Annotated in this window: 104 protein-coding genes (2 of these 104 cut by a window edge); 54 read left to right on the forward strand and 50 right to left on the reverse strand. The window is 44.5% G+C overall.

All coding sequences use genetic code 11. From position 1 onward, the window contains the following. Positions 1-597, reverse strand: the 5' portion of a protein-coding gene (locus tag AB6E78_RS02005; protein ID WP_102428788.1) for an SURF1 family protein. 351 nt of this gene lie to the left of the window's left edge; only the first 597 of its 948 coding nucleotides appear in the window; the start codon lies at positions 595-597; its stop codon lies off the left edge, out of view. Between AB6E78_RS02005 and AB6E78_RS02010 the strand changes: the two genes are divergently transcribed. After that, a complete protein-coding gene (locus AB6E78_RS02010; RefSeq protein WP_017066085.1) occupies positions 485-715 on the forward strand; it encodes a DUF2909 family protein in 231 nt (76 codons plus the stop codon). The two genes, AB6E78_RS02005 and AB6E78_RS02010, sit on opposite strands and share 113 nt — an antisense overlap. Before the next feature lie 19 nt (positions 716-734). On the opposite strand, the gene AB6E78_RS02015 is transcribed toward AB6E78_RS02010, so the two are convergent. From AB6E78_RS02015 to coxB, 4 genes are read right to left on the reverse strand one after another with little or no spacing between them, the layout of a single operon-like run. Then, positions 735-1,619, reverse strand: a complete 885-nt coding sequence (locus AB6E78_RS02015; protein WP_009845661.1) for a cytochrome c oxidase subunit 3 — start codon at positions 1,617-1,619, stop codon at positions 735-737. A 38-nt stretch (positions 1,620-1,657) separates the two neighbouring features. Beyond that, complete coding sequence (locus AB6E78_RS02020) at positions 1,658-2,287, reverse strand: cytochrome c oxidase assembly protein (protein ID WP_372132487.1); 630 nt, start codon at positions 2,285-2,287, stop codon at positions 1,658-1,660. An 11-nt stretch (positions 2,288-2,298) separates the two neighbouring features. Next, on the reverse strand, positions 2,299-3,960 hold the full coding sequence (gene ctaD, locus AB6E78_RS02025; protein WP_052880005.1) for a cytochrome c oxidase subunit I: 1,662 nt from the start codon (positions 3,958-3,960) through the stop codon (positions 2,299-2,301). Continuing rightward, positions 3,957-5,216, reverse strand: coding sequence for a cytochrome c oxidase subunit II (gene coxB, locus AB6E78_RS02030; RefSeq protein WP_136978024.1), 1,260 nt, complete (start codon positions 5,214-5,216; stop codon positions 3,957-3,959). The genes ctaD and coxB overlap by 4 nt, the downstream gene beginning before the upstream one ends. 454 nt (positions 5,217-5,670) lie before the next feature. On the opposite strand from coxB, the gene AB6E78_RS02035 reads away from it, so the two are divergent. Continuing rightward, positions 5,671-7,377: a phospho-sugar mutase gene (locus AB6E78_RS02035; protein WP_372132490.1), complete on the forward strand. Its 1,707-nt coding sequence runs from the start codon at positions 5,671-5,673 to the stop codon at positions 7,375-7,377. Between the two features lie 106 nt (positions 7,378-7,483). Here AB6E78_RS02035 and AB6E78_RS02040 read toward each other — a convergent pair whose 3' ends face one another. The 4 genes from AB6E78_RS02040 to yegD all read right to left on the reverse strand — a co-directional run bounded on the left by AB6E78_RS02040 (position 7,484) and on the right by yegD (position 12,071). Then, the gene (locus AB6E78_RS02040; RefSeq protein ID WP_136978026.1) at positions 7,484-8,116 is read right to left on the reverse strand and encodes a LysE family translocator; all 633 of its coding nucleotides are present in this window, start codon (positions 8,114-8,116) and stop codon (positions 7,484-7,486) included. A 150-nt stretch (positions 8,117-8,266) separates the two neighbouring features. Then, positions 8,267-8,899, reverse strand: a complete 633-nt coding sequence (locus AB6E78_RS02045) for a fumarylacetoacetate hydrolase family protein (protein ID WP_017061760.1) — start codon at positions 8,897-8,899, stop codon at positions 8,267-8,269. 290 nt (positions 8,900-9,189) lie between these two features. After that, positions 9,190-10,227 (reverse strand): porin, encoded by a 1,038-nt coding sequence (locus AB6E78_RS02050; protein ID WP_017061761.1) that lies wholly within the window; start codon positions 10,225-10,227, stop codon positions 9,190-9,192. Positions 10,228-10,718: 491 nt separating this feature from the next. Continuing rightward, entirely contained in the window at positions 10,719-12,071 is a 1,353-nt protein-coding gene (yegD, locus tag AB6E78_RS02055; RefSeq protein ID WP_017064846.1) for a molecular chaperone, read from the reverse strand. 160 nt (positions 12,072-12,231) lie between these two features. Between yegD and AB6E78_RS02060 the strand changes: the two genes are divergently transcribed. Then, entirely contained in the window at positions 12,232-12,540 is a 309-nt protein-coding gene (locus AB6E78_RS02060; protein WP_080582242.1) for a DUF1289 domain-containing protein, read from the forward strand. Between the two features lie 134 nt (positions 12,541-12,674). Here the strand turns inward: AB6E78_RS02060 and AB6E78_RS02065 are convergent, their stop codons facing one another. Continuing rightward, positions 12,675-13,025, reverse strand: a complete 351-nt coding sequence (locus AB6E78_RS02065) for a HopJ type III effector protein (protein WP_017061764.1) — start codon at positions 13,023-13,025, stop codon at positions 12,675-12,677. Positions 13,026-13,219: 194 nt separating this feature from the next. Here AB6E78_RS02065 and AB6E78_RS02070 point away from each other — a divergent pair, with 194 nt between their 5' ends. Beyond that, entirely contained in the window at positions 13,220-13,879 is a 660-nt protein-coding gene (locus tag AB6E78_RS02070; RefSeq protein WP_372132494.1) for a PilZ domain-containing protein, read from the forward strand. Positions 13,880-13,938: 59 nt separating this feature from the next. Here the strand turns inward: AB6E78_RS02070 and luxQ are convergent, their stop codons facing one another. From luxQ to AB6E78_RS02095, 5 genes are all read right to left on the reverse strand, one after another. Continuing rightward, a complete protein-coding gene (luxQ, locus tag AB6E78_RS02075; RefSeq protein WP_372132497.1) occupies positions 13,939-16,512 on the reverse strand; it encodes a quorum-sensing autoinducer 2 sensor kinase/phosphatase LuxQ in 2,574 nt (857 codons plus the stop codon). Then, entirely contained in the window at positions 16,512-17,606 is a 1,095-nt protein-coding gene (locus AB6E78_RS02080) for an autoinducer 2-binding periplasmic protein LuxP (protein ID WP_029235787.1), read from the reverse strand. Before AB6E78_RS02080 ends, luxQ begins: the two co-directional genes overlap by 1 nt. 308 nt (positions 17,607-17,914) lie before the next feature. Next, positions 17,915-18,229 carry a GIY-YIG nuclease family protein gene (locus AB6E78_RS02085; protein WP_017061768.1) on the reverse strand — a complete coding sequence of 105 codons (315 nt, stop codon included), beginning with the start codon at positions 18,227-18,229 and terminating at the stop codon, positions 17,915-17,917. Next, on the reverse strand, positions 18,230-18,886 hold the full coding sequence (locus AB6E78_RS02090; protein ID WP_017061769.1) for a YceH family protein: 657 nt from the start codon (positions 18,884-18,886) through the stop codon (positions 18,230-18,232). A 56-nt stretch (positions 18,887-18,942) separates the two neighbouring features. Further along, entirely contained in the window at positions 18,943-19,143 is a 201-nt protein-coding gene (locus AB6E78_RS02095) for a hypothetical protein (protein WP_017068647.1), read from the reverse strand. A gap of 195 nt (positions 19,144-19,338) precedes the next feature. Here AB6E78_RS02095 and AB6E78_RS02100 point away from each other — a divergent pair, with 195 nt between their 5' ends. The 3 genes from AB6E78_RS02100 to AB6E78_RS02110 all read left to right on the forward strand — a co-directional run bounded on the left by AB6E78_RS02100 (position 19,339) and on the right by AB6E78_RS02110 (position 20,880). Further along, positions 19,339-19,653, forward strand: a complete 315-nt coding sequence (locus AB6E78_RS02100; RefSeq protein ID WP_004742367.1) for a DUF496 family protein — start codon at positions 19,339-19,341, stop codon at positions 19,651-19,653. Between the two features lie 197 nt (positions 19,654-19,850). Beyond that, entirely contained in the window at positions 19,851-20,477 is a 627-nt protein-coding gene (locus tag AB6E78_RS02105) for a D-Ala-D-Ala carboxypeptidase family metallohydrolase (RefSeq protein ID WP_017066096.1), read from the forward strand. Positions 20,478-20,643: 166 nt separating this feature from the next. Next, entirely contained in the window at positions 20,644-20,880 is a 237-nt protein-coding gene (locus AB6E78_RS02110) for a hypothetical protein (protein WP_017061772.1), read from the forward strand. A gap of 31 nt (positions 20,881-20,911) precedes the next feature. On the opposite strand, the gene AB6E78_RS02115 is transcribed toward AB6E78_RS02110, so the two are convergent. After that, positions 20,912-23,503 carry an ATP-binding protein gene (locus tag AB6E78_RS02115; protein ID WP_372132500.1) on the reverse strand — a complete coding sequence of 864 codons (2,592 nt, stop codon included), beginning with the start codon at positions 23,501-23,503 and terminating at the stop codon, positions 20,912-20,914. A gap of 966 nt (positions 23,504-24,469) precedes the next feature. Here AB6E78_RS02115 and AB6E78_RS02120 point away from each other — a divergent pair. Further along, positions 24,470-25,906 (forward strand): glyceraldehyde-3-phosphate dehydrogenase, encoded by a 1,437-nt coding sequence (locus AB6E78_RS02120; protein WP_372132503.1) that lies wholly within the window; start codon positions 24,470-24,472, stop codon positions 25,904-25,906. Positions 25,907-26,145: 239 nt separating this feature from the next. Here the strand turns inward: AB6E78_RS02120 and AB6E78_RS02125 are convergent, their stop codons facing one another. Together AB6E78_RS02125 and hcp are read right to left on the reverse strand one after the other, a co-directional pair. Next, entirely contained in the window at positions 26,146-27,213 is a 1,068-nt protein-coding gene (locus tag AB6E78_RS02125) for a 2Fe-2S iron-sulfur cluster-binding protein (RefSeq protein WP_372132506.1), read from the reverse strand. A gap of 101 nt (positions 27,214-27,314) precedes the next feature. Beyond that, positions 27,315-28,976, reverse strand: a complete 1,662-nt coding sequence (hcp, locus tag AB6E78_RS02130; RefSeq protein ID WP_372132509.1) for a hydroxylamine reductase — start codon at positions 28,974-28,976, stop codon at positions 27,315-27,317. 273 nt (positions 28,977-29,249) lie between these two features. Between hcp and AB6E78_RS02135 the strand changes: the two genes are divergently transcribed. Further along, complete coding sequence (locus tag AB6E78_RS02135) at positions 29,250-29,480, forward strand: hypothetical protein (RefSeq protein ID WP_372132512.1); 231 nt, start codon at positions 29,250-29,252, stop codon at positions 29,478-29,480. A 53-nt stretch (positions 29,481-29,533) separates the two neighbouring features. Further along, complete coding sequence (locus tag AB6E78_RS02140) at positions 29,534-30,697, forward strand: carboxylesterase (RefSeq protein WP_017061778.1); 1,164 nt, start codon at positions 29,534-29,536, stop codon at positions 30,695-30,697. 393 nt (positions 30,698-31,090) lie between these two features. Here the strand turns inward: AB6E78_RS02140 and AB6E78_RS02145 are convergent, their stop codons facing one another. The 3 genes from AB6E78_RS02145 to AB6E78_RS02155 form a co-directional block, all read right to left on the reverse strand. Continuing rightward, positions 31,091-31,705, reverse strand: a complete 615-nt coding sequence (locus tag AB6E78_RS02145) for a LysE family translocator (protein WP_372132566.1) — start codon at positions 31,703-31,705, stop codon at positions 31,091-31,093. A gap of 127 nt (positions 31,706-31,832) precedes the next feature. Next, positions 31,833-32,753: a LysR family transcriptional regulator gene (locus AB6E78_RS02150; RefSeq protein WP_017061780.1), complete on the reverse strand. Its 921-nt coding sequence runs from the start codon at positions 32,751-32,753 to the stop codon at positions 31,833-31,835. After that, on the reverse strand, positions 32,747-33,208 hold the full coding sequence (locus tag AB6E78_RS02155; protein ID WP_372132515.1) for an Lrp/AsnC family transcriptional regulator: 462 nt from the start codon (positions 33,206-33,208) through the stop codon (positions 32,747-32,749). The genes AB6E78_RS02150 and AB6E78_RS02155 overlap by 7 nt, the downstream gene beginning before the upstream one ends. Positions 33,209-33,462: 254 nt before the next feature. Between AB6E78_RS02155 and yjeH the strand changes: the two genes are divergently transcribed. Then, complete coding sequence (gene yjeH, locus AB6E78_RS02160) at positions 33,463-34,734, forward strand: L-methionine/branched-chain amino acid transporter (RefSeq protein WP_372132518.1); 1,272 nt, start codon at positions 33,463-33,465, stop codon at positions 34,732-34,734. A 46-nt stretch (positions 34,735-34,780) separates the two neighbouring features. Here the strand turns inward: yjeH and AB6E78_RS02165 are convergent, their stop codons facing one another. Then, entirely contained in the window at positions 34,781-36,238 is a 1,458-nt protein-coding gene (locus AB6E78_RS02165; protein ID WP_065585005.1) for a PLP-dependent aminotransferase family protein, read from the reverse strand. A 90-nt stretch (positions 36,239-36,328) separates the two neighbouring features. Between AB6E78_RS02165 and AB6E78_RS02170 the strand changes: the two genes are divergently transcribed. Together AB6E78_RS02170 and AB6E78_RS02175 are read left to right on the forward strand one after the other, a co-directional pair. Next, positions 36,329-36,988 carry a pyridoxamine 5'-phosphate oxidase family protein gene (locus tag AB6E78_RS02170; protein WP_017061784.1) on the forward strand — a complete coding sequence of 220 codons (660 nt, stop codon included), beginning with the start codon at positions 36,329-36,331 and terminating at the stop codon, positions 36,986-36,988. A gap of 82 nt (positions 36,989-37,070) precedes the next feature. Further along, complete coding sequence (locus AB6E78_RS02175; RefSeq protein WP_372132521.1) at positions 37,071-37,997, forward strand: urea transporter; 927 nt, start codon at positions 37,071-37,073, stop codon at positions 37,995-37,997. A gap of 10 nt (positions 37,998-38,007) precedes the next feature. Here AB6E78_RS02175 and AB6E78_RS02180 read toward each other — a convergent pair whose 3' ends face one another. Continuing rightward, a complete protein-coding gene (locus AB6E78_RS02180) occupies positions 38,008-39,015 on the reverse strand; it encodes an AraC family transcriptional regulator (protein WP_017061786.1) in 1,008 nt (335 codons plus the stop codon). A 133-nt stretch (positions 39,016-39,148) separates the two neighbouring features. Here AB6E78_RS02180 and AB6E78_RS02185 point away from each other — a divergent pair, with 133 nt between their 5' ends. The 6 genes from AB6E78_RS02185 to AB6E78_RS02210 all read left to right on the forward strand — a co-directional run bounded on the left by AB6E78_RS02185 (position 39,149) and on the right by AB6E78_RS02210 (position 45,967). Then, positions 39,149-39,499 (forward strand): MFS transporter, encoded by a 351-nt coding sequence (locus AB6E78_RS02185; RefSeq protein WP_017066493.1) that lies wholly within the window; start codon positions 39,149-39,151, stop codon positions 39,497-39,499. Next, positions 39,493-40,716, forward strand: coding sequence for an HlyD family secretion protein (locus AB6E78_RS02190; protein WP_136973822.1), 1,224 nt, complete (start codon positions 39,493-39,495; stop codon positions 40,714-40,716). Before AB6E78_RS02185 ends, AB6E78_RS02190 begins: the two co-directional genes overlap by 7 nt. Positions 40,717-41,396: 680 nt before the next feature. Beyond that, complete coding sequence (gene codB / locus AB6E78_RS02195) at positions 41,397-42,635, forward strand: cytosine permease (protein WP_372132524.1); 1,239 nt, start codon at positions 41,397-41,399, stop codon at positions 42,633-42,635. A 9-nt stretch (positions 42,636-42,644) separates the two neighbouring features. After that, a complete protein-coding gene (locus tag AB6E78_RS02200; RefSeq protein ID WP_372132527.1) occupies positions 42,645-43,922 on the forward strand; it encodes a cytosine deaminase in 1,278 nt (425 codons plus the stop codon). 358 nt (positions 43,923-44,280) lie between these two features. Further along, positions 44,281-44,493, forward strand: a complete 213-nt coding sequence (locus AB6E78_RS02205; RefSeq protein ID WP_004740083.1) for a cold-shock protein — start codon at positions 44,281-44,283, stop codon at positions 44,491-44,493. Positions 44,494-44,950: 457 nt separating this feature from the next. Continuing rightward, positions 44,951-45,967, forward strand: a complete 1,017-nt coding sequence (locus AB6E78_RS02210) for a GGDEF domain-containing protein (RefSeq protein ID WP_017060611.1) — start codon at positions 44,951-44,953, stop codon at positions 45,965-45,967. A 128-nt stretch (positions 45,968-46,095) separates the two neighbouring features. On the opposite strand, the gene AB6E78_RS02215 is transcribed toward AB6E78_RS02210, so the two are convergent. Then, on the reverse strand, positions 46,096-46,692 hold the full coding sequence (locus AB6E78_RS02215; RefSeq protein WP_017060610.1) for a malate synthase: 597 nt from the start codon (positions 46,690-46,692) through the stop codon (positions 46,096-46,098). Positions 46,693-46,861: 169 nt separating this feature from the next. On the opposite strand from AB6E78_RS02215, the gene AB6E78_RS02220 reads away from it, so the two are divergent. Further along, positions 46,862-48,391, forward strand: coding sequence for a DUF3612 domain-containing protein (locus AB6E78_RS02220; RefSeq protein ID WP_081090203.1), 1,530 nt, complete (start codon positions 46,862-46,864; stop codon positions 48,389-48,391). Between the two features lie 567 nt (positions 48,392-48,958). Here the strand turns inward: AB6E78_RS02220 and AB6E78_RS02225 are convergent. Both AB6E78_RS02225 and AB6E78_RS02230 read right to left on the reverse strand, forming a co-directional pair. After that, entirely contained in the window at positions 48,959-50,608 is a 1,650-nt protein-coding gene (locus tag AB6E78_RS02225) for a DEAD/DEAH box helicase (RefSeq protein ID WP_372132530.1), read from the reverse strand. Between the two features lie 163 nt (positions 50,609-50,771). After that, positions 50,772-52,127, reverse strand: coding sequence for a diguanylate cyclase (locus tag AB6E78_RS02230; RefSeq protein WP_102398618.1), 1,356 nt, complete (start codon positions 52,125-52,127; stop codon positions 50,772-50,774). 282 nt (positions 52,128-52,409) lie between these two features. On the opposite strand from AB6E78_RS02230, the gene AB6E78_RS02235 reads away from it, so the two are divergent. Continuing rightward, positions 52,410-53,552: a DUF3541 domain-containing protein gene (locus tag AB6E78_RS02235; RefSeq protein WP_017060606.1), complete on the forward strand. Its 1,143-nt coding sequence runs from the start codon at positions 52,410-52,412 to the stop codon at positions 53,550-53,552. 144 nt (positions 53,553-53,696) lie between these two features. On the opposite strand, the gene AB6E78_RS02240 is transcribed toward AB6E78_RS02235, so the two are convergent. From AB6E78_RS02240 to AB6E78_RS02275, 8 genes are all read right to left on the reverse strand, one after another. Next, positions 53,697-54,314, reverse strand: coding sequence for a class I SAM-dependent methyltransferase (locus tag AB6E78_RS02240; protein WP_017064868.1), 618 nt, complete (start codon positions 54,312-54,314; stop codon positions 53,697-53,699). After that, a complete protein-coding gene (locus AB6E78_RS02245) occupies positions 54,314-55,567 on the reverse strand; it encodes a HAMP domain-containing sensor histidine kinase (RefSeq protein WP_136978711.1) in 1,254 nt (417 codons plus the stop codon). Before AB6E78_RS02245 ends, AB6E78_RS02240 begins: the two co-directional genes overlap by 1 nt. After that, a complete protein-coding gene (locus AB6E78_RS02250) occupies positions 55,564-56,274 on the reverse strand; it encodes a response regulator transcription factor (RefSeq protein WP_136978713.1) in 711 nt (236 codons plus the stop codon). The genes AB6E78_RS02245 and AB6E78_RS02250 overlap by 4 nt, the downstream gene beginning before the upstream one ends. 135 nt (positions 56,275-56,409) lie before the next feature. Next, positions 56,410-59,598, reverse strand: a complete 3,189-nt coding sequence (locus AB6E78_RS02255; protein WP_372132535.1) for an efflux RND transporter permease subunit — start codon at positions 59,596-59,598, stop codon at positions 56,410-56,412. Between the two features lie 2 nt (positions 59,599-59,600). After that, the gene (locus tag AB6E78_RS02260; protein ID WP_017060601.1) at positions 59,601-60,830 is read right to left on the reverse strand and encodes an efflux RND transporter periplasmic adaptor subunit; all 1,230 of its coding nucleotides are present in this window, start codon (positions 60,828-60,830) and stop codon (positions 59,601-59,603) included. Continuing rightward, positions 60,827-62,245, reverse strand: coding sequence for a TolC family protein (locus AB6E78_RS02265; protein ID WP_017060600.1), 1,419 nt, complete (start codon positions 62,243-62,245; stop codon positions 60,827-60,829). Before AB6E78_RS02265 ends, AB6E78_RS02260 begins: the two co-directional genes overlap by 4 nt. 114 nt (positions 62,246-62,359) lie before the next feature. Beyond that, positions 62,360-62,629, reverse strand: a complete 270-nt coding sequence (locus tag AB6E78_RS02270) for a hypothetical protein (protein ID WP_017060599.1) — start codon at positions 62,627-62,629, stop codon at positions 62,360-62,362. A gap of 321 nt (positions 62,630-62,950) precedes the next feature. Continuing rightward, positions 62,951-64,159, reverse strand: a complete 1,209-nt coding sequence (locus AB6E78_RS02275) for a NupC/NupG family nucleoside CNT transporter (RefSeq protein ID WP_102320600.1) — start codon at positions 64,157-64,159, stop codon at positions 62,951-62,953. Positions 64,160-64,772: 613 nt separating this feature from the next. Between AB6E78_RS02275 and AB6E78_RS02280 the strand changes: the two genes are divergently transcribed. From AB6E78_RS02280 to AB6E78_RS02295, 4 genes are all read left to right on the forward strand, one after another. Then, positions 64,773-65,249, forward strand: coding sequence for a hypothetical protein (locus AB6E78_RS02280; protein WP_008217326.1), 477 nt, complete (start codon positions 64,773-64,775; stop codon positions 65,247-65,249). Positions 65,250-65,535: 286 nt separating this feature from the next. After that, positions 65,536-65,805: a PTS sugar transporter subunit IIB gene (locus tag AB6E78_RS02285; RefSeq protein WP_017064872.1), complete on the forward strand. Its 270-nt coding sequence runs from the start codon at positions 65,536-65,538 to the stop codon at positions 65,803-65,805. Between the two features lie 10 nt (positions 65,806-65,815). Further along, entirely contained in the window at positions 65,816-67,072 is a 1,257-nt protein-coding gene (locus AB6E78_RS02290) for a PTS ascorbate transporter subunit IIC (RefSeq protein ID WP_017064873.1), read from the forward strand. Beyond that, complete coding sequence (locus AB6E78_RS02295) at positions 67,069-67,518, forward strand: PTS sugar transporter subunit IIA (protein ID WP_017070990.1); 450 nt, start codon at positions 67,069-67,071, stop codon at positions 67,516-67,518. The genes AB6E78_RS02290 and AB6E78_RS02295 overlap by 4 nt, the downstream gene beginning before the upstream one ends. Before the next feature lie 134 nt (positions 67,519-67,652). Here the strand turns inward: AB6E78_RS02295 and AB6E78_RS02300 are convergent, their stop codons facing one another. Further along, positions 67,653-68,918: an HD-GYP domain-containing protein gene (locus tag AB6E78_RS02300; protein WP_372111536.1), complete on the reverse strand. Its 1,266-nt coding sequence runs from the start codon at positions 68,916-68,918 to the stop codon at positions 67,653-67,655. A gap of 226 nt (positions 68,919-69,144) precedes the next feature. Between AB6E78_RS02300 and AB6E78_RS02305 the strand changes: the two genes are divergently transcribed. Next, positions 69,145-69,681: a GNAT family N-acetyltransferase gene (locus tag AB6E78_RS02305; RefSeq protein WP_017069226.1), complete on the forward strand. Its 537-nt coding sequence runs from the start codon at positions 69,145-69,147 to the stop codon at positions 69,679-69,681. Between the two features lie 151 nt (positions 69,682-69,832). On the opposite strand, the gene AB6E78_RS02310 is transcribed toward AB6E78_RS02305, so the two are convergent. Both AB6E78_RS02310 and AB6E78_RS02315 read right to left on the reverse strand, forming a co-directional pair. Then, positions 69,833-71,182 carry a sensor histidine kinase gene (locus AB6E78_RS02310; RefSeq protein WP_372073533.1) on the reverse strand — a complete coding sequence of 450 codons (1,350 nt, stop codon included), beginning with the start codon at positions 71,180-71,182 and terminating at the stop codon, positions 69,833-69,835. Next, positions 71,175-71,864, reverse strand: coding sequence for a response regulator transcription factor (locus AB6E78_RS02315; RefSeq protein WP_017060591.1), 690 nt, complete (start codon positions 71,862-71,864; stop codon positions 71,175-71,177). The genes AB6E78_RS02310 and AB6E78_RS02315 overlap by 8 nt, the downstream gene beginning before the upstream one ends. 59 nt (positions 71,865-71,923) lie before the next feature. Between AB6E78_RS02315 and AB6E78_RS02320 the strand changes: the two genes are divergently transcribed. The 9 genes from AB6E78_RS02320 (at position 71,924) to AB6E78_RS02360 (ending at position 81,433) form a co-directional block, all read left to right on the forward strand. After that, entirely contained in the window at positions 71,924-73,435 is a 1,512-nt protein-coding gene (locus AB6E78_RS02320; RefSeq protein WP_372111534.1) for a putative bifunctional diguanylate cyclase/phosphodiesterase, read from the forward strand. A gap of 250 nt (positions 73,436-73,685) precedes the next feature. Then, positions 73,686-74,165, forward strand: a complete 480-nt coding sequence (locus tag AB6E78_RS02325) for a type II secretion system protein (protein WP_017060589.1) — start codon at positions 73,686-73,688, stop codon at positions 74,163-74,165. An 835-nt stretch (positions 74,166-75,000) separates the two neighbouring features. Then, positions 75,001-76,746, forward strand: a complete 1,746-nt coding sequence (locus AB6E78_RS02330) for an EAL domain-containing protein (RefSeq protein WP_017066680.1) — start codon at positions 75,001-75,003, stop codon at positions 76,744-76,746. Between the two features lie 223 nt (positions 76,747-76,969). After that, positions 76,970-77,341: a GntR family transcriptional regulator gene (locus tag AB6E78_RS02335; protein ID WP_017060587.1), complete on the forward strand. Its 372-nt coding sequence runs from the start codon at positions 76,970-76,972 to the stop codon at positions 77,339-77,341. After that, positions 77,338-78,192, forward strand: a complete 855-nt coding sequence (locus AB6E78_RS02340) for an ABC transporter ATP-binding protein (RefSeq protein WP_017072200.1) — start codon at positions 77,338-77,340, stop codon at positions 78,190-78,192. The genes AB6E78_RS02335 and AB6E78_RS02340 overlap by 4 nt, the downstream gene beginning before the upstream one ends. After that, a complete protein-coding gene (locus AB6E78_RS02345) occupies positions 78,192-79,049 on the forward strand; it encodes a hypothetical protein (RefSeq protein ID WP_372132540.1) in 858 nt (285 codons plus the stop codon). The genes AB6E78_RS02340 and AB6E78_RS02345 overlap by 1 nt, the downstream gene beginning before the upstream one ends. 949 nt (positions 79,050-79,998) lie before the next feature. Then, a complete protein-coding gene (locus tag AB6E78_RS02350; RefSeq protein ID WP_017060584.1) occupies positions 79,999-80,286 on the forward strand; it encodes a putative quinol monooxygenase in 288 nt (95 codons plus the stop codon). Beyond that, a complete protein-coding gene (locus tag AB6E78_RS02355; protein ID WP_108207690.1) occupies positions 80,286-80,840 on the forward strand; it encodes a nucleotidyltransferase family protein in 555 nt (184 codons plus the stop codon). Before AB6E78_RS02350 ends, AB6E78_RS02355 begins: the two co-directional genes overlap by 1 nt. Positions 80,841-80,995: 155 nt before the next feature. Further along, positions 80,996-81,433 carry a bifunctional diaminohydroxyphosphoribosylaminopyrimidine deaminase/5-amino-6-(5-phosphoribosylamino)uracil reductase RibD gene (locus tag AB6E78_RS02360; RefSeq protein WP_136982879.1) on the forward strand — a complete coding sequence of 146 codons (438 nt, stop codon included), beginning with the start codon at positions 80,996-80,998 and terminating at the stop codon, positions 81,431-81,433. 17 nt (positions 81,434-81,450) lie between these two features. On the opposite strand, the gene AB6E78_RS02365 is transcribed toward AB6E78_RS02360, so the two are convergent. Beyond that, positions 81,451-81,903, reverse strand: a complete 453-nt coding sequence (locus AB6E78_RS02365) for an NUDIX pyrophosphatase (RefSeq protein WP_017060581.1) — start codon at positions 81,901-81,903, stop codon at positions 81,451-81,453. A gap of 291 nt (positions 81,904-82,194) precedes the next feature. On the opposite strand from AB6E78_RS02365, the gene AB6E78_RS02370 reads away from it, so the two are divergent. The 3 genes from AB6E78_RS02370 to AB6E78_RS02380 all read left to right on the forward strand — a co-directional run bounded on the left by AB6E78_RS02370 (position 82,195) and on the right by AB6E78_RS02380 (position 85,915). Beyond that, positions 82,195-83,907, forward strand: a complete 1,713-nt coding sequence (locus AB6E78_RS02370; RefSeq protein ID WP_017060580.1) for an RluA family pseudouridine synthase — start codon at positions 82,195-82,197, stop codon at positions 83,905-83,907. A 155-nt stretch (positions 83,908-84,062) separates the two neighbouring features. Next, complete coding sequence (locus AB6E78_RS02375) at positions 84,063-84,443, forward strand: hypothetical protein (protein WP_017060579.1); 381 nt, start codon at positions 84,063-84,065, stop codon at positions 84,441-84,443. A 311-nt stretch (positions 84,444-84,754) separates the two neighbouring features. Further along, positions 84,755-85,915, forward strand: a complete 1,161-nt coding sequence (locus tag AB6E78_RS02380; RefSeq protein ID WP_372054481.1) for a multidrug effflux MFS transporter — start codon at positions 84,755-84,757, stop codon at positions 85,913-85,915. Between the two features lie 201 nt (positions 85,916-86,116). Here AB6E78_RS02380 and AB6E78_RS02385 read toward each other — a convergent pair whose 3' ends face one another. From AB6E78_RS02385 to AB6E78_RS02400, 4 genes are all read right to left on the reverse strand, one after another. After that, positions 86,117-87,475, reverse strand: a complete 1,359-nt coding sequence (locus AB6E78_RS02385; RefSeq protein ID WP_372132543.1) for a Na+/H+ antiporter NhaC family protein — start codon at positions 87,473-87,475, stop codon at positions 86,117-86,119. 189 nt (positions 87,476-87,664) lie between these two features. Beyond that, positions 87,665-88,429, reverse strand: coding sequence for a hydratase (locus tag AB6E78_RS02390; RefSeq protein WP_017069213.1), 765 nt, complete (start codon positions 88,427-88,429; stop codon positions 87,665-87,667). A 206-nt stretch (positions 88,430-88,635) separates the two neighbouring features. After that, complete coding sequence (locus tag AB6E78_RS02395) at positions 88,636-88,941, reverse strand: DUF3861 domain-containing protein (RefSeq protein WP_017069212.1); 306 nt, start codon at positions 88,939-88,941, stop codon at positions 88,636-88,638. Between the two features lie 33 nt (positions 88,942-88,974). Beyond that, positions 88,975-89,466, reverse strand: coding sequence for a DUF2798 domain-containing protein (locus AB6E78_RS02400; protein ID WP_017069211.1), 492 nt, complete (start codon positions 89,464-89,466; stop codon positions 88,975-88,977). Between the two features lie 97 nt (positions 89,467-89,563). On the opposite strand from AB6E78_RS02400, the gene AB6E78_RS02405 reads away from it, so the two are divergent. After that, entirely contained in the window at positions 89,564-89,989 is a 426-nt protein-coding gene (locus AB6E78_RS02405) for a MarR family winged helix-turn-helix transcriptional regulator (RefSeq protein ID WP_017060573.1), read from the forward strand. Between the two features lie 111 nt (positions 89,990-90,100). Here AB6E78_RS02405 and AB6E78_RS02410 read toward each other — a convergent pair whose 3' ends face one another. Further along, positions 90,101-91,162, reverse strand: coding sequence for an MBL fold metallo-hydrolase (locus tag AB6E78_RS02410; RefSeq protein ID WP_029235615.1), 1,062 nt, complete (start codon positions 91,160-91,162; stop codon positions 90,101-90,103). Between the two features lie 187 nt (positions 91,163-91,349). Further along, positions 91,350-93,134: an SgrR family transcriptional regulator gene (locus AB6E78_RS02415; protein WP_372132546.1), complete on the reverse strand. Its 1,785-nt coding sequence runs from the start codon at positions 93,132-93,134 to the stop codon at positions 91,350-91,352. Between the two features lie 602 nt (positions 93,135-93,736). Here AB6E78_RS02415 and rimK point away from each other — a divergent pair. Together rimK and AB6E78_RS02425 are read left to right on the forward strand one after the other, a co-directional pair. Further along, on the forward strand, positions 93,737-94,642 hold the full coding sequence (rimK, locus tag AB6E78_RS02420) for a 30S ribosomal protein S6--L-glutamate ligase (RefSeq protein WP_004740040.1): 906 nt from the start codon (positions 93,737-93,739) through the stop codon (positions 94,640-94,642). A 32-nt stretch (positions 94,643-94,674) separates the two neighbouring features. Then, entirely contained in the window at positions 94,675-95,103 is a 429-nt protein-coding gene (locus AB6E78_RS02425; RefSeq protein ID WP_372132549.1) for an ATP-dependent zinc protease, read from the forward strand. 146 nt (positions 95,104-95,249) lie between these two features. On the opposite strand, the gene AB6E78_RS02430 is transcribed toward AB6E78_RS02425, so the two are convergent. Beyond that, positions 95,250-96,038 (reverse strand): MBL fold metallo-hydrolase, encoded by a 789-nt coding sequence (locus tag AB6E78_RS02430; RefSeq protein ID WP_104216066.1) that lies wholly within the window; start codon positions 96,036-96,038, stop codon positions 95,250-95,252. A gap of 202 nt (positions 96,039-96,240) precedes the next feature. On the opposite strand from AB6E78_RS02430, the gene AB6E78_RS02435 reads away from it, so the two are divergent. The 7 genes from AB6E78_RS02435 to AB6E78_RS02465 all read left to right on the forward strand — a co-directional run bounded on the left by AB6E78_RS02435 (position 96,241) and on the right by AB6E78_RS02465 (position 103,420). Continuing rightward, positions 96,241-96,843, forward strand: coding sequence for a 2OG-Fe(II) oxygenase (locus AB6E78_RS02435; RefSeq protein WP_017064899.1), 603 nt, complete (start codon positions 96,241-96,243; stop codon positions 96,841-96,843). A 305-nt stretch (positions 96,844-97,148) separates the two neighbouring features. Continuing rightward, positions 97,149-98,441 (forward strand): extracellular solute-binding protein, encoded by a 1,293-nt coding sequence (locus AB6E78_RS02440; protein ID WP_372132552.1) that lies wholly within the window; start codon positions 97,149-97,151, stop codon positions 98,439-98,441. A gap of 242 nt (positions 98,442-98,683) precedes the next feature. Beyond that, complete coding sequence (locus AB6E78_RS02445) at positions 98,684-99,565, forward strand: ABC transporter permease subunit (RefSeq protein WP_017064901.1); 882 nt, start codon at positions 98,684-98,686, stop codon at positions 99,563-99,565. 38 nt (positions 99,566-99,603) lie between these two features. Next, complete coding sequence (ugpE, locus tag AB6E78_RS02450; RefSeq protein WP_048609023.1) at positions 99,604-100,446, forward strand: sn-glycerol-3-phosphate ABC transporter permease UgpE; 843 nt, start codon at positions 99,604-99,606, stop codon at positions 100,444-100,446. Next, positions 100,436-101,746 carry a sn-glycerol-3-phosphate ABC transporter ATP-binding protein UgpC gene (gene ugpC / locus AB6E78_RS02455; protein WP_372132555.1) on the forward strand — a complete coding sequence of 437 codons (1,311 nt, stop codon included), beginning with the start codon at positions 100,436-100,438 and terminating at the stop codon, positions 101,744-101,746. Before ugpE ends, ugpC begins: the two co-directional genes overlap by 11 nt. A gap of 56 nt (positions 101,747-101,802) precedes the next feature. After that, complete coding sequence (locus tag AB6E78_RS02460) at positions 101,803-102,522, forward strand: glycerophosphodiester phosphodiesterase family protein (protein ID WP_372132558.1); 720 nt, start codon at positions 101,803-101,805, stop codon at positions 102,520-102,522. Positions 102,523-102,682: 160 nt separating this feature from the next. Beyond that, complete coding sequence (locus AB6E78_RS02465) at positions 102,683-103,420, forward strand: sulfite exporter TauE/SafE family protein (RefSeq protein ID WP_372132560.1); 738 nt, start codon at positions 102,683-102,685, stop codon at positions 103,418-103,420. A 104-nt stretch (positions 103,421-103,524) separates the two neighbouring features. On the opposite strand, the gene AB6E78_RS02470 is transcribed toward AB6E78_RS02465, so the two are convergent. After that, the gene (locus AB6E78_RS02470) at positions 103,525-104,298 is read right to left on the reverse strand and encodes a murein L,D-transpeptidase family protein (protein WP_017064906.1); all 774 of its coding nucleotides are present in this window, start codon (positions 104,296-104,298) and stop codon (positions 103,525-103,527) included. A 2-nt stretch (positions 104,299-104,300) separates the two neighbouring features. After that, positions 104,301-104,783: a GNAT family N-acetyltransferase gene (locus tag AB6E78_RS02475; RefSeq protein WP_065584882.1), complete on the reverse strand. Its 483-nt coding sequence runs from the start codon at positions 104,781-104,783 to the stop codon at positions 104,301-104,303. A 209-nt stretch (positions 104,784-104,992) separates the two neighbouring features. Here AB6E78_RS02475 and AB6E78_RS02480 point away from each other — a divergent pair, with 209 nt between their 5' ends. The 3 genes from AB6E78_RS02480 (at position 104,993) to grxB (ending at position 107,276) form a co-directional block, all read left to right on the forward strand. Then, a complete protein-coding gene (locus AB6E78_RS02480; protein ID WP_372132563.1) occupies positions 104,993-105,973 on the forward strand; it encodes a Gfo/Idh/MocA family protein in 981 nt (326 codons plus the stop codon). Between the two features lie 164 nt (positions 105,974-106,137). Next, complete coding sequence (locus tag AB6E78_RS02485; protein WP_004733064.1) at positions 106,138-106,296, forward strand: hypothetical protein; 159 nt, start codon at positions 106,138-106,140, stop codon at positions 106,294-106,296. 347 nt (positions 106,297-106,643) lie between these two features. Next, positions 106,644-107,276 carry a glutaredoxin 2 gene (grxB, locus tag AB6E78_RS02490; protein WP_372127736.1) on the forward strand — a complete coding sequence of 211 codons (633 nt, stop codon included), beginning with the start codon at positions 106,644-106,646 and terminating at the stop codon, positions 107,274-107,276. 159 nt (positions 107,277-107,435) lie between these two features. Here the strand turns inward: grxB and AB6E78_RS02495 are convergent, their stop codons facing one another. After that, positions 107,436-108,269 (reverse strand): pyruvate, water dikinase regulatory protein, encoded by an 834-nt coding sequence (locus tag AB6E78_RS02495; RefSeq protein ID WP_017060559.1) that lies wholly within the window; start codon positions 108,267-108,269, stop codon positions 107,436-107,438. 178 nt (positions 108,270-108,447) lie between these two features. On the opposite strand from AB6E78_RS02495, the gene ppsA reads away from it, so the two are divergent. After that, entirely contained in the window at positions 108,448-110,820 is a 2,373-nt protein-coding gene (gene ppsA / locus AB6E78_RS02500; protein WP_372127733.1) for a phosphoenolpyruvate synthase, read from the forward strand. A gap of 119 nt (positions 110,821-110,939) precedes the next feature. Here the strand turns inward: ppsA and AB6E78_RS02505 are convergent, their stop codons facing one another. Both AB6E78_RS02505 and AB6E78_RS02510 read right to left on the reverse strand, forming a co-directional pair. Next, on the reverse strand, positions 110,940-111,731 hold the full coding sequence (locus tag AB6E78_RS02505; RefSeq protein ID WP_017060557.1) for a hypothetical protein: 792 nt from the start codon (positions 111,729-111,731) through the stop codon (positions 110,940-110,942). A 66-nt stretch (positions 111,732-111,797) separates the two neighbouring features. After that, positions 111,798-113,153 carry a serine hydrolase gene (locus AB6E78_RS02510; RefSeq protein ID WP_017060556.1) on the reverse strand — a complete coding sequence of 452 codons (1,356 nt, stop codon included), beginning with the start codon at positions 113,151-113,153 and terminating at the stop codon, positions 111,798-111,800. Positions 113,154-113,245: 92 nt separating this feature from the next. On the opposite strand from AB6E78_RS02510, the gene AB6E78_RS02515 reads away from it, so the two are divergent. Together AB6E78_RS02515 and AB6E78_RS02520 are read left to right on the forward strand one after the other, a co-directional pair. Beyond that, complete coding sequence (locus AB6E78_RS02515) at positions 113,246-114,220, forward strand: AraC family transcriptional regulator (protein ID WP_102321070.1); 975 nt, start codon at positions 113,246-113,248, stop codon at positions 114,218-114,220. 262 nt (positions 114,221-114,482) lie between these two features. Next, a protein-coding gene (locus tag AB6E78_RS02520; RefSeq protein WP_102321071.1) for an MATE family efflux transporter crosses the window boundary here: on the forward strand, positions 114,483-115,343 show its 5' portion. 474 nt of this gene lie beyond the right edge of the window; 861 of the gene's 1,335 nt are visible here — the first part of the coding sequence; it begins with the start codon at positions 114,483-114,485; its stop codon lies off the right edge, out of view.

Raw genomic sequence — 115,343 nt, forward strand, 5'->3', positions numbered from 1 at the left:
TCCTAATTGCGGTAGTTCTCTTCTGTCATTACTTGCCGGAACAAACCCAAGATCGATCAATAACTGCTTTTCGTGTAAAAGCTGGTTGCCTTGCTCTTTAGATTGAACCTCACCCAACATGTAAATCACATACCCCACCGTTCCTTGGTTAATCTGATTGTCTAACAAGACCACCAAACCACTTGGTGTTTCCAATTCAACATCAACCTTCAAACCATTTAAAAACTGCTGTTCAGATGTACCTTGGGCTTGTGTACGCGAGCCCTTCCATTCAGAGATAACCGTGTCCAATGACCTAAACGATTGCTGCGCTCTTTCTGATAGTTGCTGTTCATAACGTAATTTCTCGTTACCACGATCGAGTTGCCATAAACCTAACTTGATTAAAGCGCCGACTGAAACCACAGTTAAAACAACCGCTATCCAAAAACCTTTACTGCGGAACTTGTGTTCATCATCAATCAATCGGTTTGGAGTTATCACTATGGCGTCATCTACCTTTGTTCTGTTATTTAAAGTCGTATTGGTCGCTTTGCTGTTTTTTATCGCTTTCAATTTGATGAAAGGTCTAATCCAAATCGCCTCAGGTAAACACAATGGAAAAAGACTCAGTTACTTCTTGGGTCGTCGTGTCATGTGGTCAGCCGTTGTCGTGCTACTTTTATTACTTGCTTTGGGATCAGGAGTGATAACTCCTAACCCTCGCCCCTATTAATCCCCGATAGGCTCAGCAGTTAAAGCACATAGACAAATACAAACAGGCCTAACCAAACCACATCAACAAAGTGCCAATACCAACTGCCCGCTTGGAACGCAAAGTGGTCTTTCGGAGTGAAGTGGTCTTTCGCAACCCTTGCCAGCAACACAATCAAAAAGATCGTCCCTAAACAGACATGTAAGCCATGAAACCCAGTCAGCAAAAAGAAGGTATTACCGTAGATGCCAGACTGAAGTGTCAGCCCCATCTCTTGATAAGCGTGAAGATACTCTTCAACTTGGAAGAACAGGAAGAAGCCAGCCAGAACAATGGTTATCTCCAACCACACGATCAAAGCCATACGCTTATTTTGCTCAAGACTGATATGTGCCATGTGCAGCGTCACAGAGGAAAGCAGCAGAATAATGGTGTTCTTAAGCGGGATACCTTGCCAAGGCATGGCTTGTGTCGTTACGCCATCAGGGGTCGTCGTTAGTGGCCAAATTGATTGGAACATCGGCCACAATACTTCATGGGTCATTTCATTATTGCCCGCACCACCAATCCAAGGCACAGAAATCATTCGAGCATAGAAAAGCGCGCCAAAGAAAGCGCCAAAGAACATGATTTCGGAAAAGATGAACCAACTCATTCCTTGTCTAAAAGAACGAGAAATCTGCTCAGAATAGAGACCACTCAATGATTCTGTGATCACATTGCTAAACCAACCTGCGAGCATGTAAAGCAGCACAGCAAACCCGACTAACAACACCGCTTTGCCAAACACACCACCTGCGGCGTCGGTACCCATGTTTTGCACCGTCAAGCCAGCGCCAACCGCGACCAAAAACAGTGCTACAGCACCCACCAATGGCCAGTGGCTTTGATGTGGAACGAAATAAACTTCCTTTTTAGAACTCATCGCTCAACTCCTTATGTTGATACTGGTTCTGTAAATTCCTAGTTACTTGCGAGTACGTTAGGCTCAGATTTATTGGCCGCAGCACCCACCTCATTCGTGATATTGAATAATGTGTAAGAGAGCGTCAGCGTATGTATCGATTCTGGAATATCTGGCTCAATGTAAAATATCAAACCCATTTCTGCGCTCTTGTGCCCGTCCAATGGCTGCTGATTAAAGCAAAAGCATTCCATCTTATTGAAGTAGGTTGCCCCCATACCTGGAGAAACCGACGGTACGGCTTGGCCAACCAATGAGGCTCCAGAAAGGTTTTTGGCAATGTAGTTAGTTTGAACCGCCTCACCAGGATGAACCTCTAACACTCGAACTTCAGGCGAAAACTGCCATGGCATATCTGGCTTGATGTGGGACATGAATTCGACTCGAACCGTACGAGAGTAGTCTGGCTGCATTCCCTGAGGTTGCACCGCTGAAACAGTATTAGTTTTGCCATTGATGCCTAAGGCCTCACACATGACATCGTAGAGCGGCACCAAAGCGAAACCGAAGCAAAACATCGCAACCACGCTCAACACCAAGTAGCCCGTCAGCTTTTTGGTCGATCGCTTATTAGACAGGCGCTTAGGTTGTTTTTTATCTTGATTGGGATCGCTTTGCTTATCACTCATGGTTCTGCCCTCTAATCCACTTTCGGCGGATGGGTAAAGGTGTGGTGAGGCGCAGGGCTTGGTACTGTCCATTCAAGACCTTCAGCTCTATCCCAAGGCTTACTTGGCGCAGGCTCTCCGCCTCTTACGCACTTGATAGCCAGCCATAAGAAGATCAGCTGAGACAACCCAAAGGCAAAACCTCCAATCGACACCACTTGGTTAACATCAGCAAACTGAATGGCGTAATCTGGAATACGACGCGGCATGCCCGCTAGTCCTAAAAAGTGCATCGGGAAGAACAGTACATTGACTGAAATTACCGACGTCCAGAAATGCCACAGACTGAGCTTGTGGTCGTACATATGCCCTGTCCATTTCGGCAGCCAGTAATAGGCGGCGGCCATAATTGAGAACACAGCACCTGTCACCAGAACATAGTGGAAATGAGCTACAACAAAGTAGGTATCGTGGTATTGGAAATCAGCAGGCACGATAGCGAGCATCAATCCGGATAACCCACCTATCGTAAACAGAACAATGAAGGCAATCGCAAACAGCATTGGCGTCTCAAAGGTCAAAGCCCCGCGCCACATGGTCGCCACCCAGTTGAAGACTTTCACACCGGTCGGCACCGCAATCAGCATGGTGCAATACATGAAAAACAACTCGGCAAATACTGGCATACCCGTGGTGAACATGTGGTGCGCCCAAACCAAGAATGACAACAGTGCGATACTGCAGGTCGCGTACACCATCGAGTGGTAACCAAACAGACGCTTACCACTGAATGCAGGAATGATCGCCGAGACAATACCAAAAGACGGTAAGATCATGATGTACACTTCGGGGTGCCCAAAGAACCAGAATATGTGCTGGAACATCACCGGGTCCCCACCACCTGCGGCATCAAAGAAGCTCGTCCCAAAGTATTTGTCGGTCAGCACCATGGTCACCGCACCCGCGAGCACGGGCATCACGGCTATCAGCAAGAAAGCGGTAATTAACCAAGTCCATACGAACATCGGCAGCTTAAACCAAGTCATACCCGGCGCGCGCATGTTCACTATGGTTACGATCACGTTAATCGCCCCCATGATCGAACTGATCCCCATAATATGAACTGAGAATACGAATAGCGCGGTACTGTCTGGACCATAAGTTGTCGAGAGTGGCGCGTAGAAGGTCCAACCAAAACTTGGGCCGCCTCCCTCAGTAAACAAAGATCCGATCAAGATTAGAAAAGCAAAAGGCAGAATCCAGAAGCTGAGGTTGTTCATTCTCGGCAACGCCATATCTGGAGCACCGATCATCATCGGGATCATCCAGTTAGCCAAGCCCGTAAATGCTGGCATCACGGCACCGAATACCATGATCAAGCCGTGAACAGTGGTCATCTGATTAAAAAAATCTGGCTCAACAAGTTGCAACCCGGGTTGGAATAGCTCAGCACGGATCACCATTGCCATGGCACCACCCGTTAAGAACATCGCAAAGCTGAACCACAGATAAAGGGTACCGATGTCTTTATGATTGGTTGAGTAAAGCCAACGAGCCCAGCCTTTTGGTGCCGCATGTGAGTCGTGATCATCAACAGGCAAATCACTATTGCCCAAGGTTCCTTCCGCAGAATGGCTCAGAACTTGATCTTCTGCTGGAGCCGATTTCACCGGCTTATTGATTGGTGAACTCATAACTGCTCCTTAGCATCGTTTTGTGCTTGATCCGTTGAACCTTGCGTTCCATCCGTTGAGCCTTGCGTTTCGTCCATTGAACCTTGTTCGTCAGCTGCTTGGCCTCCGCCTTCTTGCTTGGCTTTATAAGCGTTCACATCTGAAGCCTGTACAATATCGCCCGTATCATTACCCCAAGCGTTTCGTTGGTAGGTCACTACCGCTGCGATCTCTTTCTCGGTTAACTGATTATCGAATGCTTGCATCGCCGTTCCGCCACGACCATAAACAATGGTGTCGATATGAACATCGACATCACCAAGGGCAATAGGACTTCCTTTGATGGCAGGGAATGCTCCGGGAATGCCCTCACCGTTTGCTTGGTGACAAACCGCACATCGAGTTTTGTAAACCTCTTCACCGATGGTATTCAACTCCGCCAAGGAAAGTGACGCACCTAATGCATCTTTTGCGGCTTGTTGTTCGGCTATCGCTAACTCTTTCTGCTCCGCTAGCCATGCGTCAAACTCATCTTCTTCCATGGCATGCACCACGATCGGCATGAAACCATGGGCACGACCACACAACTCTGCACACTGCCCTCGGTAAACACCAGGCTCATCTATCTTAGTCCAAGCCTCATTAATAAAGCCCGGAATGGTATCTTTCTTAACGGCGAATGCTGGCACCCACCATGAGTGAATCACATCATCGGAAGTCATCAAGAAACGGACTTTACGGTCAACAGGCAGTACCAGCGGCTTATCAACTTCTAGCAGGTAATGCGCGCCTTTCACTTCGAGGCCTTCAATCTCTTTGTCACTGGTCGCTAGAAGGCTGAAAAATTCGACGTCTTCACCAAAATAGCTGTAATGCCATTTCCATTGTGACCCGGTGATTTTAACGGTCAGATCTGATTGGGAGGTATCTTCCATCGCTATTAAGGTTTTGGTGGCGGGTATCGCCATAGCGATGAGAATGATGATAGGGATGATGGTCCAAAGAATTTCGACTTTCGTGCTTTCGTGAAAATGGGCAGCAACTGCGCCCTTCGATTTCCTGTGCCTCAAAATCGAATAAAACATCACACCAAAAACAACAAAGGCAATCGCACAACAGATGTAGAAGATCAGCATATGAAGTTCATACACCTTACCACTGATCTCAGTGACGCCTTGAGTCATGTTGTAATCACTGCTAGCGTGCACTAAAGGCGATACTAAAAGCACAACAAAACTCTTCAAAAGCCACGCTAGCCTAACCAGTAATCTTTTCAAAAGATCTCTCCTTGTCCTTCCTAATTGGATACTTGCGACCTAAATGTCGTTGCGAACTGGACAACATTCATTGTTATTCCGGCTACACATGAAAAGGCTGAATCTCAATCTACAACTCACATGGAACTAGCCTGTGAGCAGGCTACTGACCTCATATAAACCCAAGAACTAATACGGTTCAAAAGCGTTGGAGGTTTCCATGAAAGATTCAAAAACGGCGAATTTGTTAAATTTTGTTATATTTATGTAAAAGGCTAGTTAGTGATATCCAATTATTCAAGGTAAGTTTACTTACTAAACAGTCAATTATTTGAAGTGGCTTAATCTACGTGCCCTCTTGCCGTTGGAATTTATTTTATATCGAGTTTTACGATTGCTTTCATGGAAATGAGAATTAATATCACTTAAATTAAATCAACGGTAAGTCATACAGACATTAATAGGTTTAGTGATTATGCAAGATGCAATGAATTGGTTAGCGAGAGACCCAGATCCAAGAACTCGTGAAGAACTTCAACACCTCATCGATGAGGGAATGCACGACGAACTTGAAGACCGCTTTACTCAACGATTAGAGTTCGGAACGGCAGGACTTAGAGGCAAAGTTGGATGCGGCCCAAATCGAATGAACCGTTTAGTCATACAGGAAACAGCAACCGGGCTCGGCCACTACTTAATCGAACATGTCGCTAATGCGACCATTAGCGGTGTGGTCGTCGGTTATGACGGCCGTTTAGATTCAAAGCAGTTCGCGATTGATACCGCTTCCGTACTCACGGCTTTAGGCATTAAGGTTTATCTAACCTCGAACGTCGCGGCGACCCCTATCGTTGCCTTTGGTATTGAGCACTTCAACGCCGCAGCTGCCGTTGTGGTGACGGCCAGCCACAACCCACCGGAATACAATGGTTTCAAAGTGTACTGGGAGAATGGCGCTCAAATCATTCCTCCTCACGATGCGGGTATTGCCGCTGAAATCGATATCGCATCGACCAAGCCGCTCCCTTTAATGGGCCTAAGTGACGCTGAGACGCAAGGTAAGTTGGTGTGGTTAACTGAAGGCTATTATCAAACCTACCGCGCTGCGATAAATCAGAGCCCATACGTGAGTGACGAGATCGAATCGGCGAACACCACTATCACCTATACCGCAATGCATGGTGTCGGCGCACAAATGGCCGAGGATCTACTTCACGATTCTGGTTTCCATAAGGTATTCAGCGTCGCCGAGCAAAGAGAGCCCGATGGTAACTTCCCGACCGTCAACTTCCCGAATCCGGAAGAAAAAGGCGCGATGGATCTGGTGGTTAACTTAGCAAAAAGTGTCGATGCCGACATTGCTTGTGCCAACGATCCAGATGCAGACCGATTTGCGGTTGCAGTGAGAACAGATGATGGCTCATACAAAATGCTAACAGGTGACCAAGTCGGCGTGCTATTCGCGCATTACTTGTTATCAAAACCTCATACCAAAAACCAGTTAGTTGGTAACAGTATCGTATCTTCAACATTGCTTGAAAAAGTAGCTCAATCCCACGGGGCGACTTATTTCCAAACGCTGACAGGCTTTAAATGGTTAGCCAATATCGGCATGCAATTAGAAGACGAAAGCAATGAGTTCTTATTCGCCTATGAAGAAGCGCTAGGCTATACGATTGGTACTCAGGTTCGAGATAAGGATGGGCTGTCTGCCATCGTTGTTTTCGCTCAACTGGTTGAGGAGCTGAAATCTCAAGGCCGAACAGTTTGGGATCTTCTTGCTCAGATATCGTTGGAACATGGTGTCCACACCAACGCACAACGCAGTATCGCGCTTGACCCAGATTCACCATCGTTAGGTTCGAAGCTTAGGTCTGCACAACCTAAAGCAATCAATGGCGTCGCTATATCAGTGATTGAAGATCTGCAGTCGTCTTTACGCTTTGTTATTGGTGGTAATACTGAGGCGATTAACCTGCCCGCAAGTGACGTACTCATCTATCACCTCGAAGACGGCTCACGCATTATCGTAAGACCTTCCGGCACTGAGCCAAAAGTTAAGGTCTACTATGAGACGGTGACAAAATTTGAAGGGACAGAAACCTACGAAGACACTCGCCTGCGCGGTGAGAAGTACATGGACAAACTCATCGAACAACACCAGCAAGAGCTGAATTCTTAGCGATTAGTATGTTCAACATATAACGGTTAAACCAAAAAATGGACGCTCTAAGCGTCCATTTTTCTATCGTCAGCTCACCGCGCGATAATATGTTCGATTTGGAACTTTACGAAGTAAAGAAAGAAGACAACATCCAAGCCGCCAATACGATGAATACACCGCCCATCACTTTCTGCTGATAAGTGCGAAACTTAGCATTTTCGACTAGAGACTTACCAATCGTACCGACCAACGCTACTAGTAAGAAATTGAACGTTAAACCTAAGACATTCAGTAGCAAACCAAGCACTAACATTTGCTCGCCCGAAGTCGCTTCAATATTCGTTGATACAAACTGAGGTAAAAACATCACGAAAAATACCAAGGCTTTAGGGTTAAGCAGGTTGCTGATCAGCGCTCGTTGATAATAGGCTTTTGCAGCAAAATTATCGTTTAACTCCGGCGCATTACCCTGCTCTGTTCGCAGGCAATCCCAACCCATCTTCAACAAGTACGCGCCGCCTAACAAATGGAGAGCTTTAAGCGCTATTGGGCTCATTGCGATCAACGCTGATACACCCATGGCCGCTAATACTGTCAGAATGATTCCAGAAGTCGCATTACCTAGGCTTGCAAACACGCCGACCTTACGGCCATAGCTCATGCTTGAACTCGCAATCAGTAACATATCAGGGCCAGGTAAAAGAAGAAGTGCAACAACGGCAGTCAGGTAGACAGGTAAAATGGTTAAGTCGATCATGAGGGTCAGCATTGATAAAAACGGAGGCGGATTTTATATCAATTACCAACACCCTTCCAGATGCAATCAGTTGCTCGACGTTTATTTAATCGAATTAAAAACCAACATTAAGCGACAAAGCCAATTTATTAACTAAATAGAAAAGACTAATTAACTTGCTACCCATTCGATCTCAATCAATGTCGTATCGCCACACTTTAGGCGACCAAGGAAGATATCGCCTCGATGTACGGCCCCAACACCTTTTGGCGTACCTGTCATCACAACATCGCCGTCTAGTAAGGTGGTATAAGAAGACAGCTCTTCTAGGATAGTTTTTGGAGAGTAAAGCATCTGCTCAACATGTCCTTTCTGAACACGAACACAGTTAATAAACAACTCTAGGTTTAAGTCTGCAAGGTCTAAGTTATCAATTGGAACAAAGCGACTCAAGACAGCGGAACCATCAAACGCCTTGGCGCGCTCCCAAGGTAGGCCTTTCGCTTTTAAGCTACTTTGTAATTCACGTTTGGTGAGATCTAGTCCTAAACCCACAGCGGAGTACTGGCCATTTTCAACAATAAAACAGATTTCTGCTTCGTAGTGCAGCGCTTCTTGATGAAAAGAAGACAGGGATGACGTAACGCTGGTACTTGGTTTATTGAAAACCACCATAGAGTCTGGGATTGCGTTATTGAGTTCTTCGATGTGATCGACATAGTTACGCCCAACACACAGCACCTTAGTTGGGGTTGCTGTTCGTCTCGAATTCATCAGCTGTTCCTGATCGACAACACTGCTCATAGTTTATCCCTGAACTATTTTTTTTGAGTGGAGAGTTTAACGCATCATAAAATGAGAGTCTTCGACAAGATGGTTACTAAGATCTAAATTCTGATCTTTAGCTCAATTCGATGATTTGAAAGCGTTTATACGAAGGTCGCAATAGTGCGAAATCACCATTCAAGACAAAAGCCCAAAACGAAAAAAGCCCTCTCTAACCAAAAGGTTTGAGAGGGCTTAGCATGGTGTCTAGGACAGTATCCTAAAAGGTAAACCTAAGGAGTAAACACTATGCTAAATCAGTCTGCGACTTATAGGTAGTAACGAGCACCAAGTAGCCATTGGTCGTCAGCTTTCTCTTTGTACTCACCAGAACCTTGTAGGTCGAATTGGTAACCAGCGAAGCCTACGAACTGAGATGTGAAGTTGTATTCAGCTTGTAGAGCTGTTGTAGAGAATACTGTTTCGCTCTTCTTATCGTCTTCTACCGCTTCGTAGTTAACGCTTAGGTTAAGGCTGTTAGAAAGCGCGTAAGATGCAAGCAATTCAACTGCAACTGACTCTTCAAGAATCTGGCCGTTACCTGAGTTCATGTAGTTGTTCATTGCGTATACACCAGCAAGGTATAAACCTTCAGCGCCGTATGAACCGTAAGTTGCACTTACTACATGTGAATCAGCAGTTTGTGAACCAGCAAGAGCGTAAGTTACGTCACCTGTGTTGTATGCGTAGTTTGCAGTGAAATCAGCGATCGCGTAGTTCAACGCGATTTGAGCACGGTTGCCGTATTCGTTCGCACCATCAGCTTTGCGACCTTGCCATGCAACAGCTGCGTTTAGAGAACCAGCGTTACCGAAGTCGATAGCGTTGCCGTAGCTAACCATCTCTTCGCCACGACCAGTACCTAGATTACCGTGATCTTCGTAGATGAAGTCATTCGCAAATGCGATTGGCATATCTGCTACACCAGCAACGTTGTAGTAAGGTGCCCATTGAGTACCTACTGCTGCACGACCGTAATCATCGTGAGAAAGGCCAACGTAACCAAGACGAGTTGTGAATGACTGATCACCACCGTCTAGCATGTTTAGCGCCCATTCACCTTTAGCATCAGCAGTAAAGCCGTTGCCAAGTTCATGAGTTGCACCGAAGTTGATACGTGGAGAAACAGTTTCTACACCGATGTCGTCGCTGTTAAGGCGGTCATCGCTGTTTACATCACCAACTGCAACTGAAACGTGGCCGCCAACAGAGAATGTTGTGCCGTCTTCGTTGTAAAGTTCTACTGCAACTGCCTGTGTACCAAATACTGCACCAGAAATTGCTAGCGCTAAAAGTTTCTTATTCATTGTCATATCCATTATGTAACTGGGTGAGTTATTCACTAACAACCTCGTGCTTACGGAGAAGTTGTTACCTGCATTTAACAAGTAGGCAAACCCTAATATACGAATGACAAGAAAGTTGCATTAAAATATATAAAATAAAAAAAATCGCACTATAAAAAACAAAAATACCCTTTAAAACAGTTGATTAACACGACAATTGCTGGGATCTCTTTTCATTCTTTGAGATAAATACTTTGATTATTTTTGATTTTATAATCACTAAAAAAGCATTAAAAATCTAAACCCAAGGTAACTCATCAGACCATCGAGAGGCTCGCCTTTGCCTTTGAAACATTTTGTAACACGTAGAGCTCAGCTGAAATATTTAGCTTTGTGAAACAAATCCCAATATGAGCTAGGAAAAATCGTTCAATAGAAAGTTCATTAGAGAAAAACAAAAAAAGGGCAACCAATCAGCGACTGGTTGCCCTTCATAACTCATCATTGAACTCTTATTTGAAGCAAACCTCAGCCCAACGAGCTAAACCTGCAGTTACTGAACCGAAGTAATTACCACTCACAATCGGTACATTCGGCACAGCTTGTTGTACGGCTTCACGAAGTATCGGTGAACGAGCGGAACCACCCGTCATGTAGATTACGTCTGGCTTTTTCTGGCCTTGTTGAATCGCTTCTTTAACCAACTCAATCATCTTAGACTTTGGTGTTTCAATCGCTTCAACCATCTGTTCGACTGAGATATCTACCTCGACCAGTTCAGAGGCAACATTAATCGCAGCACGATATTGAGGGGATTCTGCCAGCGCAATCTTGGCCTCTTCCGCTCTACGCACAATACCGTAACCCAAAGTGTCGTGATAAACCTTCATCAAACGTTCTAGCTTTTGAGGCTCTGACGCTTCTTTACGAAGTAATTTTAATGCCGCTAGGTTTTCTCTTGAATAGAAGTTCTTTTGAGCTTCAACATTATTAATCGCAATTGGGTTCCAGAATTGAGTCAGTGGCATATCAATACCCGAAATGCCTTTGCTGCCCATACCAAAAGGTGACATCAGTTGTTTGAATGCAAGATAGATATCGAGGTCATTCCCCCCTACCCTTTGCCCACTGTGTGCCAACAAGCTCTGGGTACGATCCGCTTTACCAGACCACGTTGGTCCCATTTCTAATAATGAGCAATCGGTGGTACCACCGCCAATATCAACAACCAATACTGTTTGGTTTTCAGTTAATGTGCTTTCGTAATCAAGGCCTGCGGCTACGGGCTCAAATTGAAAAGCGATATCAAGGAAACCGGCACGCTTAGCTGCGCGAGACAGTATGTCTTCAGCTTGTCTGTTCGCCTCTTCACCACCTCGACCGTGGAAGTTAATTGGTCGGCCGATAACAGCTTGCTTGATCTGCTCTTGAGTCGTGAGTTCGGCTTGATTCTTGATATTTGCCATCATGGCGCACACTAAATCTTCGAAAAAGCTCACCTGCACATCATGCAGTCCACTCGCGCCAAGGAAAGATTTAGGGGACTTAACATAATAAACATCGCGAGGGTCTTCTAAATATAAGTCCAACGCAGCCTGACCAAATGCCATGTCTTCTGGCACTAAGTCGATACTCTCTTCTCTGTTCAGCGCAATCGCACGTCGTAGTACTTGTTCACCGATCGCATCACTCGGCTTGATATTCAAGTGGCGGAATAGATGTTCAGAAACACTCTCACGAGTAGGCGCAAACACGGTTGAGGGAATATAGTGGTTGTTACCTTCTAGCGGTAACAGGCTTGGCTCTCCATTAACCATCGCCGCGACAGAACAGTTCGCTGTTCCATAATCAAATCCAATAAACATAATATCCCCCCACTCAACAAAAGGGGCGAGATGCTACATGAAAAGCCTAAAAATTACGAGGTCATTTCTAAATTTAACTGAGTAATTTCTTAGCTTAACGGCTCTTCAAGAAGAAACAAATATGCTACATTTCAGCCCAAATGAATCACAGGTTAGAGAAATGAAAACACCTTGCCGAGCGGCTTGTAAAAATAATGGCGGAATGTGTAGTGGCTGCTTTCGAACAATGGATGAAATTATAGGTTGGAAAGGCTTATCTGAAGAAGAGCAAACGTCGGTTATGGATAATCTTAGTGGCGCGAGTTCGACTCACCAATGTCCACAGTGTAATGAGCCAGCTCAATGCGATATCAGTGCGGGCAAAGAGACGTGTTGGTGTTTTGAGTTAGAAAAACGAGATACTAGCGATATTCCAAAGGCTGGAGTTTGTATGTGTCGTAAGTGCTTGTCTGCCCTGCCCGTTCAGTAGTTTAGAGCCCATTTAGTAAGTTACTGGATAGCAAGTTACTAGCCAGTTCAACATAGACAAAAAAAGCGAGAGGTTGTTTTCTCGCTTCAAAATACTGAGATTAAATTTCGACCTAATCGTTACCTGGTTAGTGTCTACTTCACTTTTGCAACCAGCGCAGGCTGAGAAAACTGGATACCATTCCAGCCATGAACCATAAAGTTACGAATATTTTGATGGTCGCTGTTCTCAGGAAAACCTAGCACGTCGTTACGATAAAATTGACCAAAACAAGCAAGTGTTTGCTCTGCTGATAGGCCTTGCTCTAAACCAAAAGCAAAAATCTTACACGAACCATTATTCTGCCCTGCAGCGTTCACTACCTCACCATTGCGAAATTCGCGCTCAGAAAAATCATAGTGAGCTTCGATCACTTGCATTGTATCTTCAAATTGCACGGCCTCTGGGGTTTCAGCCAGAGTATTCAATAAGGTTTCCAGTTCCATTTACTATTTCTCCATCAAGTATATATCTGTCAGCAGTGTATCTTGTTTTACGACAAGAGTAAGCCGTTGTTTACTTGAGATAGCGATTCACTTTTTTGTTGTACGCTGCTAATTACTTCAATGAAACTAATGACATAGTTTTATCAGGGCGTTATATTATTTTATCAAACGATTAACATTATTCAGTAACGAATATGCATAAAGATAAAAACTTAGAACTGTTCAGATACCTAAAGCCAGGTACAAAAACAGCAGGTGTATTGGAATTTGGCCCAGACGACTCAATCCAGATCAGTACACTTTATATCGGACACAAAGAAGATCAGTACCTTATCCTTGAGCTTACGCAAAAAGCGACAGAAGCACTGACGCTGAGAAAGCTCACAAACGTTGATATTATTGTTCGTGCGATTACCGACACCGAACTTGGGCACATCGTCGCGTTCAAAACCAATGTACTGGCTCATATCACCTCACCAGCACATCTAATCTTCCTTCGCCCACCCTCAAACTTTGCAACCAAGCCTATTCGTGAACACGAAAGGTATAAGGTACGTCTCAGCTGTGAAGTCACCTTTGATACCTTGTCGCTGGATGCCACACTGGTCGATTTTTCAGCTTCAGGCTGCGGTATCTATCTTACCCAGCAATCAGATATCGATGTCGGCTGGAAAATAAAAGTTAATTCTGACTTAAATGAGTACTTAGGTGACGATCTAGTCTACAAAGTGGTGAGTAAGAAAAGGCAAAGACAAGGCTGGCTGCTAGGTATCCAATTCCCCGAACACCTAGATATGAGTGATGAGTTGAAAACGCTGCTATTGGAACAAGCCTTTGTCGCTGGCTCTATATAAAGGCAGCAAATTAGTTACTTCTCTTCAATAAAGTCCGTTTAAGAGCACTAAGTTAAAACCTAGTGCTCTGTATCATTCCAGTATGAGTTTTTAAAATGAACAAACGCTTGGTGGAGCGACTCTTCTTTAATCGGCTTTACAATCACGTAATTCGCCCCTGCGGCCAAAAAGCTGTCTCTAGTTGACTCTTGAGCATCAGCGGTACACGCATAAATAGGGGCTGACACACCAATCTCACCTCTTAGCTGCTGAGTGGTTTCAACACCACCGAGATTAGGGAGTTGGTTATCCATCAAGATCAAGTCATAGGTAATCGTCTTAGCCATCTCAATCGCTTCTAAGCCATCTTTTACCCAGGTGACGACCATGCCATATTTCTTACAGAAAGCCTGAGCAATAAAGGCGTTGGTGTGATTGTCTTCCACCAGCAACACATTCAAAGGTCGACTAAACAACGCCTCTGGCTCAACCTCAGCTTGTTGCTTAGCATCGACTAATAGCGGCTTGGCGTGTACGACTACAGGAATTTCTATCGTGAACTCTGAGCCTTGACCTATCACGCTGCGGACTTGAATGTCCCCTTCCAGCATATCGACCAGATTTTTTACAATTGTAAGTCCTAAACCAGTGCCACCATATTCACGAGTGGTGGTCTCTTCGGCTTGAACAAAGGGTTCAAAAACAGCATCAATTTTGCTTTCATCAATACCAATGCCAGAATCTTTCACTCGAACGATCAAGCTGGCGTGATCGGAGTTAAAGATACTCTCGAGCTCAAAGCTGACGGAGATACCGCCTTGATGAGTGAATTTAAAAGCATTACTCAACAGATTAAACATGATCTGATTGAGGCGTACTTGGTCGGTATTGATTTCAATGTCATCAACCAAGTGATTCACAATGGTAAATTCGACGGATTTATCTTCACACAGCGGTCGATAGATGCTGTCTAAGGTATTAACTAACTCCCCTAAACGGAAGTCTTTCTTTTGAATATTAAACTGCCCTTGCTCAATCTTTGAGAAGTCCAAGATATCGTTAAGTACCGCCAGTAAATGTTCCGCACTATTACACAGTACATCCACCTGCTCGCGATTATCTTCATTGTGCATAGAGCGCTTGAGCAGCTGAGACACACCGAGAATACCGTTGAGCGGCGTGCGAATCTCATGACTCATCTTAGCTAAGAAGTCTGCTCGCACATTCGCAAGATGCTCAGCTTCTTCTCTTGCTCGATCAGCCTGTCTTTCCGCCTCGATTAGCTTAGTAATATCTTGCCCTTGTACCACCACTCCTGTGATGCCGTGTTCCACGCGAATAGCAGACATGTTCCAACGAAACACCTTTTCACCAATGGGTACGTTAATACCCGTCAGTTTAGAACCCTGAACCACCATTTGAATATTAGGCAGCATTCGCTGCTCAAACTCTTGGGCAATTGGACCATAATTGTCATCAGCATCGAACAACGCCATGCGAGCGGCGGGGTTCATCTGAATCAAATCGCCTTTTTCAGACCAAACTAAGATAGGCGAATGAGCAAAGTTAAAGAGATCTTGGAATTTTTGATTCTGTTCAGATAAGCGCTCAAAGGTGTCTTCAAGAGTACAACCAATATGATGAAATTCGAAAATGTTAGAGCCATCGAACTTGTTGTACTTTTCGCTAGCACTTGCCGAACGAGTAAAGTCCATTAGCTTATCAAGCTCGGCTGAGACTCTCTTTTGAATCCAAGTTCGAGCAAAAAAAGACATCAATATGATCACCACAATCACCACGATGATCGCACGCTGATAATTCTCTTCTAACGCAATGAAATTATTATTTTTTTGAACAGCTCGAATGATTAAAGGAGTTTCAACAGCATTAATCTTAATGGTTGCGATGGTAACGAAATGACGCGGCAACTGTTCGTACATTTGGTAATTGAGGATGTCAGTAATGGTGTAGCTTTCATCACCACTGAATGTCGATGTCACCGGTGTACCGTGCGCTTCAATCACGATATTTTCGCTATTACTGCCCTGTTGGATTGACTCAGCCAAAGAGAAGTTGTTGTCAAGCACAATGGCGATATAGAGTTGACCAAGGACTTCCCCAGTAGCGTTATCAACAATAGGGGTACGGCGAGCCAACAAGTGACGCTTACCTATATCTGTCCTCAGTTTAATAAAATGCCAATTACTGCTGAACGAAACCTCATCAGAAATATGCTTTAAGTTGGACTCATCCAAACCATAAAATTGACTGTTGCCGTCTTCCCAAGCCAAACCATCGTGGGTTGAGACAAAGCGTAAATCTGGTGCATGATCCGGTTCACGTTGGTCAACACCAAAGAAAAAGTAGCTCAGAGTCTCGTCATTACCCGTATCAAAGTACTCTCTGAGAGTTTCACTGTGTGAGCTACTGTCTTGATGGATTTGCAGCACCGACAAACGATAATCAAACATGTTTTGGATCAGGCTTGAGGTTTGCTGTACCGTTCGATTCGTCTCTTGCTGTACGATATTACTGCTGGTTTCATAATTATGAATAAGCACGCCAAGTGCCATCACGCCTATCACCAAAATAACGATACGCGTAATGAGTCTAGCTAAAGTGTTTCTAGGTGTACTGGCGTAACTTTTCTTCATTAGTGACCTGAGTACCTAAATGCTCGCTGTTTAAGTTCTGAAATACGTTCTGGGGAATCTTCCTTGGTGACAATTTCAAATTCACCAGAGTAAACGGTAGGCACTTCCAAACCGGCTAGATCCCACTTGATCGCCTCTGCCATTGCAATGCCTGTATCGTCGTTCATACGCATGACAGTAACATCTAGGTCGCCCCTTGCAATGGCTTCAAGTTCAGCAGAGCCGCCTCCCCAACCATTCACTAAGATGTCTTGGCCCGATTCACGAATCGCTTCCATTGCACCGAGAGCGACATCCGTTGAACATGCATAGATAAAGTCTAGATCCTTATCGTTCTCTATGCTGATTTTAGCCGCTTGGTAGCCACTGTCTTTGTTTGATTTTGTGTAAAACGAAGACTTAAGGGTAAAGTTGGTAACCGTATTCACTTCATGGATAAAAGTATCTCCACGCGCATCACTGATATAGCCTTGTGAGTAATACAAAACAGAATACTTACTGTCTGGCGGACTTACTTGTTTAAAATAGTCCGCCAGTTTTAAGCTGCCTGTCGCATGGTCAAAACCCACATACATAAATGGCTGTCTATCTGCCCAAGCTCGCACTGGCGTCGTGATATTTTGAAGAATCAGTTTGGTGTCTGTAGAGGTCAACACGTGCTCGATAAACTTGCGGTGGCGCGTGGTATCTAGCGTGAAAATCAAATAATCCGTCTTGTTTTCAATCGCTTCTTGCAACGAAATACTCTGCTGCGCGAGATCGGCATTAATACGGGTAAATACTTGATTTATTTGGTAGCGGATCTTCAGCCTATCGAGACGCTTCTCAAAAGCTTGAATATTACGAACCCAGTAATCCGAGATCTGTTGGCCCGGATACACCACGGAAATCGTAATTGGTTCGTCTTGGATTCTTCTCAGTGGCACAGGGTGATTTTGTACAGCCTCGACCATTTTATCGGTCAATGCTCTTTGTTCTGGAAAAGTGGAAAGATAATCTTGGTATTCCCAGTACCTATTGAGGACATGAGTACCATGGGAAAGAGCGGACGCAGAAAATACGGCAAGTCCAAACAACATCAGTAAACGTTTCATATTTTTCTCGTTTTATATGAGCTACTTTGGCTCATTTTTTAACCTAGCATGACACCATCTCTTTGTATGGCTAATGGATATTATGTAGGACAACGATGATAAATGATAGCGTCTAACACTAATTAGAACGACATTCTAAATGAGCAATATGTTAATTTGGAATGGAGATTAAGAACAACGAGTTAAATTATGATTTCAGCCCATTCACGGTAAGAGTAATTACCATTTAAATTCATAAGCTTAGCTAGATCCGATATAGCTCCTTACACTATTAAGATTTAATCAATAACAAACATTTTAGCTATGAATTATGAGACTTCGATATATTGAATTTTGTCTTTTTGCCACTCAATAATCAGTTTGAGTGATACCAGTTTTTCTTTGCGGGATTTGGGCAACTGCTTGATCGCGTATTCGGTTTTCAACGCCTCACTTTTTGAGCCAACACCAAAGCTCCAAACCAGCTTAAGTGGGCCTTTACCTTTTAAAGCTTTGGCGCCTTTACCGGTTTGATGTTGTTCAAATCGACGTTCTAGATTGTTCGTCACGCCACAATAAAGGGCATTGTGACGATTGCGGATCAAGTACACGACCCAATCCGCATTTTTATCAGCATCTGACATTTAAAGCAGTGATTCAACCAGAGCCTTAAGCTCTGCCACTTCTGCTCGTAGGCTTGCAACTTCAGACTCAAGCTCTTCAAACTTTTCACTCGTTGCAGAGGGGGCAGCCGCGCTTACTGATGCCATCGCAAACGCTTCAACGTCCACTTCACCGCTCAACAAATGCTGGTAGCGTGATTCACGTTTACCCGCTTCGCGTGGCAGCTTCACAACCAAGGCACCTGCTTCTCTTGCAGCGAGTTTGTCTAATGTTGCTTCTACTTCTTTCACATCACTAAAGTTTGCAAGGCGACCCGTTCGAGTACGAAGTTCACCGGGTGTTTGCGCACCGCGCAGTAACATACAGCAGATGATTGCACGCTCTTGCTCTGTAAATTGCAGATCGCCGAACTCAGTGTTGCAGAAACGATGCTGATACTTATTAACACGGCTATTGAAGCTGCTCTCATCACTCACCATGCGACGTCCGATTAAACCATCAACTGCATCTAAAACATCTGACTCAGAAAGAGAGAGAACAGGTTCACGGTTACTCTTTTGATTGCATGCCGTGGTTAAACTGTTCAGTGTCAGTGGGTAATGATCGGGAGTAGTGACTTCTTTCTCGATCAAACAACCGATAATTCTCGCTTCAATTGGGGAAAGTACTGTGTTCATCGTTTTTCCTTTTTATTATTTTGATAATTCCATCTCAACACCTAACAATGCAGTAACTAGTGTTCAGACAAAATTGGTACTCGTTTCTTTCTGCCCTGTTCATCAATCATTATGATCTTAGAACGGTTTAGCTCTATTTCCACGACTTCCAAATAAGTACGCTCTTGTACATACGCATCACGAAGCTTGTTTTGTTCTGCTGAAGATTCAGTGACATTGTCGTCCAATTCTTCGTTTTCCAATTGTTGTTGATTCATTTCACATTTCGTATCAATGCAGTATCTACATGGGATACTAACTTGAACGGTAAGATAAAAACAATCACACATCAGCGAGAGTGACGAATAATTAAACAACCTTACTTTTGCTTTGATCTAAAGACTGTTACATCATCAATTGATGTGCTTTAATCAGAAGCAGACAACGTATTTGACGAATAGGAAAAGGAATCTATGAGCAGCGTATTTGAAATTGTTAACCAAGCACGACGTAAGAACAAACTTAAGCGTGAACTTTTAGACAACGAAAAGAAAGTTCGTGACAACCGTAAGCGTGTCGACCTTCTTGATAACCTACTTGATTACATCAAGCCAGAGATGACTCACGACGAGATCCTAGGCATTATCAAAAATATGAAAGCTGACTACGAAGACCGTGTTGATGACCACATCATCAAGAGCGCTGAGATTTCTAAAGCTCGCCGTGACATCAGCCGTCGCATTCGTGAACTGACAGAAGAAGACAAGCAAATCCAAGGTAAGAAGTAATCTAACCTCGCTAATTTACTTGTAACAATGTTAGTAACCCACTCTTAGTAGTGGGTTTTTTTTACCTAAACTCCAGCGTCTATACTTAAGCATCTAAACCTAACCGTCTAGGCTTAAGCGTACCTAAGCAAAATGAATGAAACTCAACAGCAGTATCAAACTAAATAACGAGTGTACACTAGCGATGGAGAGACTTTATGTACGGAAGTATTCTGATAACCTTGGCGTTATCAACGACACAACCTTACCCTGAAAAATTTGAGAAACTTTATACCGAAGAAACCGAAATCACTTATGACGATCTCGTGGTCGATGTTCATGGCTACAAGGTTCCGACCCGATCAGCATTTCGAGGTTGGATGCTCCTCAATCACGCTCAAGACCAAGTGAGAGCAATCGGACAACAACTCAAGGACAATGGCGTTACTCAGAGCATGCCTCTGCATCTCGTTCTATTGCAAGGGACGGATTGGGCAATGAGTAATACAACCTTGTTTACCCTCCCAAATAAGAAACATGTGCCAAACATGATCAATACCCTGAAGTACATACAACAATATATTGAGCCTGAAATCGGTGTTGTTATACCAGTATCTGGAGAGCGAACCGATATCTACAATCAACAAGCTGGTGGTGCACTGCGAAGTAAGCACTTAGAGTTTTGTGCCTTAGACCTAGTGCCTGCAAATGACATTACTCGCGAAGATCTACACGTGAAACTTAAAAAGATTCATTCGGAATTCGGGCAAAAAAATAATGTTGGGCTTGGTTTATATTCAGGTGTTCGATTCCACATCGATACTTGTGGGTTTAGACAATGGTAAAGAAACACGATCAAGTCATAAAGACCTGAAATTCGCACGTGTCACTTAGACTCTAAAAACAAGCGAAATTACATAAGATTATGATTTTAAATGTAAATTAAAACTGGAACGCTAATTGATATTAATAACAAGTATCATAATTATTAATAGCAATTAGGAATTCAATATGAAGACGATGACTCAACGCTTTCAAACTCTGCTTTCTGTTTCAAACTTCAGTCTAGCTATCACAACCTTGCTTATGCTTCTCAGTATTATTGTTGCTTATCCAATGGCCGATCACTTCTCACTGCCAATTCAAATCGTCGCCCACATCAGCACCATCTTAGTCGCAGCCTTGCTGAACATCAGCTATGTCGGTCGTTGCCTTGCACAATACAACCTTGGATTGGAAGTTCGTTAAGTAGCGCCGCGCTAGCCTTGATACGGGAGCCCTAGACAATATCAAGGCTACTGAAAAGATCGTACAGCTGGTGAGATTTATAGGGTTTAGGTAAGTAGGCGTTCATACCGGCTTCAAAACAATCTTTGATGTCTTCTTCTAGAACACTGGCGGTTAAAGCTATGATGGGTAATGGTGTGACTTGTTGATCGGCTTCCCACTGACGTATCGCACGAGTCGCCGTTATGCCATCCATAACAGGCATCATGCAGTCCATTAAGACTGCATCAAACTGAGCACCCTGGGTGATGACATCCACCGCTTCTTGGCCATTACTGGCAATCAAATATTCATAACCCGCTTGCTCAAGGAAGAAGCTCGCTATTTTTTGATTCATCAGATTGTCTTCAACGATCAAAATGCGTCGATTCAGAGAGCGAACTTCTTCATCTTTTGCTTCCACTTGAGGCGTTTGCTCTTCGCCCACATCGAGAGATTGTAAGCTGGTTAAGAAACGTCGGCCCAAGAATGGCAAGGTATGAGTCGAGTGGACCGTTTCTCTGATTAGGTTGGTTTTAAATAGGTGATGCTGACAAACGATGACGCGAGCAAGAGGATATATCACCTTCAACGTCTCAAGATCTTTTTCCATAGAGTGGTGCAAGGTATGACAATAAAGTATGAAGTCACTTTCTTTTACACTTTCACTAAGGGCAGCAATGGATGACACCACATTGGCTCGAACATTCAAACGCTCACACTCTTTAACGAGCTGATCGAGGTAATTGAAAGAGTTCGAGATGATGGTCGCTCGGCTCAGGTTATCGAAAGTTTGAACAGGCGCTTCTACAACATCGACATACAAACAAAAAGTGAATGTAGAGCCCTCTCCTTTCACTGAACGCGCGGTAATGTAACCACCCATCAAATCAACAAGCTGTCGACAAATCGCAAGCCCTAACCCCGTACCGCCAAATTGACGGGTAATGCTGCCATCTTCTTGAGTGAAAGGTTCAAATATGGACTCTAACTTCTCGGGCTCAATCCCAATCCCGGTATCAGACACGCTGCATTCAAGCTTGCCCCTGCCCATAGACATAGGTGTATAAGCAATGTCAGTTGTAATTGTGCCCTTAGACGTAAATTTGATGGCATTAGAAAGCAGATTGGTCAGCACCTGTCTCACGCGGTACTCATCGAAAAACAGTTGTGACGGCGTTTGATAATCGATATTGATGTCGAGCTCAATATCCTTACTTATCGCTTTCGACTGAATCACACTCACAGAGTCATAAACCGCTTCTCGCAAATCAGCATTGTGTGGTGACAACATCAAGTTACCCGACTCGATTTTAGACAGGTCGAGTATGTCATTCAGCAGCACCAGTAAAGAGTGAGAGGACGATTCGATATCCCCCAGTACTTCTTGTTGATTTGGGCTCAGTTGGCTTTGAGATAAGATCTCAGCCATGCCAATGATCCCGTTAAGTGGCGTGCGTATTTCATGTGACATATTTGCTAAGAATGCGCTTTTGGCTTTGTTAGCCGAAATCGCGTCTTCTTTTGCTGTTATCAACTCTTTGTTGTGCAGATAGTTGCGTTCCATCACTCGATTTAGGGTTTCAGTGAACTCGGCAAGCTCATCGTTCCCTTGGATACGAATCACCTTTGGCTGGCCGTAGCTATCAGCGCATTCCGACACACCTTTCAAGATAATCGACAGGTTTCTGTTTAAGCGCAGAGATGTCGCAACCCCAAGCCACATCAAAACACCAGAAGCGATGAGTATAAGCAACGTCATGACCAAGGTTTGCCTTTTCTGCAACGCGATATTCTTGGTCAGTTCAAACTGTATTTGATTGGTGTAAGCGCCAATCGCGTCTGAAATAGCCCGTTTTTTAACCTCTAAGCTTTTCAAGTGTTGATATATTTCGGGTGATGAAAAGTCCCCTTTGAGGATTCGAGATATAAATTTGTCTTGAAAATCATCTTTGGCGACCGCGTTTAGCAGTTGCCTAATTTCAGGTGAACGAGTATCAGAGCGGAAAAATGTATCAAGCAACTGTTGCTGCCTCTCTAGCGCACCTACATAGCTCAATAAATATTGATTTCTTAGCTCGGGCGAGCGATACAAACTGAAGCTTAACCACGCTTCTCTCTGAGTCCAAAACACATAATGCGTAAGATTGATAAACATCGCGTCAGCTTGACTGATCTTTTCGTCCACGATGTTAATGCGATATTCAGATAGCTCCATTAACACGCCTTTTAGCAAGTCGAAAGCATGCTCTGCCAGTTGCGTGTTGTTGTCCGTAATCTGTGTTGCGTCGTTGTTCATACTGGAGGTTACGCGAGCGAGTTTCGCTAACACACTCTTAAGCTCAACCAACTGTGGTTCAACAGTCCAATTGCTGTCGAACTGTCGAAGCTGTTTCTCGTACTGAGCGAGTCTAGCTAAATCAGCTTGCAGCTTTAAAAGCAGCAGCTCTTTCTCTGGAGAGTCATTAGACAGAACCAACCATCGATAAGCATCGCTGGAAACGGTATTAAAAGATTGAAGCGCTTCAACCTTAATACGCGTTGTTTCAAGGTGATTCATCTTCTCATCGTTCTTAAGCACTTCATTCACTGTAAACCCGAACATAATGAGTACCGAAACCGTGGAAAGAAAAATAAGACGCCATCTAATTGACATATTTATCATTTTTATAACGACTCCCTTCCCGAAAGTAATTTACCTAGCCCAAATTAAGAATAGGACATTAACAGGGGGTTATTGATCAAATTGGATATGAACAAATGATACTCTGAGCCCAGAACGAAAAATTAGAATCAACAGGCATCCAAAACAGGGCTTTAAAGCGGAGGAGTCTGCTTTACTAAGTGAGATTGAGACAAGCCGATTTTAGACAAGTGAACGTTACGTGAGAGAGGTCTACTCGAGGAGGTTTCTACAAATGAGATGTAAGCAAGCGAGGTTTTAGTGAGCAAAATGTAAACAAAAGACGTTTTCTCCAGTTATTATCACCGGCATAACAAGTACACATCCACATTCTGCGGCTCAACTAGACTGTGAATAATGACTCTGCGTGCTAACAAAGTGGATAGTTAGGTTAAAATTGTGACATCCAATCGTTTGCGTGATGCACTTTTCACACTCAAGCTAGGCTTATTCAAAGGTCAAACATCAATACTCGTTAATTCCCTTATTTATCGTTTACTGTTTACGTGTAACTTGAGTTAGCGATCACACCTTTAATGTTCAATATGACCTGTATTACATATTATCCTTTGAATTGAGTATTTTTTGACGAAAAATAAGTGCTACAGATTATTAAAGTCAATAGTCTTTATCGACGTTCAAATCTTGATTTATGGCTAATATAAAGCCAATTTACAGACATTTTGTCTGCATTTATTTTTCCTAGCAGAATAACCCGTCGTACCTTACAATCCTGCCACATAAAAATTACAAGTTACACACAAGGTATATCAGCACATTTAAGTGGCAATAAAGACCACAGACTGATGCCTCAAATCCCCTATGCTGATTGGCTTCCCTACAACCGCCATGAATGCAGAAACTTAACGTGAAAGGTCCCGAGTAAAGATGAGTCCCGAAAAGCACCTCCTAGATTGGCAAACTAGTCAAACCATTGCTGAATCCATCGCTCCAACTTTAGGTCAGTTATACCGTCAAAAAGGCGTAGAAGTTATCCTCTTTGGTAAGACCTTAGTTAACGCGACAACTATCGACATCATCAAAGCTCACCGCATCGCAAAACGTTACACTGGTTCTCCTCTTACAGCAGAACAGACTCAACCTATTATTCAACACCTTCTCTCTATGGACTTATCTCCATGTCGTATTGATGTTGGTCGCCTTGCGCATTCATTCTGGCAAGATCGCGAACACACACATGGGTTGGATGATTTCCTACAAACTGCACTTATCGAATCGCTTGAAGGCGATGCAATGACAGAACCTCGTGACGTTGTATTGTACGGTTTTGGTCGTATTGGCCGACTGCTCACTCGTCTGTTGATCGAGAAAAGTGGCCCGGGGTACCCACTGCGTTTACGTGCAATCGTTGTACGCGGCGGCAAAGATGGCGACCTAGAAAAACGTGCAAGCCTGCTTCGTCGTGACTCTGTACACGGCCAATTCAACGGCAGCATTGTTGTAGACCAAGAACGCAAAGCGATCATCGTTAACGGTAACTTCATCCAAGTTATCTACGCAAACAAACCAGAAGAAGTGGATTACACGGCTTACGGTGTTGAAAATGCACTTGTGGTTGATAACACAGGCGTATGGCGTGACGTGGAAGGCCTGAGCCAACACGTTGCGTGTAACGGTGCGAAGAAAGTGCTACTGACTGCACCTGGTAAAGGCGACATCAAGAACGTGGTATTTGGTGTGAATGAAAATGTTATTCAGCCAGAAGACACCATCATCTCTGCAGCAAGCTGTACTACTAACGCAATCACGCCAGTATTGAAAGCGGTTCACGACAAGTTTGGCGTGCTGTCTGGTCACATCGAAACGGTGCACTCATTTACCAATGATCAAAACCTAATCGATAACTTCCACTCGGGTGATCGTCGTGGTCGTGCTGCATCATTGAACATGGTACTGACATCGACTGGCGCTGCTAAAGCAGTATCAAAAGCGATGCCGGAAATGGAAGGTAAGCTAACAGGTAATGCGATTCGCGTTCCTACGCCAAACGTTTCAATGGCAGTTGCGAACCTAAACCTTGAGAAAGGCACAAACAAAGAAGAGTTGAACGAGTACCTGCGTGAAATGGCGCTGTCTTCTGCTTTGTCTGCACAAATTGATTACACAGACTCGACTGAGATTGTATCTACCGACTTGGTTGGCTCTCGTCACCCAGGTGTGGTTGACGGTGTGGCGACTATCGCACAAGACAACCGTGCCGTGCTGTACATTTGGTACGATAACGAGTTTGGCTACAGCTGCCAAGTTGTTCACTGTATGGAACAGATGATGGGTGTACGCTACAAGACATACCCAGAAGTTTAATTAACTTCGCTCTTGTAGATACGTCCATCGCAACAAGCTCCACAACATAATAACTATATCTGCGAAGTCTGTATGGACTTCGCAACCCCTTTTGTTTTACTCCCCCGTATAAACAAGAGGGTTGCCACTTAGATCTGCTCTCTCTAACTGATCTAGGTGGCCTTTTTACATCTAGCGCCCTAACTTTTATCGCTATAATAAGATCTTGTCTTCATCACTCTTGCACAGCTTTACGTCTGTTATAACTCAACCTCAACATCTGACTGAATCGAGCTTGAACATGCAAGCACGTAGCCCTGTTCAATCTGCTCTGGCGTCAATGTTTCTTGGCAGCTTGATTCCACAGATCCTTTGGTCACTTTGCATTTACACGAACCACAAATCCCACTACGACAAGCGATAATAATTGGAACGCCTGCTTTTTCTAATGAATCCGCCAATGGTGTGCCAGTTTCCGCTTCAACTTCAGCGCCGAACGCAGGCACAAATACCTTAACAGCACTATTCGTATCGTCAGCAATTTCGGCGTTTGACGCTTCTGATTGAGCATCCTGAGTAGCAGGAGTAAAGCTTTCTTGATAGAAGTTATCCATGTTGAACTCAAGCTCTTTCAGATAACTCTCAATATCTTGCATGAAGCCGACAGGCCCACACAGGTAAACCGTTCTATCTAAGATATCTGGGCTCAGTTTCACCAACCAGTTTTTATCTAAACGACCTTGAGGGGCGGTTGTTCCTTCGTTGTCTTTTAACAGCAGTTTTAAGTTGAAATTCGCATGTGATTCATCGAGCTGATGAAGTTCTTGAAAGTAGATAGTCTCAAGCTTGTTGCGTGCCATGTGGACGAAATCAATCTCAATGTCACTGTCACTGTCACTGTCTTGAGACAGCCAATATTTTACCATCGCCATTACGGGTGTAATGCCACAGCCCGCACTCACTAGCGTTACTTTCTTTGTTGCCGTTGGCATGCAATCAATACAGTTAAACGAGCCTGCCGGCTTCAACACAGAAACCTCGTCACCTTCATCAAGCTCATCAACAATAAAGTTCGAAACCAAGCCACCTTCCACACGCTTGACCGTCAACTTCAGGCGGTTATCTTCGGGGCAAGAAGCCACGGAATAAGCACGGTAATCCGTTTTCGTCGGCATATCTAAACCCAAGGTGATGAACTGACCGGGCTTAAAATTGAAATGTAAATCTTGTGGAATACTGCCAAGCTCAAAGCTGACCGTATCTGGCGTCTCGTGCCATTTCTTTAAACACACTAAATTGATTGAATCGCTATCCGACCATGCATACATAGTTCACACACCTCACTGATACTAAAGAATTAAATCTAAAAAGCCCCGCCGCTGCACGTTCCTAGAGAACAGCAACAACGGGGCTTGGGAGTGGGCTTAGATTAAGCCGCTAAGATTGTTTTAAGATCTTGCTCTGGCGTTGAGATAGAACGCATATCGAACTCGTCTTGAATAATCTTTAGTAGGTTTTCAGTTAGGAATGCAGGCGCTGTTGGGCCTGTGTAGATACCTTTCACACCCAGTGCGAACAGAGTAAGCAGGATAACGATCGCTTTTTGCTCGAACCAAGAAAGAACAAGTGTTAGTGGTAGTTCGTTGATGCCACAATCAAACTCTTGAGACAGCGCAAGAGCAAGCTGAATCGCTGAGTATGCATCGTTACATTGGCCAACATCGAGCAGACGTGGAATACCGTTAATGTCGCCGAATTGGTTTTTGTTGAAACGGAATTTACCACATGCCAATGTCAGGATTACTGAATCTTCTGGCGCTTGAGCTGTGAAATCTGTGTAGTAGCTACGTTCAGATTTGTCGCCGTCACAACCACCCACTAGGAAGAAGTGTTTGATGTTGCCTTCTTTCACTTGTTCAACAACCGCAGGCGCTGCTTCCATCAAGGCGTTACGACCAAAACCGACAGTGATCATTTGCTCGATCTCGTCATGCTTAAAGCCTTCTTGCGCAAGAGCACAATCGATCACTGCACTGAAATCGTCACCTTCAAGGTGAGCAACACCCGGCCAGCCTACGATGCTACGCGTAAATAGGCGGTCAGCGTACGAGCCCACACCTGGGTTAAGCAGACAGTTAGATGTCATTACGATCGCTCCTGGGAAGTTCGCAAATTCTTTTTGCTGGTTCTGCCAAGCGCTGCCGTAGTTACCCGCAAGGTGTGGGTACTTGTTTAGTTCAGGGTAGCCGTGTGCAGGTAGCATCTCACCGTTGGTGTAAACGTTAATGCCCTTGCCTTCCGTTTGTTGAAGGATCTTTTCTAGATCATGCAGGTCGTGACCAGAAACAAGGATACAGTGACCTCGCTTCGTCTTCACATTCACGGTTGTTGGTTGAGGGTGACCGAAGGTATCTGTCTCGCCTTTATCCAACATTTCCATGACCTTGTAGTTCATTAAGCCGATCTGCATAGACGTATCTAACAGTTGTTTTAGGTCTGATGGATCTGTACCTAGGAACGCCATGATTTCATGGTATTCAGCGAAAATAGCATTATCAGTTTGACCAAGAACACGTGCGTGCTCCATGTAAGCTGCTGCACCTTTTAGACCGTATAGGCAAAGAAGGCGAAGACCAATCACATCTTCGTGTTGAGAGTCGTGACCACGGTTTACCGCCGCTTGAGGGGCAAGCGCCAATAGCTCTGAAGAGTCCGTTGGAAGGTCGAATTGAGCAGCAGCAGAAAGCGCTGGGATCTCAAAACCAATCAATGTCGCTGCCGCGCGAACCTGTTGCTCTAAACGCTGCTTGAACTCATGGGACTGTTGTGCGAATTCGATGATACGAGCAGGGTCGAAGTTAACGTTGGTTAGTGTTGCGAAAAACGCTTTTGGCGCCCACTCGTCGATTTCAGTATCAATAACATCACACGCACGGCCCAAATTGGCCCAAAAAGAAACACCTTGAAGAGAATGCACCAACACGTCTTGAAGGTCGGATACTTCCGAAGTTTTACCACACATACCTTGTGCGAAAGAACAGCCTTTTACGGTTGGGGTTTGAATTGTTTGTTCACATTGAATACAGAACATATAAGGGCTCCAGTAATTTTTATTAACTGTAAGTACTTTGCTTACAGTGACTTATTCCAACCCTTATAGAGCATCAAGCGTGCCAACTTTTAACATATTGATTTTATTAAACTTAGTTTTATTCCATTTTTTTAGTGCGTGATTATGACTACATATAAACTCCCTAACAGCACACATCCGTGTCATAGTGACTCTCAGAGATTTATTAACGGCGTTCATGTTTCGTTCAGAATAGAAGCGATAAAGTAACAACATAGAAAAAGAGGAATGAATATGAAAAATATATTAGTTACGATTGTTGCATTGTTTACTGGCCTTTTGGCGTTATTCACAAGCTTGATCCTTGCTATTCCTTTAGCTATTGCAGCTTTAATTACTGGCAAGCGCATTCAGAATCAAATGAAGAAACAAGGTTTCGCAGCTCATATGAACACTCGTCAGTCATCAACCAATGATGCCGGTGTTATTGAAGGTGAATACGAAGACCTTTCACGCAAAAAGTAACCTAAACTTTAGTTTCAGACATAGTGAAAGCACAACAGAGACAAGATTACATAATGCAAAGAAAGCCCCTCCTAGCACTGCTGGCCTTAACGACTTTAAGCCTCGTTGGTTGTTCCAACGAGACACCGATACCCGCTTACGAAACATCTCCAGACTTGCCTAGCTATCAGCAAGACAGCTTTGATGCCTACGTCAATGACACACAAGATTGGTTATTGAAAAACCGCGTGTTCATGACGGAAGACAAGCAACTCGAGATCCAACTCAATTCACCAACCGAGTATCAACCAACCTCGCCAAACGGCAAGGCGGTATTATTGGTTCATGGATTAGGCGACTCACCTTACTCATTTAAAGACATCGCTACCCATTTGGCAGAGCAAGGTTACTTAGTGAGAACCGTATTACTTCCGGGTCACGGCAGTCGCGTGGGTGATTTAATGCAGCCGAGCCTAGAAGATTGGCAAGGTGTGGTGGCTCATCATACGAAGTTACTTGAGCAAGAGTATGATTCTGTTTGGCTAGGCGGCTATTCAACCGGCGCGAACCTCGTGACTTCACAGGCGATGAACGATCCAAAGATCTCTGGGTTACTGCTGTTCTCACCTGCGTTTCAACCGAGCTCGTCTGCCGTTCAATACGCGGGACTAGCAAGCTACTTTGTCACTTGGGCGGATCAAGATCCTGAAGACAATGTGTTGCGTTACAACTCGTTGCCAATGAATGGTGCATCGGTTTACTACGAGACATCAGAAGTCGTACGTGGTGACTTACAAGATAAACACTTCGATAAACCAGTTTTTATTATGATGAGTGAAGGCGACAGCGTGATTGACACCAACTACGTTCAGCAAGCCTTTACTGAATCTATGCCGAATCCAAACAATGTGTTGGTTTGGCAAGGAGAGACGACTCTCGAGGATCCTCGCGCTGTTCAGTACAGCATGAAGATCCCAGAGCAACGCATCTCGAACGGCTCTCACATGGGCTTACTGTTCTCACCAAACAACCCTTATTACGGAATCAATGGTAGCGAGAAGATTTGCTCCAATGGTCAGGCAGAAGGGTTTGAAGAACAATGCAATGCAACCAGTGAGGTTTGGTACTCAGCTTGGGGCTATCGTGAAGAAGGGAAGAACCATGCGCGTTTGACCTACAACCCCTACTTCTCAGACTCGATGGCGAAGCTAGATGCCGTACTGAACTCTGAAGGCTAATAAGCTCAAGTCTTCCAAAAGCTAATCCAGAGAAATCAAAAAGGCTCACTAGATAACGTCTAGTGAGCCTTTTTTAATGAGTGTCGTTTCTGGTGAACGTCTAGGGTCTGTTGACCTTTAGAGCTGATTTTTGCAGCACTTTGTGGGAAATTTCTACAAGGCAGAGGCTTTGAAGTGTAGCTAGCCTACATGAGAAGCCGATAACGCAGTAGAAATGAACCACAAAGGCTGCCCGAAGGGTTCGGCTAGAATCGTTTTATGCTTTGTTAAGAAGTATTAACTTAGAATGACTAGGCTACATACTCCTTGCCGCGCCTAAAACGATTCTATCTCGAACAAAATTTAACCACTAAAAGTTAACAGACCCTAGTTACTTATTCTTATCGTTTACTGCTATATCGTCCACACCACGCGAACAGCAAGCAGGATCAGCACCACGCCAGATAGTCGATCAATCAACTGAGCTTTCGAGCGAATACGTTCAACAATCAACGGGCTAGACAGTACCAAGGTGATAAAGGTGTACCAAAGGCCGTCGACAATCAGCGGCGTTGAGACAATAATCACTTGATTGGTCAGTTCATTACCTAGCGCTACAAATTGGCTAAACAGAGCGATGAAGAACAATGCGATCTTTGGGCTCAAGATAGAGATCAAGAAAGCCTCACGAGCAGACTGCATGTAACTCATCTTTTCACCCGCTTCTAATTTCGCGGCAACACCACCTTTCGAACGTAACGCATTAACGCCAAGATAAAGCAGATAAGCAGCCCCCGCTAAGCTAATACCTTTAAATAACATTGGGGATTGCTCAAGCACAAGGGCTAAACCAACAATGGTTGCGAACGCATAAATACCGATACCAGCAGCGTGTGACCAAGCTGCGATAAGCCCGTTCATACGGCCACCAGCCAAACTGTGTTTAGCGATCATCGCCAAGCTTGGGCCCGGAGACATTGCACCCAACAAGCAAATCGCTAATAAAGAAAACCAAATTGTTACTGTCATCATTCCATTCCTAATAAAATAAAGCGTTCCAGCTGAACGCTCTACGCTTAATACTCAATACTTGGCACTTACCATAATTCGCAGGAGGTATTATTTGAAATCAAAGATTATCATCACACCTATGATTTCAAGTCATACTGATATTGTAACTCGACTTTTGCATGGCTTGGAATGCTTTTTCTCGCGCCCATTTGTGGGCAGAGTCGTTGTCATATTTAGGATGCCACATTAACCAATAGGTATGCATTTCCGTATCAAATGGCAACGAAAAGTAGGTAGTATCGAGGTGTCGACCTAGGTTATAGGCGATATGTTCTGGCACGATCATCAGATAGTCGTCTTGCAATAACACAGTACCAGCAGATGAAAAGAACGGAACCTGTAAAGCCACTCTTCGCTTCAGCCCTTGCTTCTTCAATGCTATGTCCGCGTAACTGTCTTTATCTCCACCACCCGTCACTTTGATGTGAGAGTAGTGAACAATATCTTCTGCACTCAAAACCGCTTGTTGAGCCAGCGGGTGCGACTTTCGCATCAAACACACCGACTTATCTTCACCAAGTTTGATACTTGAGACATGTTCTGGCTTTGTGGGAAACATACTGGAAGCCAAATGAATCCCAGACTCGTTCAGTGCTTCAAGGTAGTTTGGCTGCCACAATCGATAAGCCAAATTAATGTTCGGCGCTTCAGCAGACACCTCTGCCACAATCACAGGAAGAATATACTGAGCGACATAATCACTCGAAGACAACACCAATTCACCCTGCCAGTCTTGCGGCTCGAAGGGTTTATCATCTAACAGGTGGTCAAACTCGCCAAGCAGGTCGTCGAGTTTACCTTTGAGTAGCAATGCACGGTTGGTCGGCACCAGTTTGTTGCCGTCACGGACCAGCAAAGGGTCGCCACACAAATCACGTAACTGGCTGAGCTGACGGCTCACCGCGGATTGTGTGATATGCAAACGTTGGGCGGCACGGCTCACATGACACTCTTCAAGAAGTACATGCAGTGAACGCAGTAGGTTTAAGTTGATATTGCCTAACATGAATGCACCGTCGCATTCTGTTTGTTGAAAAACTCGGTCAAAACCGTATGAGTCATTAAGTGGCGAAGATCCAGGTAACTTTGCAGCTGATCGCGAACTCGGTTCAAGCTCTCCATGCTTTCCACTTCCACGTACAACATCATATCTGTCTCACCGCTAATAGAGTGGCACCATTGCACCTCATCAATACTCTGGATTTGTTTCGCGTAAGACTCACAACTATGGTCACTACTCGACATGTCGAACTTCAACAAGATATAAGCGCACACATTCTTCGTTTGGTTGGGTTCTGCCACTTGAGCGCAGTAGCCCGTAATCACTTTGTCGCTTTCCAGTTTCTTGATTCTGGCGTTCACCGCTGAGCGCGAGAGGCTGACATCTCGGGCGATATCGCTCACTGAGCATCGTGCATTGGTTTTGAGAATATCCAAAATCTGGCGATCAAATTTATCCATGCTTCTGATTCTTTTCATTTATTGTTCTATTTATAACGCCTAATTTGACACAACTTTCCTACTTATAACAGCCATTCTGACAGCCGACACTTTCACACTGAATCGGATTAATACCGTTAAAATGACGGTGTCTTACGACGTTTCGCTAGCTGTATTATTGATGTCAACAATGTATGCTCTCAATCATAACTTGTCACACACCAGAAGAAAGTTACTGGAAGACCGTGACCAGAATCAAATAGCTAGGAGAGCGAATGACACAACTCAAACAAGAAATCACGCTTATTTCAGGAATCGGACAACTCTCGACGACCTTGCTAGGCACTGGATTATTTATGATCCCTGCGATCGCAGCAGGCATTGCAGGACAGTTGTCTCTTCTCGCTTGGTTAATCCTGTTTATCGCTATTTGCCCGATTGCACTGACCTTCGCATCATTAGGAAAACGCTACCCGAATGCAGGTGGTACTGCCTATTTTGTGCGCCAGGCGTTTAGCGAGCGATTAGAAACAAGCGTGGCGTGGTTGTTTGTGAGTGTTATTCCTGTCGGTATTCCAGCGGCCATTGCACTGGCTGGTGGTTTTGCTCAACAATTGTTACCCGCACCTCTCGATACACCACTTGGTGCTCAATCCTTTACCGTCGCCCTGCTTATTGCCGTCAATTTGATGGGCAGTAAATCTTCTGGCCGACTGCAAACCGTGATCGCATTGTCGATTTTTGCCTTAGTCAGCGCTTTTGTTTGGAAAGCCGACATCACGGCAACCGATGTTGCTCTTCCTGCCATCTCATCCAATTCAATGTGGTCTATCGGCGCTGCTTTAGCTGTCATGTTTTGGTGCTTTGTCGGAATAGAAGCTTTTGCTCACATGGGAGAGGAATTCAAAAATCCACAACGTGACTTCCCAATCGCCATCATTGCAGGCTGTTTTGTTGCGGGGCTAGTGTACTGGGCTTGTTCAGTAGTGATTCTTAAGCTGGGTGCTTTCGGTTCATCTGAATTCGATGCCGCATCCATCCCTTGGGTAACAGAACAACTGTTTGGTAATGGCTTCAAAACCGTCATCAGCGTGCTGGGGTTCTTTGCTTGCTTTGCCAGCCTAAACCTTTACACACAAAGCCTGTCTCGGATGATCTGGGCTCAGGCCCGCCAACACAGCCCTGCAAGTCGAATGGCTCAACTGAACAGCCGCGGCGTACCGCTCTACCCAACGTTAGCAATTGGCTTTGTCGTGCTTATTTCGTGTGTGATTGGTGAGCTGTCTAATTTAGACCTTGAGTTCTTTCTCAAGCTCGCCAACGGTATTTTTGTTCTGGTTTATCTGCTCGCAATGTTAGCCGCTTGCCGATTACTAACAGGCGCATCTAGATACACTGCCATGCTTTCATTGGTCATCTGTACCTTGGTGTTTATCTGTTTAAGTTGGTCGATGCTCTATGCTGTGACTGTTTTTGTGACATTGTCACTCCCTTGGCGAAAGTGGCTATGTAAAGGTAAACCCACCGTCTCTATCGACAAGTTGTAACTCGATTCGTGATGAATCAGAAAATGGTAAACAAGCCCTACCAATATTACTGATAAAAAAGCCGAGCGATCTGTTTGATCTTCGGCTTTATGTCAGCCAATCGGATATTTCCAAACCCCAACACCACCCCACTCCAATCACGAGCATCACTTGATCCATATTCATAAAAATCAAACGGACGAATGATGATATTTTCAAGCTCAGCTCTATGACTCCATTCAGTCTCAGATATACCTTGATACCACTTCACGGTCACATGTAGCCCTGCTGCCTGACTGATCACTTCAAGATCACCGTTAAACTCGCTTTCAATCGCTTCTATCATGGCTTCATACTTGAGTTTGTATGACCGACGCATCTTTCTAATATGACGCAGCAAGTCGCCTTCTCGAACAAAATCCGCCAAAGCTTCCTGTGTGTGGGACGCCGTGTCTCCAGTAAGCGCGTCTTTGATCTCAAGACACTTCGCCACCAGACTTTCTGGTACCACTAAGTACCCTAATCGAAGGCCATTGAACATAACCTTACTCAGAGAGCCGACATAGATGATGCGATCATCGAACCCCAACTTTCCCGCCAACCCTTGCATGCAGGTATAAGGGCGATGAGCAAACTGGAACTCACTGTCATAGTCATCTTCAATGATCCATGACTGATGTTGATTGGCCCAATCGATCAGTTTAAGGCGCTGCTCAGTATTTAAAGTCGTGCCCATTGGGTATTGGTTACTCGGTGTGACATACAGAGCCTTAGCATTACTGGCCAACACTTTCTCAATATCCAACCCCACCTTTTCACGCACACTTACACCTTCTAACTCTAGTCTCAACAGATCGATAATTTTATGTACTTGTCGATAACCGGGTTCCTCCACGAGGATTTTGTCGCCCATCGCTAACGTTGCCATTAATCCGATTGAGATGGCTTGCTGCGCACCTGCGGTGATGATGATTCTGTCGGCATTACAATGAACGGAACGACTGCTTGCAAGATACCCACTCAACGCTTCCCTCAAGGCTGAGCTTCCCTGAACCTCTTGATTGCCCGCAATGTTCTGACGTGTAGAGTGACGTTGCAGCAACCTCTGCCATTTCGCAAAAGGGAACGCATCTAAGTCAGGAACTCCTGGGGCAAAGCTGCGGTTAATGTCGTTAGGTGTCGCTATGTTTGTACTCGGTTTACTGACTGTTTGTTTGACCTTCGGATCCTGAACACTGTTTGGCTTAGACAAACTTAGAAAGTGTTCTGGTTGTTCAACCGAGACATAAAACCCTGAGCCTTGCTTACTCTCGATATAGCCTTCAGTAACCAGTTGTTCGTACGCATAAATCACCGTATTTCGACTCACCGATAACTCGACAGCCAACTTACGTGTTGAAGGTAACTTACTGCCCTTGCTCCATAAATCTTGAACGATCTTCTCTCTTATCGCGTGGAACAAGGCGGTTTGACGCGTGCCGTGTTGTTCGTCTAACTGTAGATCACCGACATCGATAGGCTGCATAACTGGATCCAAATAGTGTTTAAAAGTGGCTCTATTTAATAGACCAGTTAATCGCTACATTAATCAAAAGGCAATGATTAAGGAGCGATTATGTTATCTAACACGAAAAGAACCACGATTAAAAAAGGGGCTCACAAAGCCGTATTTGAACAAGAGAAACTGCACCAAATTATTGATGAGAGCTTAATCGCACACATTGCATTGCAGGGCGAACAAGGACCAATGGTCATCCCGATGCTCGCGTGGCGAGTGGGTGATATAGTCTACATTCATGGAGCTAAAAACAGTCGCCTACTAAAAGGACTAAAAAAGGGAGAACCAACCTGTTTAACGTTCACCTTGTTCGATGGTTGGGTGCTGGCTCGTTCGGCATTTCATCATAGTGCGCATTATCGTTCTGCTGTGGTATTGGGGTCATTTTCAGTCATCGATGACAATCAAGAAAAGGATCGCTTGTTGAATATCTTTATTGAGCAAATCGCACCGGGCAGAACCGATGAAGTGAGGCTCAGTAATGAAAAAGAACTCACTGCGACCGAGTTGTTGGCGATACCTTTAACAGAAGCTTCCGTGAAGATTGGTAAACATGGAGTGAATGATGATAAAGCCGATATGGACATTCCAGTTTGGGCTGGCGTATTACCCTATAGAACTGTTGTTGGGCCGTTAGAAACCGTTCCAGAACAAGAAGGCATCATTGAAACACCAGATTACCAACAAGCTTATGGTGAACGCTGGTATCAGAATTAACACTCGAAGATGGTGAACTTGATAAAATTGTATACAATCTGAATTGCAAAAATTTAACATGACTCAATAATGTAATCAGACGATGAAAACGAACAAGGATATTCTGCCGTTTCAAGGCTTGCTCAATGGCATTGGGCAAGTCTATTTCACACCGTCTATCATGACGTCGACTTTGCTGTTGCTTGCCATTTCTATTGAGTCACTGGCGCTGGCTTTTCTTACCTTACTTGGCGCCAGTTGCAGCTTTGCATTAGCTTTCTATGGCTATATGTACACCAACACCAACACCAACAAGTCAGTTGACGACATTGATAGTGGAATGTACGCGCTAAATGGCGCTTTGATTGGTTTATTTATCGGTAACTTTTTTGGTGTGACACCATTATTGGCTTTAGTGACTGCGTTAGGTGCATTACTCACGGTGCCGATTGCCCACATCGTATTCAGTTTTGAGAAATATCGCGGTTACACTAGCGCCTTTATCCTCACCACTTGGCTGATTTATATTATCCAATCAACCTTTGAGCTGTCAGCGTTTTCTGCACCTGATTCCGCACTGATGCCACTCATCAGTATTGAGGCTAACTCGTGGTTCAACCTGCCGACAGTGGTGATCCCGTTGTTAAAAGGGATAAGCCAAGTCAGCTTCATCGAAAATGCGTTGTCGGGGCTCGTTATCTTAGTCGCCATCGCACTCAACAATATCAAGCATGCCATTTGGGTTATGCTCGCAGTAATAATTAGCACCGTATTTAGCGGGTTGATTGGCGCTTCTAACGAACTGGTAGCCCAAGGTCTTTACGGGTACAACGCCATTCTTGCCACTTTAGCACTTGTGCCCTATCCGCGAATCCGTTGGCCGTTAATCCTATTAGGCATGCTGTTAAGCTGTCTCATCACACTTGGTTTTCATGAACTGTCACTGTTACCACTCACCGCCCCTTTCATTTTGAGTACTTGGGGGATGGTTTACTTGTCCAGCCTGATCCATAAACGAACCATAAGTTAGCTCTGAATAGTTACAGGCCAGTTTTTAGGCGCTCAACATATTGCTTGGGTGTCAAACCTCGATGTTTCTTAAACATCCGATTAAAGCTCGCGACATTGGTATAGCCGAGCCTCGTCGCGACTTTATCTATTGGCACTGAATACATCAACAACTCCACCGCCACATTACTTAACGCATAGCCCATAATGGTAGAAAAGTTGATGCCTAAGTTATGCAATCGACGTTGAAATTGCTGTTCAGATAACCCAAGCAAACTCGACACTTTATGCAGTGTTGGCAGGCCGAAATGGCGACTGTAATTGATCATCTCATAGGTCACCTTATGCTCATCCGCGGCATCAGGCATGTTGAGGTAATTATCTAAGTCATGAAAGTTCATTGCCAAGCTCATCTTGCCGCTAGAAGGGGCTTGATTGCTCGATAACCTCGACTGGCTTGGTATCCAGATTTCAGTTCGTGGCTGGCCCCACTGAATATTGCACCCAAAATACTCTTGATAGAGTTGAGTGTTCTCGCGATAACCTGCGATAGAGACGGCTGCGGGAGTAAAGTCGTCTCCCAAGTAACGCCTTAATATCTTCATCATAAAGATGGCAACTCGAATTGAGTCATGAACTTTACCCACCTCAGTATAAGCAGGATTGTCGTAGCACCATTTGATGAAATTACCGACTTGAGCGCCATATAGAAAAGCCCCGGACTGCAAACAGTGCAACCCGATGTTAACTCGGCGTATAGACGACGCCAGATCGTGCCCCGAGAAAAACCAGTTAGAGAGAGGACCTAGCCTTTCAATATCCACTCTATCAGCCAGCTTCAAGATAATATCGGAATCACCGGTTTGTTGTTCAAGTAAGCCATACCATTTGTCCACTTCACTTACGGGGATAAGGTTCATCGGGTTATTAAACACCGATTTAGGAATACCTAATTGCTCAGTATTCACAGCCTTATTAGTCGTTGCGTATTGGTAAATACCCAAAATACCCAATGCTCTTAAGAAGTTACAATTGTTCATTAGCCACCATACTTAGAAGTCACTATTACAGATCAAATCATAATGACATCATTATTAAAGTAATTGGTAAATTATCAACTTCTAAATCTGATATCAATAACACTCGGTGCTCAATTTAACCTAGGGTATATCAATGAGTTTAGTTAGTGTCCCATTTGTCGGAACCGGCGCAGATACCGCACTACACGTAGTTGCAGGCGTAGTGTTAGTCGCAACCATCGCTGCTGCATGTTACGGCTTCTGGCGTGTGCATGAATTACCAATCAACAAGGCTCACAGTAAAGAGCATCAACAACTCGGTTTGATCACCGCATTAACATGGATTGGTTTTGTATGGCACTGGGTATGGGTACTAGCAGTAATTTTGGCCTTCGTTGATATGGAAAAAGCCATCATCAATCTAAGAGACACATGGAAGTCACCGACCACAACCAAGGAGCAAACAACTTCCGACAAGCAAGATGAGGAGAGCCAAACATGTTAGAAGGCTTGGCAATTTGGGCACTGTTCATTTACTTACTCAGACTTGTTGGTATGCCTTGGAACAAAGGCACCAAGGCGTTTGCGTACCTAGGGGGTACATCTTGGTTGCTGTTTGTATGGGTTGGCCTACTCAATTTTACTCCGATGGATCTATCGGGAGGCTCAGTGGTTCAGTCTCCACATATTCAGCTGCGTCCCGATTCAACTAATGTGTCGGGAAAAACTTCCAAAGTCCACATCGACCCAAACCAGGATGTGACTGAAGGACAGCTAATTTACGAAATTGATGACACTAAATATGTCATCGCAAGAGACAAAGCCAGCGTTCAACTTGAGTCTGCAGAGGTCGCTTTAGACACAGCTCGTCAAGAAGTGAGCATTGCAAAAGTCAGCTATCAATCGGCGCTTGAAGACATCAAAGCTTCAGTCGCACAAATAGATTCGGCTAAAACAGACTTAGTACTGCAGTCAAAGACGCTTGATCGTTACCAGAAGCAAAACAAAGTGGTAGAACATACGATCACTGCAACTGACATCGACCAACAAACAGCAAAGGTAGACTTAGCGACGTATAACGTTACGACATTGGAATCTCAGCTTAGCAAGAAAGAAGTCGATGCCGAGAATGCGAAGTTGAACATCCACAAAGCTGAAACCAATGTGAGCAAGAAGCAAACTGAGGTCGATTCAGCAAAGGCAACACTGGCACAAGCACAATGGGACTTGAACAGCACCAAAGTCACGGCACCGACTGACGGCTTTGTAACGAACTTTATTCTTCGTGAAGGTCAGCGTGTTTCAATGATGCCTCGTATCCAGATGTATACCGAAGAGAAGTACGTGCTGATGCGAGTTAACCACCAAGCGATTCGTAATATTAAGGTCGGTCAACCTGCGGAATTTGCGACAGCGGTATACCCAGGAAAAGTGTTCTCTGCAACCGTAGAAGGCATTGTAGAGGCCACTGGTGAAGCGCAAGCAAGTTTGCTGGGTATCGATGAGCAGGTTCGTGTTACCACAGGCAAAAACCTTCAGAACAAGCACCACTTTGTTCGTTTAAAAATTGATGAGGCAGAGGGTTACGATATTCCTGTTGGCTCTGTCGGATTAGCGTGGGTAAGCGGTGAGAAGCCTATCAGCTTTATGGCGTTCCTAGACGTAATACGCGGGATCATCATTAGAATGAAGTCTCAACTGTACTTCTTCTACTCCATCTAATACTTCCTATTGGTGAAACAATACCCAAGCCCGTGCGCTCTTAGATCGCACGGGCTTTTTGTTTATTTCACCATTCGTCGCCAGAAAGAACACAAACCCGAAAAACGAATAAACACTCTAAAGTTGCAAATCGCAATTGCATTTTGCAACTGGGTATTGCAAAAACGCAAATTAAACGCTCAAATACGCACCAGATTGCTATAAAACTGCCGTTTTACGTGGTTTTAAAAGTTGGCACACTAACTGCAATGTATATATTGACCCTTCTTAAGCCGAGGGTCACCTAGCCAACTGACGTTGTTAGTGAACCTATTCTTGTTCACAAAATATATAGGCCAATTGCGATTATTGCGATTGGCTATTTTTTTGCCTGCAGTTTGGCCAACCGCCCTCTTTTTCGATACAGACACCCATTCAGACGTATAATAATAAGCATTCATAGCCAACCAAGAACAGCAGATAACCAACGCATTATAGAAAACGTTTTCTATTTGTTTTTTTTAAATAAAGACAGAAAATAACCCTATGTTTTACAAGATAATTACTGCAATAACTGGTTTTTATGGGCAATTATTGACAAAATTAGCATTGACTATGTGATTTATATCACCATAATGCGCAAGTTTGCCTGCAATACGGCGACCGTTAATTTTAATTTTGATCATTTGCGGAGGTAAAAAATGGCTGCTGATAATAACTACAGTCTAGGGCCGGTTCCTACATCGGCTAGGAAAGGAGTCGCTTCACTCACCATGGTAATGCTTGGACTCACTTTCTTCTCTGCAAGTATGTGGACAGGTGGTTCACTCGGGACAGGTCTTTCATTCAACGATTTCTTCCTCGCCGTTCTCATCGGTAACCTAATCCTCGGTATTTACACTTCTTTTCTTGGCTACATCGGCTCATCTACTGGCCTCTCTACCCACCTCCTTGCTCGTTTCTCTTTCGGTACTAAAGGCTCATGGCTTCCTTCTGCTTTACTTGGTGGTACACAAGTCGGTTGGTTTGGTGTGGGTGTTGCGATGTTTGCTATTCCAGTACAAAAAGCAACGGGCATTGATACCAACACCTTGATTATCGTATCTGGCTTATTGATGACGGGTACAGTGTACTTCGGCATTAAAGCGCTAATGGTGCTTTCAGCGATTGCAGTGCCTGCGATTGCGATTCTGGGTGGTTACTCAGTACTGACTGCGGTAGACAGTGTTGGTGGACTAGAGCAATTGCAACTTATTAAACCAGAGACGCCAATGGACTTTTCAATGGCTCTTACAATGGTTGTAGGTTCGTTCGTAAGTGCGGGTACGTTAACGGCCGATTTCGTTCGCTTTGGTAAAAAGCCAGCAAGCGCAGTATTAATTACTATGGTTGCGTTCTTCATCGGTAACTCGCTGATGTTTATCTTCGGCGCAGCAGGAGCAGCAGCAACCGGTCAGGCTGATATTTCAGATGTGATGATCGCGCAAGGTCTGCTGCTTCCAGCCATCATCGTGCTTGGCTTGAATATCTGGACAACCAATGAAAATGCACTTTATGCATCCGGTTTGGGTTTATCTAACATCACTGGTCGCTCAAGTACTACAATGTCAATCATTAACGGCATTATCGGTACGATTTTCGCACTTTGGTTATACAACAACTTCGTTGGTTGGTTAACCTTCCTTTCGCTGGCGATTCCACCCATTGGTGGCGTAATCATCGCCGACTTCTTCGCGAACCGTAAACGTTACAAAGATTTTGCAAATGCAGAGTTCCAAACCGTTAACTGGGCTGGCATTATCGCGGTAGCAACAGGCGTAGCCGCTGGTCACTTCCTACCTGGCGTTGTTCCTTTGAACGCAGTGTTAGGTGGTGCAATCAGTTACCTCGTGCTTAATCCTCTATTGAACAACAAAGCTCTGAAATCTCAGGCCGCTTAAGGACACACTATGACAACCTTATTAATCAAGAACGCGAAACTTCAAGACCAAGAAGGCTTGAAACAGATTCTGATTGAAAATGGTCAATTTTCTCGCATTCTCGATAATGGCGCGCAAATCAATCATCAAGGCGACATCCTTGATGCTGAAGGTGGCATTGCAGTTACTCCTTTCTGTGAACCGCACATCCACCTAGATACTACTCAAACTGCTGGTGAGCCTAACTGGAACATCTCTGGCACTTTGTTTGAAGGTATTGAGCGTTGGGCTGAGCGCAAAGAACTGCTATCAATCGAAGACGTAAAGTCTCGTGCCAAGCAAACACTGAAATGGCAGATAGCTAACGGTGTTCAACACGTTCGTACACACGTTGATGTGTCTGACCCAACACTCGTTGCGTTAAGAGCGATGGTTGAAGTTCGTGAAGAGATGAAAGCGTGGGTCGACATCCAGATCGTTGCATTCCCTCAAGAAGGTATTCTTTCATACCCTAACGGCAAAGAGTTGCTTGAAGAAGCAGTGAAGATCGGCGCTGACGTTATCGGTGCTATCCCTCACTTCGAATTCACTCGTGAATACGGGGTTGAATCTTTGCATTATGTGTTCGAGCTTGCACGCAAGTACGACTGTCTGATCGACGTTCACTGTGATGAAATCGACGACGAACAGTCTCGCTTTGTGGAAACATTAGCAGCCCTTGCTCATAAGTTTGAAATGGGCGAGAAAGTAACTGCTAGCCACACCACTGCAATGGGTTCGTACAACAGTGCTTACACATCTCGCCTGTTCCGTCTATTGAAGATGTCAGGTATCAACTTCGTGGCAAACCCGCTAGTGAACATTCACTTACAGGGCCGTTTCGACGATTACCCGAAACGCCGCGGTGTAACGCGCGTTAAAGAGATGCTAGCAGCAGACATCAACGTTTGTTTTGGCCACGATGATGTGTTTGACCCATGGTACCCACTGGGCACAGCGAACATGCTTCAAGTTCTGCACATGGGACTGCATGTAACACAGGTTATGGGCTACGACCAAATCAACAACTCACTTGATTTGATCAGCAAGAACTCTGCTCGCACATTGAACATTCAAGACAACTTCGGTATCGAAGAAGGTAAGCCAGGTAGCTTGCTGATTCTTCCTGCTGACAATGGCTTTGATGCAGTACGCCGCCAAGTACCAGTGCAGTACTCAATACGCCACGGTAAGGTGATTGCAGAGACTCAACCAGCGAAAACAAAAATAAATTTAGATCAAACTGAAGATATCAACTTTAAGCGTTAATATCGTCTATACTAATGATCAAAAGGAAGCTGAGATGCTTCCTTTTGTTGTGTTGGACGAAGCGACAAAACTATCACTAAATCAGTGTAAATCTTGTACATTCGCACGGTATGACAAAAAAAGCACAAATTTCTTAAGCAATGCGTGTACATCTCAAAAGACTGTGTTAACATGCTCTCGCTCTGTTAGCCGGAGTTATTTAAGTTAGATGAATAGTAAAAAATTGACATGTAAAATCGTTACCCGTTTTTGTAAGTAGTTTTTCCTTATTTCTTAGCAATATTAAATAATTCAATTATCAGCGCATTGCATTAAATGCAATCAACAACTTAGAAAATTTATGAATAAGGGACAAATTATGTCTAACACAAATACTGGCACTGTAAAATGGTTTAACGAAGAGAAAGGTTTCGGTTTCATTTCTCAAGACAACGGCGGCGCTGACGTATTCGTACACTTCCGTGCAATCGTTTCTGAAGGCTTCAAAACTCTGAAAGAAGGCCAAAAGGTTTCTTTCGAAGTTGAAAATGGTCAAAAAGGCCTACAAGCAGCAAACGTTGTTGCTCAATAATTAGCTCTTATAGCTAAAAAGAATTTTAAAGCGCTGATTTTTATCGGCGCTTTTTTATGCCTGCTTATAAACATTTCCCCTCTCGATACAGGCTTTCCCCCGTAAACTCTGAACAAATGCAAATCACCAGCCAAGCGTCCTCAACCTAGACTTTCTCAATTAAAGCTCAACGATCAATTTACGTCACTTTTTGTATGCACTTCCCTAGACAACACTTAATTCTCAGTAATCTTTTGATACTAACTCACGCTACGCCGAAAGTTTGATAAGCCCAAATATGGTTAAAGAACAATCCATTAGATTACGCTTATGAATACGCAATCGATATTCATAATAAAAATGAGTTATTTATCCAACCCTCATCCACTAATCATATAATTTTTAAAGCAAAGACCTTCGAAATCCGCTAACCTTGTTCGCAAGTGGCTTAGTTGTTTTGGTATCTGCAGTAAAAATAATGAACAAAGACGAATTTCAGAAATCCACCGCAAATCTAAAAAAAGCGGTGCCTCTTATGATGAAGAACAGGGTGTCAACGACACCTGCAAATTACGCACTTTGGTACACCTATGTCGATAACGCTATTCCCCAGCTGACTCAAGACATGGATGGTGTTTTAGAACACTACGGTATTTGTCCTCCTGCCGTTGGTGAGCAGCTATACAACAATTATGTTGCCAGCAAATCCGAAACCAATATCAATGACCTTCGCGCTAATTTGGAACTGTTAGTTTCTGAAGTTTCCAATTCAATGAATGACACCCTGACCGACACCTCCGCTTTTTCTGACATGATCGATAAAAGCTTCGAGGACTTGGCTCGTGTTGATAATGAAAGCCTATCTATTGATGAAGTCATGTCCTTAGTTCGACAGCTGGTGTCTGAATCCCGTCATATTCGTCACTCTACTCAGTTTTTAAACTCTCAGCTAAACTCTGCAACCTCAGAGATCACCAAGCTAAAAACCCAGTTAGTAGAAGTTCAGAAAGATGCGCTTTTCGATAGTACAACCACACTCTATAACCGTCGCTCTTTCGACCGTGACATAGAAACCCTGTGTGAAGCACAACAATCTTTGTGTCTGATTCTTCTCGATATCGACCACTTTAAAAATTTCAACGACACCTATGGCCACTTGTTTGGCGATATGGTGCTTAAAGCGATCGCTCGCAAGCTGAAGTTAAGTTGCCGTGAAGGTATTTCTGCCTATCGATTTGGTGGTGAAGAGTTCGCGCTGATTGTGCCTAACAAGTCTTTGCGTATTGCTCGTCAACTCGCTGATACCAATCGTCGCTCTCTAGAAAAGCTGTCGATTAAAGATCGCCGCAGTGGTCAACAAGTCGGCAGTATCACTGCATCGTTTGGTGTCGCTGAACTTGAACCCGGCGAATCAGCTCAATCGCTGATTGAACGTGCTGATAAGCTACTTTATGAAGCGAAATCACTTGGCCGTAACCGAGTCATGCCTTTGTAAAACACACCAACAATGCTCTTATCGACATATTAGTCGGCTCGTATTGAGACTAGAAAGCCCCAAAGTTCATTATCTTCGGGGCTTTTTCTTTAGTTGTATAAATTACTTTAGCTAACTAGGATTCACCGTTAGATCTGGAAGCAATAATTCAAGCAGTAGTCTTCACCACTCTTTGCTCTGAACTCTTTATCTTCACTGCATGCCTTTGGTTTACCCTTTGCGTCACCTTGAATCAAACTGATCCAGTGGCGCATCGCTGCAATGGTCTCTTCACGCATTGTGGTTGTTGCTTCCATTGGTGATTGGCCAAACGTGGTGCATGATTCCAACTGAATATCATCAATTTCTACTAGCTCAATACAACCTGTCCCTTTGTGGCAACCAAACATCACCTCTAGGTGGCTGCCACTGCCATCTCGAAACAAGATAGAGTCTGGGTCGTTCTTCTCACCCATGTACGCTACAAACTGCTTAGGGTGCTTCAGACCGCTGTGCTGACCGTCTTTAAAGTAAGCCATAATATGGCGGTAATCGACTACGTAGCTAGTTACGTCTTGATGTGAGCCATTCTCTAGTGGGAATAGTCGATCAAGCAGCTGCTTTGCTTTCACTTGCTTTTCAGTTTGCTGATTAGCATTGATTGTCTCCACGGCAAAGACAGCTTCAGCGATAAATGGCTTTGATTGTTTTTGGATTTCTGTTTTATCGAATGTAAGCATATTCATAGTCTTTCCCTCTTGACCAGTCCGGTGATAACCACCGATTTCTACAGCAAAAATGTGTCCTAGAGCAATTATTCCAAACTAACGTTTAATTTATTTGTCATTTTGTGAATTGCTTAGTTTGTAGATTAGCGCTTTTTTACATACAATTTCACAACAAAAATTTTACAATGTGAATTTTACAAATATGGCCTTGTCAAAAAGTTTAGTTCGTCAGTCACATTTCCTAGGTACGAAAATACGTAACCTAAGAAAACGTAACCATTTAACGATGGAAGACCTGTCTGCGCGTTGTATTAGAATCGACCCAGAATGTGCTCCTTCCGTTTCTTACCTTTCAATGATTGAACGTGGAAAGCGGGTTCCGAGCATCGATATGCTGGAAGTGATTGCACAGGTCTTTCAGAAGAATCCGACGTGGTTCCTCGACGACGAATCTGAACAACAAGCCATTGCTCCTGATAAGGGGAATCGTGGTGGGATAAGTGGCATGGCGCTCGAGCCGAGCTTCCTATTCTCAAACGACATCCTGCAAATTGCGATTCCTGAGATGCTGTCACAAACGGGCATTTCAGGCCGCCAGTTTGCGCACCTCTTGATTCGAGCACACCAAGAGAGCAACCAGAACCACTTCCCTGACCTTGAGCGCGCTGCGGAAGAGGTAGGCTTAAAACGTCTTAACCTCAGCGTAGAAGACCTGATAGACATCGCTAGAAGCCTAGGAATCAACATCCGCTGGGTGACGCGCACGCCGCAAGACGTCGTCGATGAGCTCGGAATTAACGCTAAGCAGTTAGTGACCTCCTTCTTTGAGCCTCCCGGTACTATCTTCTTAAACGAGATTCTTAAAGAGTATCCAACTCGTCTGAAATACGACCTTTCGGTTTATATCGGTCATTGCATTCTGCACAGCAAAGAAGGCCTAAAGAGTGTGTTGTCGGTCGGTAACAACAACACGTGGGACGACAACCAGGTATCAGGCTCTTCACAGCTCAACTCCCAAGATATTCTTCAAGCATGGCGAGACTTTGAATCCAGCTTCTTTGCTGGCGCACTTCTGTGCCCGAAAGTCCCGTTTAGGCAGCTACTTGACCGCACTGGTTACGAAATCGACGTTCACAAAAGAGCAGGGGTTTCCCCCTCTGTTGCGATGCGTCGAATGACTGTAGTATCGCCCTACCCTCACTGGCACTACTTTGATGCTTATGGGCCGGGGAAACTCAAGGCGGTATATCGCGGGAACGGGATTCCGCTACCTTGGGGAAATATGAGAACGGTCGCTGACCCATGTCAACATTGGGCTGTGTTCCGTCGATTATCCGAACCTCGAGCGGGAAGCTCGGCTCAAATCTCCATTTTGAACGTGGGTGATGAGCCAAGAATCTACTGCTGTGAATCCATCAATATGACGGATCCTGCGGGTAACAATCGTGTGTTGTGTGCTGGTATAGATCTCAACCCTGCAATTGATGCTCAAGGCGGTAATTCAAGAGACATAGCAGAGCAGCTTAAAGCGTCATGCGTTAACAATGGTGGCTCTGTGGCAATTCCGCGTAACATCAAAAAAGATCTCACGACAATAGCCAAGATTCTAAATATAAATTGGATTGAACGTGGGATTGAGACAGAGGCGAGGCTTATCTGCTCCAGAGGTGGAGAATGCCCACGCCAACCAAGCTGTTACTCTAAGTGTGGTGAGTAAAAAAGTAATAACAAAAAATAGAACCTAAATTTCAGGCAAAAAAAAACCAATCACAATAAGGGTGATTGGTCATATATTTTGTGTGAACAAAAAAGGTTCACTAACAACGTCAGTTGGCTAGGTGACCCTCGGCTTAAGAAGGGTCACCATTACTAATGCAGCATGCGTGCCAACTTTTAAAACACGTATTTACTACGCATCTGGACACGTATTGGCCGGATATCCTTGTTTGTTTTGCAAACTGGAATTGCAAATTGCAAAATTCAACAAAAACGCTAGTGATTATGTTATTATTAATGAATAATTAAAGATTCATTACCCTTCCCAAAAATGTCATATTTCCCTTAGATTCAATCACTTTAAACAGCAATAAACCTCCCCTAGCTTACTCAAGCTATACGGTTACTCAACATAAACAACACCCTAAACAACGCCCATAAAAAAACGCGAACATTGAGATTCAATATTCGCGCTTATTCGATTTCTATGACAGAAAGAACTTAACCCACGAGACGCCTTTTTATAAAGCGACTCATGTTCGTTGCTCTTTCAATATCTCAGAAAAGATTACTTCTGAGGAGCTGGCTTAGAACGGCTTCGAGACGGTTTGTTTGTCGAAGGTTTGTTGCTTATCGGCTTATTTGACGACTTGCTTGGGCCGTAGCTACCGCCGTAACCAGACTTCTTAGGTTTGCCTGCAGGTTTACCCGCGTTGTTTGGCTTACCAGTACCGTTAGATTTACCCGCACCGCTTGGTTTGCTCAGAGTGTTCTGAGCACCTGCGTTATTTGCAGTAGGTTTATTGCCCGCACTACCGCGTTTAAAGTTGCTGCCGTTGTTTCTTACTGATTTATCTTCAGTTGTCGCAGCTGAGTTGTTTTCAGCAGGTTTCTTACCAGATGTCGGCTTACGCTTTGGAGCCGAACCATTACCAGCTACATGACGCTTGTTCTTACCTGCTGGCTTGTGCCCGCGAGCGTTATCACCAGAGCGTTGACCATCAGCATGTTCACGTGGCTGTTTTGCTTTCTTCGGTTTCTTAGGCTTGATTGGACGTGAATCCAAGCGAGACTCAGGTAACTTATTTACTGGAGAGAAACCTTCCAGTTCACGACGCTCTAGCACTTGTTGAATCAGGCGTTCAATACCGAACAGCTCACCCACTTCATCAGCACAAACCAATGAAATCGCTTTACCTACTTCACCTGCACGGCCAGTACGACCGATACGGTGTACATAGTCTTCTGATACATGAGGAAGATCGAAGTTAACTACTTGAGGCAGTTGCGGGATATCGATACCACGAGCGGCGATATCAGTTGCAACAAGTACTCGTACCTTACCTGTTTTGAAGTTCTCTAAGGCTTTAGTACGTGCACCTTGGCTCTTGTTACCATGGATAGGTGCAGCAGTGATGTCTTGCTCTTCAAGGAAGCGAGCAAGCTTGTTCGCACCGTGTTTCGTCTTGCTGAACACCAACACTTGTTGCCAATCGTTATCTTTGATTAGCTTCGCTAGCATTGCGCTCTTTTTCTTTTTGTCTACTGGGTAGATGCTTTGCTCAACCGTTTTTGCCGTTGAGTTTGCAGGGCTTACTGAAATCTCAACAGGATTGTTCACCAAGCCTTTCGCTAAGCTGCGGATATCATCAGAGAACGTCGCTGAGAACAGTAGGTTCTGACGCTTCTTAGGCAAGAAAGCTAAGATCTTACGAATATCGCGGATGAAACCCATGTCTAGCATGCGGTCCGCTTCATCTAGCACTAGGATTTCTAGTTGGTCAAAACGCACTGCATTTTGGTTGTATAGGTCAAGTAGACGACCAGGTGTTGCCACCAACACGTCACTACCTTTACGCAGTTTTTGCATCTGAGGGTTAATCTTCACACCACCAAACACTACCGTCGAAGTCAGCGGTAAGTTAATACCGTACTTCACTACGCTGCCATTCACTTGCGCAGCAAGCTCACGAGTTGGCGTTAGCACGAGCGCACGAACTTGGTTCTGACGTACGCGAGTACCTTTCGATAACATTTCAAGAATAGGTAGCGTGAAGCCTGCAGTTTTACCTGTACCTGTTTGAGCAGCGGCCATAACATCTTTGCCCGTTAGGACAGCTGGCACGGCTTTCTCTTGTATTGGTGATGGCTTATCGTAACCTTGTGCTTCAATAGCTTTAAGGATCGGTTCAGAAAGGCCAAGGGAGGTAAAACTCATAGATTATTTTCTCAGTTGAATAACATTTAGTATGAGCAACACGTTAAAAAGTGCGTTGCTTCAGCTTTTGCTCATCAAATACATTGATACGGAGCAAAGCGCGGTATTCTGAGGCTTTTCCCCCCATTCAGCAACTAAATTCTAATCGCAGCTAAAATTCAACCTAGATAACTTGTCGCTTCTGTTCGTACATTTTTTCATCAGCGGCTTTCAAGAGCGCATCGACATCATTGTAGTTACTATTGTGAATAACCCAACCCACACTGATTCTGAGATAAATAGAGTGCGCTTCGTACACAACTGGCGCCGAGCATATCGCCTTTCGTAGTTTAGTCACGATTGAAGATACGTGTTGATCATCGATAATGCGTGGCAACAAGACCAAGAACTCATCACCGCCTATCCTTGCAACGATATCTGAAACACGCAGCTCACTTCTTATGCGGTTAGCACACTCGATCAATACCTGATCGCCTGCCGCGTGACCATAAGTGTCGTTGATTGCTTTAAACCCATCGAGGTCGATATTTACAACAGCAAAGGTTCTCGCTCTCTGTTTTTGAGTGGTTTTGAAGGCCTGCTTGAGGCTATACATGAAGTATCGACGATTCGGTAACATCGTTAGCTCATCATGCATAGAGCGGCTATCTGCAATCCGGTACAGACGATAAATAGTAAAGAAGGCAAACGCCAACACTAATATAATGGAGTAGCCTACCAGCCTTACCGCTTGGATTCGATACCAAGGCTCATCCATCAATACATGTTCGTTACCGGAGAGAGCAAGGTACCAACCCCCGTATGGGAAACTCACCTGTTCAGTGGCGAACGCATTATCGAACACATCCTGAGTGCCATAAAAGACAGCGCCATCTTTCCCTGAACTGTTTGCACCACGAATTGCTAATTCATACTTGTTCTCTATCTTGCCGATTCCAACATCTTCAAACAGCTCATCTAAACCGATAACAGCACTGGAGACACCCCAGTAATCTTGATTGAAAGGCGGGTCTCGGAAGATCGGAGTGCGTGCAATGAGGGCTTGTCCACCTTGAAACAGCTCAAAAGGACCGGCAATAAAGGTGTTGCCAAGATTACGGGCTATCTCAACAGACTCCCATTGATTTGGGTGATCACGATAATTAATACCGAGAATCTGCTCATTACCTTCCATCGGGTAAACAAAGTTTAGAATGTCGTCTTTGGCGAGTCCGATAAGTCGAATATGGAAGCCATCTTGAATGATATTCTCAGCAATCTTATCCCAATTTTTCACCTCACCATCGGGGTTGATGGTCACTAAGGTCGAGAAATTATTGAGGATATACATATCTGACACGATCGCGGCTTCAATCCGAGAACGAATAATGGATAGTTGCTTTTTTGCCTCTGAATACGATTCGTTTTTAAGAAAAGTTAATTGCTTGGCATGAAAGAACTCAATTGCGCTTACTATCGCAAGGAAAAAAAGAAAAGATACTACTCTGGCAGACCACTGCTTGCTAGAACCACTTGGCATTTACGAACCTCTAACACTATTGTTCTATATACTGCCTTATAACGGCTCATTTCTGGCTTATTGCCCCAGTATGCCGCTAAGTCATTAAAAATCCATACTGACGTCGACTATCTATCAAATATTGAGTGATCCATCACTTCAAACTTCTTTACTAAACGAATGGTTTAATCAAAAAGGGTTAGTGAACCTTATAAAGCTTACATTGTATTGACTCACGCTTACATTGAAGGATTCATCAATGTTATTTTACATAGACTAATAATCAGCTTGGTACCTCACGACATGAAGTTAAAAACTATCACACTGTGTACATTGCTATCAGCCTCGGTTGCCGTTCACGCACAAGAAAACGTTCAAGCGCCAACCGCAGTGAACGTTCAATCCCAAGCAGATTCGCTCAATTCTCAAGAACAATCTTTCAAGCAATCTGCAGACCTAATTCGCACCACCTACGAAAGCCAGCTTTACACCCTGCCTGCATTCAAAGAAGGTCACTACGGGCTGCGCATGTATCGTCAAACATTAGACGATAAGTATTCAGCGGCGGTGTGGAGCGACATGGCTCGAGTGGCAAGCAAGCTCAGCACCCTGTCGAATGACGTTCAAACCATGGAACAAATCGTACTCTACTCAGAGAAGCGAGTTGCATCTTATATTGGTGATAACGATGAGCGCAGTATTCGACGCTACAACATCACCAAGCACATGCCTGAATACCTTTACCTTGGTGTTGACCTTCTAGGCTCTATGGCTCGTGCTAACGAATACGGTTTAGAACACAAGAACGATGCCAAGCTACGCGAAATCATTCGTCGCTATGACTTCTCACGATACGTGACCAATGAAGACATGGTGAAAGCGTGGGCCGCTCAATTAGCGAATCAGGTTTACTGGTTGCGCCAACTGGGTGAGCAGGATGTCGTTGATGAGTTTGTCGATACCTTCAAAAAAGCGTATCCAGACGATAAAGACAAAAAACTCTCAAGCCAGCAATTCGGCAATAAGATCTATGGTATGACACACGTCATCTTCGGCGACTCAGAATATTACCAACATCAAGTAAGCGAACAAGACCATCAATGGATCTACGATTACTTTAGAGAAAACATCGATACGATTCTGCTGCGTGCGAAAGAAGATGTGATTGCTGAGGTTGGATTAACCTTCTTATTGGCAGGTTTAGAAGATGACCCAGTTCTAGAGAAAACTCGACTCGCGATTCAAGCTTCAATCGATGAGAAACAAGGCATGATCCCTTCAATTACTGGCGATTTTGACCTTGAGTACGGTGAACACCGCAACGTATTAGCAATCATGCTACTCGATTGGCAGCAAGTGAATGAAGCGCCGACTTATGAAGGCAACCCTAAGGTGTTTACTAACATCCCTTACGGACTCATTAAAAACCAACCACCGAAGAACTAGCAACATACCTAGCCTAGGTTCATCATAGAACCCAAAAAGCCTCATACCTTTCAAGGCTGCGGCTTTTTGCTGTTTACTACGTCAGTACTCGTATCAAAAGTTGTTAATATCAAAACCTGCGTAAAGATAAAAACAAAGACGACATCAAGCTCCTGACACGGCTTTGTTCATCACTATCGTAAAATCCCCTTCTGCGTAGCCCTCCGTTAAAGAGACATCATCGCAGAGCGTTTTACAGAAACGATAGACACCTTGAGGGTGATAACTCATCAAGGTATTACGCGAAGGATACTGGCTTGAGTTGAGAAGATTAAAAATCACCGTCTGATTCGCCAGTTCATACATGCGAGTAATCATGTTTGTCAGATAATCAGAATCACGAGAGATGTAGTTCAGTGAACCACTAGCGATGACAATGTCGTGCGCCTCAAGGTTCATTTTGCTCATATCACCCGCCAAAAACTGACAACGATCTTCTGTGTAGTTTTGCTTCGCCTTCTTAAGAAAGCCTGCGTGTTGGTCAACGCCGGTATAAGATTGAATACGATAGATGCTGTCGAGCAGTTCAAACAGCTCGCCATAGCCGCAACCCAAATCTAAAACACTCTTCTTTTCGAAGTCCGCCGCACGAGCGATTACTTCAAAGCGACACAATTGACTCTCTTCGCTAGTCCAACCTAAAGCTTTAGCCTTGTCGCCATTCGAGCGGTTAGTCTGTTTTCGATGATAGCGATACACCTTCCAACGATCGAGCCAGTGCATTAAGAGAAATCCACCCACACTTCACGACCACCAGCCAGCTCTTGGTTATGGTATTGCCATTGATATTGCGCGAGCAGCTTTTCGGTGAGCTCTAACCCTAGACCAAAGCCCAAATGATTGTCTTCTATCGTGCCGTCAGTGTTGTGATTAACAATGGTGACTTTCGAGCCTACCTGAACGATACCCACGGTACCGCTTCCTGTGTGTTGGAAAGCATTGCGAATCAAATTGGTCAGCACGATGCGAGTGAGTCCGACTGGCAACTGGCATTGTGTATCGTCGCTTTCAAGGTTCACAGCCACGGCTTTGCCATTCAATAGATAGCTTAAATCGTGGTTTATTTGTTGCAGCAGTTCGCCGAGATGTACGTTTTCCAGAGGCAGATCTTTGTCTTGTTGTCGGGTAAGCCACAACAAGGTTTCTGTCAGGGCTGTCATGGTGAAACCCGCGCGCTTGATTCGGTCTATCACTTCAAGCTGCTTTTCTGGGCTCTTACCCTTTTGAATCAGCTTCTCTAGCAGTTCACTATTTGTTCTTGTGACCGCAATAGGAGTACGTAATTCGTGGCTCGCGTAACCCAAAAATTTCTGCTCTCGTTCTAAGCTGTTTTGAACCGAACTCAAACTATCACGAATGATGTTAGCCAAGGTGTTCAGTTCACTGAAGTGAAAATCAGGTGTCGGTTCATTGAGGTTATCTTTATCTAGCGATTTGGCCCAGTTCTTTAGCTGCTCAACAGGCGATGCCACCTTACGTAACACCAAAACCAAGATAACGAAAAACAATACAATCGCACCCAGTGCGGTCAAAAGAATCGTGATAAAGTGCGGAAGCCCTTCATCATTAATGAAAGGGTCATGTTTTTGAGCAAACACCGCAGAAACATAACGAACCTCATTACCTTTCATCACCTTCATGGCGAAATAGCCTTTCTCGGGAGGTGAAAATATAGATTTGCCAATGATTATTTTGGTCATGCGGTTAAATTGCAGTTCGCTCTGGTTAAGGTTGTTCTGAATGCTTTGTGGCAAGTCGGTCCATTGGGTCGCCACCGTAAATTCTTGATTGGTCATAGGCTTACCCGGCTTTACCGCATCTTGTTGCGCTTGGGCAATCATAGAGCCACGCATAGCGATATCCATCCCAGAGACAAAGTAATTTACGCTCAAGGCAGAAAGAACCAGAATCGTCGTCACACCTGTAACCAGAATCGCCAATAAAACGTAGATCCTTAGACTTGGTCTGATCTTCATTCTTGTCGTAACTCCTTAATCGCAAAGCCTTTTCCCGCAATGGTGTGCAGCAGCTTATTGTCTTGTTCAGCATCGACTTGTTTACGCAGATTGAAGATATGCACTTTTAAGCTATTACTGTCTGGTTGATCGTCGCCCCACACGCCCTGCATGATGGTCTCGCGAGAAACAGGATCAGGGCTAGAACGCATCAAGATTTCCAGTATTTTGAGTGCGGTAGGCGAAAGCTTTAAAGGGGAATTATCGCGATAGGCTTGATGCTGTTTGAGATCGATTTCCAAATCGCTTACCGACAAGCGGCGAACCTGACCACTGCGTCGCTTCGCCAACACTTGCACTCGAACAATCAACTCTTCCATTGCAAAAGGTTTCACCAGGTAATCATCGGCCCCTTTTGAAAAGCCTGTCAGCTTATCATCAAGCGTATCACGTGCAGTGAGCATCAAAACGGGTGTATCAATGCCCTGCGCTCTGAGATTCTCACATACCTGCAAGCCGTTCATTTTAGGCAAATTGAGATCGAGAATTACCGCGTCATATCGGTTTGCTTCGATGAGGTTGAGTCCAGCTAAACCATTCGCTGCATGATCGCACTGGATATCTTCTAAATCGAGGTAATCAATAACCGCAGTGGCTAAATCGAGGTCGTCTTCAACCAAAAGCAATTGAAGCTTATCTGTGAATTTATTAGTGACGGATTCTGCCATCGTGACGACCTCTATTGTTAGTTGTAGTGTAGCTTTATAGTGATCTTTAATATCTTGTTCGGTAATGAACCTAGACCGAAGTTGCTGAGCCTCGCTCGGCAATCATCAGCCTAGATATCATTAGCTTAGCCATTGTTAAGCTGTTTGTTCAATGCCTTTGACGCGATTTGTGATTTTAAGAATCAGAGACTTAATCTCACACTGAATCATTAACAATGCTGGCGTTAGAATCAGTGTAATAAACGTCGCAAACAAAATACCGTAGCCTAGCGCCGCTGCCGCAGGGATCAGGAACTGAGCCTGCAGAGACGTTTCACTTAATAGTGGCGTCAAACCTGCGAACGTGGTGACCGATGTGAGTAACACGGCTCTTAGTCGACCAGAACACGCTTCAACAATCGCATCGTGAACCGACTTACCTTTCTCTTTGATTAGCTCGTTAAAACGAGAAACCAACAACAAGCTGTCGTTCACCACCACACCGCTCAACGCAAGGATACCGTTTAACGATAGGATACTGATTGTTAAGTCATTCCACCAGTGCCCTAAGATTGCCCCAACAATGCCAAATGGAATCGCTGTCATGATGATCACAGGTTGAATGTAAGACTTCAGCGGGATAGCAAGCAGCGTATAAATCGCTATCATGGCAAGTATGAACATACTCATCATTGAACTAGCCGTCTCTTCTTGTTCTTCCGTTTCGCCAGCAAAGTCGACCGTTAATCCCGGGTATTGCGCTTCTAAATCGGGTACTAATGTGTCTTGCAACTGATGAACAAGCTCAGCAGGTGCAACCACGTCTTTATCTAATACTGCACTGATGTACACCGCTCGTTGGCTATCAATACGTGTGATCTCTGATACTTGGTAATCAGAATATACTTCAGCAACGGTGCTCAAAGGCACCACGGTACCGTCGTTGGTTCTCACGCTCGATTGCTTGATATCCGCAATGGTTTGGCGATCCGATTCTGGGTAGCGCACTCGAACTTTTACCTCATCCTTACCACGTTGGAACTGCTGAACAATATCACCACTAAACGCTTGCAATACTTGCTGTGAAAGACTTGCAGTATCAAAGCCTAACGCACGGCCTTGCTGTGTTAATTCAAAACGATACTGAGGCTCACCAAGATCCAAGTTATGGTCAATACCACTCACACCTTCAATCGCTTGCAGCTTGGTTAAGAACTCATTACCCGCCGCAGTCACTGATTCTTCGTTCCACGCTTTCAATTCTACTTTGAAGTTGTCGACCATCTCCATTTTAGACAAGACTTTGAGCTTCTTAACCCCTTCCATCTGGCCCACAGTCTCTTGCCAAGCATCAGCAAACTCATTCGATGTGTAGACACTGTCGCTGTCCAATTCAATTTTAACTTGACCAGAGTCATCAGCATCCGCGATAACTTGAAGACTCAGCAGTTCAGATGCTTCATCTTGAGCACCGTATTGCGCTCTCAGAGTTTCATCCGTTTGGGTTGCCGCCGCTTCAAGCACCAACAAGTTTTGTTGTGTTTGACCAAAGCTCGCATCGTTTTGCATCGACATATCGGCAGTTACCGTATCGCCCGGCATATCAGGGAAGAACGCTACACGAACCGCCCCCGTCATTGGTAACCCAGCAACTAAAATAAGCAATGACAAGAAAACCATCACTACCGCATAACGCAGTTTCAACGCCCATTCAATTACGGGGCAGTAGATACGCTTATTAAACCAACCTAGCCCAGTATCGGCAGCATGTTGAACGCGAGCCCACAGCCCCTTCTTCTCACTACGCTTAGTATTAATATGAGCAAGGTGCGATGGCAGAATGAACTTAGACTCAACTAAAGACAGCAACAAACAGATAATCACGACCGTGCCGAATTGAGCGTAAATTTGCCCCATTTTACCGTCAACATTCGCTAACGCTAAGAAGGCAACAACTGTCGTTAACACACCAAATATAGTTGGTGATGCCACCTTCATGGTGCCTCGTATAGTACTGCCTATCGAATCGCCTTCTTCTTTGCGCGTGGAATAGATACTTTCCCCAACCACCACCGCATCATCGACTACTATCCCGAGCGCCATAATGAAACCAAAGGTGGTCATTTCATTGATGGTTAACCCCATGAAGGTATCTGTCATGAAGAACATGGTGCCAAAAAAGACAAACGGTAAGCCAGCTGCTACCCAGAAAGCGACACGCACGTTTAAGAATACCGCTAACACCATGAACACCAATGCAATACCGGTGAGCGCGTTCTTCATCAATAGGCTTAAGCGGTCTTTGATCATGGTACTTTTGTCGTACCAAGTTTCGATTTCGACATCGCTCGGCAGCATGTTGCTGTTTTCCCAGCGTTCTACCACTTTCTCTGCTTGTTCAACAATGCTGACGACGTCTCCGTATTCATCCATCACGATCTGAATTGCCATCGCATTCTGTTGGTTATAACGAGAAAGCATGAAGGTATCATCAGCAAACATGTCTTCAACGTTGGCAATGTCACCCAAGGTAATTTGCGTACCATCAGTCGTCGTCATCACCGGAATCGCGTTGAAATCTTGGATCTCATACGCCTGTTCAGAAACCTTCAAACGAACCGTTTTTTCGCCATTACGAAGGCTCGTCGAGATAGCCGCAGAAGATTCCGCATTGATCGCTTCAGAAACGTCAGTCAGTGTTAAGCCGTATGCCTGTAGCTTGTTCTCATCAACCTCAACTGAGATCATAGGGTCAGCCTTAGCCTTGATTTCCAAATCACGAATTGATGACTGGCTCAATAGATCTGATTTCAATTGCTCGGCTAAGCTTTGAAGCGTTGCTCGGTCTGCGTCACCATAGATCTGCACCCATAAGGCATGATCTTGCATGCGAGCTTTATCAATCACAGGATTATCAGCGCCAGAAGGCAGGTTATTGATCGCATCAACCTTAGTTTTAACGTCAGTTAACAGGGTATCAAGATCATAGGTGCTCGTTTTTTCAATCGAAACATGGCTACCATTCGCATCAGAAGTTGACGTAATACGCTTAATGCCCGGTACGGTTTCTAACGCATCTTCAATCTTAATCGCTAGGCCTTCTTCCGCCTGAATAGGGTCACCACTGTCATAGGTCACAGACACTGTCACCACATCGGGTTCAAGGCTTGGAAATGCTTCTTTACGCAATGAGTTCAGTGATAACAGGCCTATGATGATCACGCCCACTAACAACAAATTCGCTGCTACAGAGTTATTCGCGAACCATGCGATTGCGCCAGTGTGTGGTTTAGTTGGCTTCTGGTTACTGTCCGCTTGGTTATTCGGTTTCAACTCATGAGACATGACTACCCCTCCGCCTTAGCCAGAACGACCATGCCCGCTTTAAAGCTACTTAACGGACGCTTAACCACTTGAACACCGTCACCAATTTCCAAGTTCAATTTGGTAGGATCGATGTAAATAAAACCACCCTTTTCAAATTCAACATTCGCGTTTGATTTAGAAAGCAGACCGTTGTCATCCACAAACCACAGGTCACCTTGTTGCGAAAGTGCAGAAGCCGGAAGCTCCCACAATTGAGTTAGTTGCTTACCCGAGATCGTCGCTTGCACGAACGTGCCTGGATAAAGATCTTTCTCTTGCTCCAAAGGGTTATCGACTTTCACGATCAATGAGCGCTGACGCGTATCTTGTTGTAAGTGCTGCTCAACACGCTCGACATAACCTTGCCATTGGAATTGACCGTCAGAACTCGATAGAGTCACTGGCCACGGCTGCTCTTTCAGTTGGGTGTTATCGCTGTTGGGTAGGCTCAACCATTGGCTTTCAGAAAGGGGGACAGAAACTTCAACCTCATCAACGCTGTATAACGTGGCTATCTGAGCGCCCGTTTGTGCGTAGCTTCCCGGTTGAACATCACGGCTCACGACCAACGAATCAAAAGGGGCAACCAAGGTTGTTTTTTCGAGGTCTTGCTCAGCCTTCACCAATTCAAGCTTGGCGTTCTCCAAGGCTGCTGTTACTTGTGCCAGTTGTGGTTCGCGTAATACTAAAGGTGAATCCGGCTCGCCAGACAAACCAGAGCGTTGCCATTCAGACTTAGCTTGTTCGCCTTGTCTCTGCTCTTCCAACAAATCCAGTTGAGCTTGAGCCACATTTGCCTTCGCTTGGGTTACCGCTTGTTGGTAACTGGTCGAATCGATATTAGCGATCACTTCACCTTGGCCAATCACTTGCCCAGTTTCAAACTGCGAGCTGATCGTTTCTACTCGGCCACCAACTTCCGTCGAAAACATCAATTCGTAACGCGACTTCGCTTCCCCGTAACCCACCACTTCTGCTTGGTAGTCACCGAGAGTGGCAAGTACCACAGACACTTGCTGTTGTTGTGAAGCAGGTAAGGTCGTCGTATCAATAGACTTGGTTTGAATAGGCGTAGCTTGAGGTTCTGAAACCGTTAGTTCATTCGTCTTTTGAGGAGCAGGAGCCACTTGTGAATCGTTGTAAGCAAGGGCAGCAAAAATGCTTGAACCAGCCACTAAGGTGATTGCAATTGTGATGGTGTTCAGTTTCATGAAGATACTCCCAAGCCCAGAGCTAGGCCTAAATCAATTCGGTTTACGAGACGGTTATAAATGGTTTGTGTTAACTGCGCTTCAAGGTCATAGGTTTGCTGCTGAACAGTAAGTAGATCAAAAATGTCGACCAAACCCTGACGGTATTTCTCTTCATAGCTAGTGAAGCTGCGTTGTGCGCTTACCAAGGCGTTCGTTAGGTGTTGCTGTTGAAGCGTTAATGAGGACTCTTGCCCCATTGCATTTTCCACTTCATTCACCGCATTGAGCAGTGTCTCTTGGTAAGCCCAGTAGCTGGTTTCTGTGGTTAGGTCAGCAATTTCTGCCTGTGCTTTTAGCTTGCCACCTTGAAACAGTGGTGCTGACACTTGGCCAAGCGCACTCCACAAAGGTCCGGTAAGCAGCGCTTCGCTCGGAGAATCCGCCATATCGGTTAGGCTGGCAGATAAGCTGATCGACGGCAGCATCGCTTTGTACGCCGCGTCAGCACGCAATGTTTCTGCTTCGATATTGAAGAAAGCCGCTTGAAGATCGGGTCGACCTGCTAGATCTTGTGTCGGCATATTGTCTAGTGGATTAATGATGGTTGGAAACGAACCTAGCTCAGCAAGGGATAGCTCATCAGATTCACCACTCCACTGACCCGTTAATAAAACCAATTCACGTCGGCTTTGTGCAAGCTGCTCACGGTAATCAGCTAAGGTTGCTTGAGTCGATGCGCTGCTCGTTTTTGCATTATCTAGATCTTCAAGGCTACCTAGCCCTGCGCGATAACGTTCTAAAACAAGTTCTTCATTGTTTTCTAGAATCACCAAACGTTGCGATTCGATATCGACAAGCTGTTGCTTCAAACTGATATCAAGCCAACCTCTCATCACACTCGCGACCAAAAGATCTTGAGCGCCCTGAAGGTTAGCCTGAGACGTCGCAATGTCTTTCAAAGCGGCGTTGTTTGTGTCTGCAAGCTTCTGCCATAGATCGAGCTCCCAACCAACCGTGACATCAGTGGTGTAGGTTTCAGTCGTGCTTGAGCCGTCAGTGCCTTCGTCAGCTTGACCAGAAAAGCTCGCATCGACAGTTGGTAAGCGATCACCTGAAGTTACACCTTGCAGCGCATAAGCTATTTTGAGTGCTGTAATGCTTTGTTGGATGCTTGGGCTGTTCTGCAGAGCGCGCTCGATATAGAGGTCGAGCTCCGGTGCATTCACTAAATCGGTAAGTTGTACGTTCTCTGCGTCTAGATCTTGTTGAGTAGAAGCCTGTTGAATCAGCTCTGCGAGTAAGCTTTGTTGTGTCTGATTAGTGCTTTGCTCAGCGAGTGAAACATAGTCGGCCTGACTGGTTGTCGTGCAACCCATCAATCCGATTAGAGCAAGTGAAATAAGGGAATGTTTTAAAGGAAGATTCAATTTCATCTTCTTGTCTCCTGTAAGAATGGAGACAAGATAACGAGCTGGGGGTTAAGAGAGGGTTAAGGCGAACGTTAACCCCAAAAGAAAATACAAAAAGCGTACGTTTAAACTTCAGCTTTACGCTTCTGACTTGCTTGAAAAGAGCCCACCGATTTTATAACCGATCGCATAGCAAACCACGGCGACAGTAACAAACACCAATGCCGAGAAGAAATACGCTACAGACGCTGCGACACCAGCCCCCCACACCACGCTGAACACCAAACCGAGATAAGCCTCTTTTGGCCACTGGTAGATAGGAAACTGAGCGCCGCCAGCAATTAGGTAAACCATCGCAAACAAGCCAATGAAGGTAACAATAAGACCGATGAGAACGCGAATGTTCATGGAGAGACCCTTGATTAATTTAGCTTGGTTGCCATTGTTCCTAATCGAAAGCGGATATGCTTAGTCGGAACCGAATGTTCTCAATCGAAATCGAATGTTCTTAATCGAAGCCGAATGTTATTAATCGCAACCTGATGATATTCAAGTATATCGGATAAAAGGAACTGGCTCTATTACTCTTCCGAGTGAGCTTTTACTCACGATAGACAAATCACAGTCGACGGCCAAAACCTGATTTCGCCTGATTAACAGGCACAAAAAAGCGGACACCCTCCTTACGTTAACTCCGTAAGTAAAGTGTCCGCTTTAACTGAATATAGCTTAAAGCAGGATGAAAATACCCGCTAAGCATGCACTCATTAGGTTTGCTAGCGTACCAGCAGCTACAGCTTTCAAACCTAAGTTTGCAACTTCAGCACGGCGCTCTGGTGCCATAACACCGATTGAACCTAACTGAATCGCGATAGAACCAATGTTAGCAAAGCCACATAGAGCAAAAGTCACGATCACTTGGCTGTGTTCAGATAACAGAGCTTTGTTCTCAACGAAGTCGATGAAAGCAACAAACTCGTTCATAACGATCTTCTGACCGATGTAAGAACCCGCCATCAATACTTCGTCACTTGGGATACCGATCAGCCATGCAAGAGGCGAGAACAGGTAACCAAAGATAGCTTGTAGCGTAATACCCGCAAAACCGAACGTTTCACCTAGGCTTTCTAGGCCAGTGTTGACCATCGCAATCACACTCACGAATGCAACCAACATAGTACCAACCGCTACCGCAACCTTCATACCGTTCATCGCGCCGCTTGCCAATGCATCAATCACGTTGCTTTGATCAGCTTTATCTAGTTCGATATGGTCGTAATCACTTGGTGTGCTGCGCTCAGGAACAATGATCTTCGCCATTAACAGACTGCCCGGAGCCGCCATAAAGCTTGCAGCGATAAGGTATTTAAGCTCAACACCAAGGCCAGCATAACCACCAAGTACACTACCCGCTACCGACGCCATACCACCTGCCATTACAGCAAACAGTTCCGAACGAGTCATAGACTTTAAAAAGGGACGAATAAGAAGAGGAGACTCACCCTGAGAAAGGAAGATATTACCTGTAGCAACCAGAGATTCAGCTTTACTTGTACCCAGCAGTTTTTGCACCGCTCCGCCCAAGATTTGAATCACTTTCTGCATAACGCCTAAATAATAGAGCGCAGAGATCAAAGCACTGAAGAAGATAATGATTGGAAGTACGCGAATCGCGAAAATGAAACCTTCAGTAGCCAGATCACCAAATAGGAAAGCGATACCAACGTCTGCAAAACCAAGCAAACTCGAAACGCCATTGCTTAGGCTTGTTAACGCCAGTTGTCCCCAAGGGAAATACAATACTAAGGCTGCAAAACCGATTTGAAGTAATAGTGCACGAGAGACCGTTTTCCAGTTAATTGAAGAACGACTTTCAGATAACAGGTACGCGCAAGCAATCAGTGCAAGAACACCGACAAAACCAAATAGAATATTCATAATGTGTCCTAGTAATCCTTAAAGAGTGAACATGAGCCAAGCAAATGACATCAAAGGAACAGGACAAAGAACCGCAAGCAAAACGCTACGCGATGAAGGAGCTAACAGGGTTAGCGAATGTAACAACGAGTTGTTCATGTAAAAAATCACCTTATACAAGCAGTGGAACGTAGCTGGTCCGGTCCGTGGGGTCATTCACATATCCATGTGACGGCTTGTATTGGCTAAGCACCGGCTTAAAACCGGAAGAGAAGTATAAACAGTTAAGTGAGACTTTCATCACATTTTTTAACGCAAACGATCGCGCGATCAAGGATTAAGCAAAATGTATTGTTTGTCGTCGTTTTCGAGCTTCAAAACTGTAAACAATCTGTAGGGAGTTGAATTTGTAATGTTAAGTCTTTAAGTGTGTGAGCGTAATCACTCGGTTAATTCTGTGTGATTCTTACTACTTTTCTGTGCTCTGCCTCATTTCCCGAGACTTCAAGATTCATCTTAAGTTTAGATGCGTATATACTTTGTATGACCTCACCAAATAATTATCTATAAAATACCAATAGAGCTGATTAGATATAACAGCCATCGAGACTAAGAGAGGAAACACGTGAAGAAAATGGAAGCTCCGCACGATATGAACATTGGAGCTAAATTCAAAACAAATAGACACGGTTATGTGACAGTAGTTGAATATTATAATACTCATACTGTTATCGTCGCGTTTGAAAACACCGGAAATATTCGAGCTATCAGTGCGGCTAAATTACGTACAGGTCAGCTAACTGATCGTTCGGTTGCTCCTGAGTCAATTATGATTGGCGAACAGGTTGAATCGGTTAAACACGGAATATTAACCATTACTCAAGTTGAGTCTGAAAATATTGTCGTGTTAACAAATGCTGATAATGAAGAAATTAGAATGCTATTGCCAGCAGTACAAAAAATGAAAGACAAAGTTGAAGATATTGATGAAGATAAACTTGAAGCATCAAAACCAACCTCTCTAAGCCAGCTAACTAAAAGAAGTAAAAAGACTAAAGACGTTAATAGCATGCTTAAGAAAATGCTTACCGATTACGGCCGATACGATTAATTCAATATTTTGTCTTAGCTAAACCTTTCAAGATTCATATTCTAATATCCAAATAAAGATCCTCCTCCCTTTCTAAATAAAAGACGTTGCATATTCGAGTGAAAAGTTAAATTTGATCAAAGTCTCACTCTGGATCTTTACTACAAATTAACGAGATCTCCATCACAATCTCATTTTAGTTTTGTGATGGGGATCTTATTGAAATCTGAATACTTCCATTACTATGCTCTCACACAATAAGAGAACGAAGTTTCTCAACCCCTAAAATCCAATTGAGACAAATATTATGAAAAAGATTCTTGTAGTTTGCGGTAACGGCCTTGGTACTTCTCTAATGATGGAAATGGCAGTAAAAGAAGTCGCTAAAAAAATCGGTTTCGAAGCAGAAGTTGATCACGAAGATCTATCATCTGCAGCATCAAGCAATGCGGATATTTGGGTTGCAGCAACAGACGTTGCAAACCAACTAAAAGACGCTGGTAAAGAGAATATCATCAGCCTTAAAAATATTTTTGACAAAGCATCTATTGAAGAACAACTAAAAACTTTCATGTAAGGTCAAAATTATGCAAAACTTTTTCGAGTTCATGCTCGGCTTATTAAAAGAGCCGGCGATCATGGTAGGTTTAATTGCTTTTATCGGCCTGGTTGCACAAAAAGCAGATGTTTCTACCATTCTAAAAGGCACAATTAAAACCGTAATGGGTTTCCTAATTTTAGGTTTTGGTGCTGGCGCTCTTGTTGGCGCACTAAATAACTTCTCTGTTGTATTTACTGAAGCATTCGGCGTAAGTGGTGTTATTCCAAATAACGAAGCAATTGTTGCATTAGCACAAGAAGCATTCGGTTATGAAATGGCTCTAATTATGTTCTTCGCATTCGTTGTGAATATTTTATTGGCTCGTTTAACACCTTTAAAATATATTTTCTTAACGGGTCACCACACAATGTTCATGTCTATGCTGGTAGCGGTAATCCTGTCTACAGCTAACATCGAAGGCACTGCTCTCGTTGCAATCGGCTCGATCATTGTGGGTTCACTGATGGTTATCATGCCTGCACTTGCTCAAAAATACACAGAGAAAGTGATGGGTACTGATCAGTTGGCGATGGGTCACTTCTCAACGTTCTCATACTTAGTATCGGGTTACATTGGTAGCAAGTTTGGTGACACTTCAAAATCAACAGAAGACATCAACGTACCTAAGAGCCTAATGTTCCTGCGTGATACGCCAGTTGCTGTAGCAACAACAATGGCTATCTTCTTTATGTTTGCCTCAATTGTTGCTGGCGGTGACTTTGTTGAAACAGTATCAGGCGGTCAAAACTGGGTAGTATTCACCTTCATGCAATCTCTTGTGTTTGCCGGTGGTGTTTACATCGTACTGCAAGGTGTGAAGATGCTGATTGCTGAAATCGTTCCTGCATTCAAAGGTATCTCTGACAAGCTAGTACCGGGCGCAAAACCTGCTCTAGACTGCCCTATGGTATTCCCTGTAGCACCAAACGCGGTACTTATCGGTTTCCTTTGTTCTTTCGCTGCTGGCCTACTAGCAATGGCAGTTCAAGGCGCGCTTGGCTGGACAATCATTGTAGCTGGCGTCGTTCCACACTTCTTCGTAGGTGGTGCAGCAGGCGTTTACGGTAATGCGACAGGCGGTCTACGCGGTGCAATTCTCGGTTCATTCACGCAAGGTCTGTGTATCTCTTTCCTACCAATGCTACTGCTTCCAGTACTGGGTGGCCTTGGTCTTGAAGCGACAACGTTTGCTGACTTCGACTTCGGCGTTGTTGGTCTTATCCTAGGGTGGATTGTTTCATGAGCTTATTCGATTTAATTGGTAACCAAGGCGTTATCATCAACTCTGAAGAGAACCTAACGGTTGATGCTGCGATAGATGTGACCTGTTCAACACTGCTAGCGAGCAACAAAATCGAAGCAAGCTATGTTGAAGCTATCAAGCAAAAACACAAGGATATTGGCGCGTACTATGTTCTAGCACCAAAGATTGCGATGCCTCATGCTCGCCCTGAAGATGGTGTGAACGAAGCATCACTGCAAGTAACGGTATTCAAGAAGGGTGTTGATTTAGAGTCAGAAGACAACGGTGACGTTTACCTTTCGATTACTCTGGCAGCGATGGACTCAGATAGCCACATCCATACGATTATGGCGCTATCAGAGTTGTTCCAAAATGATGATGACATCGATGCCATCATCGCAGCGGAAACTGAGCAAGCGATCATCGAGATCTTAAAACGATACTAATCTCGATATAAAGATCCTGATAAGCCCCCATGAAAAAAGCGATAGCCTCGGCTATCGCTTTTCTGTTTCTGGTGCTTGGTCATTTCTCATCGAATATGAGTTAAGGCATCACACCTAGAAAGCATTCAGTGGCGTTAAAACGCGTACATTCGTTTGTCTGTCGATAATTCAAAGCAATATTGCGCGTGTTTATTAAGGCACTCAAACACTTCTCGATCCAACTTAAAGTTATCAACGTGGTCCCTCAAAATAGCGAGAGTCTCTTCTAACGTCATGCCTCCACGATAAGGTCGAGACTGAGTTAGCGCTTGAAACACATCCACCACAGCAACAATTCGACTGGGTTGATCCAACTCTTCCGCCGTTTTTCCCATTGGGTAACCCGAACCATCTAACCTTTCATGATGATCAGATGCCCACTGACAAACCTGAGGTGAACTGAACAACTCCTGCAATGCGAATCGAGTGTCCGTTGCATGGCGTTTAATACAGCAATACTCTTCTTCAGTGAGTAAATCCGGCTTATGCAGAATGTCATTAGGGGTTTGCAGTTTACCGATATCATGAACCAAACCTGCTAAATAGAGTTTGCGCTGAGTGGTGTAGGAATAACCCAGTTGTTTGGCGAGGTATTCTGAAAGCTGCCCAACCTTTAAAGAGTGCTTAAAGGTAAACGAACTTTTGGTATCAACAACATTGGCGATAAACTCGGCAAAGGCCACCGTCTCATCCAGCGACATTTGCTGGGAGAAAAATGGCACAGGTTCAAAGTTATCCCTCATGTTCTCGATGTATGGAATCTCCATAGAAAACCAGAAGTCATCCAAATCAACCAACTCGCACATGTGTTGCACAAGGTTGGTTTCGAACATCTCATCCGCTTGTTCAGTCAAACGTTCAATGATGCACGCTTTGCCATCTGGTGTTAGGTTTCCATAACGATCAGAAGAGGTTATGCCGTATAGATAATCGACTCTATCGGCAAGCATCACGATGGCAGCTAGTTCTCTTTCTAACTCGCTGATATGAATAGCCCTTAGCTCAGACCACGGAGTATGGTGATAAAGAACCGGCTTAGCAAATATAGAAAGAACTGGGCACTCTTTTAAGATTTGGTAGCCCTTTTGACAATGGTGATAGCTTGAGTCAGGTACAAACCCAGACGTTAAACTGAGCTGTTCATCAATTTGCGAGACACCACAGTCGTGAATCAAGCCTAACGAAAACGCGAGCTGCGCTTGCTCTTCTTCCCACCCCACACTCAGAGCACATCGATACGCGATATAGCCCACTCTCTGTCCATGATTTTTACTTTCGAAACCGACGTTATCAAGCGCCTTAGCAATACCGAATAGAGCCTTCCTTAGGTCCACGGTCACGTCCTGGCAATGTTGATTCATTATTTAAGCCTAGCATTTTTATATTTTTTATATATTTAGGCCGCTAATACTAATGCATAGCTAATGATTATATACACAACTATTGTAAGGTTTAATGAGTTTCGTGATAGAACCAACGTATCACGAAAAATCCGCACTACAAATGGTTGCATATTAAAAATCATGCGACATTATAGCCTGCCGACTAAGATTCGCTTAAATAAGCAGCCATAAGAAAAGGAAAGACATGTTTAAAACGGTTATCGACAACGAACTCTCCATCGCATTGGTTGAAGAGAGCTTCGCTTCTCACTACGCGGAAATCTCACAAAGCCAGAATGAGTACCTAAGTCAATGGCTCGTGTGGCCGCCACATTGTAAAACCGAGCAAGACTTTAGGATCTTCATCCAACGCTCGCTACACGATTATGCCGAAGGGAAAAGCATGACTTGTGCAATCGTGTATCAAGACAAGGTCGTCGGTAACTGCAGTTTCAATACCATTGATCATGATAAGCAAAAGGTGACGATAGGTTATTGGTTATCTGAGACATACCAAGGAAAGGGGATTGTGACGCGCGTTGTCCAGAAGCTGATTGATGTTGCTTTCAATGAGTTAGATATGGAAAAGGTAGAGATATCAGCCGCAACCGGTAACCAAAGCAGCCGCAAGGTTTGTGAGCGCTTACATTTCACGTTAGAAGGTATTATAACTCGTAACGAGAACTTGAATGGCCGCATCGTAGACCACGCTATTTATGGACTTCATCGCTCTAAGCTCTAGGCTCTAGGCTCTAGGCTCTAGGCTCTAGGCTCTAGGCTCTAGGCAGTAGTACTAAGAAGTCACTAGCTTGTAAATCGGAATATGAAAAAGCCACGGTATTAGTCCGTGGCTTTGTTATTTGACGAGCCTGAAGAGTTCTTAAAGCTACAGTTTATGCGATCTTAGGAATCACGATACTGAACTTGGCACCACCATGGTTGCTGTCGTCGATTTTGATATCCCAAGAAAGTTTTTTAGCCGCCGATAGAGCAATCGCGAGGCCCAACCCCAATCCACCGTTGGTCGACGTTCTGCTTGAGTCTAGTCGAGAGAACGGAAGGAATACCTCATCACGCCTATTCTCTGGTATTCCAGAACCATTGTCTTCAATCACCACCAGCCAGTTTTCTGAGTTCTCATCCAGCGTCATCCACACTTTGTCTTGTGTGTAATTACCCGCATTCTTGAGAACGTTATCGAACACCAAGCGTGCCATTGAGCAATCACACTTAATCTTGCACTCTAGCTGTACCTTAGATTCAAAGGTGGCATTGTCTAGTTTCGAGTAACGAATTCGGTCTAGGCAATACTCACGAAGATCGGAGGTCACTTTAACGAGCTCAAAGAAAGAGTTATCCATGACATTCAACTTCGACAGCATGATGATTTCTGACGTGAGCTCGTTGATATCCTCAATGTAGGTATCAATGTCATCGAAAAGAACCTGATGATTATCGGGGGCTCCCCTTCTTAGGATATCGGTCGCCAGTTGAATACGACTTAGCGGAGTTCGTACTTCGTGTGGGATAGCTTGAGCGAAAATATGACTTTGTTTTACTTTGCTTTCGATCTCTTCAGCCATGAAGTTAAAACTGCTGGCCAAATCAGAAACAGGATGGATGTCGTCCATGTCAGATCGAGTACTAAGCTTGCCCTTACCAAACTGTTTCTGCTTCTCGACGAGCAACTCTATTCTTTCTTGAAAACGCCTCACAGGTAAGTAAACACTTGCTCCAATCGCCACAATCACAGCCAACAACAGCCCTAACAAAAAGTGTCGTTCTGAGTCTTCGTACCATTCAATGTCAGGAGAGAAAAAGTCCCCTACCTCACTGAACCCAAAACTGAATTTAGAGTTTGGTAGCTGAAACACGGTCGAATAGAGGTTGTCATCACTTAGATATATCGGCACACCGTTTAAGGTTGTGTATAACTCACATTGTTGGCAAGGCGCCTCGCCCGACCAATTCTCCAACAGGCGTAAATTGAAGATATAAAATTGTTGGTAGCCTATTCTATCGAGCTCTTTATAGAGTGAGTTTTCTTGATTGTGTTGACGAACATACTGCTCCGCAAAGTAGATGCCATCATTGAGGAAGGTTTCGATCTCGGTGCGTCGCATGTACCCCTCACCAAGGTTCAAGAACAAAAATATCGTTGCCGACATCCCAGTCACAATCCCAAGGTATAAGCGAGCAAACATCGAAACCGAGAGAAGCTTCGTAGCAATGAACTTACGCAACCAGCATGTACCCCTTGTTGCGAACCGTACGAATCAACTGTTTGTCTTTTGCGTGAATGCGCAGCTTTCGGCGTAACCCAGACACGCGCATATCAATCGAGCGGTCGTTGAACGCGTAATCTATCCCTCTAAATAACTGACAGCACTGGTCTCGAGTCACGACCTGACAGATGTTATTAACGAGAAGGTTTAAGATTTCAAATTCAGCAGAAGTAAGCTTGAGGTTTTGGCCGTAGAGCGTGGCACTTTGAGCAGAGCTGTTGATTACAATATCGCACTGTTTTTCAGCCGTAGTTTCTTGCGCAGTTTTTACGGGAGTCGCTCGACGCAATAACGCTTCAATTCGCGCTAACAAGGCATGGCCACGAATCGGTTTGGCAACGTAATCGTCCGCACCAAATTTAAACAAGCTGACCTCGCTCATTTCATCGGCGGAAGCCGTTAGCACTAAAATCATTCCATTATAAAACTCACGGGCTTGACGGCAAATTTGCGCGCCGCTCATCCCTGGAAGCATCAAGTCCAACAGCACTAAATCAGGTTCAATACTACGGATCGCTTCAAGTGCCAAGTTCCCTTCATGAACAACGCTAACATTGTAACCTTCAGCTTCGAGGTAAAGCGTCGTTAGACGAGCTATCTCTTGGTCATCTTCAACAATGAGCACTTTGGTTTTCGACATTCCTATCACCAGTATTTATTAAAAGCGAAGGCAGTATATATACTGGTCATAGATCATCAATGTTGGAATCAGAGCCCTACATTTACCGTACGCAAAACATAGTAATCACTTTTGTACATACACGTTTACAGAATAGAGAACCAACAACCGGTGCGCCTTGGTTTATCAAGGTTTCCTCCTTCAGAGCACACCATTTTGATGTGCAAGGAAAGTGGCTCTTTGATAAAAGCGAACTGCTGCTAAACCTAACCTGTACAACAAAGCAAAAAGAGAAGCTGATAAAAGCCAGATACAACGCAGAACACGACTGTTTAACGGAGCTTTATAATCGCCGTGGGATCAGCAACCTTCTAGAAACCAGCATTGCCTATCGCTCACCGTTTGAATTGATGTTTGTCGACCTTGATGGCTTCAAATTAGTTAATGACACTTATGGGCACACTGTCGGAGACCAACTACTCAAACAGGTTGGTGAACGCCTTAAACAGTTGGTTGATGAGAAATGCATGATAGGGCGATTTGGTGGCGACGAATTCATTGTGATTGCCCACACCTGCCGAAATCAAAATATCCCACTACTTTGCTCTCGCATCATTGATGCCTTAAACCGAAGTTTCCATATCAGAGGCATCGGCAGTTTATCTGTCGGTTGCAGCATAGGTACCGCGCATTTCCCTGATAACGCGGTTGACCAAGAAACATTGCTAAAGCAAGCGGGTATGGCGATGCATCTTGCAAAAGCGAATGGTCGAAACCGCTTCCAAACGTTTACCCCAGACTTAGCACAAACCCTGCATCGCAAAGTAGAGATCCGCCATCGACTGGCACGCGCCATAGAAAACGACGATCTCAACCTTCACTATCAACCGATCATGAACACCAACAGCGACAAGGTGAAAGGGTTTGAAGCCTTGCTTCGATGGTCAGACAAAGAGCTAGGTAACATAGGCCCTGATGAGTTTATTAGCTTAGCGGAGGAGACGGGGCAGATTGTACCGCTCGGGAAATGGGTTCTGAACTCTGCACTCAAACAGCTATCGATATGGCAACGTGAGTTTGATAGTGAGTTGATGATGAGTATCAATATTTCGAGTATTCAGATGCACGCGACCTTTGCCGAGCAGCTATTAGCAATGTTGAACTTCTACAATATCCAACCTCAAAGCATCGCCCTTGAGATCACCGAATCTTCCATGATCTTCAAGCATGGTGAAGTCAGGCAAGCGTTAAGCGATATTTCTAAATTGGGCGTAGAGCTTCACCTTGATGACTTTGGCACAGGCTACTCGTCACTGTCGATGTTGCATGACTTACCGATTAGCACCGTGAAACTCGATAAAAGCTTCGTCCACGGTTCACACAAAGGGAGCAAAGCGATTGTCCAAGCCACCCATGCTATCTATGAAAAATTGGGGCTAAAAGTGGTTGCTGAAGGTGTCGAAACCGAAACGCAAAAAGCGTTCTTAATCGATTGTGGATACCAGTATCTTCAGGGATTTTTATTTAGTAAACCAATTCCCTCAAATGAAGTCGAAAGTCAGTTTTTGAATGGTCGACAATCCTACAATTAAAGACTTATTTATCAATAAATTAAGTCGTTTGAATGCTTCCTAAACAATCGGCTTCTGTGGGTGTGTACGCTTACGTATGCTTACATAGCGTTTAACAGTAAGAGGAAATAATTAAGCTATTGTTTATAAAGAAAATTACTTAGAAATTCACACAATAAAACACCAAACCATTATACCCACTAACTGTAATGACTTTGGTATTTAGATTACCCTCATTCCGTCCCTTTAGCAGAGCAAATAATCGGTAACCATGAACAGACAAAACGGCTTCACTCTTTTAGAACTCATCATCTCTGTATTAATTTTAGCGATCGTTTCGGCGACAGCTATGGTCAAGTTCTTAGACGTTCAAGGAAGTGCTCGGGCGAGTAAAATACATGATGTGGCTGGTAACCTTCGCACGGGTATCGATATGATCTACGCGAAGTCAGCGATTGCTGGCGTTGAGGATGAGTGCAACTATGTTGAAAAGACGGAGATTGAGACCTACTACGTTTGTCATGGTTACCCAATCGCCTATGTTGACTCACTAAGAAGACTGCTCAATATCGACGCAACAGAGCTTCATGTCATCAACAAAGAAGTAGACTCTGGCAGCAATGCAGAAAGAGTAGCCGCCATCTCTTTCGACACCGAAAACTACACCTATTCGCCAGAAGGAGACTTTTGTCAGGTGCTTTATCAGCCAGAAAAAGAACCACAGATCGTGGTGCTTGATGGTGCATGTTAAATACTCAACGATTGCACGCTTCCATAGTTAACACAAAGCCTCCGCGACAGGTCTTTGAATATCATGTGGTTACGCTAACATTTGCTCAAAAATAACACTAATTGATCTAACTTGTTGCTGCTTATACTTTTAGGCAGTGCTCATGGTATAACACCAACCTCATTCATATCTTATTTTCATCACTAGCCGATTAATATTTACATAGACACATATTTGATACATATGTCAATAATAATTCCATTAAAATTCTTTAATCAACACATCATGATAAAAATCATCCTTTCCCTATTTTAAATATCCCACCTTAAAGTTTAATTATTTAAATTTCGTAACAGAATAAATTAAAGTCAATCATTCAACAAATATAATTAATTCTATCATTTATTACTTTAATTAAATCACCAAAACAATACGCCACATAAATTATATTAATATCACATAAAATGACATAATTTAATTTTATCATGAAAAATTCTGATAAATCTCATGCATCGATAAGCCGAATGAATACCATCAGAAGCTACATTAGAAACCTCTAAATCCAGTCGCTAAACCTACCGCGTAGAAGCTGTGAAATGGATAAATACCAAAACAAATGGATAAATCCCCTTTACCCCTTGTAAATCATTGGCTTTCATTTATAAATTCAACTTTTGGGTGAACATCTCCATAACCTTTCATTAAAGCCCAAATTCTGCGATTAGTATCAACATCTTAAGAGGAAATGGTGACATTTTGGTTATATTATTTAGATCGAACTCTTGTGTTGAATGACAATCCCAGCCATCACATATCCATCACACAAATATAATAACTATCGCTTAGGAGTTGAGCTATGCACTGTTCTTTCAATATAAATAACAATAATGAGAGCTTGCAACTGATCTACAATGAAGAAAAAATATACATAAAAAGAGACAGTAATAAGATATCAGAGGAAACTCTTAATAGTAAAGAGAGTTTTGTTTTCAAATACCTTATTGAACACTCGTCAATATCAAACCCTCAATCTGCACGAGATGTTGAAGAATCATTTAAATTACACTTTGACGAAGAGTTTAGCTTATACGCGTTAAAAAATATTATTGCTTCTATAAGAAAGAAATATCGAAGCTTATGTAAGAAAGCGAAGGTAGATAATAATAGCGAACTTATCTCTAACCTTTATAAGGTAGGTTACTTTATCGATCTCGATAAAAGCTCAACCAACCGTATCGCACCTAAGTACGACATCAACCAGTTCAAGCCCAGCCAGTTCGAGATGTTGAAACTGATGTTCAACACCTATCATCGAGAGCTGATTAAGGCTCTGATAGCCGTGTTCACCATCTCTTCCTTTTTCCTATTCGTTGTCTACTTTTCCCAAATCCTTTATACGACGAAGATTGCGAATGAATACAGTGAGAACACCAAACACATTGCCGCAGAAGTCATGGACTACGGTTGCGATAGCCACGGGGCTGTGCACTCGCTAAGGCACTCGCTCAACCTTGATTCTGTCGTCATGACCACACCTTATGACTCCTGCTATATCTCTAAAACACGTTCTAAGATGATAGAGCTCAATCAATTAGACGACTTCTACGATAGTGCTGACTTTGCCTATTCACGCTTCATGGATACCGAGCACGACATTGAGATGGTTGCTCGAATATCTAAACGATCTATCGAAGCTCGATACAAGAACTCACTATTGCCTCTATTAGTCGATTCGATTTCCATCCAGAAGAATGGTTACCACATCTTAAACCTTGGCGAAGAGAGTAAATCTATCTATCAAACCTCCCTACCAACGGGTGCAACCATCACCTTCTACAGTGACGACATTGTTGCACTATGGATTGCGCTTTCTCTGATACTCGCCACCCTGCTTTATCGCTCCTATATTCTGGGTTTCGTGATCTACCTGTTTCGTTGGAAACACATCTCCTTTGAAGAAGAGCCGATCATCAACACCGAAGACAACTGCGTTCTCTACTACGAGTTGTTATCTCGTGTGCGTAACGTTGGCGTTTTAAGCTTCATCAACACCATGAGACGCACCAATTTACTCACCTTTCATACTATTTTACTCATCGAGACAGTCAGAAAAGCGAAGTTAAACAACAGCCATGAGATCTATGGTGTCAACGTGTGTCCGAGTGCTTTGGTAGGGTCGAACTTCGCAAGGCTCAGAGAGCATTTAGCCGCGATGGAAGCGAATGAGTTTGTCGTAGAGATTACTGAATATTCGAACATTGGCTATGGGTGTGAGGTTATCGATAACATTAAGGATATCAAAAAGCTTGGTATCACTATCGCTCTGGATGACTTTGGTACGGGCAATAACAACATCGAAATCATCAATGTTATCTCTCCGGCCTATCTAAAACTGGATCGTTGCTTTGTTAAGGATATCGAGTCAGGAGAGCATCATCAGGGTGTATTGCTCAATATCTCGGAGATTGGACGCCTATCAAATATCACAATGATTTATGAAGGTGTCGAGACGCGTAGGCAGCAATATATCTTGTGTCAGTTAGGCTACAACTTACATCAAGGTTACCTGTATAGCCGGCCTAATGACTCAAAGGAGCAATAGGCCCAGCCTAATAGAAATCTTGATCAGCAACCATTCCCTATTCAAATAATCATCGCTTATACAACTGCTTGAGAGCCCACAAGGATGTAGGCTTCAAGTGCCCTCCCCACCAAACGTGCTTTATCTAAACATAAAAATACCCGATGCACTTTCATAAAATCCTTGCCAACTCGAATAAATAGGTTAGTGTTATACACATGTATATCACCATGCAGTTTTAATTATGACCGAATGGAAAGACGACCAGCCGATCTTTAGGCAGCTTGCCGCCAAGATCAGTGACCAAATTCTTCAGGGTGTTTGGCTAGAGCTACAAGCATTGCCCTCTGTGCGTGCGGTTGCCGCCGATCTCAAGATCAACCACCTTACTGTCATGAAAAGCTACCAGTTACTGGTGGATGAAGGCTTGGTAGAGAAAAAACGCGGCCAAGGCATGTATGTGGCCGAAGGGGCACTTCAAAAATTGAAAGAGTCCGCACACCAATCATTCATCAACACACAGATCCCAGCCATCGCTGAGACGCTAAGCATCATTGATATGAGTGTCGAAGAACTCGTGAAACAGCTAGCACAACATATAAAGGACAAGTCATGAGTACTTTACTTTCCGTGAAAAACGTAACCAAAACCTATTCAAATCAAGTGGGTGTCGAGAACATCAGCTTTGAGTTAAAACCGGGGCAAGTGCTTGGATTGCTGGGCCATAATGGCGCAGGGAAATCGACACTGATCAAATCACTGCTTGGTGGACACAACTATCAAGGTGAGATTGAAGTAAACGGCTACCACCCTATCCACCAGCACGCAGAGCTCATGCAGCACTTGTCGTACATCTCAGATGTTAACGTGTTACCAGAGTGGATGACGGTTAAACAACTACTTCGATACACACAAGGTGTGCACCCTAGCTTCAACAAGCAAAAAGCAGAACAGACATTAAGCAGCACCAACATTAAGTTGTCTTCTACTATCAAGCAGCTTTCTAAAGGGATGAAAGTACAACTTCACCTTGCGATCATCATCGCGACTGACACTCAAGTGTTGATCTTAGATGAGCCTACACTGGGCTTAGATTTGCTGTACCGCGATACTTTTTATCGCCACCTACTAGAATGGTTTCACGACGGTGAACGCGCCATGATCATTGCAAGCCATGAGGTTTCAGAAATTGAACACCTATTAACGGATGTACTGATTTTGAAGCAAGGTCATTGTGTACTGCAAAAAAGCATGGAAGACATCGAAAGCGACTATTTCATTATTGAAGTCGCAAACAACCATTCAAGCGAGATTCAGAAACTCAACCCACTGACCTCACAATCAGGGCTAGGCACTACTAAGTGGTTATTGGAAGGTCAATACAAAGCGCAAGTTGAATCACTGGGTAACATCTATAACGTTGGTCTCGCAGATCTATTCCTTGCAACACAGACGGAGAAGGCATAATGCATCCAAGTTTTTACATGCTAGAAAAAGAACTCATCGAGCACAAAATTAACACTCGATTGCCTCTGTTTGTCGCGTTATGTGGTTTCTTACTGTTCGTTAGTCTGTTCTTCAATGGCGCAGCGCAGCATGAGTTTTTCTTCGAAATGCAAGTGAACGGTGACGTGAGCGACATCCACAGAGAGTCCGCACAAGACCTCAACTCAGTGATCTACTTTGGCGCGGGCCTTATTTCACTGATCCTATCAACGCTTTACATCCCTAAAACGCTGCGTAAAGAGCGCCAAGAAGGCAGTTCGATGTTTTGGAGAAGTATGCCGGTATCTAACGCAATGACTCACGGTGTGAAACTCGGCTTCGGTTTAGTGGTGATTCCGGCTATCTGTGCATTGTTAGTACTGTTCGCAGATTTTCTATTCTGGATATTGAACGTCTCAAGTGAACAACAACTGGCGCTATTGGTTGAACAACAATCTCTGTTTTATGTGCTGAGCAACTGGGTCGTGTTTTTTGGACGAATGATGTTAGTTGCACTGGTTTTATTGCCACTGGCAACCGTCACTCTAGCGATTTCGCAGCTGGTAAACTCTCCATTGCTTGTCATTTTCATCTCAAGCTATGCGATTAAGTTCCTCTCTGTCGCAGTGTTTGGGTTCTATGGCATCAATGACTTCCTATCTCTCATCGCGTCATTACCAATGAATGTACTCATAGCAAGCAACCCATTAAGTGCGATTGCAGAAGCGCCGATTTTATCTTTAGGTATTTACGCACTAATCGGTGTTGGTGGCTATCTACTGAGCCTAAAGCTAAATAGAACGGACGATGTGAACTTAAAGACGCTGTTCCAACGTTAGAGTCTATCCTAAGCACGAGCCTTTATCGGGCAGTCACATCAGATATCAAAATCTAAATCAAAGCTTCTGAGAAATCGGGAGCTTTTTTATTATCAAGACGTTAACGAGTACAGGGATGCGATAACAAGGAACAAGGAACAAGGAACAAGGAACAAGCTTTAGTTTGGGGTAACAGGTTTAACAAACGAAGATAAACTTAGAGGAGGTATTAATGAGCTGACATTGAATTGCATTGTTGTTAATGCCTGCCAGCTCTTTGGGGATGATTTCGTTAGTCGCCGACCAGATGAAGGTCCTTGAGAGTGCTAATGAAATCAGTTTGTTGCGTTTTACATTTGATTAAGCTTTTCAGCTTTTAAAGCTCTACGATTAAAGCTTATTTCTTTGATGCTTCTTTTGACGTGTCTTTCCAGTATTGGATACGAACGCGATGAAGCTGTGCTCTTCTCATTTTTTTCATAAGGGATATTTCCTTTTCTTTAACTGCTCTTCATGAGCTATTTTTATTGCCAACCATTCGAATCTAACGGTGTTTGATGCCCAGTTCAATGATACAAATCACAAAATATATAGAGTTTTTAGTACCATTTACATCAAAGTATGACCTAGATATCAACTATAGCTCAATTCAATCCTATGAGCCGCTGTTCAAAATTAAGGTTAGTTCTCTCAGATGACAAATTCATTTCAGTATCAATACAGTTCAATGATACTAATTTAATAGACCGGACCAACGCTGATTTAGTTCCAGTGTCTTATCATTTGTTGATTACATCACCTTTAAAGTTACGGTGTAACTAAAAAATACATTCAATGTGAACTAATAATCGCCACATTAGCCTATACGTTACAACATCAAAATGGGATTATGTTTGTAACGGATAGAGCTTTTGATAGAAAAAAGCCGTAATGGACCAAATTAAATAGACGTAATTAAATGGACGTAATTATGAGTAAAGTAATTCTGCAAGGGCATATTCTAGTGCCAGACAACGACCTAGAAGCAGTGACACATGCCTTGGTTGTGCACAAAGAACTGACACTAGAAGAACCTGGTTGTATTGTGTTTCGAGTCAGTCAAAGCACGCTTCAACCTAATCGCTTTGAAGTGTATGAAGAATTCACTAGCCGAGAAGCATTCGAAATGCACCAACAGCGAGTAAAAGCCTCTGAATGGGGTGAAATCTCCCAGAACGTGACACGTCATTACCAAGTCACTGATGTTCCGACATCATAATGATACATCCGCTAGCCAAACGCATCGTCACGTTGATCAAACAAGATCCCTTACGAATGAAGGTTTTAGACTGTGTCGCTCAGTTGGATTTGCCGCAGTGTTATGTCGCTGCGGGCTTTGTGAGAAACCTCGTTTGGGATCACCAGCATGGTTATGCCTCCCCGACTCCATTCAATGATATTGATGTGATCTACTTTGATCCCATTGATACCTCTTACGAATCGGATCTTAGATACGAGGCTCAGCTTAAACAACGGTTACCCGAACTGAATTGGCAAGTTCGCAATCAAGCCTACATGCACACTAGAAATGGGGATGAACCTTACCAAGGCTCATTGGATGCGATGAGTTATTGGCCAGAGAAAGAAACCGCCGTCGCCGTGAAACAAAGCCTCCATGGAAACATCGAGTGTATTTCTGCCTTTGGCTTAGAGAGTTTGTTTGATTTGCAAATCACACCCAATCCAAAGCGTAGCCGAGATATCTTTGATCAAAGAGTGCAATCCAAAGGTTGGCTAACCCAGTGGCCCAAGTTAACGATGAGTCACAGTTAACTAGCAGTCGAATTCAAACGCTAAAACCATTGACTAAAAGTCCAATCAGATCGAACATGCCCCACTTATTAGCTTATTAAGTTAGTAATTAACCAACTCATCAACCACGCGTGGCGACTAGCTGCTACGCTCTCTCGTCATACTGAGTAACGACCATGAACCAACAATACATGCTGCAAGCACTCGAAGCTTCGCGCCAAGCCTTACCTGATTGCCAACCAAACCCGCCAGTAGGCTGCGTTTTGGTGAAGAACGATAAGGTGGTGTCTGTTGGGTACACGCAAAAAGTCGGCGGAAACCACGCCGAGGTTGAAGCACTGAATAGTTATAACGACAAAACGGACGGAACAATGGAGGGGGTTACCGCTTACGTAACTTTAGAGCCATGCTCTTTTGTTGGCAGAACTCCCGCTTGCGCCAATACATTGGTTAAAGCAGGTGTAAAACACGTAGTCGTGGCGATGCTAGACCCAGACCCTCGCAATAATGGTCGTGGTGTTGCGATCCTTGAATCGCACGGTGTGAAGGTAGATGTGGGGTTATGCCAAGCGCAAGTGAGCACCTTTTTAGCCCCTTACCTTGGTAAGTCCTAGATCTTAAACAGCCAGTATTAGTTCAATTTCACTCGATAAAGCGGATTGACTGGCTTATCGACAAAATACGACCAAATATGATCGTAGACGGCATGTTGGTTGGGGAACGGCGCTAACGCTTTTGCTTCTTCTAAATTACACCAGCGGTACTCGGTGTGTTCGTCATTCAGTTCAATCGCTTGGTTGGGTGGGCATAGCACCGCAAACACAGGGATTAGCTGAATCACATTCACGTGCGCCTCATAAAACTGCTCCAGAAACTGCGCGTTATACAAAGCTTCCACTTTAATTTGGGTCTCTTCTTCAAACTCGCGCACGATAGCCTGCCAGCCTGTTTCACCCGCTTCAATCGAGCCTGCGACGTGACACCAAAACTCACCTTTAACACGCTTCATTAATAGCATTTTCATTTGTCCGTCGCTCTCTGAAATAGCGACACCGGAAACAATCGAAGTATTGAGTGGAATCATAACGTTACCTTAGTTTTAATAAGAGGGCGGCAAGGCTACCACCCTTGGTTTGTTAAATTGTCTTCTATGATTAAAAACGAGAAGTTACTCATCAATTAATGGTGTTCAAGCTATAACTCATGGGTTCAGTATTAACCGTCTCGCTTAGCTATCCAGTAATAGAACCATTTCTTATTTGAGGCGCTTTTCGATAAAGAGTAGAATCGCCGCCTTGTACTGTGTTTAACGTCTCTGAACATACACAGTAGACTCACAACCATTTATCACCACGATATAAGTATTAATACGACTATGCACTCATCAAAACCAACGCACGACTCAGAAAACAGCCACACACCTGAGCATTGCTTCACTCGTTTTCAACAGCCGATCGAGTCATATTCGTTGCCTGAGCGTTTCACATTCCCGTTCTACTACGAACCGCACCCATTGTGTGAAATCGCTTCTCATCAGCTTCAACAATATCTAGAAACTCAAACCGACTGGCAGCATGACTTCGGACTTGATACTGACGCTGGTCGCGGCAAAATGTTTGGTGTGTTATTGGTGAAAAGCCCTGAAGGTGAATTGGGGTACTTCTCTGCTTTTTCAGGGAAAATCGCCGACCAAAACCTACTGCCTCACTTTGTACCGCCCGTGTTCGACATGCTCAGCAGCGACAGCTTTTTCCATCAAGACACAGCCGACATGATGGCTGTCAACGCTGAGTTTAAAGCGCTGCAAGCAAATACTGAATACCTTGAATTGTGCGAGCAACTGGCACAGCAAAAAGCGCAAGCCGAGCAAGAGATTGAAGCTCAACGTCTATTGATTATTGAAGGCCGAAAAACGCGTAAAGAACAACGTGAACAAGGTAAAGAAAACCTTGATGAGCAAGCTTTCGAACAGCTAAATAATGAGCTAAACAAAGCCAGTGTTGCCGACAAGAACCAGCAGAAGTACCTAAAACTTAACTGGGAACAGACCCTGCAAGTGTTGCAAGCTAAAGTTGATGTGTTCAACACTCAACTGGCTGAGCTAAAAGAGCAAAGAGCACACATTTCTCATCAGCTTCAACACAAGTTGTTTTCACAATACGCTTTCCAAAATGCGGAAGGAAACGTTGAAGACCTTAACCAAATCTTTGAAAACACGCCAAACAAGATACCACCAGCTGGCTCTGGTGAATGCGCTGCGCCTAAATTGCTGCAATACGCGTACTTACATGGTTACACGCCACTGGCATTGGCTGAATTTTGGTGGGGCCGCTCTCCAAAGTCGGAAATCCGCAAGCACAAGAAATACTACGCTTCTTGTCAGAGTAAATGTGTGCCGATTTTAGGCCATATGATGAAAGGCCTAGAAGTCGATCCAAACCCATTGCTAGAGAACCCAGCAGAAGGCAAAGAGCTGGATATTCTGTTCCAAGATGAGCACATCGTGGTAGTACACAAGCCAGCAGGTTTTCTATCTGTGCCGGGTAAAACCATCAAAGATTCCGCCTACACACGTGTTCAAGAAATGCATCCCGATGTTGAAGGCCCATTTGTGATTCATCGCTTAGACATGGCGACCTCTGGCATTCTAATCTTCGCTCTCACACGACGTGCGAACAAGAGCTTACAGAAGCAGTTCATTACTCGTGAAGTCGAAAAGCGTTACGTGGCAATGATTGAAGGCGTTCTAACAGAAAATGAAGGCTATGTTCGACTACCATTACGTGGTGATTTGTATGACCGCCCTCGTCAAATTGTCTGCTTCGAACACGGCAAGCCAGCAGAAACCAAATGGGAAGTGATTGAGCGAAACGGGCAAACCACTAAGGTTTACCTGCATCCTAAAACAGGGCGTACACACCAGTTGCGTGTTCACTGTTCACACCAAGAAGGCCTTAACATGCCTATCGTCGGTGACGGCTTGTATGGCAATAAAGCCGACCGATTGCACTTACACGCAGAAAGACTTGCGCTGCACCACCCAGTCACCAAAGAGTGGATGGAATTCCAGTTCGACGCTGAATTCTAAAATCTCTCATTAGTACCGAGCTTTGACAAGGAGTCACAACCGCTTGTGGCTCCTACCTCTTTTGGGTATATCTCCACGCTTATTGCACTACATCAAGATTCACTTTGTTGTGAAGAGTAGCATGCCCACCTTCTTCTCTCCTTGAGGCCTTTGATATGTCATCAGCTGCTTTGAATTTACAACCTAACAAACTGACTTCCCCATTAATTGCAACTCAAGCACCAAGCTTGAAGCCAATTACATCCAAAAAGCCAGACTTAAACTCGGCAATGCTTAACTTAATTGAAGAAGTTAAAAACGAACTCCCACTTTACGAGTCAGAGACGTTTATCTGTGGTCCAAAAGGAAATTGCTCGGGTTGCTCTAAGAAACTACTTGAGATGGTCGACAGCGAGTTAATGTATTGGGAGCACAGTATTTCCATTGGCCAAGGCCCTAACTTCGAAGAACTGCGCCGCTTTGGTAAACTATGCAGCAGCGTTCGACGTGGTTTAGAGCGTAACGGTTTAGTCGAAAAACGCCCAAAGAAAAGATAACAAGCCAAGTCGATAATCATTACAATGTGTCGCTGGCGATTACAAGCTACACTGCTACTAACTGATTGAACTCGTTAGCTATAAAAGCAATAATGTTTTGTAATACAATTCAGTGCACAGACCGACTTCGTAGATTCGAACTCATTAGAGATAAGTTCATCGTTACTTTCACCATATTCTTGAACGACTCTATCCTTCTTGTCTGACGTGCCTTAGCCTTCTGTATAGCAATATCACACCAATTAAAAACCTATTTTGGACAACGGAGAGCCACCTTGAAGAGACCACAACCAGTACTGGGAAAGACCGGTATGCTATTTTTTCTCGTCATAATAAGTGCTTTCCCTCCATTGACCATCGACCTTTACCTACCTGCGCTTCCGCAGATGGTCGACGTGTTTAATACTGACCGATCCATGGTCAACCTAACCCTGAGCAGCTACTTCGTTACTTACGCTATTGGTCTTTTATTTTGGGGGCCGCTCAGCGAGAAATTCGGTCGTAAGCCGATCCTATTAATTGGATTAGCGGGTTATATGGTCGCGAGCATATTGTGCGCGATGACCAATAGCATCGAACAGTTAATTGGTGCTCGTGTATTCCAAGCCTTTGCTGGTAGTGCTATCACCGTTATCGCTACCGCCATTGTCAAAGATCTTTATGATGGCAGAGAACGTGAAAAGATCATGGCGACTATCATGTCACTGGTGATCATCGCGCCAATGGTTGCGCCTGTATTTGGTGCCTTTCTACTGAAAATTGCGTCTTGGCGAATGATGTTCGTCACCCTTGCCATTTTTGGTGCATTTGCGTCAGTATTAGCTTGCTGCTATCGAGAAACGCTCGAAACCAAATACCAAGGTTCCATGTTCCGTTCATGGGGAAGAATGGGCGTGGTCATGAAAAACAGCTCGTTCCTCAAGCTACTGGTCATTTTCTCTATCATACCGATGGCGTTGATGGGCTTTCTTGCGGCGGGTTCTTATATCTACATCGATCACTTTGGATTGACCGAACAACAGTTTAGCTACGCGTTCGCATTCAATGCATTATGCGCCTCATTTGGTCCAACAATTTACATGAAGTTGTCCTACCGAATGCCGGTTCAAAAGGTCATCTCAGGATGTTTTGCTTTATTGGCGCTTGCGGGCATCTTCACCCTAACCATTGGCGACCTGTCCCCTTGGTTCTTTATGTTCATCGCTGCTCCAGCAACATTAATGGCGATCATCATGCGAGTACCGGGCACCAACTTAATGTTGAATCAACAAGATCATGACACGGGCTCTGCCGTCGCACTGATTCAGTTCTTCAGCATGATTTGTGGTTCGCTTGGTATGGTATTAGTTTCAATACGCCCAGAGTCACTGATTGAAAACCTAGGCTTTATTCAATTATCCATCGGTACGCTAGGCGGCCTGATGTGGTTAATGGTTAGAAACAAAGAGTTCGTGACTAATAAGCTGAATTAAAGCTCTCAAGCCTAATTGTCATTCACACTACAATAAACTTGAAAACCGCTATAACGAAATTAGAAACCGTCTACATAGGCGGTTTTCTTGTATTTGAAGACGTACATTGAATTTTCAAGCCATGAGTTTCACGCACAAAAAAGCTCCTATTAAGGAGCCTTCTTATCAGAGCCAGTGAGCACTCAGTTTGGTCAATTGTTACTAAGCTTGAGCCACTTGACGTGCTGGGTGTTTAATAAACACAGCAACCACAGCCACGATTGCAAGAGCAAAACAGTAGTAAGAGTTAGCTACAATATCCAAAGGCGATAGGTTAAATACCGAACCTAACAGCAATACCTGAGCACCGTAAGGCAATACGCCTTGAATCACACACGAGAAAATATCCAATAAGCTTGCAGAGCGGCGTGGAGACACGTTGTTCTCTTCCGCCAGTTGGCGAGCCACACTTCCAGATACAATGATCGCTACCGTGTTGTTTGCAGTACACATGTTAACCATAGACACCAAGCCAGCAATACCTAGCTCACTTGCGCGGCCATTCGCTTGCTTAGAGTGAGAAGAACCAAACGCACGAATCACACCGCTTACAAGGTTAGTCAGGAATGCCAGACCGCCTTGACGACGCATCAGCTCACTCAAACCACCAATCAGCATCGACAGTAGGAAAATTTCCTGCATATTGCCGAAACCTGCATAGATGTCTTGTGCGTAATCCGTCAAGCCATAGTTCTCGACTGAACCTAAGCTAACGCCACCCGCCAGCAAGATGCCGATTGTCAGCACAACGAACACATTCATACCTGATACTGCAAGAATCAAGATAGTGATGTACGGCAGTACTTTCAGCCATTCAATTGGACCCGTTTCAGGAACTTGAGTCGCTGTGCTGTTAAAAGCAAAGATAACAATCGCGATAAGTGCAGCAGGAAGTGCTATACGGATGTTCTCTTTAAACTTGTCTCTCATCTCACAGCCTTGCGAGCGAGTCGCGGCAATCGTGGTATCTGAGATGATAGAAAGGTTGTCACCAAACATAGCGCCACTTAGCACTACGCCAGCGGTTAGAGGAATACTCATACCAGCTGAGTCAGCAATGCCTAGTGCAACAGGAGCAACCGCAGCGATAGTACCCATAGAAGTACCCATTGCCGTCGCAATGAACGCCGAAATAAGGAAGATGCCCGGTAGGATCATGCTCGTTGGGATAGCCGATAGACCAAGGTTTACCGTCGCGTCCACACCACCAGAAGCTTTAGCCACAGCAGCAAAAGCACCCGCTAATAGGTAAATCATACACATTGCAATAATGTCTTTGTGACCCACGCCACCTAAGAACTGCTCGATCGCACGGTTCAATTTATCTTTGCTCAATAGCAGCGCTAACATCACGGCAGGCAGAGCCGCAATCGGAGCTGGAAGCTGATAGAAAGCAAAATCGACGCCTTGTAGCGACAGGTATGTACCCACGCCAATAAACAGCGCAAGGAAAACGATCAGAGGGATAAGCGCCACTGCCGAAGGGGCAATTACCGCGTTAGAATTTTTTGAATTGGACATGGAACGACAACACAATAGAACAGGAAGGAGAGCAGACTAATGTCACACTTAGAACTTGTCAACGTCTAGACGTCTAAACGCCTAATTTAATGCAAAGTAATAAGAACCCTATTGAGCATCACGTAATAAAAAAGGCTATTTACTCATCAGTAAACAGCCTTTCGATAACAGATAGTGCGTCGCTAGAAGTTAGCGTTTCTGCTTGAAGGTTACTTGGTATTCGCCAATACCTTCATAATGGAAGGTCGTTGGTTTATCGAATTCCATTTCCACGATACCGCAGTAAGAGCCCGTGATAATTGCTTCACCCGCTTGGAAATCAACACCACGACGCGTCATGTAGTTAATCAGCCAGTAAATTGGGCTTGGTGGCAGTGTATTCGGGTGCTTACCGTCGAATGCTTGAACTTGCTCGCCTTGAGTCACTTCAATACTGATCTCTGCAGAAGTGAACGCTTTTTCGCGATCAATCTCAGGGCCAATGAATAAGCCTTGGTTTACTAGGCCATCGGCCAGTTTTTCATAGAACTCAGCGCCGCTGTCATCCGCAAAACGAGATTGCATTAACTCAAGTGCCATGTGACAAGAACCAATCGCTTCGTTGATTTGCTCTTCGCTGTAGCCTTCTTGGTTTGCAGGCAGACTCTTAGCAAGAGTAAATGCAATTTCAGGCTCAACACGCACTACATCGTTGTCTGCAAACAGTTCACAAACTTCGCCTTGTTGAACGCTGCCCGAGAAGATTGGCGCAACAACAAACTTGTCTTCAGCCAGAGGAAGTAAGCACTTCCAACCGCCGACTTTATCGCTTTTCAAATCGATCATTGAAGATTGGATCTTTAGCGCATCTTCCAAGTTATTCGGACGGTACTGTTCGTCCAATCTTGGTGCTTTGGTGCCAGCAACGCGACGACTCAACAGTTCTTCAGCTGCTTGTTTAAATACATTTGTCATATAATACCACCTTTAGTTTTATGACCAGTATAATATCGGATTTCTTAAAGCTTGAATAGACAATTCAACAACGGTGCTACACCGAAAATTCAGCCATCAATTTTCGCATATTCTAGACGCAAACAACTGAAATTATTTTGATTTAAAGACAACAAAAGCCAGTAAGTTCGTTACTGGCTTTTCGATGTGTTGCTGATGGTTAGGCTTTACTGCCCTTTCAAGGTCTTCTTAAGGTTTTGCATGAAGTCTCTGAAGTGAGGCATAAAATTAACAAACAGAGGATGCTTTCTATCTTGCATCATCAATGGGCCGAGTAAGCGGATACTCACGCCTAGTCGTGCTGCTGATTGCTCATCTAAGCCGCTGTCTTGTTTGATCTTCTCAACAATCGCGAACATGTTTTCTCTGTCTTCAATTTCAAACTGCATGGTTTGAAGTTCGCGGTCTTCTTTAACGCTCACTTCTTCAATAGTGATGCGGTAGTTATTGTGTTTGCCTGTAAATGCTTTCATGTGGATCTCCTACAATGCTGTGAAATGTTTTGGCTAGCTCTTCATGAATCGTTCTAGCTTAGGTTTAACCGTCATCGACATTACGACCATGATCGTAAGGCCAACAGGAAGCGCGGCAATAAATCCATTAAACCATCCACTGGTAAACGCCGATGTATCCGAAAATCCAATGTTATTTGCCGCTGTTACAAATGCCATCATGGACTCCATTATGAATGCCATGATCAGTCCTACGATCAGGTTGCGAACTTTCTCGCTATAAGTTGTGAACACTCTAGCAACGGCTTTGGTGACTAAAGCCATCATCACCGTGCCCATTGGCATCATGATCACGACAACAAGGGCTAACGAAGAAAGCCAGTTGCCAATAAATTCCTCGCCGAATCCGACATTCATGTAAGTCATCACAGCCGTTAAACTGCCGCCAATCGTCAGCATTAAGCTCATCATGACCAAAACTTTGTATAAAACCGGTGTGCCTTTTTGCTCAGGAAGAGTTGGCGTTAGAGTTGCTTGAATCGTCATATCTATTTCCTGTCTTGAATTTACGAACAATTAAGTTGATAATGTCAACTATAAATACAGTAGTTGATAATGTCAACTATATTTCTAAGGATCGTTTATGTCTGATAACACATCGCTAGAATCAATCTTTCGTCTAGTGCACTCTTTGAAACGTCAAATGAGCGAACAGATTGAGAGCTTAGACTCAGAGATCGCACCTATGAACATTCGTGTCATGAAGATCATTACTAAGAAGTCTCCATGTACCGCTATCGATATCGCACACTTCCTAGATCGTGATAAAGCACAGGTCACTCGGCTCATTAATGCCTTGATCAATCAGGAACTTGTGAAGAAGTCTCCGAACCCGGAAGACAAGCGCAGCCAGTTATTGGTTCTGACTGATAAGGGTCAAGAGATCATGAGTAAGGTCTCGGATATCGATCGAGACATGCTGAAGAGAATGACCAAAGGCATGGCCGAAGACGAGTTAGAACAATTCAGAAAAATTGCGAAGAAAATGGCGCAGAACTTAGAAAGCTGATCTTAAAAATAAAACTAAAATACGCCACCGAATCGTAAGATCGGTGGCGTTTCGTGTATAAGTTGGGTTGTACAGCTTAGTGGTTTAGCTATGTCTATTTGGATGACAGCTCTAATTCGATGCTAGTTTCCACCATGCCTGAACAGGTACAGGCTCTGAGATCACCAAACGTTCACCCATCACCGGGCTTACCATTTGTACATCTCGCTCTTTGCTAATCGCCAGTGCTTGTTCCATTGGGTCTTGCCAATCATGCATAGAAAGGTCGAAGGTACTGTTGTGGATTGGCATCATCACCTTACCTTGCAGATCAATGTGTGCCTGAACACTCTGTTCTGGGAACATATGAATATCCGCCCAAAGTGAGTTATACGCACCCGTTTCAACCATGGTTAAATCAAACGGCCCAAAACGGTCGCCAATCTCTTTAAAGCCATTGAAGTAACCAGAATCACCGCTAAAGAAGACTTTCTTGTCTGAAGCGTTAATAACCCAACTGCCCCACAGTGTTTGGTCACGATCAAGCAAGCCACGACCAGAGAAATGCTGTGTCGGTGTCAACGTGAACTCAATGTCTGAGGCCGTTGCCGATTCCCACCAGTTCAATTCGATGATCTTCTCTTTATCCACGCCCCACTTTTCCAACAGTGCGCCCACTCTTAATGGCACTAAGAACGTCCCTACTTTGTCGGCTAATACCTTCACGGCACCTTTGTCTAAATGGTCGTAGTGATCATGGCTGATCACTACCACATCGATGTCAGGTAGATCTTGCAGTGAGATTGGGGTTGGGTGAAAGCGCTTTGGCCCCATCCATTGCACTGGTGATGCTCGATCACTGAACACAGGGTCAGTCATCACTAGCTTGCCATCTAGCTTCATCATCACACTTGAGTGACCTAAGCGGTACGCAACGTCTTCTGTCTCTTCGATCAATTGCTCGGCTGTCATCGGAATCAAAGGCAATGCAGCACGTGGCACTGGCTCATTTCTTTCCACGGTTACATACGCTTTCAAGATTGAAAAAATATCAGACATGCCCGATTTGTACTCTAACTCACTGTTAGCAAACTTCTTTGGAAGCTTATCTAGATTGTCATTTGATTGTGAACCTGTGCTTACGATAGCGACCACGGCAAGTACTCCTAAAATCGGTAATAGATATTTTTTCATTGGTATCTCTTCAACCGTTGGGAAAGACCCAACTCAAAAACTACACTGACTAGTTTACATACCAAAACCAAAAAGTAAACCACAGAGTGTAATTTTTAATTTATCTAGACGTAAGCGTGTCAAAGTCGATTTTGGAAAAACCAACTTTGGCAACGAGTTAACTTAGTTATTTAGCTAGTCAGAAAGGTTAATCAGCAGACCATACATTCTTGAAATCTGGCCATCCCCAGTTGGTGATGGCTACGTTTTTAAGAATCCCTTGGAAACGAACGGTCTGTAAGTGATGGAACATAGGCACTAACCAATAATCTGAGATCAGAGTAGACGCGATAGGTTCTAGCTCTGCCAAGTAATTAGGCAGTTCCACGGATGCTTTATGACTATCCAAGCGCTGCTTGAGCCAATCGCTGTTCATCTCTCCCAAAGCAGAGTGCAAAACAGGGTCGTTCATCATCCACGAGAACAGCGAAGACGGGGCATTGTCATCGAGGTTCAAGTTAGACAGCACCAAGTCCTCCTTTAACTCGCCACTCTGAGAGAGCTGCGCCAACTCTCGAAAACTGTAGGTGTTCACCTCAACTTCCACACCATATCGTTTGAGTATATCGGATACGCAAATCGCACATCGATACAACGCATAATAGTCGTAAACCGCAATACTCATCTTTTCCGGCAGTTGTGCCTCTTTCGAAGGCGTTCGATACAATTTCTGCCAACTTGGCAGTATATTTTGAGCTAAAGAGACACTAAACAAACCCTTGTTGTGTTCCAGCTGAGACAAAATCGCTTGTGGGTTGGTCAGTTGTGAAAGGTATTTGCGCTGCTCATTATTTAGTGGGCTAGCCGCTGAGTTCTGATTGAACAGGATAAACAAGCATCCATCCTCGACTCGGCTACGAAGGCCGTCTGTGTCTGCTGAAACAAGGTCCGCATCGCTTTTCCCTAATTGATGGAAGCAAGAAGAATCTTCATAAGGCGATACGTGCATTTGGCTATCATCGAAACGAGCAGTGCCCGTCATTGATTCCTCAAACTGCCAGATGGTCACCTCATCGGTTAACGAGCGACAACCATAATAATGCTCAAATGCGGCGAGCTTGATTCGTTCGTTGTTGGCATCAACCACTTTAAATGGGCCGGTTCCAATAACAGCATGGGACACGGTACTTAATGGCGACGGTTCACGGGTGACTTGCGCTGCGGGTTGAATCGAATATTTAACGCCAGCAAGTAAACCAGCAAAGCCGGTATCTGCTTTGGTGAGTTGAAAGCTGATCCTCAATGGCTGCTCACTGTAAACTGAAGCGACATGGGCGAGCTCTGTCTGATAGAAAGGTAAGGTTTGCAACGCAGAAAACATCGAAACTAATTGCTTAGCATCCACAGGTTGCCCGTCATGGAAAGTAAGTCCCGGGCGCAGATAGAAAGTCCAAACCAGTTGCTCAGTGTCATATTCCCAATGGTGAGCTAATTCAGGCTTTAACTCACCTTTACCATTACACGTCACTAGGCAGCTAAAAACCTGTCTTATCAAAAATCGTTCGCTACTGCGGTGTATATGGTGCGGAAACAAATCCTCAAACTTACGCTTATAGGTTAATTGAACGTGCAGCAGCCCTTCACGCATGGTCGCGCCGGAAGTTTCTTGCAGTAAAGAACCAAACACAGCGCGGTCATTATCCAATATGGAAAGTGCTTTTTCGTACTTGCCCTGCTCTATCAGTTTACTTGCAACATGCTGCGCCAACTCTGAATTGCTAAAACGCAGTGTTAAGTTAGAGCGTTGATTCCTGCCAACTTTTGGCTCCCACACCACCCATTCAGCTTGATGCATCTTACCAAGTAAGGTTCGAGCGTGACGCAAGCTTGTAAACAGCATATCCGCTACTTCGGCTAGGGTGACTGAATGAGAAATGTTTGGCTCGAACGACTCTAGCCGCGTGTAGTAACGCATCATGTTTAGATCAGACAAATAATGAACCTTTTAAAGATAGCTCTTCCTAATTAAGCCCAATATAAAACACATTCATCAAAAAGTAGTGTAATGCGACCAAAACAGGAACAACCAATAAAAATAACATCTGTTTTTTAGTTCCTCTTAATTATCCATAATGAACGGGTCAGCAACAAACCATAGGTTGTAAATAAAGCCTAACCAGAGAGAGTAATGACCATGAGAAAATACTATCTTAACAAGCTAAAAAGCACCTGCAGTAAGCTCGAAAGAGAAGCACTACGAACACTTTTAGATCTATGTAACTGGCGTTATTAGTACACTTTTTAGCACCGAGTAAACGCGAGTTGGGTACAACCTAATATGCTCCTACCCCCAATATGAGTTAGGTCTCAACTCGCTTTTCCATTCCAATTCCCCTCTCAAGCCTGCTGTACCAATAGCTCACACAATCGATAAATTTCCGTTGTCGACTCGACAAATTTAATTCGTTTTCTTAGTTGAACGAAAAGCCTTAAGGTTCGCCCCGAAGCAAGCAAGGAGCCTCAGAAAAAACTGAAAGCTCAGCTAACAACTAATTTATTTGCAGTTACCAATCAGGTATTAACTAAGGAAACGCCATGCGTATCGCAATTCTTTCTCGCAACGAAAATCTATACTCTACCGCTCGTCTAAAGCAGGCTGGAGAAGCACGTGGTCATCAGGTCGATGTTATCGACACGTTGCACTGTGATATAGATATCGCGAGTAACAATCCGAAGATTCGCTACATGGGTGAAGAGCTACCTCAATACGATGCTGTTATTCCACGTATTGGCGCTTCCATTACCTTTTACGGAACTGCGGTTGTTCGCCAATTTGAAATGATGGGCACTTTTTGTATCAATGAGTCAGTAGCAATCAGTCGCTCTCGCGACAAACTGCGCTCACTACAACTGTTGTCTCGTAAAGGTATTGGCTTACCAAAAACAGGTTTCGCTAGCCGCCCAGACAAGATTCAAGACCTGATCAAAAACGTAGGCGGCGCGCCACTTGTGATCAAGCTTCTTGAAGGCACTCAAGGTATCGGCGTTGTACTAGCAGAAACAAACAAAGCAGCAGAAAGCGTTATCGAAGCGTTCATGGGCCTAAAAGCGAACATCTTGGTTCAAGAGTTCATTGAAGAAGCAAATGGCGCAGACATCCGTTGTTTTGTTGTTGGCAACAAAGTAATTGCTGCAATGAAGCGTCAAGCTGGTGAAGGTGAATTCCGCTCTAACCTGCACCGTGGCGGCACTGCTCAGCTGGTTAAACTAACCAAAGAAGAGCGCGCAACAGCAATCAATGCAGCGAAAATCATGGGATTAAACCTATGTGGTGTAGATATCCTACAATCTAAGAACGGCCCAGTAGTAATGGAAGTAAACTCTTCTCCAGGCCTAGAAGGCATCGAGAAAGCAACGGGTAAAGATGTAGCAGACATGATTTTCGAATTCATCGAGAAGAATGCAAAACCAAACGCTAACCGTACTCGTGGCAAGGGCTGATTGAATACCGATAACTCATGATTGGAAAGAAAATGAACAATAAAATGATCATAGGGAATACCGAAGCACTTTGCTTACCAGAGTTAGGGATAACTGGACTACATACACGTGTTGATACAGGGGCTAAAACCTCTTCTCTACACGTAGACAATCTACTATGTGTTAAATCAAATGGTGAGAAATTCGTAGAGTTCGACCTTCACCCAGACGTTTATCACCTAGAAGAGACGTTGCGCTGCAAGGCGAAACTGAAAACAAGTAAGAAAATTAAATCATCTAACGGCGAAGTTGAACACCGTTGCGTGATTGAAACCATGCTAAGAATCGGTGGCCAACAATGGCCGATCGATATCACGCTAAGCAACCGTCAAGACATGACTTACATGATGTTGCTTGGACGTCAAGGCATGAGTGACAAAGTGATTGTTGACCCTGCGGGTGAATTCCTGCTGACTCACTAATCCGAGTCATCGTAACCGCTCCACAGGTTATAACTAAAGCTACTCACAACGATATAAGGCCAGTCTCATGACTGGCCTTATTGCTATCTATTTTTCTATTTCTACTTTCAGCTCTGAATACACGACTTTGCATTCAAGCTTCTGATCTATTTCTTCGATTTACCATGAGATTGAAAACCAAATCGCCCAATCGATAAAAGTAATTTCTTGGTTTTGATTTTCGTCACTCGCCAATGTGTAACAGGCCTTCTTGGGGCACTCATCAACAGGTGTTCAAAAGCCTTCTGACTGAAATCGACTTGCCCACCATGCGCCACCAGCAAGGTATCGAGCTGCATGTCATAAATGCGCGATACAGACGCTCGATACTTATTAGGGTGAAAGATAGGAAACGGCGGAATCAGCTTCTTCTTAACCTCGACCATTAAATCGGCCACATAAGCCACGCTGTGTGATGGGCAATAGACCGAGAGATCACGGTCGGTATGGCCCGGTGTTTCAAGAACCAACCAATCATCAAACCCTGGAATACTATCCCCATCAGACAGCTTGTAGTCCGGCTTTAACTTTCTTGAATACCATAGGTTTGCTTTAGGCTTGCCTAAGCGGTTCGCCATCCACCTAGCAAGCGCTAAGTCGGTCAGGTGCATCAAAATGCCATCGATGCCGTGATACCAATCTTTGTCTCGGTTTGCTGCCACCAAGTTACAGCTCGTGAGCTTTCTGAGCTTGTGCGCTGCCCCTGCATGGTCAGGATGCATGTGTGTCACCACAACCGTGTGGAGATCAGAAAAATCACGCATAAGTTCGGTTTCAATAAAAGCCTTCAAATGCGGAATATCGGCTCGACATGCGCCATCGAGCAACAGTAATTTGTCCGGATACTCCACCAAGTACATGTCTTGGATGTAACCTTTAATGGTATGCAGCTGCAAACCCACTCCTTGTGATAATTCAACTGGTCAGACCTACACCATAGCAAACTCACATTTATTTGTAACAAATTTGTTAACTATAAAATCACATCAAAGTACCATGCTCTTCCGCTCTTTTATCGTGACGACAAAATACGTGATTTGTTAACCTAAGTTATTAGGACTATATATGCGCCTCTAATTTATTGTCTGAGTGCTATACATGAACCAACTAATCGATGCTCTTTCTACCCAAGGCTACTTTGTTTGGGATGACTTCTTAACTCATGAAGAAGTGGTGGCATTGAGGGATTGCATTCCAGAGAACTGGAAAAAGGCTAGGATTGGCCGTAACGATGAAGTAACGCGAGAGTCGACCATTCGTAGTGACAAGATTCAATGGGTGCGCCGCGATATGGGTCAGCCAGCATCTCTGTTCCTAGACAAAATGGAACAAATTCGTTTAGCGGCAAACCAAGCGTTCTTTTTGGGTCTGTTCGAGTACGAAGCGCACTTTGCTAAATACGAAAAAGGCGACTTCTACCAGAAGCACTTAGACTGTTTCAAGGGCAATGAAAACCGCCGCCTGACCACTGTGTTCTATATGAATGATGAGTGGACAGAAGAAGACGCTGGTGAACTTGTGGTTTACGACCTAAAAGACAACCACATCACGACCATTCCACCAAAGTCAGGCCGCTTATTTGTGTTCTTATCTGAACAGTTCCCACACGAGGTACTGCCGACAAACACAGAGCGATTCAGTATTGCAGGTTGGTTCCGTATTAACGGCGTGAAAGACAACCAACTCGATATCGCACACTAGAACAAAGCCGATTATAACAAGCTCTAGCTTATTCAAAGCCTCTCCTTCGAGAGGCTTTTTTATGGAACAAATATTGAGCGAGTATTGAACAACATACCTCTTAAAAACCGCACGTAATAAATATCAAAATCATCAATAACTTTTCTCTTAAACCAAATCGAAATGAATCTTTCATATCAGTGAAACGGTTTAGCCACTTAAGTGAAATACGCCCTGTTCAAGATAGCTTCAAACGACACCCCTACCGTCTCGTTAACACTCTAATCCAATACCTCGACATCGATTTCATCCAAAAGGAAACGAAGATGAATAAGCTAATTTTGGCAGGCGTTCTTTCTGCGACAGCGGCAATGCCAGCGTTCGCAACGACTCAAGTCACTTGGTGGCACGCAATGGGCGGCCAGCTTGGAGAAACAGTAAACAAAATTGCGACCGACTTTAATGCGTCACAAGATGATTACCAGATCACGCCAATCTACAAGGGTTCATATACAGAGACCTTAACAGCCGGTATCGCGGCATACCGAGCAGGTGAAGCACCTAATATTCTGCAAGTCTTCGATGCAGGCGCAGCAACCATCATGAACGCGAAAGGCGTCGCGAAACCGGTACAGGATATTCTGGTTGAGTCGGGCTACAACTTTAATTCAAACGATTACCTAGCGGGCGTTCGTAACTTCTATGCCGACAACCAAGGCAAGATGGTTGGTATGCCTTTCAACAGTTCGACACCGGTTCTTTACTACAACAAAGATCTTCTCGCGGAAGTGGGTGCAGACGCGCCTAAAACTTATGAAGAACTAGAAGTCGTTGCTAAGAAGCTGAAGGCAGAAGGACACATCGCGTTTTCTCAATCTCTGACGCCGTGGATCATGTTTGAGAACTTTAAGTCTCGCCACAACCTGCCGGTCGCAGATCAAAACAACGGCTACGATGGCTTGTCCACTAAGATCATGTTCAACACCAAAGACATGATGATGCACGTTAGCAAGATGAAAGAGTGGTCAGATCTCGGTTACTACAAGTATTACGGCAGCGACTGGGATGCAAACCAAACCCCTTTCGAGCGCCAAGAAGTGGCAATGTGGATGGGTTCTTCAGGCTCATTCGGTGGCTTACGTAACCGCGTACCTTTCGAACTCGGCACCACATACCTTCCATACTGGAAATCGGTTAACCCAGACGCAGGCTTAACCTTCATTGGCGGCGCAGCTCTGTTTGCACTCAATGGTCATGACCAGCAACAAGACAAAGGTGTCGCAGCGTTCTTTGATTACCTGACTAAGCCTGAAACTCAGGTTTACTGGCACAAAACCACTGGCTATGTACCTGTAACAATGGCTGCTTATGAGCTAGCGAAAGAGTCTGGCTACTACAACGAACAACCAGACGCAGAAGTGGGTGTTAAGCAGCTAAGCCTAAAATCGGGCGAGTGGACTAAGGGCTACCGCTTAGGTTACTACCCTCAAATTCGTGAAGTGATGCATCGTGAATTCGACAATATCTTCGCCGACCGCTCTAGCGTCGAGAACAGCCTAGATAAAGTCGAAGATGAGAGCAGCAAACTGCTGAAACGCTTCGCTCGTACGATGAACTAATTTAGCTTTTTAACCAAAGCAGATTACTGAGCTAAAGGCTTTACAACCGAAAGCTGTTCATTGCTCCTCACCACTTGTCACTGAGTTATTAAAAACGCAATGGCAAGGAGTGAGGAGATTCTTCACTAGCGCCATTTCTTGCTCCAAAAACTACAACTCAACTGGATGCATTCCTTTGCTATAGCGCTAGTGCTCACCGTAACTAACAGTGATAACAGTCACTAATTTTTGGGGATTACCCTGTGGAACGACGTCAGCAATTCTTTCACTCTCCGCTGCCTTACCTATTTTTGGCGCCTCAGATACTCATCATTGCGGTTTTCTTTATCTACCCTGCGGCAAAGGCAGTTTACCTGTCCTTCATGCTAGAAGACCCTTGGGGCACCTCATCGATATTCGTGTGGTTCGAAAACTATCAGATGCTATTCGAATCGAGCGAGTATTTGAACTCGATTGGCTTCACATTAATGTTCGCAATCGTGGTCTCTTTCTTATCGCTTGCCTTAGCGCTGCTGCTCGCGGTTAAAGCCGACAACATCATTCACGGACAAGGCGCTTACAAGGTCACTCTTACTTGGGTTTACGCGGTTGCTCCTGCGATTGCAGGCGTAATCGGTGCTTTCTTGTTTAACCCACACATTGGCGTGTTTACCGAGATATTTGCGGTTATAGGTTGGGACTTTAGCTTCCAAACCGACCCTGTGGATGCCACGTTTGCTCTGATTTTGGTTTCGGTGTGGAAACAGGTTTCGGTGAATTTCATCTACTTTCTAGCTGGACTTCAATCGATCTCTTACGCCGTAAAAGAAGCGGCAATGCTCGATTGTGTCAGCGACTCAAAACGTTTCTGGACCATTACTTTCCCGCTACTCGCACCTACAGGCTTCTTTCTTCTGGTCATCAACCTCACCTACTCGTTCTTTGAAACCTTTGGCGTGATCGACACCATGACCAATGGAGGCCCGGGTGGCGGCACAACGTCGTTGGTGTACAAGGTCTATCGAGACGGGTTTGTTGGCGCAGATTTAGGCGGCAGCTCTGCGCAGTCAGTTGTGTTGTTGCTATTGGTGCTCACTCTTACATTTATCCAGTTTCGCGTTGTAGAAAAGCGTGTTCATTACTAACCCACTACAGCTAGGTTTTAACGCGACAGGAGTTATTTATGAAAAGTAATAAGGTCTCTGACCACCTAATTTTAATTGCTGGGATGCTGTTCATGTTGGTCCCTATCTGGCTAATCTTCGCCAGCTCGACGCATAACCCGAACACCATTGTCAGCGAAGGCCTGCAATGGGTACCAGGCGATAACTTTACGGCCATTTATAGCGAAGCTTGGAACAAAAGCATGGGCTTCAGTGGCGAAGTCACCGCCAGCAAAATGATCGCCAACTCGATGATCATGGGGCTAGGTTTTGCGATCGGTAAGATCATCATTTCGATGATGGCTGCGTATGCTTTGGTCTACTTCAGACTGCCTTATGCTACAGCTTGGTTCTGGTTGATCTTCGTGACGCTTTTGCTGCCATTAGAAGTGCGCATTATCCCTTCCTATGAGGTTGTCGCTGGGCTTGGGCTTCTTAATAGCTACACAGGTTTAATTCTGCCTTTGATCGCCTCAGCCACCGCGACGTTCTTTTTTAGGCAGTTCTTCAAAACCATCCCCGATGAATTGTTAGAAGCCGCTCAGCTAGATAACGCAGGTCCATTTCGATTCTTTGTCGACATCTTATTGCCACTGTCTAAAACCATGATTGCCGCAATCTTCATCATCATGTTTGTGGTGGGTTGGAACCAATATCTGTGGCCAATCATGATGACCACGGACGAAGGCTACAACACCATCGTGATGGGCATCAAACAAGTACTCAACAACATCAATGAAACCAGTTTACCGCGCTACGACTATGTTTTTGCCATGGTGATTTTAGCTATGTTGCCACCCGTTTTAGTGGTGGTTGTATTTCAACGTTGGTTTGTAAAAGGGCTAGTAGAAAGTGAAAAATAATAACGACAAAAATCAAATGAACGATAACCGCATTCAATCACTCGCTGAGTACAAGATGTCTCACCTGCATTCTCACCAAGCTATCCACAAAAATACAGAGGACACCCCGATGCCAAAGTTAAAACAAACGTTAGGGCACACCCAAGCCACTCACAACCATACGCACAAAGCACCTACCATGTTAGGCATCAAAAACTTGGTAAAGACTTATGAGAACGGTCATCGTGCAGTGAAAGATGTCTCGCTTGATATCGAAAAGGGTGAATTTCTTGTGTTGGTTGGCCCATCGGGTTGCGGCAAGTCTTCTATCCTACGTTCAATAGCGGGGCTGGAAAGTATCTCTGGCGGAGAGATTCACTTAAGTGGCCGCCGTGTTGATAACGAAAAGCCAGCTCAACGAGATATCGCAATGGTCTTTCAAAATTACGCACTCTACCCTCACATGACGGTATACAAAAACCTCGCTTATGGTTTAAAGAACCGAGGTGTCAGCCAACACGTAATTGAAGAGAAGATTGAGAAAGTCGCCAAGACACTAAAGATCGAAGAATACCTAGATCGCAAGCCAGCCAAGCTTTCGGGTGGTCAGCGCCAGCGCGTTGCTATGGGACGAGCGATTGTACGCGACCCTCAACTGTTCCTGTTTGACGAGCCTTTGTCTAACCTAGATGCCTCATTGCGCGCTCACATGAGGTTAGAAATCAAAAAGCTACAACGCGAGCTAGGCGTAACCAGTGTTTACGTGACTCATGACCAAGTCGAAGCCATGACACTGGCAGATAGAATCGTGGTTCTCAACAAAGGTCAGATAGAACAAGTCGGCACACCAAGAGAAGTTTACCACCAGCCTGCCAGTACCTTTGTGGCAAGCTTTATTGGCAGCCCCGCGATGAACTTCCTAACTGCCACGCTCGATGATGGCTATCTTGAAATCGGTGATCAACAAATGTACCTGCCAGAGTACGCGCACGTTAAGAACGCGACTATCACGCTTGGCATTCGCCCTGAACACTCTGAGGTTTGTTCCGAATTAAAAATGAACACCTTGCCTCTCGAACTGCGTATCAGTGTGGTTGAGCCATTGGGGCCGAATCAATTGGTTCATGGCCTGGTGAACGACCAACCCTTTATCGCCGTCACGCCAGAAACGACACTATGCCAAGTACTGCCGCTCGGAGTAAGCATTAATAAATCCAACCTGCATATTTTTGACAGTCGTGGGAAGCGTATTCAGCCGAATAACTTTACTTCACAAGAGTCACGCGAAGAGACGACAAGCATAACGACGGCTCTCGCTTAATCGAGTACACTGATATTTAATGCGTTTTTACGGTGCGTCTTTAAGAAGGATTAATTATGTCGTCTATCATCGTAGGTCATCGGGGTGTAGCAGGTACTCACCCAGAAAATACCAAAGCAAGCATTGAACAAGCCGCTAAACTCGGCTTGAAATGGATTGAAGTAGATATTCAGCCAACTCAGGATGATCAACTTGTGGTTTGTCACGACCACACCCTTGAGCGCTGCAGCGATGGCAAGGGGCGTGTCGACGAACACACCCTTGCAGAACTGCGTCAGCTTGATTTTGGCAGTTGGAAGTCTGAGCAGTTCGCAGGTGAAAGAATATTAACGTTGGAAGAGTTGCTCGCGCTTGCTGAACAGCATGATCTCAGCGTGAATTTAGAGATCAAAGTCGACAGTCGACATCAAGCGCCTCATGTCGTTGATTTGCTGCATACCGAGTTGATTCGTTCAAATCTAGACACCGACAGAGTTCTGCTTTCAAGTTTCAGCCATCAAGTCGTTTCTGAAATGGCTCGTCACCTGCCGAGAAACCGCGTAGGTCTGATCACAGAGCAACTGACTCAAGCCGACTTGATGTTGATTGACGAGGTTAAAGCGTTCAGCTGTCACATGAACTACGAGCATGTGAATCAGAGCGATCTTGATACACTCAGTGAAGCAAACATCCAAACATGGTGCTACACAGTAAACGATCCGTCTCACTTCAAATTCATCTCAAAAGTAGATGCCGTATTCACTGATTTTCCGAATCAATTTACCTCTATAAATTGACCAAACAAATACCGCAAAAACAACCCCGAGAGACTTTAAAATTAACTCTCGGGAAACCTTAAAATTAGGTAGCAAACACAAGTGAGTAGGAGTACATTCCGCTACTCACTTGGTTTCATTAGCTCGCTCTATACAGACAGCTTCATTGGTTACTTAATTTATGGATCTCATTTTTAGTCCAACCTTCCCAATTTTGGGTGCAATCTTCATTTTCGCCGCTATTGTTCGTGGCTTCTCAGGTTTCGGTTTCACCTTAGTGGCATTGCCATTAAGTGCGTTATTCGTGCCTGTTATCGAACTGGTTCCTGTCTTCATGTTGATCGATCTCCTAGGCAATGTTCAATTACTGCCTAAAGTTCGAAAACACGTTAACTGGCGCTGGGTTTTAAAGGTATTTATCCCTTGTTTTGCCTTCACACCAGTCGGCTTACTTCTGCTTAAATCCGTTAGCCAAGACACGATCATCTTGATCATCAGTGCCTTCATTTTTGCGTCTGCACTTATGATCTACAAAGGTTTCCAGTACAAAAGCGAACCTAGATTTACTCCCTATATTCTAGGAAGCCTTGCGGGTGTAATGAACGGCGCGGCTTCGATGTCAGGGCCTCCAATTGGCACTCATGCATTAGCAAGCCCAGTCGGTCCGCACATTGCCAGAGCAGGCCTGATAGCCTTCTTTGTATTGGCTGATTCCACTGCGTTTGTTTCGGCATCTATCGCTGGGTTAGTCGACCGCGATGTAGTTTGGCTGACTCTCGCGCTTCTACCAAGCAGCATGTTTGGCGGTTATGTGGGTTCTAAACTGTTCGAAAGATTTGGTGGAGCGAAGTTTAAGCCAGTCACCATTACATTGCTGATTGTGATTGCAATATTCAGTGCAGGTCGAGTCTTACTGTAACGGCTTTAGCGTTTAATTTTGGACGTTGCTTTTACGAATTGGTTTCGCGAATTGATTGCGCTAATTGACTGCGGAAAGTGATTAAGAAAACTGGGTACCAATGACTACCATTCGATATGGATAGGGGTACCCATTTTTACAAGTTGGAGAAACTCATCCATATCTTGATTGGTTAACGCGATACAGCCATCCGTCCAATCAAAACTTTGAATAAAGCTCGGCGAACGACGCTCGCCGTTTTTGATGCCATGGATTTTGATGTTTCCTCCAGGATCTACATCATTTTGCTCTGCCCATTGCATATCCGAAGGTTGCGGATAGTTAATATGTACTGAGCGATAAAAGTCCGACTCTTCCATCACATAATCGAGCTGGTATTCCCCTTCCGGCGTTCGGTTGTCCCCTTCAAAGCGTTTATGCCCTTTCGGTTGTTTGCCTAGCGCAATACGAAACTCCTGAATCACCTCTTCACCTTTTAGCAGATACATCCTACGTTTCGATTTATCGACTTTAACTAACGTAACCACTTGCGACAGCGAATCTATCTCAGATGCGCTATCCGGTACGTTGTAAAACTGTCGAGAGGAACTTTGAGGTGGACGTTTCGATGACCCTTGAGAAAACTGAGCTACCTTTTCATCAGGGCTACTGTTAAGAACATCATCCACAATAATCACATGCTCGGAGTTTGAGCTCGTGGAAGAGGTTGAGTTAGATGAAGACGTTGAGACACGTTGAGAATGAGCCGGTGCAGACTCGAATACGATGGTTTCGATAGCGGTCGCGTCAGAGACTATTTTCTCGACCACGACTTGCTCAGCATTCGCGTTCGAAGCCACAAACAGTAAACACAGTGATAAAGGCAGAAACAGACGCACCTTTAGATCTCCTCAAAACGCATGGACATGGTTCGTGACTGAGTTTCCATTCCTAACGACTCATAGAAACCCTGAGCTTGTTGGTTAAACTCCATTACCTCCAACCTAAGTTCTATCGCTCCTCTCGCCTGCGCCCATTGATTAAAAGACTTCATTAACGCTCGACCAGCACCTTGGCTCTGAACCTGATCGTTCACCACAATCGTATTGACCCTTGCCACCTTGTGCGGCTGAATAAAACTGACCCCTTTGTTCTGCGTTACCTTACCCGCTAAAAAACCAACGACTTGCTTGTCATCGACTGCAACCAAGAAAGCGCCAAGTGGGTCAAGCATCAAACCTAACCAATACTCTTCACTGTCGGCCAAGCCTTGTGACGCTGGTGCAAATACCATAGGCGCACCAAGATGATGTTGACGGTTTATCTGCTCAGAGAGCGCTAAGATCGCGTTAATATCAGTTACCTTGGCCGTCCGGATTTGCATATCATCACCTTGTTTGAATTCAATAACACCTTAGCAAAAATGGCTTAGTTGTGCACCGTTACACTGGTCAACTCAGACGCTCTGTGAAGGCTGAACATTAATATTAGGCACTATGTTTAGGGAAATTGTTCCGTAAATCTCAGGCACATTGCCAGCCGTTGAGTGCTACTATCTCTGCAGAATCAATACACTAACTATTGGACACCTATATGATTAAGTTTGCTGTAATTGGAACGAATTGGATTACACAAAAGTTTGTTCAAGCTGCTCACGAATCTCAATCGATGCAACTTGCAGCGGTTTACTCTCGAAATCTAGACAGTGCGGCACAGTTCGCCCAAGAGTTTGACGTTGAAACGACGTATAACTCACTCGACGCATTGGCCAATGACAAAACGGTTGAAGCCGTATACATCGCTTCACCGAATTCACTCCATTGCGAACAGTCCATCTTCATGATGGAGCACGGCAAACATGTCATCTGTGAAAAGCCTGTCGCATCGAATATTGATGAAGCAACCCGAATGTTTGAGGTCGCTCAGAAGAACGGTGTGGTGATGTTTGAGGCGTACAAGTCTCAGTTTCTGCCGAACTTTAAGCAAATTCAACTTGGTTTAGAAAAGATTGGCAAGGTACATAAAGCACACATCAACTACTGCCAGTATTCATCGCGCTACCAAAAATACCTAAACGGCGAGAACCCAAATACCTTCAACCCAGCTTTTTCTAACGGCTCATTGGTCGATATTGGCTTTTACTGTGTTGCCGCGACAGTCGCGCTATTTGGCAAACCTGAAAACGCACAGGCTTCTGCAAAGCTACTTGATTCAGGTGTCGATGCTCATGGCTGTGCGATCTTCCAATACCCTGAGTTTGATGTGACCCTTGCGCACTCCAAAGTCAGCGACTCTTATGCGCCAAGCGAGATCCAAGGTGAATTAGGGGCGATCATCATCGATCACATCGCTGAATGTACTGACGTTAAGATCCGCTACCGCGATGGCACGGTAGAAAACCTTACTCAAGCACAAAGCGAAAACTCCATGAGTTACGAAGCGCAGGCCTTTGCTAGCTGCATTGCTGGCGACAACGCAACACAAGCGCAGGCCCAACTGCGCGCTTTAACGGTTGCGAAGTTAATTACAGAGATGCGCCAACAAGTTGGTGTAGTGTATCCAGCGGATAAATAACGTCACAGCGTAAGTTAACAAACTGATTTTTAATACATAATTATTTATACATAACTGAATTTAATCTTTACGACAAATAACCGGATTAGTTGATTGAGGTCCCATCTGTTTAAATCCGCGTTCGATATCTATCGTATTTATTTAATTTATTGAAGGTGTGTAAAGTGTTTTCAGTTGATGATCGCGTTGTAGCAACAAAAGGTGTTGAACTAGGTGAAATGGTAGTAACTGGCCTAAGTGCTGGTGGCGGCTACGTTCACGTTACAACGGTAGAAGGCGCAATGACGCTTACTTACCCAGCGCAAGATCTTAAAAAAGCATAGTTTAACCACTCTGCCCTTTTAGTAGTCACTCTACTAAAGGTAACAAAATTGAGGCTTTGGCTGACTTCACTCTTCTGCATTAGAGTAAGCAGCCAGAGCCTTTTTTATGCCTGTAATTTACCCACTAGCTTTCTCATTCGCTTACTCGTTACAATAAAACCGCACTCAACTGACAATAGAATTAGGCAACGAGTTTCTACACTAAGTGCTTATTCCCATCGTTCTCTTGATATCCCCGAGCACTTAATCGCAGTGAATAGTTCTTGTTAACAAAGGCTTATTGTCTGCGAAAGTTTCTGGTACATTAGCATCATCTTATACTAAGAAAGACCCGAATGAGGGAAGCTATGAAGCTTTACATTTACGGCCACTGCCCTTTCTGTGCAAGAGTCTCCTACATTGCTCAATCGCTAGGCTTGAACATTGAGCTTGTTTCTGTCGATTATGATGATGCCCAAACCCTTATCGATCTGATCGGTAAAAAGATGGTGCCCGTCTTACAAAAAGACGATGGCTCTATCATGGCAGAGAGCCTAGATATCATCGCGTACTTCATGGACTTGAAATCAAGCGATGAGCAGCGTGTGCCATCTGAGCAAGTGACTGTGTTCCAAACTCGCGCATTCCCTCTTACTCAACAGATTGGACGCCCACGTTGGTGGAACCTCGACTTGGCTGAATATCGCTCTTCTGGAGCCAAAGAAGCTTGGCGTGCCAGTAAAGAGACCGAAGGTTTTAACTTTGAAGAACTGTTAGAAAAGACGCCTCAGTTCGTTCAACTGATTAACCCATTACTGAAAGATGCCGAACTCTTACTGGATCTAGAGAATGGTGAGTCATCACTGCCTCTAGTCGATCAAGCGGTGTATTTCTCGATGCTTCGTGGCTTTTGCGTAGAACCAAGCATCACATGGCCACCAGCACTTGAACGCTGGTTAGAAAAGAAAAGTGAAACGCTAAAGCTGTCTTTACTTCGCTAGAAAGCTATCTCGATTAAGAAAGCAAGCTCTGATTAAGAAAACAAGCTCTGACTCGCAAGCGACTACAACGAGCACAAACAAAAAATCGAAGCTCTCAGGTGTAAACTGCGAGCTTCGATTTTCTTTTATCTGGCCATTCTATTTCTCTAAGGCTTTGTCTTACAGCAGACGCCTTCTCAAACCTGTTCGCTCCAAGATTCGTGTCGAAATTTCTTCAACCGATAGTGAAGAGGTGTTGATGTAAGGTATCGCTTCTCGACGGAACATCGCCTCTACCGTTTGCAATTCATACAAACATTGTGAGTCACTGGCGTATTCGCTGCCTGCTAAGCGGTTCTCACGAATTTCAGTGAGCCTTTCTGCATCAATGGTCAAACCAAACAGCTTATGTCGGTAAATCTCAAACTCTGGCAACAGCTTTAAGCGTGCCAAGTCATCGTGGATAAATGGGTAGTTTGCTACGCGTAAGCCAAACTGCATCGCCATATACAAACTTGTTGGTGTTTTGCCACTTCGAGAAACACCCAACAAGATGATGTCGGCTTCTTCCAGCCCTTTTAGCGTGATGCCATCATCATGCGCGAGCGTGTACTCAATCGCAGCAATACGGTCGAAATACTTCACCGAGTCCTTGTTTACACTGCGTGAGCGCTGCAACTTAGGAACAGGCGCCATCTGAATGTCATCCTGTACTTTCTGCACGATGCTCTCTAACACGTCATAACAGTGCGCGGGCGCTTCTAGCAATTTGGTTTTGATATCAGGTATCACAATCGAAAAGAACACTAGCGGTTCTAATCCGGTATCACGATACGAAATTTCAATCTCTTTTAATAAATCAGAAAGTTTGTCCTCACTTTCCACAAACGGAAAGGTTTTTTCATTGGCTTTAAAAGGGAATTGACCTAGAACAACATGCCCTAAAGTCTCACATGTTATGGCCGTTCCATCAGAAACATAGAATACATCACGACTTTGGATATCAATTTGCATTTTTTATTTAATGTTTAAAATTATTTTGAGTAGGATGGGAACCATAATATATATAACGAAACCCTGCTGACTATTACGTCCCCCACAGCTTTAAAAAATAATTTACATTTTTTTAAACTGATACGTAATCGTTTGCCTTTAAATCCCTACAATGCTTGCTATGTTTCTGGAGAAATAAATGCAAAATAATACCCTATGGTTCAATGGCCTATCCATGGAAGATGTCGACAAAGTCGGCGGTAAGAACGCCTCACTGGGCGAGATGGTTTCTAACCTGTCCAATGCTGGTGTTTCTGTACCTAATGGTTTTGCTACCACCTCTTATGCGTTTAACGACTTTCTTGACTACAAAGGTCTTGATGAGCGCATCCACCAACTACTTGATGAACTTGATGTTGAAGACGTTGACGCACTGCGTAAGACAGGTGCAACGATTCGACAATGGGTTCTAGATGCACCCTTCCCAGAATCACTAGAGCAAGACATCCGTGAGAACTACCGTGAGCTAATTGAAGACAACGAAGAATTGTCTGTAGCGGTTCGTTCATCGGCAACCGCAGAAGATCTTCCAGATGCTTCTTTCGCAGGCCAGCAAGAAACCTTCCTTAACGTGAAAGGCATCGACGCGGTACTCGAAGCAACCAAGCACGTTTACGCGTCACTGTTTAACGACCGCGCTATCTCTTACCGTGTACACCAAGGCTTTGACCACCGTGGCATTTCATTGTCTGCGGGTATCCAACGCATGGTTCGCTCAGACAAAGCCTCTTCAGGTGTGATGTTTACGCTTGATACTGAGTCAGGCTTCGACCAAGTCGTGTTCATCACTTCTTCTTGGGGTCTTGGCGAAATGGTTGTACAGGGCGCAGTGAACCCAGATGAGTTCTACGTGCACAAGCCAATGTTAGAAGCAGGCCACCAGCCTATCGTGAAGAAGACCTTTGGTTCTAAGTTGATCAAGATGATCTACTCGACCAATCAAGAGATCGGTAAGCAAGTCGACATCATTGATACTGACGAGCAAGAGCGTAACCAGTTCTCACTCAACGATGAAGAGATCAAAGAGTTAGCAAAACAAGCGATGATCATCGAGAAGCACTACCAACGTCCGATGGACATCGAGTGGGCGAAAGATGGTATCGACGGCAAGCTATACATTGTTCAAGCTCGCCCAGAAACCGTATGTTCTCAAAGCGATCAAAACGTTATCGAGCGTTACGAGCTAAACAATAAGGCGGATGTCTTGGTTGAAGGCCGCGCTATCGGTCAGCGTATCGGCTCTGGCCCTGTTCGCTTGGTTGATTCTCTAGACCAAATGTCACTGGTTCAAGAAGGCGACGTGCTGGTAACTGACATGACAGACCCAGACTGGGAACCTGTGATGAAGAAAGCGTCTGCGATTGTGACTAACCGTGGTGGCCGTACTTGTCACGCTGCGATCATTGCTCGCGAGCTTGGTATCCCAGCGATTGTTGGTTGTGGTACAGCAACAAGCAGCCTAAACGATGGCGATACCGTGACAGTGTCATGTTCAGAAGGCGAAACAGGCTACGTTTACAACGGCGAACTCGATTTTGAAATCAAACGTTCTGAGGTTGATGAGCTACCAATGCTACCAACCAAAGTAATGATGAACGTGGGTAACCCAGATCGTGCCTTCGACTTTGCACAAATCCCGAACGAAGGTGTTGGCCTTGCTCGTCTAGAATTCATCATCAACAAGATGATCGGTATTCACCCTAAAGCGCTGCTTAACTTCGATGCACAAACGGATGAGCTAAAAGCGGAAATCAACGAACGTATTCGTGGCTACAAAGATCCTATCGATTTCTACGTAAGCAAATTAACAGAAGGCATCGCGACTATCGCTTCTGCATTCTGGCCTAAGCGTGTGATCGTACGTATGTCTGACTTTAAGTCGAACGAGTACAGCAACCTAGTCGGCGGTAAAACGTTTGAACCGCATGAAGAGAACCCAATGCTGGGCTTCCGTGGTGCATCTCGTTACATCTCACCAGTATTCGAAGACTGTTTCGAGCTAGAAACTCAAGCGATCAAACGCGTTCGCAACGAAATGGGCCTTAAGAACGTTGAAATCATGATCCCATTCGTTCGCACGCCAAGCGAAGCGGCATCGGTTATCGACATTCTGGCTAAATTCGACCTTCGCCGTGGCGACCAAGGTCTGAAAGTGATCATGATGTGTGAGCTACCATCGAACGCAATCTTGGCTGATGAGTTCTTGAAGTACTTCGATGGCTTCTCTATCGGCTCAAACGACATGACGCAACTGACACTTGGCCTCGACCGAGATTCAGGCGATGTGGCACACCTCTTCGATGAGCGTAACCCAGCCGTGAAAGCAATGCTGAAAATGGCGATCGATGCGGCAACCAAAGCGGGTAAATACGTGGGTATTTGTGGCCAAGGCCCATCTGACCATGACGACCTAGCAGAGTGGTTAATGGAGCAAGGCATCAGCTCTGTTTCACTAAACCCGGATACGGTTATCGATACGTGGTTGAAGCTAGGTAACGTTGCTAATAAATAAGTAAATAAGTAAATAAGTAAATAAGTAAATAAGTAACGCTTCACGCGGTACCTTAACGACAAAAGCCAGTCACGTTGACTGGCTTTTTTAGGTTCTTTCCAAATTAGCTGGCTAGAGCGCTAGAAGTAGTATCTCACACCAACCCAAGCTTCGGTTTGCCAACCATTCGGCATTGGCACACCTTTCACATCAACATCCGCTTTGGTAATGTCATAGCGCGTATTCAACCACCAAGTTCTTGCAGTGTTCATCGGCACATTTAACGATGTTTTAAATGAGAAGTTTTGCATGTCGATATCATCACCAGAAAGATCTTGCCACTCAGGAACCAAAGACACATAAGCGCCAGAGTCACCGAGATGCTTCGCGGTAATCAAACCAAGCGAGTATCCCGTTAAATCATCTTTAGATGAAGTGACGCCAGGGATCTCCATACTACCAGTCATCAGTCCTGCTCTTGGAAATACCAGGAATCCACCGGTATAAGCTGGATTAATCGCAACAACACCGCCAACCGACAATAAGTCATTTTTAATACTGTTGCGCGTATTAATATAATCTAATGAAAGACCCACTTTAGGCGTAGCTTTCGTCCCCGTTTCAAAGACGTGGAAGTACTGAATTCTAGAGTTGCTGTACTCTGTACCGAATTTGTCTGGATCGCGAAGCGCTGTGTTGCTTTCATCGACAAACGTCCCTTCGGCCAGTAGGGCAAACTGCTGACCGTTTTCTAAACCGCCAGAAACTTGCCCTTGAAATTGGATATCTGAACTACCATTCAGCATCAATGCAGCTTGAGTATAAACTTTAGTGACATCAGCAGGATCGATAACACGTTCGGAATCTGAATCGGCATGTGCAGGAAGGGCTAGACCTAAACTCAACGGGATTAATAGAGCAAACTTTTTCATTATATCTCTCGAAAGTCGTTTGCTTCCTCCTTGAAGCCTGGAACATCCTGTTAGGTAATAAATAGATTACTTGTCAGCAAGTAGTTTTGCTGCCGAACGCATTAGTGCAGGGCCTTTATTCTCACCAAAACCTGAGTGGTATGGGTTGGTTGAGAACATCACACCCACAAAGTCACGTGCAGGATCGATGTAAATAAATTGGCCTAGGTTGCCACTTTTCGACATTGCACCGTCATTGAAAATGAAATCAAATTGGTATGCGTTGTAGTCTGCTTTTTCGTTGTATGCGTGCAGTGAACTGCTCTCTTTGCTAGTACCTACGAATGCTTTTGGATCACCGCCGTTGCGGATACGATCAATCACAGCTTGTGACACCACTGGCTCATCAGCCACCGCTTTCCAGCTAGGTGTAAATAGTGTTCCCCAGCGAGCCATGTCTTCTACCGTTGATGAAACCAAGCCAACCGCGATCGCCATGCCATCTGGCGTCAAGTTGAATTGCATTGGTTGACGTGCGTGCACTTTTGACCAAACACGATCTTCGAATACTTGAGTCCAAGTTTTGTTCTCAACGTTTTCAACTAACTTAGTCAGCACCATGGTGTTGATAGATGCGTAACGGAAATGGTCACCGGCTTTTTCACCTTCCAGTTTCTGTGCACCTTGAGCCACTTCCATCCAAGTTTCCATTTCACCCGTTTTTGCACGAGGTGAGTTAAACGATGCCGCAAAGAAACGCACCACATCAGAGTCTGGGTTCAAGATAGACTCTAATGTCTCTTCATTGTCTAGCGCGGTCGACATGTTCAGAACTTGGTGTACTGTGATGCCATCCCAGTTCGTTCCTTTCAATTCAGAAACATACTCAGCGATCTCTTTTTCAGGGTCGACTTTGCCCTCTTCCACTAACATTGCGATCACTGTGCCAACCGTCGTTTTTGCTGTAGATGCCCAAACGTGCGTATCTGTCGGCTTCATACCTGGGTAAGCTTCGTAAACGATCTCCCCTTTGTGAATCAACATAAAGCCTTGGGTACGGAACTGTTCATCCGCCAAGTACTCATCCATTGTCAACTGACCTTTGCTTTCAGTATCAACTTTCAGTGCAGCGAGTCGTGGGTCGATATTTTTGACTAAAGGCTTGTACTCTTCGTTTGGAGCCGCCAGTGCCGTTGGTAGAAACTCACTCATGTGCATGTTGTAGTAAACGCTGTGGTCGCCGCCCATCTGCCAATGAAAGTTATTGAATAACTCACGAGCTGAGTCAGTAAAACTTGGGGTAAATGCTGTGCTCGCCTCTTTCACGGTCAAGGTAACTTGAGCACCTTCAACTTTCAGAGCTTCTTCAACTGGGTTTGCTGCAAGAGCAAATGATGATGGGGTCGCTAACGATACTAGAACGGCAATGTGTTTAAGTTTCATAATTGTTCTCCTGTTTGGGTTAGGAAAAGTATAGGGAGATGCGCTACACTTAATTAGGTCACTTGATGACATTTAATGGTAGGCACAAAACAATGAAAGCATCATCGAACACCACCAGCATACTGCTCACTTCGACCAGTAACATTGCTCCATATATTCAGTATTGTGACAAACATAGACTGGATTGGCGCACCGTCGCCGTTGCGTGCGGTCTACCCATTGAACTGACACAATCCAATCAATGGCTTCCTACACAAGACGTGATTCGCTTCATTCATGGCCTTGAGCGTAAGTTTGGCTATTCGATAGGGATTGAGGTTGGACGTAAGGCCTCTCTAGAGCAATTGTCACCTGAGCTAGACCGAAAAATTGAACAATGCACTTCTCTCGAGCAAGCGGTACGCTGCTTGATTACTGAAATATCGACCTTAAGTAATCACGTCACCATATGGACGGAAAAAAGCGATGGATTGTGGTGGCTGTGTCATCGAAGTTGCTATGACCCATCGACCTCAGGTTTTGAACAAGCAGAATGGTTTCGCGCCCTGACCGTGATTAGCCTCTGCCGTAAGTTCATTGACAGTCGCTGGCAACCATCACACGCCAAGTTGGTCTCTAAGAACAACAGCGCACGTAAATTACCTAAGCATTTCTTTGATTCTGATATTCAGTTTGAAGAGCAATACGGTGCGTTCTCGATTCCGCTGCCCGATGATTATCGTGCCATTTCAGAACGAAATAGTACCCAAGATTGGCATCACGCTGTCGAGATATTAATAGACACCTATGCGACTCTACCTTGGTTCAATATTGAGTGGTTTGCGACCATGCTCGGCATGACAAAACGAACGCTGCAGAGAAACCTGAAGAGCAAAAACATTCTCTTTAAACAAGCCAAAGAACAAGTTCGGGAAGCTAAAGCAAAACAGCTACTTGAAGAGACCAACCTTTCTGTTCAAGACATCAGTTGGCAAGTGGGTTACAGCGACTTGAGTAATTTCAATCGTGCATTCAAAGGTTGGGTTGGAGTCACGCCACCAAGTTATCGGGATAAAGCGAAACATTAGAAATAGTCGAATGGAAAACCTTTAGACCCAATCCGCTAATATAAAACTCAGAAACAAGATACGACACCTTAAATTTCAATAAGCGAACGCATAAAGTTGCATTGCACAATGCTCACATACCGATGAAACTGTGCAAAGGTAATATCGATAGATTTAATGACATTTATTGGTATCGAGCTAACGTTACGTTATCCTTTACGCAATTCTTCATTGAGTGGATTGTCACTACGACAAACCTACCTTCAAGACTGATAAGAGTGTTATGAATTCTACGACCGCAACTCCCTCGCCTTCTCTTGGCCGACAACTCTATACAATGACATGGCCAATGCTGTTTGGGGTGCTCTCCCTGATGAGCTTCCAACTTGTAGACAGTGCTTTTATTGGCCAGTTAGGCGTACTGCCGCTCGCGGTTCAAGGCTTCACGCTACCAATTCAGATGATCATTATCGGGATTCAAGTCGGACTAGGCATCGCGACAACGGCTGTGATCGCGAGAGCTATTGGGGCTAACGAGATACGCTATGCCAAACAGCTCGGCGGATTAGTCGTTGCGATGGGCAGTGTGAGTGTCGCGCTGTTCTCGGTCATCATCTATCTGTTGCGTGGTCCTATTTTACAACTCCTCGATGCACCACCGACGGTACTGCCGATCATTGATTATTACTGGATCTATTGGCTGGTAAGCTCTTGGACAGGCGCACTGCTCTACTTTTTCTACAGTGTGTGTCGTGCCAATGGTAATACCATGCTGCCCGGTTCGATGATGATCGCGACCAGCATCATCAACTTGATATTGGACCCGATTTTCATATTCACGCTCGACATGGGCATCAACGGAGCCGCGATTGCGACCATCTTGGCGTTCGGTGCGGGTATCTTTATCGTTGCTCCTAAGGTAACTAAGAAGCATTGGATGACATTCGACTGGCACGATCTTGATATCGGCAAGAGTATTCGTTCTATAGGAAACATCATGGGGCCTGCGATGATCAGTCAGCTACTGCCACCAGTCTCTTCGATGCTCGCCACCAAACTGCTTGCAGGCTACGGCACAGCAGCGGTTGCAGCTTGGGCGCTAGGTTCACGTTTTGAGTTCTTTTCGATTGTTGCAGTGCTTGCT

Origin of the sequence: Vibrio sp. 10N.247.310.98, assembly GCF_041467395.1 — a bacterium.
GTDB classification, from domain to species: domain Bacteria; phylum Pseudomonadota; class Gammaproteobacteria; order Enterobacterales; family Vibrionaceae; genus Vibrio; species Vibrio crassostreae_C.

Bases quoted from the DNA above. Each gene is read 5' to 3' on its own strand.
- AB6E78_RS02010 (WP_017066085.1), top strand. From the start codon at position 485: ATGGCGTCATCTACCTTTGTTCTGTTATTTAAAGTCGTATTGGTCGCT.
- AB6E78_RS02015 (WP_009845661.1), bottom strand. From the start codon at position 1,619: ATGAGTTCTAAAAAGGAAGTTTATTTCGTTCCACATCAAAGCCACTGG.
- AB6E78_RS02020 (WP_372132487.1), bottom strand. From the start codon at position 2,287: ATGAGTGATAAGCAAAGCGATCCCAATCAAGATAAAAAACAACCTAAG.
- ctaD (WP_052880005.1), bottom strand. From the start codon at position 3,960: ATGAGTTCACCAATCAATAAGCCGGTGAAATCGGCTCCAGCAGAAGAT.
- AB6E78_RS02035 (WP_372132490.1), top strand. From the start codon at position 5,671: ATGCAAGATGCAATGAATTGGTTAGCGAGAGACCCAGATCCAAGAACT.
- AB6E78_RS02040 (WP_136978026.1), bottom strand. From the start codon at position 8,116: ATGATCGACTTAACCATTTTACCTGTCTACCTGACTGCCGTTGTTGCA.
- AB6E78_RS02045 (WP_017061760.1), bottom strand. From the start codon at position 8,899: ATGAGCAGTGTTGTCGATCAGGAACAGCTGATGAATTCGAGACGAACA.
- AB6E78_RS02050 (WP_017061761.1), bottom strand. From the start codon at position 10,227: ATGAATAAGAAACTTTTAGCGCTAGCAATTTCTGGTGCAGTATTTGGT.
- yegD (WP_017064846.1), bottom strand. From the start codon at position 12,071: ATGTTTATTGGATTTGATTATGGAACAGCGAACTGTTCTGTCGCGGCG.
- AB6E78_RS02060 (WP_080582242.1), top strand. From the start codon at position 12,232: ATGAAAACACCTTGCCGAGCGGCTTGTAAAAATAATGGCGGAATGTGT.
- AB6E78_RS02065 (WP_017061764.1), bottom strand. From the start codon at position 13,025: ATGGAACTGGAAACCTTATTGAATACTCTGGCTGAAACCCCAGAGGCC.
- AB6E78_RS02070 (WP_372132494.1), top strand. From the start codon at position 13,220: ATGCATAAAGATAAAAACTTAGAACTGTTCAGATACCTAAAGCCAGGT.
- luxQ (WP_372132497.1), bottom strand. From the start codon at position 16,512: ATGAAGAAAAGTTACGCCAGTACACCTAGAAACACTTTAGCTAGACTC.
- AB6E78_RS02080 (WP_029235787.1), bottom strand. From the start codon at position 17,606: ATGAAACGTTTACTGATGTTGTTTGGACTTGCCGTATTTTCTGCGTCC.
- AB6E78_RS02085 (WP_017061768.1), bottom strand. From the start codon at position 18,229: ATGTCAGATGCTGATAAAAATGCGGATTGGGTCGTGTACTTGATCCGC.
- AB6E78_RS02090 (WP_017061769.1), bottom strand. From the start codon at position 18,886: ATGAACACAGTACTTTCCCCAATTGAAGCGAGAATTATCGGTTGTTTG.
- AB6E78_RS02095 (WP_017068647.1), bottom strand. From the start codon at position 19,143: ATGAATCAACAACAATTGGAAAACGAAGAATTGGACGACAATGTCACT.
- AB6E78_RS02100 (WP_004742367.1), top strand. From the start codon at position 19,339: ATGAGCAGCGTATTTGAAATTGTTAACCAAGCACGACGTAAGAACAAA.
- AB6E78_RS02105 (WP_017066096.1), top strand. From the start codon at position 19,851: ATGTACGGAAGTATTCTGATAACCTTGGCGTTATCAACGACACAACCT.
- AB6E78_RS02110 (WP_017061772.1), top strand. From the start codon at position 20,644: ATGAAGACGATGACTCAACGCTTTCAAACTCTGCTTTCTGTTTCAAAC.
- AB6E78_RS02115 (WP_372132500.1), bottom strand. From the start codon at position 23,503: ATGTTCGGGTTTACAGTGAATGAAGTGCTTAAGAACGATGAGAAGATG.
- AB6E78_RS02120 (WP_372132503.1), top strand. From the start codon at position 24,470: ATGAGTCCCGAAAAGCACCTCCTAGATTGGCAAACTAGTCAAACCATT.
- AB6E78_RS02125 (WP_372132506.1), bottom strand. From the start codon at position 27,213: ATGTATGCATGGTCGGATAGCGATTCAATCAATTTAGTGTGTTTAAAG.
- hcp (WP_372132509.1), bottom strand. From the start codon at position 28,976: ATGTTCTGTATTCAATGTGAACAAACAATTCAAACCCCAACCGTAAAA.
- AB6E78_RS02135 (WP_372132512.1), top strand. From the start codon at position 29,250: ATGAAAAATATATTAGTTACGATTGTTGCATTGTTTACTGGCCTTTTG.
- AB6E78_RS02140 (WP_017061778.1), top strand. From the start codon at position 29,534: ATGCAAAGAAAGCCCCTCCTAGCACTGCTGGCCTTAACGACTTTAAGC.
- AB6E78_RS02145 (WP_372132566.1), bottom strand. From the start codon at position 31,705: ATGACAGTAACAATTTGGTTTTCTTTATTAGCGATTTGCTTGTTGGGT.
- AB6E78_RS02150 (WP_017061780.1), bottom strand. From the start codon at position 32,753: ATGTTAGGCAATATCAACTTAAACCTACTGCGTTCACTGCATGTACTT.
- AB6E78_RS02155 (WP_372132515.1), bottom strand. From the start codon at position 33,208: ATGGATAAATTTGATCGCCAGATTTTGGATATTCTCAAAACCAATGCA.
- yjeH (WP_372132518.1), top strand. From the start codon at position 33,463: ATGACACAACTCAAACAAGAAATCACGCTTATTTCAGGAATCGGACAA.
- AB6E78_RS02165 (WP_065585005.1), bottom strand. From the start codon at position 36,238: ATGCAGCCTATCGATGTCGGTGATCTACAGTTAGACGAACAACACGGC.
- AB6E78_RS02170 (WP_017061784.1), top strand. From the start codon at position 36,329: ATGTTATCTAACACGAAAAGAACCACGATTAAAAAAGGGGCTCACAAA.
- AB6E78_RS02175 (WP_372132521.1), top strand. From the start codon at position 37,071: ATGAAAACGAACAAGGATATTCTGCCGTTTCAAGGCTTGCTCAATGGC.
- AB6E78_RS02180 (WP_017061786.1), bottom strand. From the start codon at position 39,015: ATGAACAATTGTAACTTCTTAAGAGCATTGGGTATTTTGGGTATTTAC.
- AB6E78_RS02185 (WP_017066493.1), top strand. From the start codon at position 39,149: ATGAGTTTAGTTAGTGTCCCATTTGTCGGAACCGGCGCAGATACCGCA.
- AB6E78_RS02190 (WP_136973822.1), top strand. From the start codon at position 39,493: ATGTTAGAAGGCTTGGCAATTTGGGCACTGTTCATTTACTTACTCAGA.
- codB (WP_372132524.1), top strand. From the start codon at position 41,397: ATGGCTGCTGATAATAACTACAGTCTAGGGCCGGTTCCTACATCGGCT.
- AB6E78_RS02200 (WP_372132527.1), top strand. From the start codon at position 42,645: ATGACAACCTTATTAATCAAGAACGCGAAACTTCAAGACCAAGAAGGC.
- AB6E78_RS02205 (WP_004740083.1), top strand. From the start codon at position 44,281: ATGTCTAACACAAATACTGGCACTGTAAAATGGTTTAACGAAGAGAAA.
- AB6E78_RS02210 (WP_017060611.1), top strand. From the start codon at position 44,951: ATGAACAAAGACGAATTTCAGAAATCCACCGCAAATCTAAAAAAAGCG.
- AB6E78_RS02215 (WP_017060610.1), bottom strand. From the start codon at position 46,692: ATGAATATGCTTACATTCGATAAAACAGAAATCCAAAAACAATCAAAG.
- AB6E78_RS02225 (WP_372132530.1), bottom strand. From the start codon at position 50,608: ATGAGTTTTACCTCCCTTGGCCTTTCTGAACCGATCCTTAAAGCTATT.
- AB6E78_RS02230 (WP_102398618.1), bottom strand. From the start codon at position 52,127: ATGCCAAGTGGTTCTAGCAAGCAGTGGTCTGCCAGAGTAGTATCTTTT.
- AB6E78_RS02235 (WP_017060606.1), top strand. From the start codon at position 52,410: ATGAAGTTAAAAACTATCACACTGTGTACATTGCTATCAGCCTCGGTT.
- AB6E78_RS02240 (WP_017064868.1), bottom strand. From the start codon at position 54,314: ATGCACTGGCTCGATCGTTGGAAGGTGTATCGCTATCATCGAAAACAG.
- AB6E78_RS02245 (WP_136978711.1), bottom strand. From the start codon at position 55,567: ATGAAGATCAGACCAAGTCTAAGGATCTACGTTTTATTGGCGATTCTG.
- AB6E78_RS02250 (WP_136978713.1), bottom strand. From the start codon at position 56,274: ATGGCAGAATCCGTCACTAATAAATTCACAGATAAGCTTCAATTGCTT.
- AB6E78_RS02255 (WP_372132535.1), bottom strand. From the start codon at position 59,598: ATGTCTCATGAGTTGAAACCGAATAACCAAGCGGACAGTAACCAGAAG.
- AB6E78_RS02260 (WP_017060601.1), bottom strand. From the start codon at position 60,830: ATGAAACTGAACACCATCACAATTGCAATCACCTTAGTGGCTGGTTCA.
- AB6E78_RS02265 (WP_017060600.1), bottom strand. From the start codon at position 62,245: ATGAAATTGAATCTTCCTTTAAAACATTCCCTTATTTCACTTGCTCTA.
- AB6E78_RS02270 (WP_017060599.1), bottom strand. From the start codon at position 62,629: ATGAACATTCGCGTTCTCATCGGTCTTATTGTTACCTTCATTGGCTTG.
- AB6E78_RS02275 (WP_102320600.1), bottom strand. From the start codon at position 64,159: ATGAATATTCTATTTGGTTTTGTCGGTGTTCTTGCACTGATTGCTTGC.
- AB6E78_RS02280 (WP_008217326.1), top strand. From the start codon at position 64,773: ATGGAAGCTCCGCACGATATGAACATTGGAGCTAAATTCAAAACAAAT.
- AB6E78_RS02285 (WP_017064872.1), top strand. From the start codon at position 65,536: ATGAAAAAGATTCTTGTAGTTTGCGGTAACGGCCTTGGTACTTCTCTA.
- AB6E78_RS02290 (WP_017064873.1), top strand. From the start codon at position 65,816: ATGCAAAACTTTTTCGAGTTCATGCTCGGCTTATTAAAAGAGCCGGCG.
- AB6E78_RS02295 (WP_017070990.1), top strand. From the start codon at position 67,069: ATGAGCTTATTCGATTTAATTGGTAACCAAGGCGTTATCATCAACTCT.
- AB6E78_RS02300 (WP_372111536.1), bottom strand. From the start codon at position 68,918: ATGAATCAACATTGCCAGGACGTGACCGTGGACCTAAGGAAGGCTCTA.
- AB6E78_RS02305 (WP_017069226.1), top strand. From the start codon at position 69,145: ATGTTTAAAACGGTTATCGACAACGAACTCTCCATCGCATTGGTTGAA.
- AB6E78_RS02315 (WP_017060591.1), bottom strand. From the start codon at position 71,864: ATGTCGAAAACCAAAGTGCTCATTGTTGAAGATGACCAAGAGATAGCT.
- AB6E78_RS02320 (WP_372111534.1), top strand. From the start codon at position 71,924: ATGTTGGAATCAGAGCCCTACATTTACCGTACGCAAAACATAGTAATC.
- AB6E78_RS02325 (WP_017060589.1), top strand. From the start codon at position 73,686: ATGAACAGACAAAACGGCTTCACTCTTTTAGAACTCATCATCTCTGTA.
- AB6E78_RS02330 (WP_017066680.1), top strand. From the start codon at position 75,001: ATGCACTGTTCTTTCAATATAAATAACAATAATGAGAGCTTGCAACTG.
- AB6E78_RS02335 (WP_017060587.1), top strand. From the start codon at position 76,970: ATGACCGAATGGAAAGACGACCAGCCGATCTTTAGGCAGCTTGCCGCC.
- AB6E78_RS02340 (WP_017072200.1), top strand. From the start codon at position 77,338: ATGAGTACTTTACTTTCCGTGAAAAACGTAACCAAAACCTATTCAAAT.
- AB6E78_RS02345 (WP_372132540.1), top strand. From the start codon at position 78,192: ATGCATCCAAGTTTTTACATGCTAGAAAAAGAACTCATCGAGCACAAA.
- AB6E78_RS02350 (WP_017060584.1), top strand. From the start codon at position 79,999: ATGAGTAAAGTAATTCTGCAAGGGCATATTCTAGTGCCAGACAACGAC.
- AB6E78_RS02355 (WP_108207690.1), top strand. From the start codon at position 80,286: ATGATACATCCGCTAGCCAAACGCATCGTCACGTTGATCAAACAAGAT.
- AB6E78_RS02360 (WP_136982879.1), top strand. From the start codon at position 80,996: ATGAACCAACAATACATGCTGCAAGCACTCGAAGCTTCGCGCCAAGCC.
- AB6E78_RS02365 (WP_017060581.1), bottom strand. From the start codon at position 81,903: ATGATTCCACTCAATACTTCGATTGTTTCCGGTGTCGCTATTTCAGAG.
- AB6E78_RS02370 (WP_017060580.1), top strand. From the start codon at position 82,195: ATGCACTCATCAAAACCAACGCACGACTCAGAAAACAGCCACACACCT.
- AB6E78_RS02375 (WP_017060579.1), top strand. From the start codon at position 84,063: ATGTCATCAGCTGCTTTGAATTTACAACCTAACAAACTGACTTCCCCA.
- AB6E78_RS02380 (WP_372054481.1), top strand. From the start codon at position 84,755: ATGCTATTTTTTCTCGTCATAATAAGTGCTTTCCCTCCATTGACCATC.
- AB6E78_RS02385 (WP_372132543.1), bottom strand. From the start codon at position 87,475: ATGTCCAATTCAAAAAATTCTAACGCGGTAATTGCCCCTTCGGCAGTG.
- AB6E78_RS02390 (WP_017069213.1), bottom strand. From the start codon at position 88,429: ATGACAAATGTATTTAAACAAGCAGCTGAAGAACTGTTGAGTCGTCGC.
- AB6E78_RS02395 (WP_017069212.1), bottom strand. From the start codon at position 88,941: ATGAAAGCATTTACAGGCAAACACAATAACTACCGCATCACTATTGAA.
- AB6E78_RS02400 (WP_017069211.1), bottom strand. From the start codon at position 89,466: ATGACGATTCAAGCAACTCTAACGCCAACTCTTCCTGAGCAAAAAGGC.
- AB6E78_RS02405 (WP_017060573.1), top strand. From the start codon at position 89,564: ATGTCTGATAACACATCGCTAGAATCAATCTTTCGTCTAGTGCACTCT.
- AB6E78_RS02410 (WP_029235615.1), bottom strand. From the start codon at position 91,162: ATGAAAAAATATCTATTACCGATTTTAGGAGTACTTGCCGTGGTCGCT.
- rimK (WP_004740040.1), top strand. From the start codon at position 93,737: ATGCGTATCGCAATTCTTTCTCGCAACGAAAATCTATACTCTACCGCT.
- AB6E78_RS02425 (WP_372132549.1), top strand. From the start codon at position 94,675: ATGAACAATAAAATGATCATAGGGAATACCGAAGCACTTTGCTTACCA.
- AB6E78_RS02435 (WP_017064899.1), top strand. From the start codon at position 96,241: ATGAACCAACTAATCGATGCTCTTTCTACCCAAGGCTACTTTGTTTGG.
- AB6E78_RS02440 (WP_372132552.1), top strand. From the start codon at position 97,149: ATGAATAAGCTAATTTTGGCAGGCGTTCTTTCTGCGACAGCGGCAATG.
- ugpE (WP_048609023.1), top strand. From the start codon at position 99,604: ATGAAAAGTAATAAGGTCTCTGACCACCTAATTTTAATTGCTGGGATG.
- AB6E78_RS02460 (WP_372132558.1), top strand. From the start codon at position 101,803: ATGTCGTCTATCATCGTAGGTCATCGGGGTGTAGCAGGTACTCACCCA.
- AB6E78_RS02465 (WP_372132560.1), top strand. From the start codon at position 102,683: ATGGATCTCATTTTTAGTCCAACCTTCCCAATTTTGGGTGCAATCTTC.
- AB6E78_RS02475 (WP_065584882.1), bottom strand. From the start codon at position 104,783: ATGCAAATCCGGACGGCCAAGGTAACTGATATTAACGCGATCTTAGCG.
- AB6E78_RS02480 (WP_372132563.1), top strand. From the start codon at position 104,993: ATGATTAAGTTTGCTGTAATTGGAACGAATTGGATTACACAAAAGTTT.
- grxB (WP_372127736.1), top strand. From the start codon at position 106,644: ATGAAGCTTTACATTTACGGCCACTGCCCTTTCTGTGCAAGAGTCTCC.
- AB6E78_RS02495 (WP_017060559.1), bottom strand. From the start codon at position 108,269: ATGCAAATTGATATCCAAAGTCGTGATGTATTCTATGTTTCTGATGGA.
- ppsA (WP_372127733.1), top strand. From the start codon at position 108,448: ATGCAAAATAATACCCTATGGTTCAATGGCCTATCCATGGAAGATGTC.
- AB6E78_RS02505 (WP_017060557.1), bottom strand. From the start codon at position 111,731: ATGAAAAAGTTTGCTCTATTAATCCCGTTGAGTTTAGGTCTAGCCCTT.
- AB6E78_RS02510 (WP_017060556.1), bottom strand. From the start codon at position 113,153: ATGAAACTTAAACACATTGCCGTTCTAGTATCGTTAGCGACCCCATCA.
- AB6E78_RS02515 (WP_102321070.1), top strand. From the start codon at position 113,246: ATGAAAGCATCATCGAACACCACCAGCATACTGCTCACTTCGACCAGT.